The sequence below is a fragment of the Rhodanobacter sp. UC4451_H18 genome, from assembly GCF_052978225.1.
The window spans coordinates 111,800-221,761 of sequence record NZ_CM129663.1 but is presented as its reverse complement, the minus strand read 5'-3'; the positions used below and the strand labels follow the sequence as shown (position 1 = coordinate 221,761).

110 protein-coding genes (1 of these 110 running past the window's edge) are annotated in these 109,962 nt (G+C 68.4%); 44 read left to right on the top strand and 66 right to left on the bottom strand.

Annotation, left to right across the window (positions count from 1 at the left end):
* Positions 1-65, bottom strand: partial view of a 5'/3'-nucleotidase SurE gene (surE, locus tag ACVCMG_RS01125; protein ID WP_395118879.1) — the 5' portion only. 730 nt of this gene lie to the left of the window's left edge; 65 of the gene's 795 nt are visible here — the first part of the coding sequence; it begins with the start codon at positions 63-65; its stop codon lies off the left edge, out of view.
* A 141-nt stretch (positions 66-206) separates the two neighbouring features.
* Between surE and ACVCMG_RS01120 the strand changes: the two genes are divergently transcribed.
* Positions 207-758, top strand: a complete 552-nt coding sequence (locus ACVCMG_RS01120) for a Smr/MutS family protein (RefSeq protein WP_447106211.1) — start codon at positions 207-209, stop codon at positions 756-758.
* 78 nt (positions 759-836) lie between these two features.
* Here ACVCMG_RS01120 and truD read toward each other — a convergent pair whose 3' ends face one another.
* The 8 genes from truD to ACVCMG_RS01080 form a co-directional block, all read right to left on the bottom strand.
* A complete protein-coding gene (gene truD / locus ACVCMG_RS01115; protein WP_447114696.1) occupies positions 837-1,847 on the bottom strand; it encodes a tRNA pseudouridine(13) synthase TruD in 1,011 nt (336 codons plus the stop codon).
* 180 nt (positions 1,848-2,027) lie between these two features.
* Positions 2,028-3,422 (bottom strand): magnesium transporter, encoded by a 1,395-nt coding sequence (gene mgtE, locus ACVCMG_RS01110; protein ID WP_395118885.1) that lies wholly within the window; start codon positions 3,420-3,422, stop codon positions 2,028-2,030.
* Positions 3,419-3,892: a 2-C-methyl-D-erythritol 2,4-cyclodiphosphate synthase gene (gene ispF / locus ACVCMG_RS01105; RefSeq protein ID WP_395118886.1), complete on the bottom strand. Its 474-nt coding sequence runs from the start codon at positions 3,890-3,892 to the stop codon at positions 3,419-3,421. The genes mgtE and ispF overlap by 4 nt, the downstream gene beginning before the upstream one ends.
* Positions 3,889-4,587: a 2-C-methyl-D-erythritol 4-phosphate cytidylyltransferase gene (gene ispD, locus ACVCMG_RS01100; RefSeq protein WP_447106212.1), complete on the bottom strand. Its 699-nt coding sequence runs from the start codon at positions 4,585-4,587 to the stop codon at positions 3,889-3,891. The genes ispF and ispD overlap by 4 nt, the downstream gene beginning before the upstream one ends.
* On the bottom strand, positions 4,584-4,913 hold the full coding sequence (gene ftsB / locus ACVCMG_RS01095) for a cell division protein FtsB (protein ID WP_395118890.1): 330 nt from the start codon (positions 4,911-4,913) through the stop codon (positions 4,584-4,586). The genes ispD and ftsB overlap by 4 nt, the downstream gene beginning before the upstream one ends.
* 15 nt (positions 4,914-4,928) lie before the next feature.
* Positions 4,929-6,227 carry a phosphopyruvate hydratase gene (gene eno / locus ACVCMG_RS01090; RefSeq protein WP_447114695.1) on the bottom strand — a complete coding sequence of 433 codons (1,299 nt, stop codon included), beginning with the start codon at positions 6,225-6,227 and terminating at the stop codon, positions 4,929-4,931.
* Positions 6,228-6,370: 143 nt separating this feature from the next.
* Positions 6,371-7,204: a 3-deoxy-8-phosphooctulonate synthase gene (gene kdsA, locus ACVCMG_RS01085; RefSeq protein ID WP_395118894.1), complete on the bottom strand. Its 834-nt coding sequence runs from the start codon at positions 7,202-7,204 to the stop codon at positions 6,371-6,373.
* A gap of 84 nt (positions 7,205-7,288) precedes the next feature.
* Positions 7,289-8,962, bottom strand: a complete 1,674-nt coding sequence (locus ACVCMG_RS01080; RefSeq protein WP_395118896.1) for a CTP synthase — start codon at positions 8,960-8,962, stop codon at positions 7,289-7,291.
* 143 nt (positions 8,963-9,105) lie between these two features.
* Here ACVCMG_RS01080 and ACVCMG_RS01075 point away from each other — a divergent pair, with 143 nt between their 5' ends.
* Positions 9,106-10,905: a M24 family metallopeptidase gene (locus tag ACVCMG_RS01075; RefSeq protein ID WP_447114694.1), complete on the top strand. Its 1,800-nt coding sequence runs from the start codon at positions 9,106-9,108 to the stop codon at positions 10,903-10,905.
* 46 nt (positions 10,906-10,951) lie between these two features.
* Here the strand turns inward: ACVCMG_RS01075 and lipA are convergent, their stop codons facing one another.
* The 4 genes from lipA to ACVCMG_RS01055 all read right to left on the bottom strand — a co-directional run bounded on the left by lipA (position 10,952) and on the right by ACVCMG_RS01055 (position 18,643).
* Positions 10,952-11,929, bottom strand: coding sequence for a lipoyl synthase (gene lipA, locus ACVCMG_RS01070; RefSeq protein WP_447114693.1), 978 nt, complete (start codon positions 11,927-11,929; stop codon positions 10,952-10,954).
* A 104-nt stretch (positions 11,930-12,033) separates the two neighbouring features.
* A complete protein-coding gene (locus ACVCMG_RS01065; RefSeq protein ID WP_447114692.1) occupies positions 12,034-14,790 on the bottom strand; it encodes a putative bifunctional diguanylate cyclase/phosphodiesterase in 2,757 nt (918 codons plus the stop codon).
* Between the two features lie 70 nt (positions 14,791-14,860).
* A complete protein-coding gene (locus tag ACVCMG_RS01060; protein WP_395118904.1) occupies positions 14,861-15,637 on the bottom strand; it encodes a TenA family transcriptional regulator in 777 nt (258 codons plus the stop codon).
* 267 nt (positions 15,638-15,904) lie between these two features.
* Complete coding sequence (locus tag ACVCMG_RS01055) at positions 15,905-18,643, bottom strand: protein kinase domain-containing protein (protein WP_395118906.1); 2,739 nt, start codon at positions 18,641-18,643, stop codon at positions 15,905-15,907.
* Positions 18,644-18,804: 161 nt separating this feature from the next.
* On the opposite strand from ACVCMG_RS01055, the gene ACVCMG_RS01050 reads away from it, so the two are divergent.
* The 5 genes from ACVCMG_RS01050 to ACVCMG_RS01030 are packed head-to-tail and all read left to right on the top strand — an operon-like array spanning position 18,805 to position 22,654.
* Positions 18,805-19,056, top strand: a complete 252-nt coding sequence (locus tag ACVCMG_RS01050; protein ID WP_395118908.1) for a hypothetical protein — start codon at positions 18,805-18,807, stop codon at positions 19,054-19,056.
* Between the two features lie 46 nt (positions 19,057-19,102).
* Positions 19,103-20,155 (top strand): hypothetical protein, encoded by a 1,053-nt coding sequence (locus ACVCMG_RS01045; RefSeq protein WP_447106216.1) that lies wholly within the window; start codon positions 19,103-19,105, stop codon positions 20,153-20,155.
* Positions 20,156-20,212: 57 nt separating this feature from the next.
* Positions 20,213-21,190 (top strand): hypothetical protein, encoded by a 978-nt coding sequence (locus ACVCMG_RS01040; RefSeq protein WP_447106217.1) that lies wholly within the window; start codon positions 20,213-20,215, stop codon positions 21,188-21,190.
* Positions 21,191-21,207: 17 nt separating this feature from the next.
* Positions 21,208-21,951 (top strand): hypothetical protein, encoded by a 744-nt coding sequence (locus ACVCMG_RS01035; protein WP_447106218.1) that lies wholly within the window; start codon positions 21,208-21,210, stop codon positions 21,949-21,951.
* A 40-nt stretch (positions 21,952-21,991) separates the two neighbouring features.
* Positions 21,992-22,654 (top strand): hypothetical protein, encoded by a 663-nt coding sequence (locus ACVCMG_RS01030; RefSeq protein WP_447114691.1) that lies wholly within the window; start codon positions 21,992-21,994, stop codon positions 22,652-22,654.
* A gap of 87 nt (positions 22,655-22,741) precedes the next feature.
* On the opposite strand, the gene ACVCMG_RS01025 is transcribed toward ACVCMG_RS01030, so the two are convergent.
* The 4 genes from ACVCMG_RS01025 to pdxR form a co-directional block, all read right to left on the bottom strand.
* Positions 22,742-23,497 carry a hypothetical protein gene (locus ACVCMG_RS01025; protein WP_447106220.1) on the bottom strand — a complete coding sequence of 252 codons (756 nt, stop codon included), beginning with the start codon at positions 23,495-23,497 and terminating at the stop codon, positions 22,742-22,744.
* 76 nt (positions 23,498-23,573) lie between these two features.
* Positions 23,574-24,026: a hypothetical protein gene (locus ACVCMG_RS01020; protein ID WP_447114690.1), complete on the bottom strand. Its 453-nt coding sequence runs from the start codon at positions 24,024-24,026 to the stop codon at positions 23,574-23,576.
* The gene (locus ACVCMG_RS01015; RefSeq protein WP_447114689.1) at positions 24,023-24,436 is read right to left on the bottom strand and encodes a CC0125/CC1285 family lipoprotein; all 414 of its coding nucleotides are present in this window, start codon (positions 24,434-24,436) and stop codon (positions 24,023-24,025) included. The genes ACVCMG_RS01020 and ACVCMG_RS01015 overlap by 4 nt, the downstream gene beginning before the upstream one ends.
* A gap of 132 nt (positions 24,437-24,568) precedes the next feature.
* Positions 24,569-26,002, bottom strand: coding sequence for a MocR-like pyridoxine biosynthesis transcription factor PdxR (pdxR, locus tag ACVCMG_RS01010; RefSeq protein WP_447114688.1), 1,434 nt, complete (start codon positions 26,000-26,002; stop codon positions 24,569-24,571).
* Between the two features lie 129 nt (positions 26,003-26,131).
* On the opposite strand from pdxR, the gene ACVCMG_RS01005 reads away from it, so the two are divergent.
* From ACVCMG_RS01005 to ACVCMG_RS00995, 3 genes are all read left to right on the top strand, one after another.
* Positions 26,132-26,929 (top strand): MBL fold metallo-hydrolase, encoded by a 798-nt coding sequence (locus tag ACVCMG_RS01005; protein ID WP_447114687.1) that lies wholly within the window; start codon positions 26,132-26,134, stop codon positions 26,927-26,929.
* Positions 26,930-26,938: 9 nt separating this feature from the next.
* Positions 26,939-27,409 (top strand): cupin domain-containing protein, encoded by a 471-nt coding sequence (locus tag ACVCMG_RS01000; protein ID WP_395118927.1) that lies wholly within the window; start codon positions 26,939-26,941, stop codon positions 27,407-27,409.
* A 136-nt stretch (positions 27,410-27,545) separates the two neighbouring features.
* Entirely contained in the window at positions 27,546-27,953 is a 408-nt protein-coding gene (locus ACVCMG_RS00995; RefSeq protein WP_395118929.1) for a VOC family protein, read from the top strand.
* 45 nt (positions 27,954-27,998) lie between these two features.
* Here ACVCMG_RS00995 and ACVCMG_RS00990 read toward each other — a convergent pair whose 3' ends face one another.
* The 4 genes from ACVCMG_RS00990 to ACVCMG_RS00975 form a co-directional block, all read right to left on the bottom strand.
* A complete protein-coding gene (locus ACVCMG_RS00990) occupies positions 27,999-31,487 on the bottom strand; it encodes a class I SAM-dependent DNA methyltransferase (RefSeq protein WP_447114686.1) in 3,489 nt (1,162 codons plus the stop codon).
* A gap of 124 nt (positions 31,488-31,611) precedes the next feature.
* Positions 31,612-31,983 (bottom strand): ArsR/SmtB family transcription factor, encoded by a 372-nt coding sequence (locus tag ACVCMG_RS00985; protein ID WP_447114685.1) that lies wholly within the window; start codon positions 31,981-31,983, stop codon positions 31,612-31,614.
* A 4-nt stretch (positions 31,984-31,987) separates the two neighbouring features.
* Positions 31,988-33,073 carry an ACR3 family arsenite efflux transporter gene (arsB, locus tag ACVCMG_RS00980; RefSeq protein ID WP_447114684.1) on the bottom strand — a complete coding sequence of 362 codons (1,086 nt, stop codon included), beginning with the start codon at positions 33,071-33,073 and terminating at the stop codon, positions 31,988-31,990.
* Positions 33,070-33,573: an arsenate reductase ArsC gene (locus ACVCMG_RS00975; protein ID WP_447106229.1), complete on the bottom strand. Its 504-nt coding sequence runs from the start codon at positions 33,571-33,573 to the stop codon at positions 33,070-33,072. Before ACVCMG_RS00975 ends, arsB begins: the two co-directional genes overlap by 4 nt.
* Before the next feature lie 73 nt (positions 33,574-33,646).
* Here ACVCMG_RS00975 and arsH point away from each other — a divergent pair, with 73 nt between their 5' ends.
* Positions 33,647-34,411: an arsenical resistance protein ArsH gene (gene arsH, locus ACVCMG_RS00970; RefSeq protein ID WP_447106230.1), complete on the top strand. Its 765-nt coding sequence runs from the start codon at positions 33,647-33,649 to the stop codon at positions 34,409-34,411.
* Between the two features lie 35 nt (positions 34,412-34,446).
* On the opposite strand, the gene ACVCMG_RS00965 is transcribed toward arsH, so the two are convergent.
* Positions 34,447-36,285, bottom strand: a complete 1,839-nt coding sequence (locus tag ACVCMG_RS00965) for an ABC transporter ATP-binding protein (RefSeq protein ID WP_447115427.1) — start codon at positions 36,283-36,285, stop codon at positions 34,447-34,449.
* A 212-nt stretch (positions 36,286-36,497) separates the two neighbouring features.
* On the opposite strand from ACVCMG_RS00965, the gene ACVCMG_RS00960 reads away from it, so the two are divergent.
* From ACVCMG_RS00960 to ACVCMG_RS00950, 3 genes are all read left to right on the top strand, one after another.
* Positions 36,498-38,897, top strand: a complete 2,400-nt coding sequence (locus tag ACVCMG_RS00960) for a DUF3772 domain-containing protein (protein ID WP_447114683.1) — start codon at positions 36,498-36,500, stop codon at positions 38,895-38,897.
* Positions 38,898-38,938: 41 nt separating this feature from the next.
* Positions 38,939-39,754 carry a DUF6597 domain-containing transcriptional factor gene (locus tag ACVCMG_RS00955; protein WP_447114682.1) on the top strand — a complete coding sequence of 272 codons (816 nt, stop codon included), beginning with the start codon at positions 38,939-38,941 and terminating at the stop codon, positions 39,752-39,754.
* A gap of 134 nt (positions 39,755-39,888) precedes the next feature.
* Positions 39,889-40,311 carry a VOC family protein gene (locus ACVCMG_RS00950; protein ID WP_447114681.1) on the top strand — a complete coding sequence of 141 codons (423 nt, stop codon included), beginning with the start codon at positions 39,889-39,891 and terminating at the stop codon, positions 40,309-40,311.
* Positions 40,312-40,362: 51 nt separating this feature from the next.
* Here the strand turns inward: ACVCMG_RS00950 and ACVCMG_RS00945 are convergent, their stop codons facing one another.
* Both ACVCMG_RS00945 and ACVCMG_RS00940 read right to left on the bottom strand, forming a co-directional pair.
* Positions 40,363-42,009: an alpha/beta hydrolase gene (locus tag ACVCMG_RS00945; RefSeq protein ID WP_447100197.1), complete on the bottom strand. Its 1,647-nt coding sequence runs from the start codon at positions 42,007-42,009 to the stop codon at positions 40,363-40,365.
* A gap of 46 nt (positions 42,010-42,055) precedes the next feature.
* A complete protein-coding gene (locus tag ACVCMG_RS00940) occupies positions 42,056-43,756 on the bottom strand; it encodes a serine hydrolase (RefSeq protein WP_447106235.1) in 1,701 nt (566 codons plus the stop codon).
* A gap of 134 nt (positions 43,757-43,890) precedes the next feature.
* On the opposite strand from ACVCMG_RS00940, the gene ACVCMG_RS00935 reads away from it, so the two are divergent.
* Both ACVCMG_RS00935 and ACVCMG_RS00930 read left to right on the top strand, forming a co-directional pair.
* Positions 43,891-44,682, top strand: a complete 792-nt coding sequence (locus ACVCMG_RS00935) for a phosphatase PAP2 family protein (RefSeq protein ID WP_395118953.1) — start codon at positions 43,891-43,893, stop codon at positions 44,680-44,682.
* Positions 44,679-45,521, top strand: coding sequence for a DUF72 domain-containing protein (locus ACVCMG_RS00930; protein ID WP_447114680.1), 843 nt, complete (start codon positions 44,679-44,681; stop codon positions 45,519-45,521). Before ACVCMG_RS00935 ends, ACVCMG_RS00930 begins: the two co-directional genes overlap by 4 nt.
* Positions 45,522-45,542: 21 nt before the next feature.
* On the opposite strand, the gene ACVCMG_RS00925 is transcribed toward ACVCMG_RS00930, so the two are convergent.
* Positions 45,543-47,096, bottom strand: coding sequence for a POT-type proton-dependent oligopeptide transporter (locus tag ACVCMG_RS00925; protein ID WP_447114679.1), 1,554 nt, complete (start codon positions 47,094-47,096; stop codon positions 45,543-45,545).
* 141 nt (positions 47,097-47,237) lie between these two features.
* Here ACVCMG_RS00925 and ACVCMG_RS00920 point away from each other — a divergent pair, with 141 nt between their 5' ends.
* Genes ACVCMG_RS00920 through ACVCMG_RS00910 form a run of 3 tightly spaced genes read left to right on the top strand, consistent with a single transcriptional unit; the run spans position 47,238 to position 48,388 of the window.
* Positions 47,238-47,654 carry a ribonuclease domain-containing protein gene (locus tag ACVCMG_RS00920; RefSeq protein WP_447106237.1) on the top strand — a complete coding sequence of 139 codons (417 nt, stop codon included), beginning with the start codon at positions 47,238-47,240 and terminating at the stop codon, positions 47,652-47,654.
* Positions 47,651-48,094: a barstar family protein gene (locus ACVCMG_RS00915; protein ID WP_447114678.1), complete on the top strand. Its 444-nt coding sequence runs from the start codon at positions 47,651-47,653 to the stop codon at positions 48,092-48,094. Before ACVCMG_RS00920 ends, ACVCMG_RS00915 begins: the two co-directional genes overlap by 4 nt.
* A gap of 30 nt (positions 48,095-48,124) precedes the next feature.
* Positions 48,125-48,388 (top strand): RNA-binding S4 domain-containing protein, encoded by a 264-nt coding sequence (locus ACVCMG_RS00910; RefSeq protein WP_395118963.1) that lies wholly within the window; start codon positions 48,125-48,127, stop codon positions 48,386-48,388.
* Between the two features lies 1 nt (position 48,389).
* On the opposite strand, the gene ACVCMG_RS00905 is transcribed toward ACVCMG_RS00910, so the two are convergent.
* Positions 48,390-49,208, bottom strand: coding sequence for an arylamine N-acetyltransferase family protein (locus ACVCMG_RS00905; RefSeq protein WP_447114677.1), 819 nt, complete (start codon positions 49,206-49,208; stop codon positions 48,390-48,392).
* 121 nt (positions 49,209-49,329) lie between these two features.
* Here ACVCMG_RS00905 and msrA point away from each other — a divergent pair, with 121 nt between their 5' ends.
* Entirely contained in the window at positions 49,330-50,010 is a 681-nt protein-coding gene (gene msrA / locus ACVCMG_RS00900; RefSeq protein ID WP_447098718.1) for a peptide-methionine (S)-S-oxide reductase MsrA, read from the top strand.
* A gap of 150 nt (positions 50,011-50,160) precedes the next feature.
* A complete protein-coding gene (locus ACVCMG_RS00895; RefSeq protein ID WP_447114676.1) occupies positions 50,161-52,005 on the top strand; it encodes an ABC transporter ATP-binding protein in 1,845 nt (614 codons plus the stop codon).
* A gap of 24 nt (positions 52,006-52,029) precedes the next feature.
* Here the strand turns inward: ACVCMG_RS00895 and ACVCMG_RS00890 are convergent, their stop codons facing one another.
* Both ACVCMG_RS00890 and ACVCMG_RS00885 read right to left on the bottom strand, forming a co-directional pair.
* On the bottom strand, positions 52,030-52,452 hold the full coding sequence (locus ACVCMG_RS00890) for a hypothetical protein (protein WP_447106241.1): 423 nt from the start codon (positions 52,450-52,452) through the stop codon (positions 52,030-52,032).
* A 150-nt stretch (positions 52,453-52,602) separates the two neighbouring features.
* Positions 52,603-53,703, bottom strand: coding sequence for a hypothetical protein (locus ACVCMG_RS00885; RefSeq protein WP_447106242.1), 1,101 nt, complete (start codon positions 53,701-53,703; stop codon positions 52,603-52,605).
* 350 nt (positions 53,704-54,053) lie between these two features.
* On the opposite strand from ACVCMG_RS00885, the gene parE reads away from it, so the two are divergent.
* Together parE and ACVCMG_RS00875 are read left to right on the top strand one after the other, a co-directional pair.
* Positions 54,054-55,943, top strand: a complete 1,890-nt coding sequence (parE, locus tag ACVCMG_RS00880; protein WP_447114675.1) for a DNA topoisomerase IV subunit B — start codon at positions 54,054-54,056, stop codon at positions 55,941-55,943.
* A 46-nt stretch (positions 55,944-55,989) separates the two neighbouring features.
* A complete protein-coding gene (locus ACVCMG_RS00875) occupies positions 55,990-56,511 on the top strand; it encodes a 3-hydroxyanthranilate 3,4-dioxygenase (protein WP_447106244.1) in 522 nt (173 codons plus the stop codon).
* Between the two features lie 141 nt (positions 56,512-56,652).
* On the opposite strand, the gene ACVCMG_RS00870 is transcribed toward ACVCMG_RS00875, so the two are convergent.
* Positions 56,653-57,201, bottom strand: coding sequence for an NUDIX hydrolase (locus ACVCMG_RS00870; RefSeq protein ID WP_447115426.1), 549 nt, complete (start codon positions 57,199-57,201; stop codon positions 56,653-56,655).
* A 168-nt stretch (positions 57,202-57,369) separates the two neighbouring features.
* Between ACVCMG_RS00870 and ACVCMG_RS00865 the strand changes: the two genes are divergently transcribed.
* The gene (locus ACVCMG_RS00865) at positions 57,370-58,899 is read left to right on the top strand and encodes an amino acid permease (RefSeq protein ID WP_395118979.1); all 1,530 of its coding nucleotides are present in this window, start codon (positions 57,370-57,372) and stop codon (positions 58,897-58,899) included.
* Between the two features lie 76 nt (positions 58,900-58,975).
* Positions 58,976-60,442 carry an amino acid permease gene (locus ACVCMG_RS00860; protein ID WP_395118981.1) on the top strand — a complete coding sequence of 489 codons (1,467 nt, stop codon included), beginning with the start codon at positions 58,976-58,978 and terminating at the stop codon, positions 60,440-60,442.
* A gap of 398 nt (positions 60,443-60,840) precedes the next feature.
* Here ACVCMG_RS00860 and ACVCMG_RS00855 read toward each other — a convergent pair whose 3' ends face one another.
* The gene (locus ACVCMG_RS00855; RefSeq protein ID WP_395118983.1) at positions 60,841-61,173 is read right to left on the bottom strand and encodes a high-potential iron-sulfur protein; all 333 of its coding nucleotides are present in this window, start codon (positions 61,171-61,173) and stop codon (positions 60,841-60,843) included.
* Positions 61,174-61,340: 167 nt separating this feature from the next.
* Between ACVCMG_RS00855 and ACVCMG_RS00850 the strand changes: the two genes are divergently transcribed.
* The 5 genes from ACVCMG_RS00850 (at position 61,341) to ACVCMG_RS00830 (ending at position 65,318) form a co-directional block, all read left to right on the top strand.
* Entirely contained in the window at positions 61,341-61,991 is a 651-nt protein-coding gene (locus tag ACVCMG_RS00850; RefSeq protein WP_395118985.1) for a methylthioribulose 1-phosphate dehydratase, read from the top strand.
* Positions 61,988-62,539, top strand: a complete 552-nt coding sequence (locus tag ACVCMG_RS00845; protein WP_395118987.1) for a 1,2-dihydroxy-3-keto-5-methylthiopentene dioxygenase — start codon at positions 61,988-61,990, stop codon at positions 62,537-62,539. Before ACVCMG_RS00850 ends, ACVCMG_RS00845 begins: the two co-directional genes overlap by 4 nt.
* Positions 62,540-62,618: 79 nt before the next feature.
* A complete protein-coding gene (gene mtnC, locus ACVCMG_RS00840; RefSeq protein ID WP_395118989.1) occupies positions 62,619-63,311 on the top strand; it encodes an acireductone synthase in 693 nt (230 codons plus the stop codon).
* A 13-nt stretch (positions 63,312-63,324) separates the two neighbouring features.
* On the top strand, positions 63,325-64,320 hold the full coding sequence (locus tag ACVCMG_RS00835; RefSeq protein WP_395118991.1) for a C13 family peptidase: 996 nt from the start codon (positions 63,325-63,327) through the stop codon (positions 64,318-64,320).
* Positions 64,321-64,469: 149 nt separating this feature from the next.
* On the top strand, positions 64,470-65,318 hold the full coding sequence (locus tag ACVCMG_RS00830) for an MliC family protein (protein ID WP_395118993.1): 849 nt from the start codon (positions 64,470-64,472) through the stop codon (positions 65,316-65,318).
* Positions 65,319-65,340: 22 nt separating this feature from the next.
* Here the strand turns inward: ACVCMG_RS00830 and hisIE are convergent, their stop codons facing one another.
* The 14 genes from hisIE to gltX all read right to left on the bottom strand — a co-directional run bounded on the left by hisIE (position 65,341) and on the right by gltX (position 76,077).
* Entirely contained in the window at positions 65,341-65,973 is a 633-nt protein-coding gene (gene hisIE / locus ACVCMG_RS00825; RefSeq protein WP_395118995.1) for a bifunctional phosphoribosyl-AMP cyclohydrolase/phosphoribosyl-ATP diphosphatase HisIE, read from the bottom strand.
* A gap of 111 nt (positions 65,974-66,084) precedes the next feature.
* The gene (hisF, locus tag ACVCMG_RS00820; protein ID WP_395118997.1) at positions 66,085-66,858 is read right to left on the bottom strand and encodes an imidazole glycerol phosphate synthase subunit HisF; all 774 of its coding nucleotides are present in this window, start codon (positions 66,856-66,858) and stop codon (positions 66,085-66,087) included.
* Positions 66,852-67,580, bottom strand: coding sequence for a 1-(5-phosphoribosyl)-5-[(5-phosphoribosylamino)methylideneamino]imidazole-4-carboxamide isomerase (hisA, locus tag ACVCMG_RS00815; protein WP_395118999.1), 729 nt, complete (start codon positions 67,578-67,580; stop codon positions 66,852-66,854). Before hisA ends, hisF begins: the two co-directional genes overlap by 7 nt.
* Positions 67,577-68,167 (bottom strand): imidazole glycerol phosphate synthase subunit HisH, encoded by a 591-nt coding sequence (gene hisH / locus ACVCMG_RS00810; protein ID WP_395119001.1) that lies wholly within the window; start codon positions 68,165-68,167, stop codon positions 67,577-67,579. Before hisH ends, hisA begins: the two co-directional genes overlap by 4 nt.
* Complete coding sequence (gene hisB / locus ACVCMG_RS00805; RefSeq protein WP_447114674.1) at positions 68,167-69,234, bottom strand: bifunctional histidinol-phosphatase/imidazoleglycerol-phosphate dehydratase HisB; 1,068 nt, start codon at positions 69,232-69,234, stop codon at positions 68,167-68,169. Before hisB ends, hisH begins: the two co-directional genes overlap by 1 nt.
* Positions 69,231-70,298: a histidinol-phosphate transaminase gene (gene hisC, locus ACVCMG_RS00800; protein ID WP_447114673.1), complete on the bottom strand. Its 1,068-nt coding sequence runs from the start codon at positions 70,296-70,298 to the stop codon at positions 69,231-69,233. Before hisC ends, hisB begins: the two co-directional genes overlap by 4 nt.
* Entirely contained in the window at positions 70,295-71,593 is a 1,299-nt protein-coding gene (gene hisD, locus ACVCMG_RS00795) for a histidinol dehydrogenase (RefSeq protein WP_447114672.1), read from the bottom strand. The genes hisC and hisD overlap by 4 nt, the downstream gene beginning before the upstream one ends.
* A gap of 28 nt (positions 71,594-71,621) precedes the next feature.
* Positions 71,622-72,515 (bottom strand): ATP phosphoribosyltransferase, encoded by an 894-nt coding sequence (hisG, locus tag ACVCMG_RS00790; RefSeq protein ID WP_447114671.1) that lies wholly within the window; start codon positions 72,513-72,515, stop codon positions 71,622-71,624.
* A complete protein-coding gene (locus ACVCMG_RS00785) occupies positions 72,512-72,847 on the bottom strand; it encodes a YerC/YecD family TrpR-related protein (protein ID WP_395119011.1) in 336 nt (111 codons plus the stop codon). Before ACVCMG_RS00785 ends, hisG begins: the two co-directional genes overlap by 4 nt.
* A gap of 202 nt (positions 72,848-73,049) precedes the next feature.
* Positions 73,050-73,211 carry a 30S ribosomal protein THX gene (locus ACVCMG_RS00780; RefSeq protein WP_395119013.1) on the bottom strand — a complete coding sequence of 54 codons (162 nt, stop codon included), beginning with the start codon at positions 73,209-73,211 and terminating at the stop codon, positions 73,050-73,052.
* A 93-nt stretch (positions 73,212-73,304) separates the two neighbouring features.
* Positions 73,305-73,736 carry a MerC domain-containing protein gene (locus tag ACVCMG_RS00775; protein ID WP_447114670.1) on the bottom strand — a complete coding sequence of 144 codons (432 nt, stop codon included), beginning with the start codon at positions 73,734-73,736 and terminating at the stop codon, positions 73,305-73,307.
* 95 nt (positions 73,737-73,831) lie between these two features.
* Entirely contained in the window at positions 73,832-74,347 is a 516-nt protein-coding gene (locus ACVCMG_RS00770; protein WP_395119017.1) for a transcriptional repressor, read from the bottom strand.
* 15 nt (positions 74,348-74,362) lie between these two features.
* A complete protein-coding gene (locus tag ACVCMG_RS00765) occupies positions 74,363-74,641 on the bottom strand; it encodes a hypothetical protein (RefSeq protein WP_395119019.1) in 279 nt (92 codons plus the stop codon).
* 35 nt (positions 74,642-74,676) lie between these two features.
* Complete coding sequence (gltX, locus tag ACVCMG_RS00760; RefSeq protein ID WP_447114669.1) at positions 74,677-76,077, bottom strand: glutamate--tRNA ligase; 1,401 nt, start codon at positions 76,075-76,077, stop codon at positions 74,677-74,679.
* 26 nt (positions 76,078-76,103) lie between these two features.
* Between gltX and ACVCMG_RS00755 the strand changes: the two genes are divergently transcribed.
* Complete coding sequence (locus tag ACVCMG_RS00755) at positions 76,104-76,907, top strand: transporter (protein WP_447106260.1); 804 nt, start codon at positions 76,104-76,106, stop codon at positions 76,905-76,907.
* Positions 76,908-76,928: 21 nt separating this feature from the next.
* On the opposite strand, the gene ACVCMG_RS00750 is transcribed toward ACVCMG_RS00755, so the two are convergent.
* From ACVCMG_RS00750 to prmB, 14 genes are all read right to left on the bottom strand, one after another.
* On the bottom strand, positions 76,929-77,363 hold the full coding sequence (locus ACVCMG_RS00750; protein ID WP_447106261.1) for a DUF4399 domain-containing protein: 435 nt from the start codon (positions 77,361-77,363) through the stop codon (positions 76,929-76,931).
* A 341-nt stretch (positions 77,364-77,704) separates the two neighbouring features.
* Positions 77,705-78,574, bottom strand: a complete 870-nt coding sequence (accD, locus tag ACVCMG_RS00745) for an acetyl-CoA carboxylase, carboxyltransferase subunit beta (protein ID WP_395119027.1) — start codon at positions 78,572-78,574, stop codon at positions 77,705-77,707.
* A 146-nt stretch (positions 78,575-78,720) separates the two neighbouring features.
* Positions 78,721-79,521, bottom strand: a complete 801-nt coding sequence (trpA, locus tag ACVCMG_RS00740; RefSeq protein WP_447114668.1) for a tryptophan synthase subunit alpha — start codon at positions 79,519-79,521, stop codon at positions 78,721-78,723.
* Between the two features lie 113 nt (positions 79,522-79,634).
* Positions 79,635-80,846, bottom strand: coding sequence for a tryptophan synthase subunit beta (trpB, locus tag ACVCMG_RS00735; protein ID WP_395119031.1), 1,212 nt, complete (start codon positions 80,844-80,846; stop codon positions 79,635-79,637).
* A gap of 58 nt (positions 80,847-80,904) precedes the next feature.
* Positions 80,905-81,909 carry a cupin-like domain-containing protein gene (locus ACVCMG_RS00730; RefSeq protein ID WP_395119033.1) on the bottom strand — a complete coding sequence of 335 codons (1,005 nt, stop codon included), beginning with the start codon at positions 81,907-81,909 and terminating at the stop codon, positions 80,905-80,907.
* Complete coding sequence (locus tag ACVCMG_RS00725) at positions 81,897-82,538, bottom strand: phosphoribosylanthranilate isomerase (RefSeq protein WP_447098693.1); 642 nt, start codon at positions 82,536-82,538, stop codon at positions 81,897-81,899. Before ACVCMG_RS00725 ends, ACVCMG_RS00730 begins: the two co-directional genes overlap by 13 nt.
* On the bottom strand, positions 82,535-83,317 hold the full coding sequence (truA, locus tag ACVCMG_RS00720; RefSeq protein WP_447114667.1) for a tRNA pseudouridine(38-40) synthase TruA: 783 nt from the start codon (positions 83,315-83,317) through the stop codon (positions 82,535-82,537). Before truA ends, ACVCMG_RS00725 begins: the two co-directional genes overlap by 4 nt.
* A 120-nt stretch (positions 83,318-83,437) precedes the next feature.
* Positions 83,438-85,747 carry a FimV/HubP family polar landmark protein gene (locus ACVCMG_RS00715; RefSeq protein WP_447114666.1) on the bottom strand — a complete coding sequence of 770 codons (2,310 nt, stop codon included), beginning with the start codon at positions 85,745-85,747 and terminating at the stop codon, positions 83,438-83,440.
* 170 nt (positions 85,748-85,917) lie between these two features.
* Positions 85,918-86,214: a hypothetical protein gene (locus ACVCMG_RS00710; protein ID WP_447114665.1), complete on the bottom strand. Its 297-nt coding sequence runs from the start codon at positions 86,212-86,214 to the stop codon at positions 85,918-85,920.
* 2 nt (positions 86,215-86,216) lie between these two features.
* Positions 86,217-87,248 carry an aspartate-semialdehyde dehydrogenase gene (locus ACVCMG_RS00705; RefSeq protein WP_395119043.1) on the bottom strand — a complete coding sequence of 344 codons (1,032 nt, stop codon included), beginning with the start codon at positions 87,246-87,248 and terminating at the stop codon, positions 86,217-86,219.
* A 34-nt stretch (positions 87,249-87,282) separates the two neighbouring features.
* Positions 87,283-88,272 carry a 2-hydroxyacid dehydrogenase gene (locus tag ACVCMG_RS00700; protein ID WP_447114664.1) on the bottom strand — a complete coding sequence of 330 codons (990 nt, stop codon included), beginning with the start codon at positions 88,270-88,272 and terminating at the stop codon, positions 87,283-87,285.
* Positions 88,273-88,302: 30 nt separating this feature from the next.
* On the bottom strand, positions 88,303-89,391 hold the full coding sequence (gene aroC / locus ACVCMG_RS00695; protein ID WP_395119047.1) for a chorismate synthase: 1,089 nt from the start codon (positions 89,389-89,391) through the stop codon (positions 88,303-88,305).
* A 141-nt stretch (positions 89,392-89,532) separates the two neighbouring features.
* Positions 89,533-90,099 (bottom strand): GNAT family N-acetyltransferase, encoded by a 567-nt coding sequence (locus tag ACVCMG_RS00690; protein WP_395119049.1) that lies wholly within the window; start codon positions 90,097-90,099, stop codon positions 89,533-89,535.
* A 1-nt stretch (position 90,100) separates the two neighbouring features.
* On the bottom strand, positions 90,101-91,027 hold the full coding sequence (prmB, locus tag ACVCMG_RS00685) for a 50S ribosomal protein L3 N(5)-glutamine methyltransferase (protein WP_395119051.1): 927 nt from the start codon (positions 91,025-91,027) through the stop codon (positions 90,101-90,103).
* A 171-nt stretch (positions 91,028-91,198) separates the two neighbouring features.
* On the opposite strand from prmB, the gene asd reads away from it, so the two are divergent.
* Positions 91,199-92,068, top strand: coding sequence for an archaetidylserine decarboxylase (gene asd, locus ACVCMG_RS00680; RefSeq protein ID WP_395119053.1), 870 nt, complete (start codon positions 91,199-91,201; stop codon positions 92,066-92,068).
* Positions 92,069-92,178: 110 nt separating this feature from the next.
* On the top strand, positions 92,179-92,625 hold the full coding sequence (locus ACVCMG_RS00675; protein ID WP_395119055.1) for a hypothetical protein: 447 nt from the start codon (positions 92,179-92,181) through the stop codon (positions 92,623-92,625).
* 27 nt (positions 92,626-92,652) lie between these two features.
* Here the strand turns inward: ACVCMG_RS00675 and ACVCMG_RS00670 are convergent, their stop codons facing one another.
* On the bottom strand, positions 92,653-94,137 hold the full coding sequence (locus ACVCMG_RS00670; RefSeq protein ID WP_395119057.1) for a lytic transglycosylase domain-containing protein: 1,485 nt from the start codon (positions 94,135-94,137) through the stop codon (positions 92,653-92,655).
* A gap of 128 nt (positions 94,138-94,265) precedes the next feature.
* On the opposite strand from ACVCMG_RS00670, the gene ACVCMG_RS00665 reads away from it, so the two are divergent.
* Genes ACVCMG_RS00665 through greB form a run of 3 tightly spaced genes read left to right on the top strand, consistent with a single transcriptional unit; the run spans position 94,266 to position 97,541 of the window.
* Positions 94,266-95,774 (top strand): helicase HerA-like domain-containing protein, encoded by a 1,509-nt coding sequence (locus ACVCMG_RS00665; RefSeq protein WP_447114663.1) that lies wholly within the window; start codon positions 94,266-94,268, stop codon positions 95,772-95,774.
* A gap of 10 nt (positions 95,775-95,784) precedes the next feature.
* Positions 95,785-97,035 carry a hypothetical protein gene (locus tag ACVCMG_RS00660; protein WP_447114662.1) on the top strand — a complete coding sequence of 417 codons (1,251 nt, stop codon included), beginning with the start codon at positions 95,785-95,787 and terminating at the stop codon, positions 97,033-97,035.
* Positions 97,032-97,541: a transcription elongation factor GreB gene (gene greB / locus ACVCMG_RS00655; RefSeq protein ID WP_447098683.1), complete on the top strand. Its 510-nt coding sequence runs from the start codon at positions 97,032-97,034 to the stop codon at positions 97,539-97,541. Before ACVCMG_RS00660 ends, greB begins: the two co-directional genes overlap by 4 nt.
* Before the next feature lie 18 nt (positions 97,542-97,559).
* On the opposite strand, the gene phnD is transcribed toward greB, so the two are convergent.
* The 3 genes from phnD to rimO form a co-directional block, all read right to left on the bottom strand.
* Positions 97,560-98,555 carry a phosphate/phosphite/phosphonate ABC transporter substrate-binding protein gene (gene phnD / locus ACVCMG_RS00650; protein ID WP_447106268.1) on the bottom strand — a complete coding sequence of 332 codons (996 nt, stop codon included), beginning with the start codon at positions 98,553-98,555 and terminating at the stop codon, positions 97,560-97,562.
* A 195-nt stretch (positions 98,556-98,750) separates the two neighbouring features.
* Positions 98,751-99,560, bottom strand: coding sequence for a DUF3025 domain-containing protein (locus ACVCMG_RS00645; RefSeq protein ID WP_395119067.1), 810 nt, complete (start codon positions 99,558-99,560; stop codon positions 98,751-98,753).
* Positions 99,561-99,566: 6 nt separating this feature from the next.
* Entirely contained in the window at positions 99,567-100,904 is a 1,338-nt protein-coding gene (gene rimO, locus ACVCMG_RS00640; protein ID WP_395119069.1) for a 30S ribosomal protein S12 methylthiotransferase RimO, read from the bottom strand.
* A 109-nt stretch (positions 100,905-101,013) separates the two neighbouring features.
* On the opposite strand from rimO, the gene ACVCMG_RS00635 reads away from it, so the two are divergent.
* From ACVCMG_RS00635 to pcp, 8 genes are read left to right on the top strand one after another with little or no spacing between them, the layout of a single operon-like run.
* Positions 101,014-101,682 carry a dienelactone hydrolase family protein gene (locus ACVCMG_RS00635; RefSeq protein WP_395119071.1) on the top strand — a complete coding sequence of 223 codons (669 nt, stop codon included), beginning with the start codon at positions 101,014-101,016 and terminating at the stop codon, positions 101,680-101,682.
* Positions 101,679-102,098: an HIT domain-containing protein gene (locus ACVCMG_RS00630; protein WP_447114661.1), complete on the top strand. Its 420-nt coding sequence runs from the start codon at positions 101,679-101,681 to the stop codon at positions 102,096-102,098. Before ACVCMG_RS00635 ends, ACVCMG_RS00630 begins: the two co-directional genes overlap by 4 nt.
* A gap of 1 nt (position 102,099) precedes the next feature.
* The gene (pxpB, locus tag ACVCMG_RS00625) at positions 102,100-102,807 is read left to right on the top strand and encodes a 5-oxoprolinase subunit PxpB (protein WP_447114660.1); all 708 of its coding nucleotides are present in this window, start codon (positions 102,100-102,102) and stop codon (positions 102,805-102,807) included.
* Positions 102,804-103,784, top strand: a complete 981-nt coding sequence (locus tag ACVCMG_RS00620; RefSeq protein ID WP_447106273.1) for a 5-oxoprolinase subunit C family protein — start codon at positions 102,804-102,806, stop codon at positions 103,782-103,784. The genes pxpB and ACVCMG_RS00620 overlap by 4 nt, the downstream gene beginning before the upstream one ends.
* Positions 103,785-103,794: 10 nt before the next feature.
* Positions 103,795-104,559, top strand: a complete 765-nt coding sequence (locus tag ACVCMG_RS00615) for a LamB/YcsF family protein (RefSeq protein WP_447114659.1) — start codon at positions 103,795-103,797, stop codon at positions 104,557-104,559.
* A complete protein-coding gene (locus ACVCMG_RS00610; protein WP_447114658.1) occupies positions 104,556-105,245 on the top strand; it encodes a DUF969 domain-containing protein in 690 nt (229 codons plus the stop codon). Before ACVCMG_RS00615 ends, ACVCMG_RS00610 begins: the two co-directional genes overlap by 4 nt.
* 2 nt (positions 105,246-105,247) lie before the next feature.
* Positions 105,248-106,216, top strand: a complete 969-nt coding sequence (locus tag ACVCMG_RS00605) for a 5-oxoproline transporter, DUF979 family subunit (RefSeq protein ID WP_395119083.1) — start codon at positions 105,248-105,250, stop codon at positions 106,214-106,216.
* Positions 106,217-106,230: 14 nt separating this feature from the next.
* Positions 106,231-106,887, top strand: coding sequence for a pyroglutamyl-peptidase I (pcp, locus tag ACVCMG_RS00600; protein ID WP_395119085.1), 657 nt, complete (start codon positions 106,231-106,233; stop codon positions 106,885-106,887).
* Between the two features lie 66 nt (positions 106,888-106,953).
* Here the strand turns inward: pcp and ACVCMG_RS00595 are convergent, their stop codons facing one another.
* From ACVCMG_RS00595 to apbC, 4 genes are all read right to left on the bottom strand, one after another.
* Positions 106,954-107,433 (bottom strand): hypothetical protein, encoded by a 480-nt coding sequence (locus tag ACVCMG_RS00595; protein WP_395119087.1) that lies wholly within the window; start codon positions 107,431-107,433, stop codon positions 106,954-106,956.
* Between the two features lie 94 nt (positions 107,434-107,527).
* Positions 107,528-108,094, bottom strand: a complete 567-nt coding sequence (gene dcd, locus ACVCMG_RS00590) for a dCTP deaminase (RefSeq protein ID WP_395119089.1) — start codon at positions 108,092-108,094, stop codon at positions 107,528-107,530.
* A 177-nt stretch (positions 108,095-108,271) separates the two neighbouring features.
* Entirely contained in the window at positions 108,272-108,814 is a 543-nt protein-coding gene (locus ACVCMG_RS00585; protein ID WP_447114657.1) for an NADPH-dependent FMN reductase, read from the bottom strand.
* The gene (apbC, locus tag ACVCMG_RS00580) at positions 108,811-109,905 is read right to left on the bottom strand and encodes an iron-sulfur cluster carrier protein ApbC (protein ID WP_447098671.1); all 1,095 of its coding nucleotides are present in this window, start codon (positions 109,903-109,905) and stop codon (positions 108,811-108,813) included. Before apbC ends, ACVCMG_RS00585 begins: the two co-directional genes overlap by 4 nt.
* Positions 109,906-109,962: the final 57 nt, after the last annotated feature.

The following is a 109,962-nucleotide window of genomic DNA, read 5'->3' as shown; positions in this document are numbered from 1 at the left end:
CGCTCGGCCAACACGCGGATGCCCGGCGCATCCACGCCATCGTCGTTGCTGACCAGAACTCGCATGATGCTCCGTCGAAAACTGCCTGCCGGCGCAGGAAGATCAAGCGCGGCGGTTTCGTGATGGTTGCAAGTCTACCGTAGCGCGCCCCCAAGTTTCACCGGGATTCAACGCATCGTGCCACCGCTTCTGGCTAGGATGCGCAGATGAAGCGACCCAACCCGCCCCGGATCACCGACGACGATCGCCGCCTGTTCCGCGAGGCGATCGGCGAGGTGCAGCGACTCGCGCCGGTTTCCCCGCCGCCGGCGACGGCGAAACCCGCGCCACACCCGCGCATGTTCGAGGCCGACGAAGCTGCCGTGGCCAGCGAGTTGCTGGACATGGATTTCGACCCGGCCGCGCTCGAAGTCGGCGAGGAACTCGGCTACCTGCGCGACGGTTATCCGCCCAGGTTGCTGCGGCAACTCAAGCGCGGCCAGTTCAGCGTGGGCGACGACCTGGACCTGCATCAGATGAACGCCGCCGCGGCCCAGGCCAGCATCGTCGCGTTCCTGGCCGAAGCGCGGCAAGCCGGCGTGCGTTGCGTGCGCATCATCCACGGCAAGGGGCTGCGTTCGAAGGCTGCCGGTCCGGTGCTGAAGGCGCTCACCGATCGCATGCTGCGCCGGCGCGACGACGTGATCGCGTTTGCCTCGGCGCGCCCGGCGCAGGGTGGCACCGGGGCGGTGATCGTCTTGCTGAAAGAGCAGAAGTGAGTGGAGAGGAGTGAGAACTGAGAGAGGGAACGGGTGCGCTCGTGCTTTCTCTTTCTCTCACTCTTCACTCATCTCCACTCACTCCTCGCCTTTAAGCTCGCGCACCACCACCGTGGCGTACGCGCCAGCGGGCAGCTCGAACGACAGTTCCAGCGCGTCCTCGCCGAGCCAGCGCCAGTGGAGATTGTGCGGAATCAGCCGCAGCGGGCGGCGCTCCTGATCCATGCGCGCGGCGGCCAGGCCGCTGGCCAGGTCGTCATTCGCCGCAGCGACTTCGCGCTCCAGCGCGCCTGCTTCGCCCTGGCTCGGCGGCTCGCCCTGCCCCCACAGCGGGCCTGACGGATGGATGTCGGCGCGCGCCAATCGCGCGGCCAATTCGTCGTTGAACGGTTCCGGCCCGAACCACGAGCGCGAACCGGCCAACGACCAGATTTCCCCTTCCAGCGGCCGGTCCCACGCATCGTGCTCGACCCGCGCCGCCAGTACGGCATTGAAGATGTGCGAACGCGCCGCGGACAGCAAAATCGAACGCTTGTCGCGATCCACCCGGCGCCCACCGAACATCGCGCGCGCCTGTGCCACGTTGCCGCCTTCGCGGCCGAAGCGCTGCTCGCCGTAATAGTTCGGCACGCCGCGCGCAGCGATCTGCCGCAGCACCGACTCCGCCCGCGCGCGATCGCCGCTCACCTCGCGCAACACCAGCACGAAGCGGTTGCCGCGCAGGGCGCCACGCTTGAGCTTGCGCGAATGCCGCGTCGCCGCCAGCACTTTCACCTCCGGGTGCGGGAACGTGGACCAGTCCGGATCGGGCCGGCCGGCCAGTTGCACCGAGAAGGTCTGCCGGGTCACGGCATGGCGATCCTTGAGGCCCGCATAACCGACCGCGACCTGCGGCACGCCGGCGAACTTCGCCAGCTCGCGCGCGACCCAGTCGGTGTTGGCGCCGCGCTTCTCCACCCACAGCAGCAGGTGCTCGCCGGCACCCTCGGCGTCGTAGCCGAGGATCTCCTCGACCAGGAAATCCTCGGGACTGGCGCGCAGCCGGGCAGTCAGTGGCGGTTCGCCGAAAGCATGGGGCAGTACTTGCATGGAGAAACGGCTTCTTTGGGCGTCATTCCCGCGAAGGAGGGAATTCGATCTGACGGGTGACTGAAGAGCAGGCTGGATTCCCGCTTGACCGGCCCTTCGGCCGTTGCATGGCGCCTCGCGGGAATGACGTCCTGCCACGCTCGGGTTCGACAACCTGAAACCGGGCCGGAAGGGTGACGATTACATCAGGAACACCGTCGCCAGCCCGAGAAAAATGAAAAAGCCGCCGCTGTCGGTCATGGCGGTGATCAGCACGCTGGAGCCCAGCGCCGGGTCGCGGCCGAAGCGGGTCATGCAGATCGGGATGCCGACGCCGGCGAAGGCCGCCAGCAACAGGTTCAGCGTCATCGCCGCGGTCATCACCAGGCCCAGCGAGGCACTGTCGTAAAGCAGCCACGCCACGATGCCGATGACGCCACCCCACACCAGCCCGTTCAGCAGCGCCACGGCCATCTCCTTGCGCCACAGGCGCCGCGCGCTGTCGGCGCTGATCTGGTTCAGCGCCAGCGCGCGCACGATCATGGTGATGGTCTGGTTGCCGGAGTTGCCGCCGATGCCGGCCACGATCGGCATCAATGCGGCCAGCGCCACCAGGCGCTCGATCGAACCCTCGAACAAGCTGATCACGCGCGAGGCGATGAAGGCCGTCATCAGGTTGATCGCCAGCCACAGCCAGCGGTTGCGCAGGCTGGCCCAGACCGAGGCGAAGATGTCCTCCTCCTCACGCAGGCCGACCCGGCCCAGCGCCTCGCTTTCGCTCTCCTCCCGGATCACGTCCACCATGGCGTCGATGGTGATGCGGCCGATCAGGTGGCCGCGCTCGTCCACTACCGGCGCGGTCACCAGGTCGTAGCGCTCGAACGCTTGCGCCACGTCGTAGGCGTCGTCGGTGGGGTGGAAGGTGTTGACGTCCGGCGCCATCACCTCGCTGACCATGCGCTCGGGGGAATTGACCAGCAGCCAGTGCAGCGGCAGGACGCCAGTCAGCAGGTTGTCCTGGTTGATGACGAACAGCTTGTCGGTCTGTGGCGGCAGCTCTTCCCAGCGGCGCAGGTAACGCAGCACCACTTCGAGGCTCACGTCCTCGCGGATCGTGACCATCTCGAAGTCCATCAGCGCGCCGAGCTGGTCCTCCTCGTAGGACAGCGCCGACTGCACCTGCTCGCGTTGCTGCGAGTCGAGGCTGGCCATCAGCTCCGGCAGCACCGCCGTGGGCAGGTCTTCGACCAGGTCGGCCAGTTCGTCGGCGTCCAGCGTTTCGGCGGCGGCGAGGATCTCGTGGCGATCCATGTCCGCGATCAGCGATTCGCGCACCGCGTCGGACACTTCCAGCAGGATCTCGCCGTCGCGGTCGGCCTTGACCAGTTGCCAGACCGCAAGGCGCTCGTCCAGCGGCAGCGATTCGAGGACGAAGGCGATGTCGGCCGGGTGCAGCTCGTCCAGTTGCTGGCGCAGGTCCGCCAGCACGTCCGCGGGCAGGCGGCCGTCGCCTTCGTGACGATGCAGCAGCTCGACGATGGTGTCGAGCCGATCGTGCAGCCGGTTGGCGACGCTGCGGGCCTCGATCTCGGTCATGCGCGCTCCAGCAGCACGCACGCCTGCGCGGCGATGCCCTCGCCGCGGCCGCAGAAACCGAGCCTTTCGGTGGTGGTGGCCTTGATGCTGACGCAACCGATGTCGCAGGCCAGGTCGGCAGCGAGAATTTCGCGCATCGCCTGCGCATGCGGACCGACCTTCGGTGCCTCCCCGATCACGGTGACATCGGCGTTGCCCAAGGCGTAGCCGTGCTGCACCATCAGCATTGCCGCATGGCGCAGGAACTGGCGGCTGTCGGCGCCGCGCCAGCGTGCGTCGGTGGGCGGGAAATGACGGCCGATATCGCCCAGTGCCAGCGCGCCGAAGATGGCGTCGCACAGCGCGTGGATCACCACGTCGCCATCGGAGTGCGCCACCACGCCGCGATCGTGCGGCACGCGCACGCCACCGAGCACGAGGTGGTCACCCTCGCCGAACGCGTGCACGTCGAAACCGCTGCCTATCCTCATGAACTTGTCCTTGCGAGCAGGAACTGCGCCAGCGCGAAATCCGCTGCCGTGGTCACCTTGATGTTGTCCTCGGCGCCTTCGACCAGCAACGGCGAGAACCCGGCCAGCTCCATCGCCATCGCCTCGTCGCTGACGTCCACGCCACGCTGATGCGCATCGCGCAGCGCCGCCGTCAACGGGCCACGCCGGAACATCTGCGGCGTGAACGCGCGCCAGCGCGACTCGCGCGGTTCGGTGCGCGCGACGCATCCGTTCACGTCGGCGTGCTTGAGCGTATCGCGCAGCGGCGCGCCGAGCAGGCCGCCGTCGCCTCGCCCGCCCCGCTCGATCAGGTGGCCGATGTCATCCAGCCGCACGCAGGGACGCGCCGCGTCGTGTACCAGCACGAACTCCTCATCGCCGACACCCGCAGGCAGCGCGTCGAGCCCGGCCAGCACCGATTCACTGCGCTGCGCGCCGCCGACAGCGGTCAGCACCGGCTTGCCGCACACGTCGCGCAGGCCCGGCCAGTGCCGGTCATCGGCCGCGAGCGTCACCAGCAGGCCGCCGATCCGCGGATGCGCGGCGAGGCGCGCCAGCGTGTGTTCGATCAGTGTCCGGCCAGCCAGCAACTGGTATTGCTTGGGCAAGTCGCCGCCGGCCCGCACGCCCCGCCCGGCCGCCGGCACCACGCACCACAACGTGGTGCCGGTCATGGCGAGCCGCGCGCAGCGGATGCGGCCGTGGCCGGCGAGCTGCCCGCGCGCGCGGGCTCGACCACCTGGTAGAACACCTCGCCGGGCTTGATCAGCCCCAACTCGGTACGCGCGCGCGCCTCGACCGCCTGGTCGCCATGCTTGAGGTCGTGCACGTCGGCGGCCAGCGCCTGGTTGCGCTTCTGCAGGCGCGCGTTGTCGCCGGTCTGCTTGTTCACCGCGATGCGCAAACTGTCCACCTCCTGCATGCTGCCGCTGCCGAACCACAGCTTCAGCTGCAAGCCGACCAACAGCAGCAACAACAGCAGGGCGATCCAACGCAGCATGGCGGCGTGTCCCGCTCAGCCCGGCAAACGGCCGAGGTTGGGGAACGCCTCGCGACCGGCGTAGCGCGCAGCCGAGCCCAGCGCCTCCTCGATGCGCAGCAACTGGTTGTACTTCGCCACGCGATCGCTGCGGCACAGCGAGCCGGTCTTGATCTGGGTCGCCGTGGTGGCCACCGCGATGTCGGCGATGGTGGTGTCCTCGGTCTCGCCGGAGCGGTGCGAGATCACCGCCGCGTACTTCGCCGCGTCGGCCATGGCAATCGCCTCCAGCGTCTCGGACAGCGTGCCGATCTGGTTCACCTTGATGAGGATCGCGTTGGCGATGTTCTTCTCGATGCCCTCGCGGAAGATCGCCGGGTTGGTCACGAACAGGTCGTCGCCGACCACCTGCACGCGCTCGCCGATCGCGTCGGTGAGCAGCTTCCAGCCGTCCCAGTCGCCTTCGGCCATGCCGTCCTCGATGGTGACGATCGGATACTGCTTCGCCCAGCCGGCGAGCAGGTCGACGAACTCGGCCGAGCTGTACTGCTTGCCTTCGCCGGCGAGGTTGTACTTGCCGTTCTTGTAGAACTCCGAGCTGGCCGCGTCGAGGCCGAGCAGGATCTCGCTGCCGACCTTGTAGCCGGTCTTGTTGATCGCTTCGAGGATGGTGTCGATCGCCTCGACGTTGGAGCGCAGGTTCGGCGCAAAGCCGCCCTCGTCGCCCACCGCGGTGGCGAGGCCACGGCCGTGCAGCACGCTCTTCAACGCATGGAAGATCTCCGCGCCGGCGCGCAGCGCCTCGGCGAAGCTCGGCATGCCGACCGGCAGGATCATGAACTCCTGCACGTCGACGTTGTTGTCGGCGTGCGCGCCGCCGTTGATGATGTTCATCATCGGCACCGGCAGCGCGCCGGGCTTGCCGTGCGACAGGTACTGCCACAGCGGCTCGCCGCGCGAAGCTGCCACCGCGTGCGCGGCCGCCATCGACACGCCGAGCAGCGCATTCGCACCCAGCCGGCCCTTGTTCGGCGTGCCGTCCAGCGCAATGAGCTTGGCATCGAGGCCCTTCTGATCGGCCGCATCGAAACCCTTCAGCGCATCGGCGATGGTGCCATTGACGTTGGCTACCGCGTTCTTCACGCCCTTGCCGCCGTAGCGCGACTTGTCGCCGTCGCGCAGCTCGACCGCCTCGCGCGAACCGGTGGAGGCGCCGCTCGGCACCGCGGCGCGGCCGAAGCCGCCGCCGGCCAGGGTGACTTCGGCTTCCAGCGTGGGGTTGCCGCGCGAGTCGAGGATTTCACGGGCGTGGATGCGGGTGATCAGAGTGGTCATGGTTATCCGTCAGTGAAGTGTTGTCGTAGGGGCCCGCTCGCGGGCGATGCTTTTACAGATCCCGAATCCCCGCTCTCAGCAGACGAACGTCCGGTCATCCCGACCCAACAGCATCGCCCGCGAGCGGGCTCCTGCAGGCGTGGTCACACGTCCTGTTCGAGGAAGCGGTGGCGCTTGGTCACGGCGTCCAGTTCCAGCAGGGTTTCCAGCAGCGCCTCCATCTTGCCCAGCGGCCACGCATTCGGGCCGTCGGACAGCGCCTTGCTCGGATCGGGATGGGTCTCGGCGAACAGGCCGGCCACGCCGACCGCCACCGCCGCGCGCGCCAGCACCGGCACGAATTCGCGCTGGCCGCCGGAGCTGGCACCCTGCCCGCCCGGCAACTGCACCGAATGCGTCGCGTCGAACACCACCGGGCAACCGGTCTCGCGCATCACGCTGAGCGAGCGCATGTCCGAGACGAGGTTGTTGTAGCCGAAGCTGGCACCGCGTTCGCAGACCATGATGTGGTCGTTGCCGACGGCCCTGGCCTTGGCCACCACGTGCTTCATGTCCCACGGCGCCAGGAACTGGCCCTTCTTGATGTTTACCGGCTTGCCGGCACGCGCCACTTTCTGGATGAAGTCGGTCTGCCGGCACAGGAAGGCCGGCGTCTGCAGCACGTCGACCACCGATGCCACCTCGTCCATCGGCGTGTACTCGTGCACGTCGGTGAGCACCGGCACGCCGATCTGGCGCTTCACTTCGCCCAGGATGCGCAGGCCCTCTTCCAGGCCGGGCCCACGGAAGCTCTCGCCGGAGGAGCGGTTGGCCTTGTCGAAGCTGGATTTGAAGATGAAGGGGATGCTCAGCCGCGCGGTGATTTCCTTCAGCATGCCGGCGGTGTCCAGCTGCAGCTGCTCGGATTCCACCACGCAGGGGCCGGCGATCATGAACAGGGGTTGGTCGAGGCCGACCTCGAATCCGCAAAGCTTCATGACTCTTTCCCGTTCAAAGCGTTCTTGATTCCATCATGCCCGCATTCGCGGGAATGACAGCCACGAGGGTGTCGCGTTGCCGCGTCATGCCGTCGCCTGCACCGGCGCCAGCTTCTCGCCGGCGCGCACGGCCTTGTACTCGCGTGCCGCGCGCACGAAGCCGCTGAACAACGGGTGGCCGTCGCGCGGGGTCGAGGTGAACTCCGGGTGCGCCTGGCAGCCGAGGAACCACGGATGCTGCTGTTGCGGGAGTTCGACGATCTCCACCAGCAGGTCGTCCATCGACTTGCCGGAGATCACCAGGCCCAGGTCCTCGAACGTCTGCCGATAGCGGTTGTTGAACTCGTAGCGATGGCGATGGCGCTCGCGCATGACGTCCTGCCCGTACATCGCGCGCGCCAGCGTGCCGGCCTTGAGCCGGCATTCCTGCGAACCCAGGCGCATGGTGCCGCCCAGGTCGGAGCGGTCGTTGCGCTGCTCGACTTCACCGGTCGCGGTGGTCCACTCGGTGATCAACGCGATCACCGGGTTCGGCGTGTTGCGGTCGTTCTCGCTGGAATCGGCGTCGGTCAGGCCAGCCACGTGGCGGGCGAAATCCACCACCGCCGCATGCATGCCGTAGCAGATGCCGAAATAGGGCACGCCGTGCTCTCGGGCGTACTTCGCCGCCAGCACCTTGCCCTCGAAGCCGCGCTTGCCGAAGCCGCCGGGCACCAGGATGGCGTCGGCCTTGCCCAGCACTTTGGCGGCGCCTTCGGCCTCGACCTGCTCGGAGTCGATCCAGTCCAGGTTGACCCGTGTCTGCTGCTTGATCCCGCCGTGGCGCAGCGCCTCGCCGAGCGACTTGTAGGCGTCCTTGTGCTCGACGTACTTGCCCACGATGGCGACGGTGACCTCGTCCTTCGGGTGCTCCACCGCATCCACCGTGCGCTGCCACTCGGACAGGTCGGCCGGCTTGGCGGCCAGGCCGAGTTTCTTCACCACGATGTCGTCCAGGCCCTGCTGGTGCAGCCACAGCGGCTGCTTGTAGATCACGTCGACGTCGGCCGCGCTGATCACGGCGGATTCGGGCACGTTGGTGAACAGCGCGATCTTGCGCCGTTCGGCCTCGGGCAACGGCTCCTCGCAGCGGCACAGCAGGATGTCCGGCTGGATGCCGATCGAGCGCAGCTCCTTCACCGAGTGCTGGGTCGGCTTGGTCTTGATCTCGCCGGCGGCCTTGATGTACGGCACCAGGGTCAGGTGCATGAACACCACCTTCTCCGGACCGTGCTCGATGCGCAACTGCCGGATCGCCTCCAGGAACGGCAGCGACTCGATGTCGCCCACGGTACCGCCGATCTCCACCAGCGCCACGTCGAAGCCGCGGGTGGCCTCGTGGATGCAGTGCTTGATCTCGTCGGTGATGTGCGGGATCACCTGCACGGTGGCGCCGAGGTAATCGCCGCGACGCTCCTTGCGGATCACCGCCTCGTAGATCTTGCCGGTGGTGATCGAGTTCTTGCCGGACAGGCGGGTGCGCACGAAGCGCTCGTAGTGGCCAAGATCGAGGTCGGTCTCGGCGCCGTCGTCGGTCACGTAGACCTCGCCGTGCTGGAACGGACTCATCGTGCCCGGGTCCACATTGATGTAGGGATCGAGCTTCATCATGGTGACCGAGAGGCCGCGCGCTTCGAGGATGGAGGCGAGCGACGCCGCCGCGATGCCCTTGCCAAGCGAGGACACCACACCGCCGGTGACGAAAATCAGGGGGGTCATGGAAAGCAGCCGTGCGGGAAATTGGCATTTTAGCTGCAGAACCGTCCGACGGCGAGATGGCGTGCGAAAAATCGACCCCATCGGTTCATTTCCGGGGCAGCGCGTGCATGAAAACGGCAGATGGCGCCTGCTAGCATGACAGGATGAACAATCCCGTCCCCGCCCGTCTCGCCGCCTTGCGCGCGGCCATGAAGCAGCACGGCGTCGCTGCCGTGCTCGTTCCCAGTGCCGATCCGCATCTGTCCGAGTACCTGCCGGCGCACTGGTCGGCGCGGACATGGCTGTCCGGGTTCGACGGATCGGCCGGCACGCTCATTGTCGGTCGCGAGCAGGCCGGGCTGTGGACCGACTCGCGCTATTTCGCGCAGGCCGAGCAGCAGCTGGCCGGCAGCGGCGTCGCGCTGATGAAGCTGCGCGTGCCGCACACGCCCGAGCATCTGGAATGGCTGCAGCAGCAACTGCACGACGGCGACGTGCTGGCAGTGGCCGGGGACAGCGTGGCTGTCGCCACCCGGCACCAGATCGAACACCGGCTGGCGGAGACCGGCGCCACCGTGCGCACCGACCTGGACCTGCCGGGCGAGATCTGGACGGATCGCCCCGCCCTGCCGGCGTCGCCGGTGGTCGAGCACGCGCTGGCCTGGGCCTGCATCCCCCGCGCGGAAAAGTTCGCGCGCCTGCGCAAGGCGATGCGCAAGCTCGGCGCCAGCCATCACCTGGTGTCAAGCCTCGACGACATCGCCTGGCTGACCAACCTGCGCGGCAGCGATGTCGAGTGCAACCCGGTGTTCCTCGCCCACCTGCTGGTACAGGCCAACGCCGGCGCCACCTTGTTCGTCGGCCGCGCCAAACTCGATGATGCGCTGGTCGCGGCACTGGCCGCCGACGGCATCGGCATCGCCGATTACGCTTCGATCACCTCGGCGTTGCCGGAGCTGGGCGCGGACGACCGCCTGCTGCTGGACAGCGGCCGCGTGGTCAGCTCGATCGCCGCGGCAATCGCGCCGGAGGTCACACGCATCGAGGCGCCCAACCCCAGCACGGCGTTCAAGGCGATCAAGAGCGCCGCCGAACTCGACCATGTCCGCGACGTGATGCGCCGCGACGGCGCGGCGCTGGTGCGCGGTTTCCGCCGGCTGGAACAGCGGCTCGCCGCCGGCATGACGCTGACCGAGCTGGACGTGGACACGCTGCTGCACGAGGAACGCTCGGCCCAACCCGGCTGGGTCGGCGAGAGCTTCGCCACCATCGCCGGCTACCAGGCCAACGGCGCATTGCCGCACTACCGCGCCACGCCGCAGTCGCACAGCACGCTGCAGGCAAAGGGCCTGCTGCTGATCGACTCGGGCGGACAGTACCTCGGCGGCACCACCGACATCACCCGCGTGCTCGCCCTGGGCGAGACCACCGCCGAGCAACGCCGCGATGCCACGCTGGTGCTGAAGGGCATGATCGGGCTGTCGCGCGCGCGTTTTCCCAAGGGCGCCAGCGGCCCGCAACTGGATGCGCTGGCGCGTGCGCCGCTGTGGGCGGCGGGCATGGATTACGGCCACGGCACCGGCCATGGCGTGGGTTATTTCCTCAACGTGCACGAAGGCCCGCACGGCATCCGTGCACCGGTGCCCGGCGGCGCGCTGGTGCCGCTGGAGCCGGGCATGATCAGCTCGATCGAGCCGGGCCTGTACAAGCCCGGCCGGCACGGCATCCGCCACGAAAACCTGGCCGTGGTGGTCGAGGCCGACCGCACCGAGTTCGGCGAATTCCTAGCCTTCGAGACACTCACGATGTGCCCGTTCGATCGCCGCGCGCTCGAACCGAACCTGCTCAACCCGGAAGAGCGCGCGTGGCTGGACGACTACCACGCCAACGTGCGCGCCGCGCTCAGCCCGCTGCTGGCCGACGCCGATCTGGAGTGGCTGAACCGCCACTGCGCGCCCCTGTAGGCCGCGCCCTGCGGCAGGCTCCATGGGCCTGCCGTCGCGCCGCGGGTCACAGCCCCAGGTTGTTGTGCTCCAGCACGCGTTCGGCGCGATAACTCGAACGCACCAACGGCCCGGCGACCGCTTCCACGAAACCCTTGCCCAGCGCCAGTTCGCGATAGGCACGGAATTCGTCCGGGGTGACGAAACGCTCCACCGGCAGGTGGTGCGGGCTGGGGCGCATGTACTGGCCCAGCGTGACCACGTCGACGGCGGCGGCGCGCATGTCGTCCAGCGCCTGCTCGATCTCGGCGTCGGTTTCGCCCAGGCCCAGCATCAGGCTGGTCTTGGTGAGCGTCCTGGGCGCGTGGCGCTTGGCGAACGCCAGCACGTCCAGGGTCTGCTCGTAGCCGGCGCGCGGGTCGCGCACCGGATGGGTGAGGCGACGCACGGTTTCCAGGTTCTGCGCGTAGGTGGCCAGGCCGGCGTCGAGCACGGTGGCGACGCTGGCATGGTTGCCGGCGAAATCGGGCGTGAGCGCCTCCACCGCGGTGTCGGGCGAGCGCAGGTGGATGGCCTTCACGCAGGCGGCGTAGTGGGCGGCCCCGCCGTCCGCCAGGTCGTCGCGATCCACCGAGGTGAGCACCACGTACTTCAGCCCCATCAGCGCCACCGCGTCGGCCACCTTGGCCGGCTCCAGCGGGTCGAGCCAGCCGTTCGGGTTGCCGGTGGACACCGAGCAGAACTTGCACGCGCGCGTGCACACCGAGCCCATCAGCATCAGCGTGGCGGTGCCGCGGCCCCAACACTCGGCGATGTTGGGGCACTTGGATTCGGCGCACACGGTGTTGAGCTGGTGCGTGCGCACGATATCGGCCACTTCCTCGTAATGCGCGCCGCTGGGCAGCTTCACGCGCAGCCATGGCGGCTTGCGGCTGACGTCGGGCTCATGGCTGTGCGCGTTGGGCTTCTGGCCGCCCTTTACCGCACGCGTGCCCTGCGGACTGGTGAACTTGCTGCCGTCCGGGATGGAAGGGTTGCTGGACATGGGGATGCGGGCTGGCTGGACTGCCGCCAGTGTCGCGCGCCACGCCTGCGCCTGCCCTGATGCACGTCAAAGCAGCCGGGTCGATGCCACGCGCCGCATGCCGATCAACCGCGCCGTGGCGGCACCAATCGCAGACGGGGGGAGCCGCTCTGCTGGTTGGGGCTGAGCAACGCCTGGATTTCCTCGGCCTGCAACGGATACGAGTAGAGGTAGCCCTGCCCCTCGACGCAACCGGCGCGCAGCAGGAACTCGTGCTGCGCCTCGGTCTCGATGCCTTCGGCGATGGTGACCAGGCCCAGGCTGCGCGACATCGCCAGCATCGCCTCGGTAATCGCCGCGTCGTTGGCGTCGCCGGGCAGGCCGGTGACGAAAGAGCGGTCGATCTTCAGGTAAGTGACGGCCGGCAGCTTGAGGTACGCCATCGAGGAGTAGCCGGTGCCGAAATCGTCGATGGCCACGTCGATGTTCAGCATGTCCAGCGTCTGCATGGTGCGCTGGGTGTCGTCGCCCAGCCGCAGCATCGCGCTCTCGGTGATTTCCAGCAGCAGGCGGTGCGGCGAAACGCGACGCGACTGCAAGGTACGGCTGACCCCGTCGACGAAGGATGGATGGCCGAACCAGCGCGCGGAGATGTTCACCGCCACGCGGATCGGCGGCACGCCGGCCAGGTCCCAGGCCTGGATCTGGGCGCAGGTGGCCTGCAGCACCCATTCGTCGATGCGCCGGATCAGGCCCAGACTCTCCGCCACCGGGATGAACTCGCCGGGCAGTACCTCGCCGCGCTCCGGATGCTGCCAGCGCAGCAGCGCCTCCACCGCAACGATGCGCCCGCTGCCCAGCTCGATGCTGGGCTGGAACACCAGGCGGAACTCGCCCCGGCTCAGTGCCTGGCGCAGTTCGGTCGCCAGCTGCAGGCGGCGCCGGTTGTCGGCATGCATCATCGGCGTGTAGAAGCGGAACGCGTTGCGCTCCTCGGTCTTGGCCGCATACATCGCCGCGTCGGCGTTGGCGATGAGGGTGGCCGCGTCGTTGCCGTCCAGCGGGTAGCCGGCCACGCCGATGCTGGCGGTGAGCACGACCTCGTAATCGTCCAGCACCAGCGGCTCGGACAGCGTCGCCAGCAACCGGTTGACGATCGCCCGCGCATCCTCGCGCAGGCTCAGTCGCGGCAGCAGCACGGTGAACTCGTCGCCGCCGATGCGCCCGGCCACGTCGCCGTTGGAGAGCTGCCGGCTGATGCGCTCGCCCACTTTCACCAGCAAGCGGTCGCCGATCGCGTGACTGTAACTGTCATTGACGATCTTGAATGCATCCAGGTCGATGAACAGCACCACCGCCGCCAGCCGCTCGCGCTCGGCCTGGGCGATCGCCTCGCTGCAGTAGCGTTCGAACTCGGCGCGATTGACCAGGCCGGTGAGCGGATCATGCCGGGCCAGGTGTTCCAGCCGGCGCTGGTTGGCCTTGGCCTCGTGGATGTCGGTGCACACCGCCACGTAATACGTCACGTGGCCGTCGCCATTGCGGATCGCGCTGAGGCTCAAGTGTTCCGGATAGGTCGTGCCGTCGGCGCGGGTGCTCAGCACCTCACCGATCCAGTTGCCGCCGGCGGCCACGTCGTCCCAGATGGCTTTCGGCAGCGCACGCCCGTCCGGCAGGCGGCGCGTGTCGCCCAGCCGCCGGCCCTGCAGCGCCAGGCTGCTGAAGCCGGTCAGCTCGGTGTGCGCCGCGTTGGTGGAGGTGATCCGCTGCTGCGCGTCGGCGATGACCACGCCCTCGGCGATGCTGGCCAGCGCCTCGGCCGCCACCCGGCGCTCCTGTTCCATCGCCACCCGCTCGGAGATGTCGCGGATGATCGCCTGGCACACCGGCAACTCGCCCCAGCGGGCAACGCTGGTCTGGGTCTCCACCGGGCGGGAGCTGCCGTCGGCGGCCAGCAGCGCGTTGGTGGCGGCGCGCCCCGCCTGCTGGCCGGCCAGCGGCTGCAGGAACAGGTGCACGTAGCGGTCGCCGATCAGCTCCTTCGCGCTGCGCCCGGTCCAGGCCGCCGCCGTGCGGTTCACGTCGAGAATGCGTCCGCTGCCTTCGTCGATCATCACGATCGCGTCGGCGGCGCTGTCGAACAGCAGCCGGTAGCGCTCTTCGCTGCCGCGGATGCTCTCCAGGATGCGCCGGGCCATGCCCAGCCACAGCAGCACGGCGACCAGGGTGACCGCGACCACGCCACCGAAGAGCAGCTTGCCGACCCACGAGGCGCCGCGCGCCACCTCGACCGAGAAGACGTTGGTGCGCGGCTCGATGAATCGGTTCAATTCGTGGATGCGACTGCGTTGGCGAAGCTGCTCGGCCGGCGGCAGGCCACCGGCCGCGTAGGCGCGTTGCAACTCGCCGGCAATCTCGTCCAGCTCGGTAATGGCGTCGTCGACCGAGTACCAGGCGCGCAGCGCCTCGCTGATGTGCGGCGCCGACGAAAAATGCTGGAGGATGAAGATCATCCCGGGGATGGCATCGGGGATCACGCTGCCCCGGGCGAACGCCTGGGCGACCTTGTCGTGGTCGAACTGGCCCGAGGCGATCGCGTCGCGGGCCCAGCGATCGGAGAGCACTACCGCGTAGTGGCGCCTGAAGCCGGCCAGGTCCGCGGCGTCGCCGCTGATCGCATAGGCTTCCAGGTCGATCACCGACTGCTTCTGCGCCTTGGACCACAGACTCTCGCCGTTGAGGAAACCGGCGAGAGTGATCTGGATCTGCAACGCGCCCCAGGTCAAGGCCAGCATCAGCCCCACCATCGCGATCAGCGCATACGCCAGCGGCATCAGTCGCCGCGACAATGGCTTTTGCAAGGTGGCTCGGGAAGTGCGCATCATGCCCCTTCTACCATGACTGGTGCCTTGTGACCCACTGCGTGCTCCTTGGTTGCTGCAGTTCGGTACGTCAGGCGGCGGCTTCCCTCAGGGCCTCCAACTCGTAACGCGTGCCGATGCAATGATCCATGCTGATGCGCATGCTTACATAGCTGCGCTTGATGCAACTGGCAATATGTTCCACGTCGTGCGCGGCCGGGGTCGTCCCCATCAACGTGCAGACGATCTCCAGCGCCTCCCACGGATGGGTATCGTCATAAGCGGCATGAAGTTGAAGCCAGCGCAAACTGCCGGCACGTTCCTTCGGCGCGAAGCTCTCGGCATAGGCCTTGCTTTCGTATACGCGCTGCGACCACTCGCCAGTGGCCCCCTCGACGGCGTAGTTGGTGGCTGCGATGCTCGCCGCCAGCGAACCGCTGGCGCAAATCTCCTCGCACCAGTCCGCCAGGGTACCGGTGCCGTGCGGCGCCCGGCCGTTCAGCACGTCCTCGCGCTCAACGCCCGCGCCTTCGGCCCAGTTGAGCCAGTATTCGGCATGGTTCTGCTCCACGCGGATGTTGCGCACCAGCCAGCGCCGGGCCAGGTTGTCGCCGGGGCTGCGGCCGAAGCGGGTCTTGAGCAGGCTCAGCGCCATGTACGCCGGGAAACGCTCGATCACCGGCCAGATCCCGACCATGAAGTGACGCGTCGCCGTGTGGCTGAGCGAAGCCTCCCTCATCAGGTCCCACATCTCGTGCCGCACGACGCCTTGCTTGGCGGCTTCGCAATCGGCCACCATGTCCTGCGCCCATTGGGGGTAGCTGGTCAGTTCGGTGAGCGGGCCGGTACGTTCAAAACGGGTGTTCATCTTCCATCTCCTTACAGGTGGATGTTGCGGTGGTTCGCCTTGCCTGACCGCGCGCTGGACTGCTGCCGGTCCTGATCGGACGCCGCCGGAGGCGGCGCCACGGAAAAATGCCGCATCGGCTGCAATGGCGACGCACGAGCAGCGTGCCGCAGTGCAGGGGTTGCTGTCTGGATACCATGTCGCACTCCGCCCATTCACGCCAGCCGGCGGTCCGGACATCCGGATGCCTGGTTGGTTTTCGCGGGTTCGCGAGGGGGCGCTCGGCAATCACTGCGCGGCCACCGCGCTCTCGGGCAGGTCCTTGCGATAGCGGGCGATTTCATCCTCCGGTACGCCAGCGGCGCTCATGTTGCGCAATGCCTGCTGCATCCGTGCTGTCCCTTCGGCGCGCCTTCCCATGCGCAGCAGGATCTGCGCGTGCAGCGCGCCAAGCACGGAGGCGCGGCCCGGATCGGCAGTGCTGGCCTGGTAGGCCGCCGGATCGACATGCTCGATCAGGGCCAGCGCTTCGGCCTGGCGACCCAACTGGCTGAGCACGTCGGCGCGCGCGACGCGCGCCGCCTGCACCGCGGGACTACGTTCGCCGGACACCGCCACCAGGCCATCCTCGGCCGCGCGCAGATCGGCCAGCGCGGCGGGCAGGTCACCGGCCTCCTGCTCCTGCGAGCCAAGGTTGAGCTGCTCGACCAGGGTGTACTGGTGGCGAGGACCCCAGCGTGCCAGCGCGCGCCGGTAGACGTCGCGCTGCACCACCAGCGCCCTGGCCTCGTCGCCGCTCAGCGAATACAGGTAGCCCAGCGAACTCAGCGCCGTGATCGTGCCCTGCCCGCTGGGCCCTTGCGTCGCCTCGTAGTCCGCCAGCGCCTGCTGCGTGGCCACGATGGCCGCGGCATGGTGACCCTGCGCGCGCAGCGCGTCGCCCAGCCGCGAGTGCGCCAGCGCCAGCACCGCCCGGCCCACGCGCTGCTCGGTGTAGGCCGGCCCGCCCAGCACTTCGCGGGCGATCCGTTCGGCCTCGCCGGCCCGGTCCAGGCGCAGCTGGCAGCCGGCGATGCCCAGCAGCAGGTGGGCGGACATCAGCGCATCATCCGGATGCAGGATCTTCTGCGTGGTCAGCGCGGCACGGTAGTTGTCCAGCGCCACCTGCACTTGCAACTGCTGGTAGGCCAGGTCGCCGCGCGCCATGTGCGAGCGCAGGCTCACCTCTGACACTGCCTGGCGGGTCACGCCGGCGGCCGCATCGGCCTCGTCAAGGCGCGCCGTGGCCTGCTTGAACTGCGACATGTGCGCCTGCATCACCACCAGTTCGTACTCGGCCAGCAGGCTGCGTTCGTCCGCGCGGCCGAGCTTCTGGCGCAGCAAACCGGCTGCGGCCAGCAGGTGGGCCAGCGCCTTGCGGTAATCACCGGTGCTGCGATACGCGCGGCCCAGGGTCTGGTGCAGGCCGGCCGCCAACAGCGGTGCCTTGCCGAAGCGCTGGTCCACGCGCGTGGCCGCGGCATCGAGGATGTCGCCGAGGCGGGGGTTCTTCTCGTACCACGCCGGCGAGTCACCGCCGATGCCTGCACCCAGCAGGTCCTGGTTGAGGAATTGATTGGTCGCGGTAGCCAATGCGGCCTGCCGCTGCGCTTCGTCGCGGGCCACGCGGGCACGCTGGAACTGCCACAAGCTGGTAGCCAGGCCGACCAGCAGCAGCAGCACGGCGGCGACGATCCACGGCCGTCGTGCACGGCTGCGCTGCAGGCGCTGCTCGGCGCGATGCGCACGCGCCTCGGCCTCGCGCAGCCGGCTGCGTTCGACCTGGCGCGCCTCGCGCCGGCGCAATCGCGCGCACAGCTCGGCCACGCTGCGCAGCCGGCGCGCGGGCGCGCCGGCGGTCGCCGCGGCGATGTCCTCGCACAGCAACTCGTCGTCGACGTCGGCCTCCCATCCGGGTGCCAGCGGCCGGCGCAGGTCGCCCACTACCAGTTGGTACAGCATCAGGCCAAGCGCATAGACGTCGCTCTGCACCGTCGGCGGCTGGCCCGCCAGCAGCTCCGGCGCCAGGTACAGCGGGGTGGCGCTCGAGTCGCCGGCCGCCTGAGTCAGGGTCAGGCCCAGCGCGGTGATGCCCAGTTCCTGCAGGCGTTCGGGCTCGAGCAGCCGACTGGCGCCGAAATCCGCCAACCGCGGCTGCCAGCCGTCGCCGGCCGGCCGCATCAGCACGTTGGCCGGCTTGATGTCCTTGTGCAGCACGCCGACTTCGTGAGCGGCGACGATGGCATCGGCGATCTGCAGGAACAGCTGCAACCGCTGCGGCAAGTCCAGCGCGGCCAGGCCGGGCGAGCCGGCGGCCCATTGCGCCAGGTCCTCGCCGCCGTACTCGCATTCCAGATAGAACGGCGCGGTGGCGAAGTTCCAGTCGATCACGCGCACGAAGTCGACGCGCTCGCCCAGGCTCTCGCGCAACAGCCGGTGGATCGTGGCCTCGCGCTTGAGCGCCGCCAGGCGCTCACCGTCGGCACTGAACTTGTACACGCGCAATTCGCCGGTCTTGTCGTGGCGGGCCAGCCAGACCTCGTTGCCGTGCGCCGGCCCGAGCTGCTTGCGCAGGCGGAAGTGTTCGCGCCCGGGCACGCTCTGCCCTGCAGCCAACGACAGCAGACTGTGCAGACGCCGGCCGGAAACGGTCCGCTCCACCGGCCCGTGCAGGCGATAACCGACCCGCGGCAGGTTGACGATGCGCCCATGCCCACCGGCGCCGAACGCCTTGCGCAGCTTGGCGACCGCGTTGGCCAGCACGTTGTCCACGGTAGGCCGCGCGCCCCATACCGTCGCGAACAACTCCTCGCGCGGCACCACCTCGTCGGCGCGACGCAGCAGGCAAGCGAGCACCTGCTGCGGGCGTTGCTCCAGTTCCACCGGCTGGCCGTCGACGCGCAACTCGCCGCGCGCCTCGTCGAATTCGACGTTGCCGAAGGTGTACCGATAAAGCGGTTGTTCGTCGCCCTGTTCGACCGGCTGCATAGGCCCCCCACGGGAACTATGCCGCAGATGGCAGTGCGGCGCGAGCCGCGCCCCGCAACGATCGCCACCGCCGTTAGTGATCGGTTAGGCCGCCGTGACGACTTGGCGGCCGCCGGCGTGCGCCAATCGCTCCGTCCACTGCCACTGCCGCGAAGCCCGCCATGCGATCCCTGCCGCATCCGTCCGCCGCGTCGCTGTTGCTGATCCTGGCCTGCGCCGCGGGATGCGACCACCGGACCAGTTGGGTCGATGTCGACGCCAGCGGCTGCAACGACGCGCGGATCAGCGCGATGAACCGCGACCGCGAGCTGGTGCACCAGATGGGTGCCGTGTGCGCGGTCAACGGCAAGGCGGCCACCGCCGACCGGCTGCGTTGCCACGGCAACACCCTGCAGGTGGCCTGCCGCGAATGACCGCTGTCGTACCCGTTGAACGTCCATCCGCCACGAGGTGATCCCGATGTCCACGCCAACCACTGCAAGCGCTGCCGGACCCGGCAGTTTCCTGTCCGCACTGGAAGCCTTGCGCAGCCCGGCCAACCTCGCCCTGGTCGCGCTGGCGGCGATCCTGGCGCTGGCGCTCACGGCGCTGGCCACGGCCGGCTTCGCCGCCGGCAGCATTGGCTCGACCTTCGGCCTGCTGCTGATGGTGCTCGCCTGGCTGGTGGGCGAAGCCGGCTACTGCGCCGTGACGCTGCGGCAGTTGCAGACGGGTCGTGGGCAGCGGCCGGCCGGCATCGCTGTCGCGGCGATCAGCGGCTTCTTCGCCGCGATCAAGGTGCTGCTGGCGATGCTGCTGCTGTGCATCGCGATGCTGTTGCTGCTGCTGGCAGCCGGCGCGCTGTTCCTGGTCACCCAGATCCCCGGCATCGGGCCGCCGCTCAACTACGTGGTGTTTCCGGTCGTGGCCCTGGTGGTGGGCGTGACGCTGTACGCACTGCTGTTCATCGCCGTGCCGCTGGCGGCGGTGGCTGCCTGCAACGGGCGCTCGGTGTTCGGCATCGTCGCCACCACGGTGCTGGTGATCCGCTCGCGGTTGTTCGACACCGCGCTGCGCGGCGTGTTGCTCAACCTGATGGCGGCGTTCGTGATCGTGCTTGGCGTGCTGATCGTCTCGCTCGGCGTGGCCACCTCCGGCGCGCTGCAGCAGATGGTCCACATCGGCCACGCCGGCTACGGCCAGCCGGGCGGCTACGGCAACGCCATGCTCGCCTTGGGCGGGATGGGCGGCGGCCTGCTCGGCGCACTGCCCGGCTTGCGGGCAGCGGGCGCCTCCTCGCTGGTGCTGTATTTCCTCGCCTTCAGCCTGGGCCTGGTGGTCTACGCCAGCGGCTGGGTGGTGATCTTCAACGACACCGCGCGCGACCTCGATCCGGCGGCCCTCGAAGCGCAGATGCGCACCCAGGCGGAGCGCGTGCAGCAGAAAGCGCGCGCGGCACAGGCCCGCGCCGCCCAGATGGCCCGCGAGCACGGCAGCAGCGCGGGCAACGACACGCCACCGCCGGATGCGTGAACGCGCCGGCCCGCACGACCCGGGCACTTCCCTATCCCTTCGATGAGGACCAGCACCATGCACACCACACAGCTTGCAGGTCTCCTGCTGATCGCCGGCCTGCTCTGCGCCTGCGGCGCGGACAAGCCCGGCGCGGCCACCGCCGGAAGCGATGGCCGAGCCGCGGCACCGGCGGCGGCGCCGTCCGGCGACGCGTCGGCCGAGGACGTCGCCGCCGCCGCGCGAGGCGATGTCGACTGCCCGGTCGATGCCGCGCCGAACGCTCCGGGCACGCCGGTGGACGACATCGTCGGCGTGCGTCCCGGCATGAGCTACGAGCAGGCCGCCAACGCGGTGATGTGCAGCGGCCCCTTGCTGGTGATCAAGCCCGAGAACAGTCGCGGCTTCGAGATCAACACCTTCGGGCAGACCGTCCGCCAGGGCTTCAGTGCGCGCTTCGCCGAGCCGCGGGTGAACAAGAGCGGCCGCCAGATCATGCAGGAGATGGAGCGCGATGCGATGGCGCGGGGCATGAACGCGGTCCGCCAGGACATGCAGCCGGGCCAGTCGAAGTGGTTCGTCGCCACGATGGGCATGCCGGGCCAGGAGAAAGCCATCAGCGTGGCCCGCGAGCAGTGGTTCGAGCAGGATCGCAACCCGACCGTGGACAGCGTCGAGCAGGCCCTGCTGGAGAAATACGGCGCCTCCACCGAGCGCAACGACCAAGGCGACACCCACCAGCTGCGCTGGGCCTACGACCCGCGCGGACGCCTGATCACCGAGACCTCGCCGCTGTTCAACCGGTGTCGCGGCGCCGCCGACCCGGACAGCGGCGTGAGCCTGTCGGCGGATTGCGGCCTGGTGGTGGCTGCCAACGTGGTTCCGCTGCGCGGCAATCCGGCGCTGGCGCAGTACCTGCAGGTCGGCGTGGTCGACCAGGCCGGCGGCTACCAGGCATTGACCGACACCCAGCAGGGGCTGCAGGCGATGGATGCCGAACGCCGCGCGCAACAGGTGCGCGACGCGGGCAAGAACGCCCAGGCGCCCCAACTGTGAGGTACGCAGGCATGCGCATGAATCCGATCCCCCGCACCGGCACGGTTCCGCTCTGCCTTGTGCTGGCAGCGCTGTTGCTGGCCGGCTGCGGCAAATCGCCAGCCGCACCGACCGCCGCCACGGCAGTGGGCGAGCCGGCCGCGGCAACGCCGACGCGACCGGCCGGAGCCGCGGCGCCCGGCGCCGATGCCGGCAGCCTGGCCGGCCGCAGCGGCACGCTGAACAACCCGGACAACGCCACCATGGTGTTCCTCTATTACGACCTGGCCGGCATCGCGCCGCCGGTCGACCAGTGGGTGGAGGCCGATCAACGCGTGCGCTACGCACCCGGTGCCGACAAGGCGGCACGCCGCGCTGCCGTGCGCGCCGAGTTCGAGGCCGGCCTGGCCGCAGTGCGCGGCGTGGGCATGCTGCAACTCACCCTCCAGGCGAACCTGAGCAGCTACGACCCCACCTACGGCGAGTTCACCGTGGGCGCGCTGTCGCCCGGCGCGGTCTACACCTTCAAGGCGCAGGAGCAGACCGTGAATCTCAAGTTCGACAACGCGCTGGCCGCACAGAGCTGGAGCGTGCCGAAAGACCAGGCGCAGGCGATCGTCGACAGGATCGGCAACGACTCGCTGCTGCTCGATGCCACCGTGCACATCCGCAAGGTGTTGCCGGGCCCCGGCGGCGGAACCGTGGTGGCGCACGTCGACTCGTGGAGCCTTCGCGACAGCCGCAGCGGCAGCACCGTGGCGCGTGTCACGACCAGGGACTGACCGTCCGCCCCAACCCTCCACCAGCCCAGGAGCCACCATCATGATCCGAGTCCGTGCCTTCGCCACCCGCCTGCCCGCACTCGCGCTGGCCACGCTGTTTGCCGTGGCCATGCCAGGCGTTCCCGCCCACGCGGCCGACTGTGCCGGCGTGTCCTGCTTCGATGCCGGTCCGTTCGTGGCCGAGGTGACCTCGGTCAGCCCGTCGTGGGACCGTACGCATCGCACCCACTTCCTGCGCCTCAACGTGCGCTTCCGCAACACCGGCAGCGAGCCCGTCTCGCTGGCCTTTCCGTGGCGCGGGGCGGCGACCATGACCGACAACTACGGCAACACCTATTCCATCGACTGGCGTTATCCCGAGCGCATCGTCGGCATCGCCGTGATCAGCCGCAGCGGGGTCAAGGGCAACTTCACCATCGCGCCGGGATCAAGCCGCACGGCCAGCTGGATCTTCAGCCGCAGCGTCGCGTCGACGCCGGTCAGCAACGTGTTCGCCGCCGACCTGCCGGTGGAGGATCTGCAGCCCATCCCCGGCCAGCAGAAGGTGCGCGTGGGCAACCAGTATTCGCTGGACTTCCAGCAACTGCGTGGCGGTTCGCTGGGCCTGCTCGGCGATGGCAACGGCAACGGCAACCGCGGCGAGCAGGCCGCCGCGGGCATGGGGCTGCTGCTCGACGCACTGTCGAAAAAGAAGCACCACTAGGGTCGCGGTGAGCGCAACGCCGCCGTCGGAGCCCGCGGACGGGCCCCGACGGACTTGGCGCGGCTGCCGGGATGCGGCCGGCTCCGCTCAGTGGCTCGGCGCCATCGGCGCCAGCACCGCCTCGGTCACGCTGCTGCCGTCGTGGCCGAACACGGAGTGGTTTTCCTCGGTGCGCCGCGACACCGCCAGCAGGCGCGTGCCGACCTGCTGCAACGCGTAGTCGGTGGTGGTGCCGAACTCGATGCTGATGAGCAGCTTGCGCCCCTTGATCGCCAGCATGTTGCGCACCGCCACCGGCACGCCATCGGCGCCCAGCCACACGCTGAGCTGGCCGGCGTACTTCTTGACCGACATCTCCTTGTTCGCTGACGGCGGCATCGGCACGTCGAACACCAGCAGGCGCGCCGGCTTGCCGTTGCGGGTGTCGTCGCGCTGGCTGGCCAGGGTCGCGCCGTCGAGCTGGCGCAGCAGCACCGGCGCGTAATTCACCATCGGCTGCACGTTGACCGGGCTCAATTGGCCGAGCAGGTCCTGCACCGGCGTCGGCGCATCCTTGTTCTTCGCGTTCACCGCCGCCTCGGCCGCGGCACGCTGCAGCAGCTCCGGCGAAAAATGCAGCTCCAGGCCATCGGTGCCGCTGCGCACGCCCAACTGCAGCTGCGCGCGCTCGATCTTGCCGTCTTCCTTCTTCACCGTGCTGCTGACGCGCGCCGTGGCCAGCAGCGGCTGCGCCGGCTGCAGCTTGCCCAAGGTGGCACGCAGGTCGGACACGGCATCGGCCCGGGCCAGTGCCGGCAAGGCCAACGCGGCGAGCAGCGCGGCAAGGATCACGCGTGAGGTCATGGTACGGTTCCGGTCGCCAGGGGCGGCCAGTATCGCCTGCCCGGGCGGCGCGCACACGGTCGGCGCCGCCGGCAGTTCAACCGGCGTGCTTGTGCGGCACCGCGCGCACGGTCGGCTCGAACAGGATGCCCACGCGGCTGGCCGGCGCATCGCGATACAGGCCCAGCACGCAGTGCTCCGCGCGCAACGCAAAGTCCGCGTAATAGACCACGCCCGGATAGGGCACGAAGGTCAGGTCGGGCGAACACGAATACATCCGCTGGTAGCCGCTTGCCACCAGCACCTTGAACAGCATCAGGCGCTCGCCCGTCGGCACCTGCAGCTCGCCGTGGCTGCTCTTGAGGTTGTAGCACCGGCGACCATCGCAGAAACTCAGCGGCATCGCCTGGCTGGCCAGGTTCGGCGACAGCTTGATCGTGGCCAGCGGCTGGCCGGCTGCCGGCTGGTACATCGGCAGCCCCGCGCAGCCGCCAAGAACGGCAGCGGCCACGGCGGTCAGCAGCCGGCGGGTGACGCGATCGGCGCTCATCGGTGGCCTGCCTGTGCATGGACATAAGAGACGTAGCGCTTCTCGATCTCGCCCGCCTCGAGGTCGCCGGCGGAGTAGTCCTGGTCGAACAGCACGAACACCCAGTCGCCCATGTCGCCCGCCACCCGGCCAACGGTGAGGTCCATGGTGGGGCGGTCGCGGATGGCATCCGGCAGCGATTCGTACAGGCGGAAATACCGTTTGTGCCGCTGCAGCGCCAGCTCGGCGCAGCGGTACATCAGATAGGCGTGGGTGGTGTCGCGGTCGATGTAGCCGTTGCCGGAGAAACCCACCTTGAGCAGTTCACCCGGGCCGGGCTGCTCCCAGTAACCGCCGGTGTAACCGCGGATCACCCCCTTGTCGGAGTGATAGCCCGTGGCGCAGCCGCCAAGCAGCACGGCGGCCACCATCGCCCACATCCTTCTTCCCATCCCCTTCCCCCGTTCCCTCGCCAGCCTGTCGCGGCGAAAAGCCGCCTCGATGCGTATCCGCCGACGCGTGCCGCGCGATGATGCACGGCCACCCCGGTGGCCGCAAGCGCTTCAGGCCAGGACGCGGCGCAACTGGGCGAACGCCCTGGTGATGGCGTGCGGATCGATCACGCCGTAGCCGAACGTCACCGCCGGCTCGATCGTGCGCGTCATCGCGTAGCTGGCGGTGGATTCGGCGCCGACGGCGTGGCGCAGGATGATCGGCATGAGCCGGGCCGCCCGCGCGGGGTCGCGGAATCGCGCGGCCAGGTGCAGGCCGGCTTCGGAGGGAATCGGTTGCAACCAGCGGCCGAGCTCACCCTGCAGCGCGTCGAGCAGGGCCGCGCGGCGCCCGGCGTAGATCGGCCGCATGTGGCGCACGTGCCGCGCGAGGTGGCCGTCGCGGATGAAGGCGGCAAGCGCGGCCTGGGTTATGCCGTCGCAATGCGAGTCGACGCAGTGCTTGACGGTGACCAGCCCGCTGCGCGCCCACGCCGGCGCCACCACGAAGCCCTTGCGCAGCGAGGGAAACATGCTCTTGGAGAAAGTGCCGACGTAGAACACCAGGGCGTCGCGGTCCAGCGTCTGCAGCGCATCGAGCGGACGGTCGCCGAAGCGGAACTCGCCGTCGTAGTCGTCCTCCACGATCACCGCATGGCGACGACGCGCGAAGTCGAGCAAGTCGGCACGCCGACGCAGCGACATCGCCACGCCGGTGGGCGACTGGTGCGACGGGGTGACGCTGATGATGCGCACGTCGTCGGGCAGACGCTCGACGCACAGGCCCTCGTCGTCCACCGGCAGCGGCACCAGTTGCGCGCCGGCGGCGGCGAACGCGGCGCGCACCGGCGGGTAGCCCGGTTCCTCCACCGCCACCTTCGTCTGCCCCGGCGTGACCAGCAGGCGGGCGATCAGGTCGAACGCCTGCTGCGCGCCGGAGGTGACGATCACATCGTCGGCGCCGCAGGCCACCGCGCGGGTGAACGCGACGTGCTGCGCGATCGCCTCGCGCAAGGCAGGGATGCCTTGCGACGGCGCATAGGCGAACGGTTCGCGGGCGCTCTGGCGCAGCGTCTGCGCCATCAGCCGGCGCCAGACCTCGTGCGGAAAATGGCGGTGGTCGGGAATGCCCAGACGGAAATTTCGCTCGGGCAGGCTGCGCGCCGGCGACGGCTGCAGGAACGGCGTGCGCCATGCCGGCGCGAAACGCGATTCGTCCGCGCCCGTGTGCACCGGCCTGGATCGCCGCCGAACGAACTCGGCGACCCGCGGCCGGGCGCCCTGACGTGGGGCCAGGTAGCCCTCCGCGATCAGCAGGTCGTAGGCGGCGACCACGGTATTTCGCGCCACGCCCAGGGCCTCGGCCACTTTCCGCGTGGCGGGCAACGCGGCGTGTGGTGGCAGGCGGCCGTCCAGGATCGCCGCGCGCAATTGCTGGTGCAGCGCCTGCGTGAGCGTGCCTGAGCCACGCGGCAGCAGCACCGGGAACGGAAAAACTGGTTCCATGGAATCTCTCGGGAATGGATCAATCACAGGTCCAGATTATGCCTAGAGTCGGCACCGTACGGCGGGCGCCGCCCGCCGTTCCCGAGTCGAAAAGCCGGCGGGCACCCCCGCCCCAAGCGAGGCCAGACCATGACAAACGCCATCTGCGAAACCTGCGGCACGCAATACCCGAACGTCCCCACGCACTGCGCCGTCTGCGAGGATGAGCGCCAATACGTCGGCGCGCACGGCCAGACCTGGACGACGCACGACGCCCTGAAGGCCACCCACACGCTGCGCCTGCAGGACGAAGCCGGCGTGCTCGGCATCGGCCTGGCGCCGGATTTCGCCATCAACCAGCGCGCGCTGTACCTGCCCACCGACGCGGGCAACATCCTGTGGGAAGCCTTGAGCCTGGTCACCGACGAGGCGGTCGCCGCCCTGAAGGCACGCGGCGGCGTGGACCTGATCGCGATCTCGCATCCGCATTTCTACGCTTCGATGCTGGAGTGGAGCGAGGCGTTCGGCAACGTGCCGATCCTGCTGCACGAGGCGGACCGCGACTGGGTGCGCCGGCCGTCGCCGAACGTGCAGTTCTGGCGCGGCGAGGTCTACCGCCTGTCCGACGCGGTGACCCTGATCAACAGCGGCGGCCACTTCCCCGGCAGCACCTTGCTGCACTGGAAGAACGGGCCGCGACCCGGCGGCGCGCTGTTCTCCGGCGACGCGCCGCACGTCGCCAGCGACCGCCGCCACGTCTCGTTCATGCACAGCTACCCCAACTTCATGCCGATGCCGGCGGCCGACGTGCACCGCATGCGCTCGCGCCTGGCCGGCTGCGACTTCGAGGACGTCTACGGCTTCACCTGGGGCCGCAACATCATCGGCGGCGGCCGCGCGGCGGTCGATGCCTCGTTCGCACGCTATCTCGCCGCCATCGCCGCCTGAGGACACGCCATGAATCGTTCCGCCCGCCTGCACGACTATTTGCCCGCCCGCTTCAGCACCGCCGCCGCGCGGCACTGGGTGCCCTCCTCCACGCCCGGCAAGTCGTCCAGCCCGTTGCGCTTCTTCGCCGACGACCGCGGTTTCGTCGAGCTGCTGCGCATGGAACCGGGCACGGTGATGCCGCTGCATCGGCACACCGGCGAGATCCACGCGTACAACCTCAGCGGCACGCGCAAGCTGTGCACCGGCGAGCTGATCGGCCCGGGCGACTACGTCTACGAGCCGCCGGGCAACACCGACTGGTGGAAGATCGTCGGCGACGAGCCGATGCTGGCGCTGGTGATCGTGATGGGCACGGTCGAGTTTCTCGGCCCGGGCGGTGCGGTGACCGCCCGCGCCTCGGCCAGCACGCAACTGGCGGAGTACGAACGCCATTGCCGCGAGCTGGGCGTGGCGATGCCGGATGTGCGGGACCGCTGAACGTGGCTCGGGGGCGACGCAGCCCGGGCGGCGGCGGCAACCTTCGCCGGCCGTGTCGAAATCGCTGCCCGCCAATCGTCTTACGGGAGACGAGCAGCGCCGCTCTCCGTATCCACCACCACCGGAAGACCCCGCCATGCCCAAGATGATCTTCGTGAACCTGCCGGTCGCCGACCTCAAGAAGTCGATGGCCTTCTACGCATCCCTCGGCTTTGCGAACAACCCCCACTTCAGCGACGACACCGCCGCGTGCATGGTGTGGAGCGAGGCCGTCCACGTCATGCTGCTCACCCACGCCAAATGGCGCGGCTTCACCGAGCGGCCGCTGCCGAGCGCAGGCGCCAGCGAAGTGATGCTGGCGATCTCACTCGACGACCGCGCCGCGGTCGATGCCATGAACGGCACGGCCGCGGCGAACGGCGGCACGGCCGACATCAACCCCGCGCAGGATCACGGCTTCATGTACAGCCGCAGCCTGGCCGATCCCGATGGCCACGTGTGGGAAGCGTTCTGGATGGACCCGGCGGCCATCCCGCCGGGTTGATGATGTCCGCTGCCGTGGTGGCCGCTGACGCAGCGCCCGGTACCGTCATCGGCTGCTGTAGCGGCCGTCCTGTTCGCGGGCGCGGCCCAGCGCCACCAGCATGTCGAGCAGTTGCGGCAGGCGTTTCTTCCACGGGCCGCGGGCGGTGAAGCGGGTCGCCAGCGCGTCCACGTCGAGCGCGACCGGACTGGCGGCGAGCGCGTCGGCTACGGCACGCACCTGGGCCACCGCGTCCTTCGGCCACGGCAGCGGCTTGGCCGCGGCGGCCGGTGCAGCGGCTTCGTCCCCGCCCTGCCCGGCGGCAAGCTCGGCCTGCTCCGGTGCCGCCTGCGCGGTCGGGTGCTGGAATGCGGGGCGCAGCCAGCGGACCAGGCCGCGCGCTTCCTCCGCCGCGCGTTCCGCATTGAGCGCCACCAGCCGTTCGAGGATCGCCTCGTCGAAGGCGCGCTTCGCCTCATCGCGGCTGGCGCCATCGGCGGGCGCGTCATTACCGTGCGCCACGCGCAGCGGCGGCAACAGGTCGCCCCAGCCGTAGGCATCGAGCACCGCCGCGTCGATTTCGTCGTGCAGCTGGCGCAGGACCGAGACCAGGCCGTGCTCGTGGATCACCCGCTCCTTCGCGGTCAGCGGCTCGCCGCTGCGCAGCTTGTCCAGCACGTTGTACATGCCGGTGAGGGTGAGCTCGGGGTGCGCGGCTTGCTGGCGTTTGCGGTGGGCGTCGAGTTGCTCGGCGAGGGTGCGGAGGTGGGCTTGTTGGTCGTCGGTGGCGATGGGAAATGGGAAAGGTTCGAAGCACGTGGTTTTGTTGTATCTAGGCCGATCCTCCAACAAACCGCCCGCAGCAAGGAACCACGTCTTGTGAATGCTTGAGGACAACGTCCCAAGTACCGCAGAGTTTTCCACGGCAATCGTAACCAACGTGCTATCCGGTGTTATTTGGATGGGAACGAAAGCAAAAAATCCATGCTTTGATGTTTCGATCGTAGCGATGTATCTGCTTAAACCCGCGGTGGCCTTGCGGAATTGTTGGCGCGGATGACCGATGACCCACCAGCGTTCACGAAAAATCGAGTTGCGGTTCTGGTTGCGCTCTGGCTTCGCGTACTCAAGCAAATACTGATACGCCGCAGGGAATTTTTCTCGAAGGGTCTCCACGTCTTGCCCAAAAAAATCCAAGACAAAAATGCCACGAGCGGTGCCCGTGAAATCACGACCATTGAGGTACGGGCGAATGTGTACTTCGAGTCCAGGTGTCGAACCAAGTCCAAGTTTGGCGGCCCTATCCGCATCGACCTGAAAGGCCGAGCCAATAGTTTTCATCCCGACCGAGCACAGGTCCTGATTGGCACGCAGCGCAACAGCGCCAGTTACGTCAATTCCAATCGATAGGTCGGCATTGATACACCCAACTCTGCTGGTCATGCGGACAACAAGATCATCGTTGTTGCTGTCAGCTTCCCCACGTTCTTCCACCACGTCCAGACGAGTGCCGAGAAGACGTCCACGTTTCCCCGCAGTCATCGCGATGCGTACGGCTGCACCATCGGCGCTGTCGACCCAAGGATGGTCGGGGATAGCGAAGGTGATGGAAAGCGGGGGCTCTCCGGTCAGGTGCGGCTCGACTGCTCGTCGCACATATGTCTGGCGAAGGCTGTTGGTGGTGATAAGTCCGAATCGCTCAAGTGCGCCTTGGCGGGTGAGCGCGGCGGCGTGGTGCCACCAACGCATGACGAAGTCGGTCGCTTGCGGCACCTCGGGCCATGACTCTTGAAGAGCGTCAACGTAACCGTCACCAAGCGCTTCGCGCATCCGCTTCGATCCAATAAACGGCGGATTCCCCACCACGAAATCCGCCTCCGGCCACGCCGCCTTGCGCGGGTTCACGTAGCACTCCAGCGGCACGCGCTTGCTGTCGTCCGGCACGTCCTCGCCGGTGACGGGCGAGGGCTTCATGCTCACGCCGTCCCAGCGACTGACCGGCACCCCGCGCTCATCGAGCACGTATTCCATGCGGTCGTACGCCAGCACCGCATCGCGGTTCTCGATGTTGCGGAAGTCGCGGATCACCGGCTGCGGCGGGTTGATGTCGCCGCGGGTGCGGTAGTGCCATTGCAGGTAGCCGATCCACAGCACCACTTCGGCGATGGCGGCGGCGCGCGGGTTCAGCTCGATGCCGAGCAGCTGGTGCGGGTCGACGGTTTCGCCGCCGAGCGCGTCGGCGCGCTCACCATCCAGCGCCAGGCCGGTCTGGCGGTAGCCGAGTTCGTCCAGCGCGTTGAACACTTCGCCTTCGAGGCGCTTCAGGTGTTCCAGCGTGACGTAGAGGAAGTTGCCGCTGCCGCAGGCAGGGTCGAGCACCTTGACCGTGCACAGGCGGTGGTGGAATGCGCGCAGGGTCTTCACCGCCTCGTCGGCCTTGCCTTCGGCGGCGAGGGTGAGCGCGGCGGCATGGGCGTCGCTCCATTCGCCGCGCAGCGGCTCGATCACGGTGGGCAGCACCAGCCGCTCGACGTAGGCGCGCGGGGTGTAGTGCGCGCCGAGCTTGTGCCGCTCGCCGGGGTCGAGCGCGCGTTCGAGCAGGGTGCCGAAGATGGCCGGCTCGACGTGTTCCCACTTGGCCTTGGCCGCCTCGATCAGCAGCGCGACCTGCTCGCGGGTGAGCGGCAGCGTGTCGGGCTGCTTGAACAGCTTGCCGTTGAAGTGCAGCACCTCGCTGGCGATGGCGCCGCTGAAGCCGCCCTTGTCCATGTCGTGCCAGAGCAGGCCGAGCATGCGCATGGCGGTGTCGGGCTGGTCGGCGTATTTCAGCAGCAGGTCGCGGAAGCTGTCGCTCGGCAGCAGCTTCACGTCTTCGGCGAACATGGTGAACAGGCAGCGCATCAGGAACTGCGCGACCGCCTCGGCGCGGTGGCCGGCCGCTTCCAGGCTACGCGCCAGGGTGGCGAGCCGCGCGGCAATCTCGCGGGTGACGCGGGCGGATTCGCGACTGGGGTCGAGCGCGAGCGGGTCGGTCCAGATCGTGCGCAGGCGCGCGCGGATCTTTTCCTCGCGCAGCTCGTCGAGCGCGATGCGGTGGCTGCGCGGGTCGGGGAACGGCGTGTAGGTGGCGCCGGAGCGGCTGAACTCCGCATACAGCTCGATGCGGTTGCCCACATCCACCACCAGCAGGAACGGCGGGCGGCCCTCGCTGGCCGGCAGCGCGCGGGCGTACTGCTCGGCCTGGCTGCGTGCGCGCAGCATCGCGTCGTCGAAGCCCTTGGTATGGGTGGGCGCCTTGAGCTTCTTCGCTTCGAGCACGAAGCAGCCGCGCTTGTACAAGTCGATGCGTCCGGCCGAGCTGCTGCCGTCGCCGTGACTGAAGGTGACCGGCCGCTCGAACATGTATTGCTGCTCGGCATCCGGGTGCGGCGCTTCCACGTCGAGCAGCCTGCACAGGTCCAGCGCGAAGCTCTGCGCGGTGGACAGCTCCGAGGCGGTGACGCCGCGCCATTTGGCGATGAAGGCGTCGGCGGCTTCCATGCGGGTGGTCGTCATGAGTGTTTCAATGCAACGGCAAGGAGATGTTCCACGATCATTCCTTTCGATAGCCCCGCCGCCGAGGATATCCGGTTCCACGCCCTGCCCTCACTTCGCCGTCTGCGCCGCCGCGTGCAAAAGCTCAGGCCGAACCCGACCGCCGCCTGCCGGCCGCGGCCACGCGCTTGGCCGGCGCGCTCTTGCGCGTAGCCGGTGCGCAGGTGCCACCGGACTGGCTGCAGCAGTGATCGGTGAGGTAGCCGACCAGCTCGTCCATCACCTCGATCACCGGCGCGTAGTAGATGAAGCGCCCGCTCTGCCGGCTGCTCACCAGGCCCGCGTGCGACAGCTCCTTCAGGTGGAAGGACAGCGTGGCGTTGGGCAGGCCGAGCTTCTCCGCGATCGCGCTGGCCGCCAGTCCTTCCGGCGCATGCTCGACCAGCAGCCGGTAGACCGCCAGGCGCGACTCCTGGGCGAGCGCGGCGAGGATGGTGATGGCTTGCCTGTTCTGCATGGCGCTACTCCCGGGCCGATTCATACCAGCGCTTGCTGCGGTTGACGATGCGCACCACCGACAGCATCACCGGCACCTCGATCAGTACGCCCACCACGGTCGCCAGCGCCGCGCCGGAATGCACGCCGAACAGGCCCACCGCGGTGGCCACCGCCAGCTCGAAGAAGTTGCTGGCGCCGATCAGCGCCGACGGGCCGGCCACGCAGTGCGGCACGCCGAAGCGACGATTGAGCCAGTAGGCCAGGCCGGCGTTGAAATACACCTGGATCAGGATCGGCACCGCCAGCAGCGCGATGATCGCCGGCTGCGCGAGGATCTGCCGGCCCTGGAAACCGAACAGCAGCACCAGGGTGGCCAGCAGTGCGCCCAGCGACACCGGCCCCAGCCGCTGCAGCAGTTTCTGCAAGCGCGCCTCGCCGCCGTGCGCCAGCAGCTGGCGCCGCAGCAGCATGCTGAGCGCCACCGGTACCACGATGTACAGCAGCACCGACAGCAACAGCGTGTTCCACGGCACCGTGATCGAGGAGATGCCCAGCAGCAGCGCCACGATCGGCGCGAACGCCACCACCATGATGGCGTCGTTCAGCGCGACCTGGCTCAGCGTGAACGCCGGCTCGCCGTTGCACAGGTTGCTCCACACGAACACCATCGCCGTGCACGGCGCGGCGGCCAGCAGGATCAGGCCGGCGATGTAGGAGTCGAGCTGTGCGGCCGGCAGCTGGCCGGCGAACAGGTGACGGATGAAGATCCAGCCCAGCAACGCCATCGAGAACGGCTTCACCGCCCAGTTGACGAACAGCGTGACGCCGATGCCCTTCCACTGGCGGCGCACGCCGCCCAGCGCACCGAAGTCGATCTTCAGCAGCATCGGGATGATCATCAACCAGATCAGCACGGCGACCGGCAGGTTCACCTGGGCTACCTGCATGCCGCCCAGCGATGCGAAGCTGCCGGGCAGCAGGTGGCCCAGCAGCGTGCCGGCGACGATGCACAGCAGCACCCAGAGCGTGAGCCAGCGCTCGAAGAAACCGATGCTGGCGCCGTCCGGAGCAACCCCGTCGGCGGCGAGTGCGGCGGATGGCTGGTTCATGCGTCGGCTTCCTCGCCGGTGAGGCTGCCGATGCGGTCGAGCGCCTGTTTCAGTTCGTCGCGGCCCATCGTTTCCACCGGCAGCTGCAGCAGTGCGGTGATCCGCCGCACGATCAGCGCGTGCGCACGCCGGAACGCCGCGGCGGCGTCCGCGTCCCGGGCGGCAGCCGGATCAGGCAGGCCCCAGTGACTCTTCACGAAATCGCCGAACAGCACCGGGCAGGTCTCGCTGGCGGCGTTGTCGCAAACCGTGATCACGATGTCCAGCGGCGGCGCGCCCGCTTCGGTGAAGCGGTCCCACGACTTGCTGGCGAGTCCCTCGGTGGCGATGCCGTGGGCCTGGAGTTCCTCGATCGCGTAGGAATTGACGCGCCCGGTGGGCTGGCTGCCGGCGCTGAACGCCGCGAAGCGTCCCGCGCCTAAATGATTGAGGGTGGCCTCGGACAGGATGCTGCGGGCCGAATTGCCGGTACAGATGAACAGGACGCGACACGGGTGCATGGGCGGCGGTTCCGGGTTGGTTTCCATATTTCCATAGTTATAGAATTGACAAACCAATGCAACAGGAACTGCCGTGATCCCGGACCTGCCCCATGTCGCCGCCGACGTGCTGGATACCCCCAGCCTGGCCAAGCTGGCCTTGCCGGCCGACGCCGGCCACCCGCCGCGCATCCTGATCCTGTACGGCTCGCTGCGCCCGCAGTCGTTCAGCCGCAAGCTGGCGCTGGAAGCCGAGCGCATCCTGCGCCACTTCGGCGCCGAGACGCGGGTGTTCGACCCGCACGAACTGCCCCTCCTGGACAGCGTGCCGGCCAGCCACCCCAAGGTGCAGGAACTGCGCGCGCTGTCGCTGTGGTCCGAGGGCCAGGTGTGGGTCAGCCCCGAGCGGCACGGCACGATCACCGGCGTGTTCAAGAACCAGATCGACTGGTTGCCGCTGGAAGACGGCAGCGTGCGGCCCACGCAGGGGCGCACGCTCGCGGTGATGCAGGTCTGCGGCGGCTCGCAGTCGTTCAACGTGGTCAACACCCTGCGCGTGCTGGGCCGCTGGATGCGCATGCTGACCATCCCGAACCAGTCCTCGGTGGCCAAGGCCTGGCAGGAGTTCGACGACGACGGCCGGATGAAGCCCTCGTCGTTCTATGACCGCGTGGTGGACGTGATGGAGGAGCTGTTCAAGTTCACCCTGCTGGTGCGCGGGCGCAGCGACTACCTGGTCAGCCGCTACAGCGAGCGCAAGGGCGCCGCCGCGGCGAAGGCGCTGACGGCGGCGGCCGAGGTGCTGGAAAGCGCGGCGACGGCGGGCAAACCCGCCTGCTGCAGCGGCGCGGCATGTTGAGCCCGCAGCTCTCGTAGGAACCCGCCAGCGGGCTCCTACGGGAGTGCATCCTCCGCCGCCACGAAGCCACCGGTTTGCCGCTTCCACAGTCGCGCGTACAAGCCCTCGTGCGCGATCAGCTCGGCGTGCGTGCCGGTCTCGACGATCTGTCCCTTGTCCAGCACCACCAGCCGGTCCATCCGCGCGATGGTGGAGAGGCGGTGCGCGATCGCGATCACCGTCTTGCCCTGCATCAGGATGTCCAGGCTGTCCTGGATCGCCGCTTCCGCTTCGGAGTCGAGCGCCGAGGTTGCTTCGTCCAGCACCAGGATCGGCGCGTCCTTCAGCAGCACGCGGGCGATCGCGATGCGCTGGCGCTGGCCGCCGCTGAGTTTCACGCCGCGCTCGCCGACCAGCGCGTCGTAGCCGCGACGGCCCTCGCCATCGCTGAGCTGCAGGATGAATTCGTCGGCGCGCGCCTTGCGCACGGCCTCGGCCACCTGCGCCTCGCTGGCGTCGGGGCGGCCATAGAGCAGGTTGTCGCGGATCGAGCGGTGCAGCAGCGAAGTGTCCTGGGTGACCACGCCAATCTGCGAGCGCAGGCTTTCCTGGGTGACGTGTGCGATGTCCTGGCCGTCGATCAGGATGCGCCCGGCCTCGAGGTCGTACAGCCGCAGCAGCACGTTGACCAGGGTGGACTTGCCGGCGCCGGACGGGCCGACCAGGCCGATCTTCTCGCCCGCGCGCACGTCCAGATCCAGCCCGGCGATGACGCCGCCACGCTTGCCGTAGTGGAAGTGGATGTGCTCGAAGCGCACCGCGCCGTTGGTCACCTCCAGCGGCATCGCGCCTTCGCGGTCCTGCACCGCGCGCGGCTGCGAGATGGTGGTGATGCCGTCCTGCACGGTGCCGACGTTCTCGAAGATGCCGTTGACCACCCACATGATCCAGCCGGACATGTTGTTGATGCGGATCACCAGCCCGATCGACAACGCAATCGCCCCGGTGGTCACCCGCCCCTCGCTCCATAACCAGATCGCCAGCGCCGAGGTGCCGGTGATGAGGAAGCCGTTGAGCGCGGTGATGCTGACGTCCATGGCCGTCGTCAGGCGGGTCGTCAGGCGATGCTTGTCGATCAACTCGCCCATCGCCTCGGCCACGTACGCCTCCTCGCGGCGCGTGTGGGCGAACAGCTTCAGCGTCATCACGTTGCTGTAGCCGTCGACGACGCGGCCCATCAGCTTCGATTTCGCCTCCGAGGATTTCCACGAGCGCTGTTTCACCCGCGGAATGAAGAAGGCCAGCAAGCCGATGTAGCAGAAGATCCACGCCGTCAGCGGTACCGCCAACCAGCCGTCGGCCTGCGCGAACAGCGCGATGGCGCTGCCGGTGTAGATCACGATGTACCAGATCGCGTCCACGATCTGCACGGCCGAATCGCGCAGCGAGGCGCCGGTCTGGATGATGCGGTTGGCGATGCGCCCGGCGAAATCGTTCTGGAAGAAGCCCAGGCTCTGGCGGATCACGTAGCGATGGTGCTGCCAGCGGATGCGGTTGGTGAGGCTGGGCAGGATCGCCTGGTTCACCAGCAAGTCGTGCAGGCCGCCGAGCAGCGGCCGCGCCACCAGTGCGACCAGCGCCATCCAGATCAGCGCCTGGCCGTGCAGGCGGAACAGGTCCGCCGGCGTGCCGCTGGCCATGTCCACGATGCGCCCGATGAAGCCGAACAGCGACACCTCCACCACCGCCACGCCAAAGCCGACCACCAGCGTGGCGGCGAACACCGGCCACACCTGGCGCAGATAGAACACGTAGAAACGCCACACCGGCCGCGGCGGCATGCCGTCGGCCGGCTCCTTGAACGCGTCGATGAGGGATTCGAACCAGCGAAAGATCATGGGCGGCACGCAACAGGCAGGTTCTCTAGCGTGGGTGCGCGGCTGGCTGCATGCAAGGACCCAAGCGTGACCAGCGGCGGCGACTGCGGGGCCAGGCGCGCTTGCCCGCGCGAGCCACCGCGCAACCAAGCTGAACCGTCGCCGTGCCTTCCGCCGCGCAGGACGCCAACACGATTGACCGCCTGTCGCACCGCTCCGATCATGCGCGGATGCCCACACCATGCCGCCTCCTCCTGCTTGCCCTGCTCGCCTGCGGCAGCCTCGCCGTGCACGCCCAGCAAGGCGACGCCGCGCCGGCATCGGCGGCGAGCGCCGCCACGCCGGCGCAGTCGCTGGAGCAGTTGGACGATCGCCTCGATGCACTCAAGGCAGCACTGAAGGACAAGCAAGCCGCCAGCTCGCTCGGCGACCTGCGCAACGACGCGCTGGCGGTGCAGGACCAGGCGCGGCAACTGGCCAGCGACCTGGCGCCCCAGCTGGCCGCGCTGCAGGCGCAGCTCGACGTGCTGGGCCCGCCGCCGGCCAAGGGCGCGGCGCCGGAAGCGCCGCAGGTCGCGGCCCAGCGGCGGCAACTGGACAAGGCCGGCGCCGCGCTGGATGCACGGATCAAGCAGGCGCAGCTGCTGGGCCAGAACGCGCTGCAACTGGCCGCGCAGATCACCGGCATGCGCAACGACGCGTTCCAGGCGCGGCTGGCCTCGCGCACGGCATCGCCGTTCGGCCGCGCATTCTGGAGCGAGCCGGCGCGCAGTTTTCCCGATGACCTGGCACGGCTGGATCGCCTCGGCGGTCGCGTGGCCGATGCCTGGAGCGAGGCGTGGGAAGCGCCGAACCGCACGCCACTGCTGCTGTGCCTGATTGGCGCGTTGCTGTGGCTTGGCGTGGGCCGCTGGCTGCTCGACCGGCTGCTGTTGCGCCTGGCCACGCGCCACGTGCCGGACGGCCATCTGCGCCGCAGCGCGATGGCGGTGGCGGTCGCGCTCACCGCGCTGCTCACCACCGGCATCGCCGCCCAGCTGGCGTACTTGGGCCTGAACCGGAACGACATCCTCGCACCGGACCTCGACGCGCTGGCGCGCTCGGCGGTACGGCTGGTGCTGTTTGCGGCGTTTGTCACCGGGCTGGGCCGCGCGCTGCTCTCCGTGCGCCGGCCGAGCTGGCGCCTGCCGCCGCTGTCCGACCTGGCTGCGCAGCGCCTGCGCATGCTTCCCTGGCTGCTCGGCGCCGCCGCGTTGCTGTTCGGCCTGGTCGAGCGCATCAGCCGCACGATCGGCTCCAGCTTGCCGACCACGGTGGCCACGCGCGGCGCGGTGGCGCTGGTGGTCAGCGGTCTCATCGCGGCGGGCTGGTGGCGTTTGCGTGGGGCGCGGCGGCAGGCGGCGGCCGAGGGCGTGGTCGAACATCAGCCGTTGTGGGTCGGCGCGCTCGGTGCCGGCGCAGTGCTGGGCGTGCTGGTGAGCTGGCTCGGCGTGGCCACCGGTTACATCGCGCTGGCGTTCTTCGCCGCGGTGCAGATGCTGTGGGTCGGCGTGGTGGTGGCCAGCGCGTGGCTGCTCGGCCACCTGTTGAACGACCTGATCCACGTGGCGCTGTCGCCGCACGAACGCGGCGGCCAGCGGCTGCAGGCATCCTTCCAGCTGGCGCCGCATGCGCTGGACCAGGCCGCCACCCTGCTCGCCGGCATCGCCAAGGTGCTGCTGACCCTGCTGGCCATCGCCATCGTGCTGACCCCGTTCGGCGCCGGCCCGGGCGACCTGCTGGCCAGCGCCCTACGCACCTTCGGCAACCTGAAACTGGGCGATCTGCCGATCAATCCCGGCAACATTTTCCGGGCGGTGCTGGTGCTGGTGGGCGGCGGCGTGCTGCTGCACATGCTCAAGCGCTGGCTGCGCGAGCAGTTGCTGCCCAAGTCGACGATGGAACCGGGCATGCAGGATTCCATCGTCACCCTGCTCGGCTACCTCGGCGGCCTGCTGGTGCTGGTGCTGACCCTGGCCGCGCTGCACGTCAACCTGACCAGCATCACCTGGATCGTCAGCGCGCTGTCGGTGGGCATCGGCTTCGGCCTGCAGGCGATCGTGCAGAACTTCATCTCCGGCCTGATTCTGCTGGTGGAACGGCCGGTGAAGGTGGGCGACTGGGTCAGCCTCAACGAGGTCGAGGGCGACATCCGCCGGATCAACGTGCGCGCCACGGAGATCCAGTTGTGGGACCGATCCACCGTGATCGTGCCGAACTCGCAGCTGATCACCGAGAACGTGCGCAACGTGACCCAGGCAAACGCGCTGGGCCGCGTGCAGATCAAGCTGCCGATGCCGCTGGACACCGACGCCGACAAGGTACGGGCACTGGCGCTGGAGGTGCTCGGCGCACACCCGGGCACACTGGCCGCGCCGGCGCCCTACGTGCAACTGGAGGGCCTCGATGCCGGCTCGATGACCTTCAACTGCGTGGCCTACGTCGGCAGCCCGCGTGACACCGGCGGCGTCAAGAGCGACCTGCTGTTCGAACTGCTGCAGCGCCTGCGCCGCGCGCGACTGCCGCTGGTGCGCGCGCAACTGGTGCGCACCCTGCCACCGCTGGCCGAGGAAGACGAACAGACGGGCTGAGCCGGCACGCCAGACTGCCGCGTATCCACGGAGACGAGCCGATGGGATTCCAGTACTACCTGCCCGGGCCACCGCTGGACAAGCTGATCGCGAAAGTGTGGGACTGGGACATGCCGCCCGCGGCGCATCGCCACGAGCGCGTGCTGCCGCAACCCGGGGCGCAGCTCATCATCAACCTGCACGAGGACGAAACCCGTGTCTACACCGATGACGCGGCGCGGCGGTGTATCCGCTCGTCCGCCTGCGTGCTTGGCGGCCCCACCCTGCGCAGCGAGATCATCGACACCGCCGAACAGATCCGCGTGATGGGCGTGGTGTTCCGCCCGGGAGGCGCCCACGCGCTGACCGGCGAGGACGCCACCACGCTGATCGGACGGGACGTCGACCTGGGTGACTTGTTCGGGCCGGCCGCCGCGCTGCTGCGCGAGCAACTGCTGGAAACCCCCGCACCACGGGGCCGCCTGCGCCTGCTGACCCGGTGGCTGGTGCGACGCCTGCACAGCACCGCCTTGCATCCCGCCATCGCCTACGCGCTGGATCGGTTGGCCGACCCGCCGCAGGTGCAACGCATCGCGCCGCTGGTGCGCGAGGCAGGCTTGTCCGAGCGCTGCTTCGGCATGCTGTTCCAGCACCAGGTGGGCATGCGTCCCAAGCACTACACGCGGCTGCTGCGCTTTCGCGCGGTGGTGGATCATGCGGCAGCGCAGTCGGCGGTGAACTGGAGCCAGGTGGCGGCCGATGGCGGCTATTTCGACCAGGCCCATTTGACCCACGAGTTCCGCCAGTTCGCCGGCGTCACGCCGACCGCATTCATGGCTGCGCGCGGTCCCTACTCGAACCACCTGCCGCTCGATTGAGCGACGGAAATCTACAAGACCGCCACGCCTAGCGGGGCTAGTCTGGTCGCGTCCCTGCTGGGCCGTGACGTCGTTTCGTGCAAGCGGAATGACCGCCTCACCGGCTCTGCGAAATTCCACCACGGAGGTACCCCATGGAACAGTCCGGCGGCAGCACCATCATCCCTTGCCTGCGCTATCGCGACCCCCACGCGGCCATCGCCTGGCTCTGCCAGGCATTCGGTTTCGAACGGCACGCGGTCTACGAAAACGACGCCGGCCAGGTCGAGCACGCACAACTGGCCTACGGCCGCGGCATGATCATGCTCGGCGGCGTGCGTCATGACGATTTCGGCCGGCACATTGCCCAACCCGACGAGATCGGCGGTCGCGAGACGCAGTGCGCCTGCGTGACCGTGACCGACTGCAAGGCCCACTACGAGCGGGCAAAGGCAGCCGGCGCGGTGATCGCCGACGACTACGCCGAAAAGGACTACGGCGGCGCCGGCTACAGCTGCCACGACCCGGAAGGCCACCTCTGGTACATCGGCAGCTACAACCCGTGGCAGCCGGAATGAACCGGAAACGCGCGGGCGGCGGGCGGTGCCCGCCCCACGGCGCGATGAGGATCAGGGCGTGACGACGGGCTTCAGCCTGGAATCCGGCCGCGCGATCGCATACATCGCCCAGCTGATCTGCTTGAGCAGGCCGTGGTGGTCCTCGCCGATCCAGTACAGGTTGCCGTGGGTGCGATCAGGCAGGAAGCGGAACTCCGTCTTCGCTCCCAGGCCATCGAGCACGGCCTTCAGCTTGTGCGCGGAACCGTCGAGATAGAACGTGTCGGCCGTGCCCACGTAGAGATGGATCTTGCCGTCCAGGTCGGGCTTCAGCTGCGGCCATTGCTGCTGCAGGCGGTGCGCGATGTCGTAGTGATCACGCCAGTACGCCACCACCGCCGGGTCGACGGCGCCGGTGTCGCGATCGAACATCGGCACGGGCCGGCCATCCTCACCGCGCGGCGAGAATACCCACTCGAACGACGCCAGCTGGCCGCCGTAGCTGCCCAGCACGCGTTCGAGTTTCGCGAACTGCTCGAAGGTGCCCAGCACCTTGTCGTGGTTGCGCACCAGCGGGTAGGCCGAGCCGTCGGGCCGGCGGTAGACGTTGGCGTGCGGCGCGTAAAGATCCACGCCGGTGAAATCGTGAAAGTCACTCGGGTCGGGCGAGGTCGACCAGGTGCCTCCGAACAGCTTCGGGTAGCGCGTCTGCAGCCACAGCGTGGCCCAGCCGCCGGAGGAGTGGCCGTTGAGGAAGCGGCCGTTGGCATCGCCATCCATGCGGTAGTGCGCTTCGAGATGCGGGATCAGCTCGGTGGTCAGCGCCAGTCCCCACGGGCCGTTGTTGACCGAGTCGGCAAACTCGTGGGTGCCGGTGGGGCTGGACTCGTCGAGGAACACCCAGATCATCGGCGGCATCTGCTGCTTCGCCATCGCGGTGTAGACGGTGACGACCGGGCCGATCACGCGCTCGTTGTTGCCGCCGAAACCCTGCGTGTAATAGACGGTCGGGTAACGCGCGGCAGCCGCGGCGTCGTAGCCGGGCGGGGTCAGCACCCAACCGCGCATGTGGATCGGCCGGCCCCAGAACGCACTCAGCGACGGGCTGGTGAAATCGACCAGGTGCGCGTGCGGGCGTACCGCCGCCACACGTTCGCGCAGGTCCGGCGGGGCCGAATCCGGCACGGCCCAGGGATCGCCGTCCGTCGGCAACGCTTTCGCCAGGACCAGTTCCGGCACGCCGGTCGCCGGCAGATGCAGCCTGACCACGTCGCTGACCAGATCGCCGGCACCACGCCCGGTGTAGTTGTAGTCATGGTTCACGTCGAGCACGGCCTGCACCAGGTAATCGCCCGGCGGCAGCTGCGACCACTCCGCGGGATACGCCATGCGGTTGGTGTCGATGTCGATGGCCTGCCCCGGCGCCCAGTGGTCCACCTCGCGCGCGGCCACGCTGGTCACCGTGCCGCTGAACGGATCGGCGTCGACCGACTCGACCACGCTGCTCTTGCCCTTGGACTCCGCTTCGGCCGCCGCCTGCGCCGCCTTGGCATCGACCGCGAACAGCAGCAGCCGGCCCGAAGTCGCTTGCGTGCTGGCCGCGCCCAGTTCGACGCGGATGTAGCGATGTTCCAGCGCCTTGTCGCTGCGTGCCTGGGCAACGCCGACGAGCAAGCCGAAAGCCAGCAGGATCGCCCCGGCGTGACGACGATGATTCATGTCCCTTCCCCTTCGGCGTGGACGCCGCGAACGGCGCCGTGATGGATCACTTGCCTGCTGACGCCCCGGTGGCGGCCTCCACCGGCACCAGTCGCAGGTCCTGGAAATCGAAACTGAAATCGGTCAGCGGCGAGATCGGCTGCATGCGCACTTCACGGATCTTGCCGTCCATGTCCAGCGCGAAATCGACGAAGGCATCGGCGTCCAGCGAGCGGTCATCCCAGCGCACGGTGAAGCTGTCGTGTTGCCACGGCGTCAGCGTGCCGACCAGCTGTTCGGTCTTGCCGAAGCGCATGCGCAGCTTGCCGCGCTCCTGGCTGATGATGACGTCGCCGTACCACGGGTCGCGATAGGTGCCGGCGTAATCGGCCAGCGGCAACGAAGGTTTGCTGCGCTTGTCGCGCGCCTGCTCGTGCTTCGCCACGCTGTCGTCGGCCTTGGCCTGGGCGTGCTGCACGGCCTTCTCGTACACCGCCACCCAGTCGGTCTTGTGCGACGGGTTGAGGTACGCATCCAGCACTCGGTACGTCACCGCGTTGAACGCGGCGCCGGACTGCTGGTTGGTCAGCACCACCACGCCGAGCTTCAACGAGGGCACCATCGTCACGCGCGAGACGAAACCGGGCCAGCCGCCGGTATGCCAGACCAGCTTGCGGCCCTGGTATTGGCCGAGGAACCAGCCTTCGCCATAGCCGTAATAGTCCGGTGTCAGCGGCTCCAGCTCGGGGATCGACGCCTTCCTGATCGGTATCGGCGTCAGCATCGACCACATCTCGTGGTGGCTCTTCTCGGAGAACACGCGCCGCGGCTTGCCGTCGGCGCCCACGGTCGGCAAGGCGCCGCCGGCCAGTTGCACGTTCATCCACTTGGCCAGGTCATGCACGCTGGAGTAGATGCCGCCAGCGCCCGGATCATTGAGCCAGGCCATCGGCGGCACCGGCTTGATGTCCTTGAACTCGTAAGGGGCATGACCGGCAGCCACGTCCATGCCGGGCTTCAGGTAAGTCATGTCGATCAGCGACTCCTCCATGCCCACCGGCTTGAACAGGTGCTCGCGCACGTAATCGGCATAGCTCTGGCCGGAAGCCTGTTCGATCACCAGGGTGGCCACCGCGAACAGGATGTTGTCGTAGGCGTAGTGGCTGCGGAAACCGTTCTTCAGCGGCACCTTGGCCAACCGCTCGACCACTTCCCTGGTGGTGTACGAGGACGGCGGCCAGTACAGCAGATCACCCGCGCCCAGACTCAGGCCACTGCGGTGCGCCAGCAGGTCGCGAATGCGCATCTCGTGCGTCACGTACGGATCGGACATGCGGAACCAGGGCAGGTGGTCGATCACGCGGTCGTCCATGTCCAGCTTGCCCGCGTCGGCCAGCTGCTGCAGCGCCGCGGCAGTGAAGGCCTTGGTGTTGGAGGCGATCGCGAACAGCGTGTGCGCGTCGACCGGGTCCGGCTTGCCCAGCTCCTTCACGCCGAAGCCGCGCTCCATCACCACCTTGCCGTTCTTGACGATGGCCACCGCGATGCCGGGCACCTCGAAGGTCTTCAGCGTATCCGCCATGTAGGCGTCGAAATCCTGCAGCTGCGCCGGCAGCAGCGGCTGCACGATGTCGCCGGTCGATACCGGCGGCGGCAGCTGCTGCGTGGCCGGGGCCTGCGCCAGCGCCGACGCGCCGAGTACCAGCAAGGCATGGCCGGCCAACAGCCGGAACGACAGCGCACGCACGGACCCGAATCGCTGGACCATCGAAGTTCTCCCCCAGGGCGACGACCCGCGCACTATCGCGAGAAATCGCCCGCAAGGCCAGCCCGGCATCCAACTCGACGCCGGCCGCGCAAGCCGCGATCATGCGCGGATCGGCAAGCGAAACAAGGATCGCAATGAACACGCTGGCGGAATGGATTGCGCTGCACTCCCTGCTGCTGTGGGCGCTGCTGTTGTTGCTGGCCTTGCTGGCCGGCGACCTGGCCTGGCGGCGCAACGCGCGCTGGCAGCGGCGCGCTGCGCTGCTGGGCCAGGCGCCGACGATGCTGCGCTGGCGCACGGGCCTGCTGCTGTGCATGGTGCTGGGGTTGTTCTTCGGCGGCCTCGCGCTGGCGATTTCCGGCCAGCCGACGACCGGCCTGGACGGCTTCGACGCCAGCCTCGCCGCCAGCCTCCGTGCCCATCTGCCGGTGCCGGCGCTGCGCGTGATCGCCGCCATCACGCATCTGGGCGACACCTTGTGGGTCGCCAGCGCGGCGGCCGTGGTGCTGCTCATCCTGCTGCTGCGACGCCAGTGGACGCTGGCGGCGAGCTGGAGCGTGGCCCTGCTCGGCATCCTGCCGATCAACGGCGGGCTGAAGGCGCTGTTCCGCCGTGCCCGCCCGATGCACGACCACGGTTTCATCGTCGAGCCGGGCTGGAGTTTCCCCAGCGGGCACGCGTTCGGCGCGATGGTGTTCTACGGCATGCTGGCCTACGTGCTGCTGCGGTTGACGCCGCGCTTCCATCGCGCGGTCATCGCCGGCGCCGTGCTGATGGTCGGGGTGATCGGCGTCAGCCGGATCCTGCTGCAGGTGCATTACCTCAGTGACGTGATGGCCGGTTATGCCATCGGCGCGGCGTGGCTGGTGCTGTGCATGGGCACCTCCGAATGGCTGCGCCACCAGCCCGGCGGGGCCACGCCATGAACAAGCACGGCACGATCCGCGTCGGCATCGGCGGCTGGACCTACGCACCGTGGCGCAACAACTTCTACCCGACGAAACTCGTGCAACGGCGCGAGCTGGAATACGCCAGCCGCCAGCTGCGCGCGATCGAGATCAACGGCACCTTCTACGGCGCGCAGAAACCGGCCACGTACGCGAAGTGGGCGGCGGAAACGCCGGACGGTTTCGTCTTCTCGCTGAAGGCGCCGTGCTACATCACCGAAGGCAAGCGGCTGGCCGACACCGGCAAGGGCATCGGCGGATTCATCCACGGCGGCCTCGTCGAGATGGGCGACCGGCTGGGGCCGATCCTGTGGCAGCTGCCGCCGTCGCGACGGTTCGATGCCGACGACGTGGCGGCCTTCCTGGACGCCCTGCCGCGCGAGTTGAACGGGCACCCTCTGCGCCACGTGCTGGAAGTGCGCCACCCCAGCTTCGCCTGCGCACCGTACGTGGAACTGGCCCGCGCACGAGGCGTACCCACCGTGTTCACCGACTCGACCGAGTACCCGTCGCTGGCCGATCTCACCGGCGACTTCGCTTATGCGCGCTTGATGCGCAGCGTCGACGGCATCCCGACCGGCTACGCCCCCGACGCGCTCGACCTCTGGGCCACGCGTGCACAAGCCTGGGCTGCCGGCGAGGACATCGCCGACCTTCCGCACGCGGCCGCCGTGCAGCCACGAGGCAAGCCGCGCGACGTGTTCGTGTTCTTCATCAGCGCCGCCAAGCACCGCAACCCGGCCGCCGCGATGGCGCTGCAATCACGCGTGGATTCGGCGCCGCAGGGCGGGCGCGATCGCTCGGGCGCCGCCACGTGATCTGCAGGAGTGCCCCCTGCATCAGGCAGGGCGGTAGTGGTCGACTTCGCGATAACGCTTGGCGTACAGGCCGAACGCCAGCGCAGCGAGCAAGGCGAAAGCGGCGAAGAAGAACATCTGGAACGCGGTGACGCTGAGCCCGCTGTGGGCGATCGAACCGATCACGCTTTCGTTGCGCACCGCCGCGTTGGCCAGCAGCACCCACAGGTTGCCGACCGTGGTGGTGAGGTTCCAGAAACTCATCACCACGCCCTTCATCGAGGCCGGCGCCTGGCTGTAGGCGAACTCCAGACCAGTCGCGGAGACCAGCACCTCGCCGAAGGTGAGCAGCGCGTACGGCAATACCTGCCACACGATGGACAGCGGATCGCCGCCGTCGATCACCACCTGCAGGCCGCCCACCACGATCCAGGCCAGGCCGCTGAACGCGATGCCGGCGGTCATCCGGCGCAGCGCGGTGGGCTCGTAGCCGAGCCGGCGCAACAGCGGGTACAGCACCAGGTTGTTGAACGGGATCAGCAGCATCACCAGCAACGGATTCAGCGCCTGCATCTGCGCCGGCCGGAACCAGGACGGCATCGTCATCTCGCCACCCTGGATCACCCAGGTCGAGGCCTTCTGGTCGAACAGCGAGAAGAACGGCGTGGTCAGCGCGAAGATCACCAGCACGCGCAGCACGTTGCGTGCGCCATCGACCGCAGCGTCCGGATGCGCGCCGCGTGCGCGATCCATCTGCAGCCAGGCGCCGCCGCCCACGCCGCCGATCAGCACCACCAGCGCGATGCATGCGGCGATCACGAAGCCGAGCGACGGCACCAGCGCGAACGACGCCAGCGCCACCACCACCGCGACCACCGCCAGCCACAAGCCCGGCCGCGTCTGACCCGGCCGCTGCGTCAGCAGCGCGGTACGGACCACCCGCGAAAACGCGTGCTGGTCCGGCGGCCCCGGCGGCACCATCACGTACTGCTTGCGGCCCAGCCAGAACACCACGGTGGCGACGAACATCAGGCCCCCGGGAATGCCGAACACCACCGCCGCGCCGAAGTGGTGCAGGAACAGCGGCATCAGCAGCGAGGCGAAGAACGAGCCGAAGTTGATGATCCAGTAGAACGCGTCGAACACCATCTTCGCCAGGTGCTTGTTCGACTGGTCGAACTGGTCGCCCACGAACGACGCCACCAGCGGCTTGATGCCGCCCGCGCCCAGCGCGATCAGGCCCAGTCCCGCGAAAAAGCCCAGCCGGTTGTCCTCGAAGATCGCCAGGCAGGCGTGACCGGCGCAATAGACGAGGCTCATCCACAACACGGTGTTGTACTTGCCGAAGAAACGGTCGCTGATCCAGCCGCCCAACAGCGGGAAGAAATACACGCCGATCACGAAGGTGTGGAACACGTCCTTCGCCGCCAGCATGCGCTGGCCCTCGGGCAGGTACAGCAGCAAGCTCGTGATCAGGAACGGAGTGAGGATGTTGCGCATCCCGTAGAACGAGAAACGCTCGCAACCCTCGTTGCCGATGATGTAGGCGATCTGGCGCGGCAAGCGGCCGCGATCATGGTCGGAGGTGGTGCTCATCCGGGCTCCGGAAGTCGGGTGGGCAGCGCACGCGCTGTATCGAGGCGAAGGCGGAGTGTGCGTAATTTCCTTCGATGAAGGAAGCCTGCAGCCCCGTTCGGCCCTGCTAAGCTCGCCTCGCCACCGCCTGCCGCGAGAACCATGCGCCGTATTCGACCGCTGCTGTTGCTGCTGATCGCCATCGTCGCCGTGCTGCTGTGGCAGCGCCACGGCGAAGCGCCGGGCGCGCCTGCCGGCTCCCCCGGCAACCCTGTCGCCACGCGCGTGGCACCGGCGGACGACGCGATGGCATCGCTGCCGCCGCAGGCGCGCGCGATGGTGCAGCGGATCGCCGCCGGCGGTCCGTTCGAGCACCGCCAGGACGGCGCCGTGTTCGGCAACTACGAAGGCTCGCTGCCCAAGGAGCCACGCGGCTACTACCACGAGTACACGGTCGAGACTCCGGGCGCGCGCAACCGCGGCGCGCGGCGCATCGTCACCGGCGGCACGCCGCCGGAAGTCTGGTACTACACCGACGATCACTACCGCAGCTTCCGTCGCTTCGAGGTGGCGCGATGAGCGCGGACCGTTTCGACCTGGACCTGACCCGGCCCGCGCTGAGCGGCGTGTATTTCGTCGGCGTCGACGATCTCGATCGGCTGGCCCGCATCGCGGCGCGTGACGATTTGCACGTGTGTCGCACCGACCTTGCCGGCTGCCACGACAAGGATGAACTGCTGCACCGCCTGGCGGTGTCGTTGCAGCTGCCGGCCAGCTTCGGTCACAACTGGGACGCGCTGGCCGACTGCTTGCGCGATCTCGGCTGGCTGCCGGCGTGGGGCCACGTGCTGTTGTTCGAGCACGTCGACGACTTGCGCGCGACGGCCAGCCGCGACTACGAGATCCTGCTCGGCGTGCTGGACGACGCCGCCACCTTCGGCGCAGAGCACGACCATCCCTGGTTCGCCTTCCTGGCGCTGCCCGACAGCGCGTTCGAGCACGCCTATCCTTCCGCCTGAGCGCGGACCATCCCTCCCCACGGCAAGACCATGCAGACCATCGAATTTGAACTGGAAGGCGGCTACGTCGAACTCAACATGCTGCTGAAGCTGGTCGGACTGTGCGACAGCGGCGGCGCCGGCAAGGCGATCGTGGCGAGCGGCGCGGTGAAGGTCGACGGCACCGTGGAACTGCGCAAGACCTGCAAGATCCGCGCAGGCCAGTTCGTCACCCTCGACGACGTGGAAATCCACGTGCTGGCCGACCCGCTGGGCGACGAAGACGGCCGCCCGTCGGCCGGCGGGCACCGCTGAATCAGGCGCGCGGCAAGCCTTGCGGGCGATCGCCGAGCGCCTCGACCGCGGAAGCTGGCAGCAGGAATTCACCTTCCATCACCTCGCGCAGCTCGGCCACGTCGCGCAGTTGCCGGCGCTCCGGCTCCTGGCCATCGCGACGGATGGTGAACTCGTAATCGAGCAGGCCCAACCGTCGATCCGCGGTGGTGCGGCCGAGCAAGAGATGGCTGACGAAGCGCGAGGCCGGGTGGCTCGACACGTAATGATTGGCCACCACGTAATCGACCATCGGCACCGCGCGCAGATCAAACCGGTACAGCGTGCGCCACTGGCCATGCGCCAGCGACTGCATGCGCCACTCGCCATCGCGTTCCAGCAACCGGAAGGGTTCGTGCGCGGTGGCCTGCCGGATATCCGGCAGCAGCCGCAGCGCACCGGTGAGCACGTGGCCGCCGAAGCCGACATCCGCCAGCCAGCTCTCGCCCTCCAGCTCGACGCGCAACAGCATGTGGCTCTGCGGGGTTTGCGTATCCTCCGGATGACCCCACAGCACGCGGGCGATCAGGCCGCTCACCTCGAAGCCGATCTCGCGCAGCATCGCTTCGAACAGCAAGTTCTGCTCGAAGCAGTAGCCGCCACGGCCCTCGTCGACCAGCTTGCGCTGCAACGCCGCCAGACCGAGATCAACCGGCCGGCCCATCAGCGGATCGAGGTTGGCGAACGGGATCGTGGCCACGTGCGCGATGGCCAGCCCGCGCAGGGTCGGCAGATCCACCCCGACCGGGCCGGACCAGCCCACGCGGCGCAGGTAGGCGTCCAGATTGACGGCGTCAGGCATGCAACCCTCCAGCGAATTCGCCGCCCATGGTAGCGCCGCACCGTCGCGAGGTAACCGCCGCCCTCCCGTCGACGAATGATGGGTTGAGTGCGTCCGCACGCCATCGTCAGCGAGGTTGCCCATGATCCGTCCACGCCGCCTGTTTCCGTTTGCCGCCGCGCTCCTGCTCGCCGGCCTCGCGGCCTGCCAGCCCGCCGCGGCTGCTCATGAAGGCGTGCGCCTGCCCTCGCCCGTCGTCGATGCGGCGCCTTCCACCGCGCACGACGAGGTGGCCGTGCTCGCCGGCGGCTGCTTCTGGGGCATCGAGGCGGTATTCGAGCACGTGAAGGGCGTGCGCAAGGTCACCGCCGGCTATTCCGGCGGGACCGCCAGCACCGCCCACTACGATGAGGTCAGCGGCGGCGACACCGGCCACGCCGAGTCGGTGCAGGTCGAGTTCGACCCGTCCCGGGTCAGCTACGGCACGCTGCTGCAGGTGTTCTTCTCGGTCGCGCTGAACCCCACCGAGCTCAACCGGCAAGGACCGGATCGCGGCACCCAGTACCGCTCGGTAATTTTCTACGGCAACGACGAGCAGAAGAAGATCGCCACCGACTACATCGCCCAGCTGACGGCGGCCCATGCGTTCGCCGCGCCGATCGTCACCCAGGTGGTTCCGCTCACGGCGTTCTACCCGGCCGAGGCCTATCACCAGCACTATTACGACCTGCACCCGCGCAACCCGTACATCGTGATCAACGATGCGCCCAAGGTGGCCCACCTGCAGCGGCTGTTCCCCGAGCTCTACCAGGCCGCTTTGTAGGGGCGCGCTCGTGCGCGATGCTCTTCGTGACGCAACGAAAAGGCATCGCGCCCAAGGGCGCTCCTGCGACAGGGGTCGCCTTGCGTGTGACGGCACGACCCCCATGTCGGAAGCTTCGCGCACCGTCCGCGCCTTCCGGCGACCTCCCACGTGCCACCCCACGCCACTCCTCCCGAGCCACCGAAGGAACTCGCCCGCAGCTTCCTGGGTGTGTTCCGCTACAGCGGTCGTGCGCTGGAACTGGTCTGGAGCACCAGCCACGCGCTGACCGTCGCGCTGGCCGCGCTCACCCTGGTCGCCGGCCTGCTGCCGGCCGGCATCGCCTGGGTCGGTGCGCACATCGTGGACGCGGTGGTGGCCGCCAGCCGCCTCTGGGCCACAGACGGCCACGCGCCGCTGCGATCGGTCTTCGAATGGGTGGCGCTGGAAGGCGTGCTGGTGGCGGCGCTGGCCGGCGCGCAACGCGGCCTGTCGCTGTGCCAGTCGCTGCTGCGCGCGCAGCTCGGCCAGCGCGTCAACGTGATGATCCTGGAAAAGGCGCTGAGCCTGGAGCTGGCGCACTTCGAGGATTCGGAGTTCTACGACAAGCTCACCCGCGCCCGGCGCGAGGCATCGAGCCGGCCGTTGTCGCTGGTCACGCGCACGTTCGGGCTGGGCCAGAACGCGATCTCGCTGCTCAGCTACGGCAGCCTGCTGTTCCAGTTCTCGCCGTGGGCGGTGGCGGTGCTGCTGCTGGCCGGCCTGCCCTCATTCTTCGCCGAGACCAAGTTCTCCGGCGACGCGTTCCGCCTGTTCCGCTGGCGTTCGCCGGAAACGCGCATGCAGCTGTATCTGGAAACCGTGCTGGCGCGCGAGGACCACGCCAAGGAAGTGAAGCTGTTCGGCTTGGGCCCGCTGCTGCTGCAACGCTACCGCGACATCTTCCACACCCTGTACCGCGCCGACCGCGACCTTGCCGTGCGTCGCGACAGCTGGGGTTTCGTGCTGGGTTTGCTGGGCACGCTGGCGCTGTACGGCGCCTATGCGTGGATTGCCGCCAGCACCGTGATGGCACGCATCACCCTGGGCCAGATGACGATGTATCTGGCGCTGTTCCGCCAGGGCCAGTCGGCGGTGTCGGCGATGCTGTCGGCGATCGGCGGCATGTACGAGGACAACCTCTACCTCTCCACCCTGTACGAATACTTGGAAACCCCGGTGCCGCCGGCCACCGGCATGGCACAGCGCGGCGCGCGGCCCGAGGACGGCATCCGCTTCGAGCAGGTCAGCTTCACCTACCCCGGCGCCGGCGAGCCGGCGCTGCGCGACATCGACCTGCACATCCGCCCAGGCGAATCGCTGGCCCTGGTCGGCCAGAACGGCTCGGGCAAGACCACCCTGATCAAGCTGCTCACGCGCCTGTACACGCCCGACAGCGGCCGCATCCTGCTCGACGGCACCGACCTGCGCGAGTGGGACGAGAGCGTGCTGCTGCAGCGCATCGGCGTGATCTTCCAGGATTTCGCGCGCTACCAGATGCGCGTGGGCGAGAACGTCGGCGCCGGCGACGTCACCCACTTCGACGACGAGGCGCGCTGGCGCGAGGCCAGCGACAAGGGCATGGCCAGCGACTTCATCGACAGCCTGCCGGCCGGCTTCGATACGCAGCTGGGCAAGTGGTTCAACGACGGCCGCGAACTCTCCGGTGGCCAGTGGCAGAAGATCGCCCTGGCCCGCGCCTTCATGCGCTCACGCGCCGACATCCTGGTGCTGGACGAACCCACCGCCGCGATGGATGCGCAAGCCGAAGCCACCATCTTCGAACACTTCCGCGAACTTTCCGGCGGCCGCATCGCGATCCTGATCTCGCACCGCTTCTCCACCGTGCGCATGGCCGACCAGATCATCGTGATCCAGGACGGCCGCATCATCGAACGCGGCAACCACGAGCAGCTGATGGCCAAGAACGGGCACTACGCGCATCTGTTCTCGTTGCAGGCGCAGGGGTATCGGTGAGCCCCTGACGACCGCGACACCAACTCAGTCGTAGTAGCCGGGTGCGAACACGAGCACGCTTTCCGACGGCAGTTTCGGATCCTTCGCCGCATGCGGGGCGTAAAGGCTTATCCCCAGCGCCAGGGAAATCGCCCCGTCGACCTCGCGCTCCAGCTGTGGGTCCTTGGATTTCAGGTACTTCACGGCCTCGTCGAAACCCATGCCCAACAAGTTCATGCCGTAGAGTTCCGGCGCTGCAGGCGGGGCGAGTTCGATCGCCTCAAGGTGTCCAGCCTTGTCGTAAATCGCGAACAGCCCCAGGTCGGCGAAGTGGTCACTCGGACAGGCGGCGTCCGGGGTTCGCTTGAACGAGTTGAACCTCGCATGCAGCAGCGCCCTGACTTGCGCCGCGGACATCCCGAAGACAAGACGACCCACACCCTTCTGCGAAGTGATCACGCGCTCCATCGGCCCCTTGCCTCCTGCAACGCCTGATCACTTGAACAGCAGTTTGCGCAAGCGAGTCCGCACGCGTACTGAACTCCCGCCCAAAAAGTCACCGAAGATGTTCGTCAGCCGCGTCGAGTGCGCCGCGACAGGAAACCCGCATCGCCGTGTTCAACGCAGGCCTGCAGCGCTGATCGGCACGGTCACCGTCGGCGAAGGCTTTTTCAACGAAGCATCACCGTCGCCCATTGCCACCGATACCATGCGGCCACCGTCGACATACTCGATCTCCCGCGTGTCGCTGGTGAACACCGTACGCGGCTTTCCGACCTGGCCGATGGTGGCCTGTGCAGCCAGGTCCAGCTGCAACATATGTGCAATTTCGGCGCCGCTGGCCTGCATCGCGGCCTTCAGCGCCTCTCCATGATCGGCTGCCCAGGCACCGGCCAGATACTGGGCGCGGGTATCGGCATCCCATATGGGCGAAGCCGCCTGCGCCAGCCGCCTGCGGTGCTCGACCTGCTCCTGGTTGATCTTCGTGCGCAAGCGCGCCGCCTCCGGGTCGCGCCGATTCAGGTCGGCATTGGCTTTTGCGATGTCGTCATCCACATGCAATGCGAAATAACGCTGATTTTCCTGCGCTGTCATGCGTTTGCTGTCTTCGGCGGTTTTCCGCGGCGCTACCTGCCGCTTCGACTGATAGACGAGCATGTTCCGGTAGATCGGTTTGCCGGAGTCTGCGCCAGTGCCTTCGATCGACACGAGCGAGATCACCTGCAAGGCGGAGAAATCCGGCGTCATCGAGTACGTGGTTTTCACCAGCAGGCGACGGGGAACGGAGGCCGGCGCGGTTGCCACCATCTTGAAATCACCGAAGCGCGCCGGTTGCAGGATCAACGCCTGCCGCAACGAGTCGCTCAATGCCGATCTTGCGTCAAACCCCTGCAAGGCTGCGCGCAGCGGCTGCACGTGCTCCTCGGCAAATCGCTTCGCCTCCGCCTTGATCTCCGCATTGACTATCGCCATGCCAAGCGCGCCACCGGCCGCGGCGGCCATGATCGGCACGCCTGGCCCCGCGATCACGTTGGCACTGGCGGCAGTAAACGTGTCTTGCGCAGCCAGACTGTCCTGATCGATCACCTCGACCACGGACACTGGTTCGAGCTCGTGCAGTTGCGCCGCGCTCGGCCGTATCACCTGTGCTTGCTGTGCGCAGCCGGCCAGCCCCATCACCGCTGCCATGGCAACGGCCCAATTGACCCCTCGGTTCATGCTGTTCCCCTGATGATTTGACGGTCGGGCTGCGCCGTGTCCGCAACGACATGGCGAGTCGACGCGCAACTCTAGTCCCGCGTTGCGCGTGACGACAAGCGATGCCTGGTCGCAATAAATTGCGCCTCGGCGTCACCGAGCCACGCGGGCGTCAGCGGGGTCAGCTCGACCCCGAGGCCATCCAGCGCGAAGCCAATTGCCGCTTTCCCCAAGCGCCCTTTTTTGGTCATGACGTCGGGGACGTGACCAGCAGGCGCCAAGCGCCAGGCGGCGTGCCTGTTGTGCGTCGGCTTGACCCTGCCCGCCCGAGCCCCGCATGCTTTGTGTCTTGTCTCGCAGAAAACACCCGCATGAGCAGTCGCTACAACGCCGTCGACATCGAAGTCCTCTCCGGCCTGGACCCGGTCAAGCGCCGGCCGGGCATGTACACCGACACCACCCGCCCGAACCACCTGGTGCAGGAGGTGGTGGACAACTCGGTGGACGAGGCGCTGGCCGGGTACGCCAATGCGATCGAGGTGGTGCTGCATGCCGACGGTTCGGTTTCGGTCAGCGACAACGGCCGCGGCATGCCGGTGGACATCCATCCCGAGGAAGGCGTGTCGGGCGTCGAGCTGATCATGACCCGGCTGCATGCCGGCGGCAAGTTCAGCGGCAAGAACTACAGCTTCTCTGGCGGCCTGCACGGCGTTGGCGTGTCGGTGGTCAACGCGCTGTCCGATCGGGTCGAGGTGACCATCCGTCGCGACGGTTCGGAATACGCGATGGCGTTCGAGCATGGCGACAAGGTCAGCCCGCTGGAAGTGGTCGGCAGCGTGGCGAAGAAGCGCAGCGGCACCACGCTGCGTTTCTGGCCCGAGGCGAAATACTTCGACTCGCCGAAGATCTCGCTGGGCAAGCTCAAGCATCTGCTGCGCGCCAAGGCCGTGTTGTGCGCGGGGCTCGACGTGAAACTCACCGACGAGGCCAACGGCGAAGTCGTCGAATGGCGTTACGAGGACGGCCTGCGCGACTACCTGCGCGGAGAACTGAACGGCAACGAGCTGCTGCCGACCGAGCTGTTCGTGCACCAGATGGCGCGCGACGCCGAAGGCATGGAGGTCGCGCTGGCCTGGCTGCCCGAGGGCGAACTGGTCCAGGAAAGCTACGTCAACCTGATCCCCACGATGCAGGGTGGCACCCACGTCAACGGCCTGCGCTCAGGCCTGACCACCGCGATCCGCGAGTTCTGCGACATCCGCAACCTGCTGCCGCGCGGCGTGAAGCTGGCACCAGAGGATGTGTGGGAGCGCATCGCCTTCGTGCTGTCCGCGCGCCTGCAGGACCCGCAGTTTGCCGGCCAGACCAAGGAGCGTCTTTCGTCGCGCCACGCCGCCGGGTTGATCGAGAACGTCATCCACGATGCCTTCAGCCTGTGGCTGAACCAAAACATAAACATAGGCGAGCGCATCGCGCAGCTGGCGATCGAGCGTGCCAGCGCGCGCTTGAAAGCCGCCAAGCAGATCGTGCGCAAGAAGATCACCCAGGGCCCGCAACTGCCCGGCAAGCTCGCCGACTGCACCGCCACCGACCTCACCCGCACGGAACTGTTCCTGGTCGAGGGCGATTCGGCCGGCGGCAGCGCCAAGCAGGCGCGCGACAAGGAGTTCCAGGCGATCCTGCCGCTGCGCGGCAAGATCCTCAACACCTGGGAAGTCGAGTCGACGTCGGTGCTGGCCTCGGAGGAAGTGCACAACCTCGCCGTGGCGATCGGTTGCGATCCGGGCAAGGACGATCTGTCCGGACTGCGCTACGGCAAGGTGATCATCCTGGCCGACGCCGACTCCGACGGCCTGCACATCGCCACCCTGCTTTCGGCATTGTTCCTGCGGCATTTCCCGCGGCTGGTCAGCGAGGGCCACGTGTTCGTGGCGATGCCGCCGCTGTTCCGCGTGGATGTGGGCAAGCAGGTGTTCTATTGCCTCGACGAGGGCGAGAAGGAAGCGATGCTGCAGCGGATCGAGCGCGAGAAGATCAAGGGCGCAGTCAGCACCACCCGCTTCAAGGGCCTGGGCGAGATGAATCCGCCGCAGTTGCGCGAATCCACCATCCACCCGGACACCCGCCGCCTGGTGCAGCTGACCGTCGACGACGATGCCGGCACGGCGAAGCTGATGGACATGCTGCTGGCCAAGAAGCGCGCCGGCGACCGCAAGGCGTGGCTGGAGGAAAAGGGCGACCTGGCCACGCTGGAAGTTTGAGCGCGGCGACAGCGCTAAGATGCGGCCATCGAACGCGAGCGACGCCATGTCCCTGACCCCGCCCCTCAACTTGCAGCGCTGGATCGACGAGCACCGCCACCTGCTGAAGCCACCGGTGGGCAACAAGTGCATCGTCGACGGCGACTTCATCATCATGATCGTCGGCGGCCCGAACGCGCGCACCGATTATCACTACGACGAAGGCCCCGAGTTCTTCTACCAGCTCGAGGGCGAGATCACGCTGAAGGTGCAGGACGACGGCGTGGCCCGCGACATCCCGCTGCGCGCCGGCGAGATCTTCTACCTGCCCGCACGCGTGCCGCATTCGCCCAACCGCGCCGCCGGCTCGATCGGACTGGTGATCGAGCGCCGCCGCCTGCCCGGCGAAAAAGACGGCCTGATGTGGTTCTGCGAGCAATGCAACCACAAGCTCTACGAGGAGTATTTCTCCCTCGCCAGCATCGAGCAGGACTTCCCGCCGGTATTCGAGCGCTTCTACCGCTCGACCGACGCACGCACCTGCAGCGAATGCGGCCACGTCCATCCCGCACCGGAGAAATACACGTAGGGCGAGCACGGCCCGCCGTTGCCACGCACGAATCGGTCCGGCGTTCGGTATCGCGTAGTTCCCCAGCGATGGCTGTGGGAGCGCACCTTGTGCGCGATGCTCTTGGGCCTTGGCCGAAAGGCATCCGCACAAGTTGCGCTCCTACATTTTCATCAGCCACTTGCGCGCCATCCGCCGCAACGACGCGTCGAGCGTCTCGTCGGCGGCAACTTCGTTCACCGGTCGCCATGCCAACGCGTGCGATTCGGCATTCACCACGAACGATTCGTCGGCGCCGGCATGCACCACGTAACGCACGTCGTAATGCCAATGCTCCGGTTCGTTCCCGCGCGCCGCGATGCGATGCCGGTCGATGTCGAAAATGTCGCCATCGATACGAAGGCCGGTCAGGCCGGTTTCCTCTTCCGCTTCGCGCAGGGCCACACGCCCGAGGTCCGTGTCGCCATCGGCATGGCCGCCCGGCTGCAGCCAGCGATCCAGCTTGCGGTGATGCATCAGCAAGACACGGCCGCCATCGGCGCTGACCAGCCAGGCCGAGCCGGTGAAATGGGCCACCGGGTTGCTGCGCTCGAAAGCATCCGCGTGTGTCTGCGCGAAATCCTCGAACTGCGCGACGACGTCGGCGTCACCCTGCCATTGGTCACGGTAGCGACGAAGGGCCTGGATGAGACTGCTTGCGGACTCGCCCATGGGCACCTGCACGCGTGAAAGAAAGTGGGCGCGGCATGTTTCGCCGCAACATGGACGAAGCTTGTACAACCTTCGTCGCATGGGATATGTTGGCCCGCCATTGTCCAGCCTGTCCACGCACGCCGCCATCGCGCGGAAAGGACAGGAAATCCATCCGAGGGGAACCCGATGACAAAAGGTCTTTTTGCCACCCACGGCATCGAGGCGATGCCTCATGTCGACGCCGGCGAGCCTGTCGAGGGCAGCGGTACCGGCGAGGTGACACTGAAACGCGCACTGACCGCGCGTCACCTGGTGATGCTCGGTATCGGCGCGGTCATCGGCGCCGGCATCTTCGTGCTCACCGGCACGGCGGCGGCGCAGTTCGCCGGTCCGGCGCTGGTGATCAGCTTCCTGATGGCCGGTTTCGCCTGCGCACTGGCCGGTCTCTGCTACGCGGAGTTCGCCGCGATGCTGCCGGTATCGGGCAGCGCCTACTCCTATTCCTACGCCACGCTGGGCGAGGTGGTCGCCTGGTTCGTCGGCTGGAACCTGGTGCTGGAATACCTGTTCGCCGCCTCGACCGTGGCGGTGGGCTGGTCGGGCTACTTCAATGAAATGCTGCGCATGATCAGCGCCTGGATCGGCGTGGATGTCTCGCTGCCCGCCGCACTGGCCTCGGCACCACTGACCTTCGACGCCAGCGGCCACCACATCATCGCCACCGGCACCCTGATCAACCTGCCGGCGGTGGCCATCGTGGCGGCGATCAGCTGGCTCTGCTACCGCGGCATCACCCAATCGGCCACGGTCAACGCGATCATCGTGGCGATCAAGGTCATCGTGATCCTGCTGTTCCTGGCCGTGACGTTCCATTACCTCAACCCGGATCTCTGGCACCCGTTCATCCCGGAGAACGAGGGCGGCGCCAAGTACGGCTGGAGCGGCGTGATCCGCGCGGCGACGCTGGTGTTCTTCGCCTATATCGGCTTCGACGCCGTATCGACTGCCGCGGGCGAGGCGAAGAATCCGCAGCGCGACATGCCGATCGGCATCCTCGGCTCGCTGGCGATCTGCACCCTGCTCTACATCGCGATGTCCGCGGCGCTGACCGGCCTGGCCCCCTACACCGAACTCAACACGCCCGAGCCGGTGGCCACCGCGCTCAACTACGTGCTGGGCAACGTGCCGGCCGGCAGCAGCGCCAGCCATATCCTCGGCACGCTGAAGATCCTGGTGGTGTTTGCCGCGCTGGCGGGTCTCAGCTCGGTGGTGCTGGTGATGCTGATGGGCCAGCCGCGCATCTTCTATTCGATGTCGCGCGACGGCCTGCTGCCGCCGCTGCTGGGCAAGGTGCACAAGAAGCACCGCACCCCGTACGTGGGCACGGTCATCGTGGGCGTGATCGCCTCGGTGCTGGCCGGCCTGTTCCCGGTCGACGTGCTCGGCGACCTGGTTTCGATGGGCACGCTGCTGGCGTTCACCACCGTATGCATCGGCGTGCTGGTGCTTCGCCACACGCGCCCGGATCTGCCGCGCGCATTCCGCGTGCCATTCGTGTGGGTCGTCTGCCCGCTCGGCGCGGCGGCCTGCCTGTTCCTGTTCTGGCAGGCGTTCGTGGTGCGCTGGTGGCTGATCCTCGGCTGGACCGCGATCGGCTTCCTGATCTACGGCTTCTACGGTTACCGCAACAGCAAGTTGCGCCAGAACGCCCACTGACCAACCCGCGGCCGGCGCCTCCAACGCCGGCCGCGACGCTTTTGCTGCTCTCCGCCCCGGCCACGAAGACTTTCCCATGCTCAGCCAGTTGCTCGCCCGCAAGACCGATTTCAGCAACGACGACCACGCCCACGGTCCGGGCCTGCGCCGCACGCTGGGGCCGTGGGGCATCACGGCGCTGGGCATCGGCGCGGTGATCGGCACCGGCATCTTCGTGGTCACCGGCACGGCCGCGGCCGAACATGCCGGCCCGGCGGTGCTGATCTCCTTCATCATCGCGGCGATCTGCAGCGGCTTTGCGGCCTTGTGCTACGCCGAGTTCGCCACCTTGATCCCGATCTCCGGCAGCTCCTATTCGTACGCCTATGCGTCGCTGGGCGAACTGGCGGCCTGGTTCATCGGCTGGAACATGGTGGCGGAATACGGCATCTCCGCCTCCGCCGTGGCGGCGAGCTGGACCGGCTACTTCACCAGCCTGCTCGATCATATGGGACTGCACCTGCCGGTGGCGCTGACCGAAGCACCGCTGGCCTTCACCAAGGGCGAACTCGTGGTCACGGGCCACCTGTTCAACCTGCCCGCGGTGGCAATCGTGATGGCGCTGACCTGGCTGTGCTACATCGGCATCCGCGAATCGTCCAGCCTCAACGCGCTGATGGTGCTGGTCAAGGTCGGTCTGATCATCATCGTGGTGGTGGCCGGCTACCGCTACGTGAACCCCGAGAACTGGCACCCGTTCATCCCCGAGCCGCAGGGCGACGGCAAGTACGGCTGGTCCGGCATCATGCGCGGCGCGGCCATGGTGTTCTTCGCCTACATCGGCTTCGAGGCCACCTCCACGGCGGCGCAGGAATGCAAGACACCGCAACGCGACCTGCCCTTCGGCATCCTGGTGTCGCTGGTGATCTGCACCGTGCTCTATCTGGCGATGGCCGCGGTGCTCACCGGGCTGGTGCCGTACACCCTGCTGGACACCGCCGAGCCGGTGGTCACCGCGGTGGCCGCGCATCCGGAGCTGGACTGGCTGCGCCTGATCGTCGAGATCGGCGCCATGATCGGCCTGTCGTCGGTGATCCTGGTAATGATCATCGCGCAGCCGCGCATCTTCATGATCATGGCGCGTGACGGCATGCTGCCGAAAGTGTTCGCCAAGGTGCATCCGCGTCACCGCACGCCGCACATCAACACGTTGATCACCGGCAGCATGATCGCCTTGCTGGCGGCCGTGTTCCCGCTCGACCTGCTGGCCAACCTCACCTCGATGGGCACGCTGATCGCGTTCTCGGCGGTGTGCGCCGGCGTACTTATCCTGCGCTACACCCTGCCCGACCTGCCGCGCACCTTCCGCGTGCCGTGGGTCTGGTTTACCTGCCTTGCCGGCGTGGCGTGCTGCTTCGCCCTGCTGTTCAGTCTCGACTGGTTCAACTGGGCGATCCTGGGCGGCTGGACCCTGCTGGGTTTCGCCATCTACTTCCTCTACAGCCGCAAGCACAGCGTGCTGCATCAGGCGGCCAATCAACCGTCCGTGACGAAATTTCAGTGATATTCGCTTAAGATCGCTGAAAATACTTCATAAGCACACAAGTCACGCAAACGTCGCGATTCCACCATTCTCGTCAGAACATGCGAACTTGAATGTAAAATGCGTGTTATATGATTGATTTTAAATAGCTTGTCGGTGCGCCATCGCGGCGAGTTGCATCCGGGGTCGCCCATTCGCCGAACGCGGGAGTATGATCCCCAGTCCGAGGGTAAATCACTTGGCAGTGGGCCCCGGATCGCGGCCCGGCCCGTCAGGCAAAGCAGCTCCTCAGCCTGACGTCGCCGGGCCGCACTTTGTCCAGCATCCGCGCATCCATCACCGGCTCGTCCGCGGAATCCGCCCCATGAAATGAAAAGGCCGGCGAGATCGCCGGCCTTGCAGAGCTTGCCGCGTGGCGGTCAGGCTTTCTTGGGGGTGTGCGACACGCACCAACCTTTCGCGTTCACCGACTTGCCCGGGAACAGCTGGCACGGGCCGCGGCCAGTGGGGCCACCGGAGTAGAACTGACAGTTGGCGCAATCGTCGCCGGCCTTGTGCTTGGGGTTGGTGGACTTGGTGGTGTCCTCCACGTAGTCCAGGGCCTTGGCGGTCGGATCGTCAGGGCCCAACGCCGGCAGGTCGGCGGCACGCGCGAACCGCGGCAGGCCCCCCATCACCACGGCTGCCGCCGTGGTCCCTGCGGCCACCTTGAGGAACCGGCGACGCGATTCGATATCTTTGTCGTTCGACATGGCACATGTCTCCATTGGGTTGCAGCCGACGCACCCTGCCCCGGCCCCTCGGCGATGGTACGCCCGGTCACGCAATCTTTCCTGACTCGCGAGAATGGCTCTCATTCCGGCAAGAGCCGCTGGCGCGGCGTGTTATCATCGATCACTCATTTGGACGTCCAAATCACATGAGCCAGCCCCTGCCCGACGCAATCGCAGCCAGCCACTTCGACGCCTGCGCCGACCGCGTGGCCGAGACCGCGCGCGCGCTCGCAGGCAAGGGCTGGACTCCTGCGACCAGCAGCAATTTCTCGATGCGCGTCGATGCGGGCCACGCCGCCATCACGATCTCCGGGCGCGACAAGGGCAAGCTGGGCCGCGACGACATCATGCTGATCGACCTCGAGGGTCGACCGGTGGGCACCGGGGCGCGCCCCAGCGCCGAGACTGCGCTGCACACCCAGGTCTACCGGCGCTGGCCCGACATGAATGCGGTGTTGCACACCCACTCGCGCACGCAAAGCGTGGCGTCGCGACTGTTTGCCCGCGAGGGCGTGGTCCGGCTGCAGGGCTGGGAGTTGCAGAAGGCGATCAGCGGCTACCACAGCCATGACAGCGTGCTGGAGATCCCGGTGTTTCCCAACACCCAGCACATGCCCGAACTGGTCGCCCATGTGGATGCCTGGCTCGACGCCGGCAAACCGCTGCACGCCTACCTGATCGACGGCCACGGCATCTATACCTGGGGCCGCGACATGGCCGAGAGCGAGCGCCACCTGGAAGCGCTGGAGTTCCTGCTCGGCTGCGAACTGGATCTGCGAACACTGAGGTCATCATGAGCCGCCTGCGCATTTTCGACGAGAACGAACCGCACACCGCCCGCGCCACGCTCGACCGCCACGAAGCCATCGCGGAAGAACTGGCCAAGGTCGGCGTGCGCTTCGAACGATGGGAAGCGAACCAGCCGATCGCCCCGGGCGCCAGCCAGGAGGAAGTGATCGCGGCCTACCGCAGCGACATCGACCGCCTGATGGACGAAGCCGGCTACCAGGCCGTCGACGTGATCAGCCTCGCTCCCGACCATCCCGACCGCGCCGCCCTGCGCCAGAAGTTCCTCAGCGAACACACCCACAGCGAGGACGAGGTGCGATTCTTCGTCGCCGGCTCCGGCCAGTTCACCCTGCACCTGGATGGCAAGGTCTACGACGTGCTGTGCGAGCAAGGCGACCTGATCGGCGTGCCCGACGGCACGCGGCACTGGTTCGACATGAGCGAGGCGCCGTACTTCGTGGCCATCCGCCTGTTCACCAACAAGGAAGGCTGGGTGGCCAACTTCACGGGCGACGACATCGCCACCCGCTTCCCCCGCATGCAGCCGAACCCGTAGGAGCCCGCTCGCGGGCGATGCCTTTTCCAACCCCCGCATCCATCGTGCTGAATCTGTCGAAGGCCCGAGTCCCGTCCCCATGACCGAAATCCGCGCCATCGTCACCGACATCGAGGGCACCACCAGCTCGATCGACTTCGTCCGCGACGTCCTGTTTCCGTTCGCCCGCAAGCGCCTGCCCGCGTTCGTGGAAACCCATGGCGATCGTCCCGACGTGCAGCACTGGCTGCACGAGGCCGCGCGCGAAGCCGGCATGATCGAGGCCGAACGACAGGAGGTGGTGGAATTGCTGCTGCAATGGATCGCGCAGGATCGCAAGTCCACCGCGCTCAAGGCGCTGCAGGGCATGATCTGGAAGGAAGGCTACGAAAGCGGAGCCTACCGCGCCCACGTCTACCCCGAAGTGGCTGCCCGCCTGCGCGCCTGGCGCGCCGACGGGCTTCGCCTGTATGTGTACTCCTCCGGTTCGGTACCGGCGCAGCAGCTGTTCTTCCACTACTCGGAAGCCGGCGACCTGACGCCCTTGTTCGCCGGCTATTTCGATACGGAAACCGGCCCCAAGCGCGAGGCGCAGTCCTATCGCCGCATCGCCGAAGCCGTGGGCGAGGAGCCCCGCCACCTGCTGTTCCTGTCCGATATCGTCGAGGAGCTGGACGCCGCGCGCGCCGCCGGTTTCCAAACCGCCTGGCTGGTGCGTGAGCCGCAACCGCGGCCGGAGGCGGCAAGCCATCGGGTCTATCGCGACTTCGACGCGATCGACCCGGCCAGCTGAGATGCGTCGGGGCGTGCGTACTCTGCTGACCATCGCGGCGGCATTCAGCGCCGGCGTGGCGCTGGCCGCGTGGTTGCCGGTCAGCGCTCTCCCCGACTCGGCCAACACGCCGCCCGCGATGCCGCTTCAAGCCGAAACACCGGCCGAATCGACAGCGGCGCCCGATGCCTGGCCGGCATCCGCGCCCAGCCCCGAGCAGGTGCTCTACGCCCAGCCGCAGATGGTACGCGACGCCCTCGCCCGACTGACGCCGCGGGTGGCGGGCAAGCCCAATCTCTACCTGCTCGCTTTCGCCGGCGACGGCAGCGAGGACGTGTTCCGCAATGAGGCCGAATACGCCGCGCAACTGTTCGGTTCGCGCTTCGGCCCCACCGTCCACAGCCTGGTGCTGGAGAACAACCCGGCCTCGCTGACCACCCACCCGCTGGCCAGCTGGAGCAATCTCGAAGCGGCGCTCGACGGCTTGCAGCAGGTGATGCGAACGGACGAGGACATCCTGCTGCTCTACGTCACCAGCCACGGCGACGAGGACCATACCCTGCTGGTCGACATGGACCCGTTGCCGCTGGATCAGATCGGCGCGCAGGATCTCGCCGACATTTTGGCGGCGCGCCACTTCCGGTGGAAAGTGGTGGTGGTCAACGCCTGCTACTCCGGCGGCTTCGTGCCGCCGCTGCGCGGTTCCGGCACCCTGGTGCTCACCGCTGCACGCAGCGACCGCAGCTCGTTCGGCTGCGGCAGCGATTCGGACATCACCTACTTCGGCAAGGCCTGGCTGGTCGATGCGCTGAACCACACCGACAACTTCGTCGACGCGTTCAAGCGGGCACGCGGCGATATCGCCCACTGGGAAAGGCAGGACGAGCTCACCCCCTCCGAACCGCAGATCGACGTCGGCAGCGGCATCGCGGCACAGCTGGCAGCGTGGCGCAAGCACGTCGTGCCCGGCCCGGCGGTGTCGTTCAAGCCAGCAGCGCCCGGCGCAGCCGACACGACGCCGACGCCCTGACCGCAGCTCAAACCCCTGGCCAGGTCCGCGCCGGGCGTCGCTGCCATGAATCCCGGATATAACGCGCCACGCATGTCGCCGCGAGGCTTCACGAATTTCACCTGCAGCGGCTGCTAGCGTGGCGCTCCCTTCCTGAGCGGGAGACCCGCATGAGCGCACGCAGCCACCTGACCAGGCCCGCCATGTCGAGCCACCTGCGCCGGCCGTTCTCGTCGCCATGGCGGCCAGCCATGATTCCCCTGCTGGTGCTGTCGGCCTGTTCGTCAGCGCCGCCCGCGACACGCCAGACGCAAGCCGCCGCCCCCGCCGCATGCGTGCCCGCGCAGCTCAAGCTGTCGCTGGACGACGGCAACGGCCGCTTCAACGGAATGTCGCATGCCGGCACCATGCTGGTCGTGCACAACGCAAGCGAAGTCGCCTGTTCGATCGCCGCCATGCCCGCGCCGGGCTTGCGGGGCGCACAACGGCAAACACTGGCCATCGCCGCGCAGGTCCCGCCAATACCCGCCGCCCAACCACCACGGCTCACGCTGGCTCCCGGCGCCAGTGTGGAGAGCGACATGCGCTGGGTTTCAGGCAACGTCTACGACGACGGCCATTGCGAGTCGCCGGCCGTCATCACGCTGGCCATCGGCGCGGGAACCGTGAGCGCACCCTTCCACGGCCAACTCTGCGGCGCCGGCGGCAAGCCATCCACGTACTCGATCGGCCCGTTCCGCGTGGCCGGCGCAACCGGGACCATCGGCGCGGCCAGCATTCGCTACCGCTGCGACGATGGCCGCACCGTGCTGGCCGCCTATCCCGACACGCAGACCGCCATGCTGGACTTCGACTCGCAGACGCATCGGCTGCACGCGGCGGTTTCGGCCGATGGCGCGCGCTACGTGGACGAGCATTGGCAATGGTGGAGCAAGGGCATGCATGACGCCTGGCTCGCCGAGCTCAAACCCGGCGAACAGATCGCGTCGGCAGCCGGCGTGGCTTGCCGCACCCCCTGATCTGCACCGACCGGTCTCCTCGCTAGCGCACCCGGTGCCGGTCGGCCAGCACCGCAATCGCGTCCGCCAACGACAATCCGCGCGCCCGCAACACGACCACGAGATGGAACAGCAGATCCGCTGCTTCACCCAGCAGCGCCTCGTCGTCCTGCACTACCGCGGCCAGCGCCGTTTCCACGCCCTCCTCGCCCACCTTCTGGGCGATGCGGCGGATGCCGTCGTCAAACAGCTTCGTCGTGTAGCTGCCGGTCGGCCGCTCGACGTGGCGTTGCGCGACCAGCGCGTCGAGTTCGGCGAGGAAACCCAGCGGCGGGCGCACGTCGGCGCTGTCGCCAAAGCAGCTGGAGGTGCCGGTGTGGCAGGTGGGGCCGTGCGGTTCGGCCTGGATCAGCAAGGTGTCGGCGTCACAGTCGAGGCGGATCGACTTCAGCGCGAGCACGTTGCCGGAGCTCTCGCCCTTCATCCACAAGCGCTGCTTGCTGCGGCTGTAGAAGGTGACGCGGCCATCGGCCTGCGTCTGCACCAGCGCATCGGCATTCATGTAGCCGAGCATCAGCACCTCGCCGCTCAGCCAGTGCTGCACGATCGCCGGCAGCAGGCCATTGCCCTTGGCCCAGTCGGGAACATCGGGATTGATTGCAGGGGTGGTGGTCATGGGTTGATCTCCTTGGAGCGAGAAGTGAGTGGAGAGAAGTGAGAAGTGACAGAAAGCATCCGATCCACCATTGCGGTGAGGTTTCTGCTGTCTCTCACTTCTCACTCCTGCTCACTCACTCCTCACCCGTACGCCTTCAGCTTGCAGGTAGCGCTTCAACGCGGGAATCGAAATGGCGCCCGAATGGAACACGCTGGCCGCCAGCGCGCCATCCACGTCGGCCTCGACGAAGGCATCGCGGAAATGTTCGGGAGCGCCGGCACCGCCGGAGGCCACCAACGGCACCTGGCAGATCGCGCGGGCGGCCCGCAATTGGTCCAGGTCGTAGCCGCGGCGTACCCCGTCGCTGTCCATGCAATTGAGCACGATCTCGCCGGCACCCCGCCGCTGTGCCTCGACTATCCAGTCCAGCGTGCGGCGCGGCAGCGCCTGCATTTTCGCGGGATCGCCGGTGTACTGGCGCACGCGCCATTCGCCGTCGCCGTCGCGCAACGAGTCGATGCCGACCACCACGCACTGCACGCCGAACGCGGCGGCCAGTTCGTCGATCAGCGCGGGCCGCGCCAAGGCGGGCGAGTTCACCGAAATCTTGTCGGCACCCGCATGCAGCACCGCGCGTGCCTCGTCGACCGAGCGGATGCCGCCGGCGACGCAGAACGGAATATCGATCACGCGGGCGACTTTCTCCACCCAGCTGCGATCCACGCTGCGTCCCTCGGGGCTGGCGGTGATGTCGTAGAACACCAGCTCGTCGGCGCCTTCGTCGCGGTAGCGCAGCGCGAGGTCGACGATTTCGCCCATGACCACGTGGTCGCGGAAGCGCACGCCCTTGACCACCTGGCCGTTGCGCACGTCGAGACAGGGAATGATGCGGCGGCTCAACACGCCAGCGCCTCCGCCACGGTGAAACTCCCTTCCAGCAGGGCGCGACCGAGGATCACCGCATTCGCGCCGGCATCGCGCGCGGCACGGATATCGTCCAGCGAACGCACCCCGCCGGACGCCTGCAGCGCCAGTTGCGGCATGCTGGTCACGAGGTGGCGATACAGGTCGAGATTGAAGCCGGCGAGCATGCCGTCGCGATCGATGTCGGTGCACAACAGGTGACGGGCGCCGCGTGCTGCGTACCACGGTGCCAGCTCGTCCAGCGTGCGCGCCTCCACTTCGGTCCAGCCGGCGCTGGGCAGGACCCAGCGTCCCTCCGCGTGGCGGGTGTCCAGCGCGAGGGTCAGCCGCTCTGCGCCGTACTTCGCCAGCCAGGCGGCGACACGCGCCGGATCGCGCACCGCCACGCTGCCAACCACCACGCGCTGCACGCCGGCATCGAACAACCGCTGCAGATCTGCCTCTTCGCGCACGCCGCCACCGGCCTGGATCGCCATGCCATCGGTGGCGATCGCGGCGATCACCGCGAGATTGTCCAGCCGGCCCGAACGTGCGCCATCCAGGTCGACCAGGTGCAGCCAGCGCGCACCGGCGTCGGCGTAGCGCCCGGCCAGCTCGCGCGGGTCCGCCGCGTAGGTCGTCTGCTGCGCGTAGTCGCCCTGCTTCAGGCGCACCACCTGGCCGCCGCGCAAGTCGATCGCGGGAATCACGTCGAAGTTCATAGTTCGAGAAAGTTCTTCAGCAGTCGGGCGCCCACACCCGCGGAGCGTTCGGGATGGAACTGCATGCCGTGGAAGTTGCGGTGCGCGATCACCGCCGAGAACGCGCCGCCGTAGTCGGCGGTGGCCAGAGTCCAGTCGCCGACCGGCACCGCGTAGCTGTGCACGAAATAGGCCTGCTCGCCCTCGCCCAGCCCGGCCAGCAGCGGATGTTCCCGCCGGATCGACACCTCATTCCAGCCCATGTGCGGCACACGCAGACCGGGAGCCTCGGCGAAGCGTCGCACCGACGCGGGAATCAGGCCGAGGCATGCGGTGTCGCCCTCTTCCGAATGCGTGCACAGCAGCTGCATGCCCAGGCATACGCCGAGCACGGGCTGGCGCAGCGAACGCAAGACCTCGACCAGACCCAGCTCGCGCAGCCGCGTCATGCCCGGTCCGGCCGCACCCACGCCGGGCAGGATCACCTTGTCGGCGGCGCGGATCGCGGCAGCCTCCGAGGTCAATTCGGCGTCCGCGCCAAGACGCTGCAAGGCGTAGCGCACCGAGCCGATATTGGTGCCGCCTGCATCGACCAGTACCACGCTCATCACAGCGCGCCCTTGGTACTCGGCAATTCGCTGCCGGAACGCGCGATCGCCTGGCGAAGGGTGCGCGCCACGACCTTGAAGCAGGCTTCAACCATGTGGTGCGCGTTGTCGCCGCGCACGGCGAGGTGCAGGTTCGCACCCAGCGTCTCGCACAGCGAGCGGAAGAAATGCGGCACCAGTTCGGTCGGCACCTCGCCCACGCGCTCGCGCGGGAAGCTGCCCTCGAACACGAAGTACGGTCGGCCGGACAGGTCCAGCGCGGCGCTGGCCTGCGCCTCGTCCATCGGCAGGGTGAAGCCGTAGCGACCGATGCCGCGCTTGTCGCCGAGCGCCTGCTTCAGGGCCTGGCCGAGTGCCAGCGCGCAATCCTCGATGGTGTGGTGCTCGTCGATGTGGGTGTCGCCGTCGCAATCGAGTTCCAGCGCAAGGCCGCCGTGCTTGCCGATCTGTTCCAGCATGTGGTCGAAGAAGCCCAGCCCGGTGCGCACCTGAGGATCGGTCGCGCGATCCAGGTCGACCTTGACGGTGATGCGGGTCTCTTTCGTGTGGCGCACCACGGTGGCGGTACGCGGCGCATCCAGCAGCCGGTGCGCCACCTCCTCCCAGCCGATGCCTTGCGGGCCTACGCGAAAACCGCGCACGCCGAGGTTCGCGGCAAGCTGCAGGTCGGTTTCACGATCACCGACCATCGCTGAGGCGGCGCGGCTCCAGCCGTCGTCGGCCAGGTAGTGGCGCAGCATGCCGACGCCGGGCTTGCGCGTGTCGAGGCCTTCGTGCGGAAGGCTGCGGTCGATCAACACCTCGCGGAAGCGAATGCCCTGCGAGGCGAGGATGCGCAGCAGAAGTTCGTGGGGGCCACGGAAATCGGATTCGGGAAAACTGTCGGTGCCCAGCCCATCCTGGTTGCTCACCATCACCAGCGCGTAGCCGGCGGCGACGAAGCGCTGCAACGCGGCGATCACTCCGGGCAGCAGGGCCAGCTTCTCCCAGCTGTCGACCTGCTCGTCGGCCGGCTCCTCGATCAGGCAGCCGTCCCGATCGACGAAAAGAATCTTGCGGACGGTCATGCGATGCCTCGATCCGAAGCCAGCACGGCCAGTACCCGCTCGTTCTCCGCCGGCGTGCCGATAGTGATGCGCAGCGCGTCGGCGAGGTTCGGGTAGCGGCGCACGTCGCGCACCACGATGCCGGCGGCGAGCAGGCGCCGGTAGACGTCGGCGGCATCGTCGAAGCGGACGGCAAGGAAGTTCGCCTGCGAAGGCAACACCTCGCGCACGCCGGGCAACCGGCGCAACGCCTCGCACATGCGCGTGCGCTCCGCACGCACGACGGCGAGGTGTTCGCGCGCATTCGCCTGGCCCCAGCCGGACAGCGCCAGCAGCGCCGCGTCCACGCACGGCAACGGCAACGGGTACGGCGCCATGATCTTCCGCAGCAAGGCGACCACGCCGGCGTTCGCCAGCAGGCTGCCGATGCGTGCGCCGGCCAGCGCCCAGGCCTTGGACAGAGTGCGCAGCACGGCGAGGTTGTCGTAGCGGTCGATCAAGTCGGCGATGCTGCCGTCGTCGGCAAACTCCACGTACGCCTCGTCCACTACCAGCAAGGCGCGGTCAGACAGCGCCCGCGCCAGCCGTTCGAGTGCCGCACGCGGCACCGCCTGACCGGCGGGATTGTTCGGAGTGCACACGAAGACGAGCGTCACCGCCGGGGTCAGTGCCGCGAGCACCGCGTCCACGTCCAAGGTGAAATCCGCCGCCAGTGGCACCTCGACGATGCCGGCGCCCTGCACCCGCGCGCACACCGCGTACATGCCGAACGTCGGCGGCTGGATCAGGATCGCGTCGCGGCCGGCGCGACAGAACGCGCGCAGCAGCAGGTCGATCGCCTCGTCGCTGCCGCGGCCGACCAGCAACTGTTCGGGCCGCACGCCATACAGTGCTGCCAGCGCAGCGACCAATGCGACGGGCTGCGGTTCGGGATAGCGGTTGCAGCCCAGTCCGTCGTCACCCACCGGTGCCCACGCCGACTCGTTCGCGTTGAGGAAAACCTCGCCGCCGCTGGCCTCCATCCGCGCCGAGGAATACGGCTGCATCGCCCGAAGTTCCGGCCGCGCCAGGTCGAGCACGCTCATGCCAGCGCCTCCAGCCGCAGGGTCACTGCGCGGCGGTGCGCTTCCAGCTGCTCGGCCGCCGCCAGCGTCGCGGTGCACGGGCCGATGCGGCGCAGGCCGTCGGCGCTGACTTCCTGCACGCTGATCTGCTTCTGGTAGCTGGCCACCGACACGCCGCTGTAGCTGCGCGCGTAGCCGTAGGTCGGCAGCACGTGATTGCTGCCGCTGCAGTAATCGCCCACCGATTCGGGCGTCCACGGACCGAGGAAGATCGAGCCGGCACTGTCGACGCCGTCGAGCAACGCGCGCGGCTCAGCCACCTGCAGGATCAGGTGCTCGGGCGCGTAGCGGTTGCTCACCTCGACCGCCTGCGCCAGCGAGTCGACTGCGATCAACCGGCTCTGCGCGAGCGCCTGGCGCGCGATGTCAGCGCGCGGCAGGCCGTCACACTGACGTTCGACCTCACGCTCCGCGCGCTCGATCAGCTCCACCGAATCGCTGAGCAGGATCACCTGCGAATCCGGTCCGTGCTCGGCCTGCGACAGCAGGTCGGCGGCGACGAACACCGGATTCGCGGCGGCATCGGCGATCACCAGTACTTCCGACGGCCCGGCCGGCATGTCGATCGCCGCACCATCCGGATCGGACGACACCTGCAGCTTCGCCTCGGTCACCCAGGCATTGCCGGGGCCGAACAGCTTGTCGCACTTCGGCACCGACTCCGTACCGTAGGCCATCGCGGCGATCGCCTGAGCGCCACCGAGCTTGAACACCTTGTGCACGCCGGTGAGGCGCGCGGCGTACAGCACCGCCTCGTCGCAGCACCCGTCAGCGCGCGCGGGCGAGCACAGCACCACCTCGCGACAGCCGGCGATGTGCGCCGGGACGCCCAGCATCAGCGCGGTGGAAGGCAGCGGCGCACTGCCAGCCGGCACATACAGGCCCACCCGGCTGACCGGCCGCAGCATGCGCTCGACCCGCACGCCGGGCGCGGTGTCGACCGCCACCGGCCGCAGCGCCGCGGCACGATGGAACAACTCGATGCGTGCGGCGGCTTCGCGGATCGCCGCTTTCAATTCGGGATCGAGCGCCGCCTCGGCCGCGACGAACTCGGCCTCGTCGACCTCGAGTGCATCCAGTGTGCAGCGATCGTACCGGGCACTGAGCGCGCGCAACGCCGTGTCGCCGTCCTTGCGCACGGCCGCGACGATCCGTTCGACACCATGACGCACGTCGTCTGCGCGCGACTGCGCCGGTCGCGCCAGCGCCTCGCGCCGGGCCGTTTCGTCCAGGGCGTTCCAGTCCAGACGTTTCATGCAAGCGAACTCCTCGTGCTGCCCTGCTTCATGCCAGCATCTTCTCCACCGGCAGCACGAACATCTCGCGTGCACCGGCCTTCTTGATTTCCTCCAGTTGCCGCCAGCTCACCTCACCGGCGCACAACGCCTGCAGCATCAACTGGTCGGCCTGGCCAGCCACCGCCAGCAGCGTCGGCTGCGGACCGCCGGGGAGCAACCGGGTGACCGCCTCCAGCGAGTGACGCGAGGTCTGCAACAGCAGCAGCCGCGATTCGCGCACCTGGATCACGCCATCGAGCCGCTTCAGCAACAACTGCAGCATGTCGCCGCGCTCGTCCGCCGGCAGGGTCACCGGCCCGGCCAGCACCGCCTCGCTCTCCAGCAGCACCTCGGTCTCGCGCAACTGGTTGGCCACCAGGGTGCCGCCGCTCTGCACCAGGTCGCAGATCGCGTCGGCCGTGCCCAGCTTCGGCGCAATCTCGACCGAGCCGGCCAGGGTCACCACGCCGGCGTCGATGTGTTGCGCGCGCAGCCATTCACCAAGCAGGCCGGGGTATGACGTGGCGATGCGCCGTCCCGCGAGATCGCCGGGCGCGGAATAGTCGAGCTCTTGCGGCACGGCGATCGACAACCGGCACCGTCCGAAGCCGAGTGGCCGCAGTTCGGCCAGCGGCTCGCCATCGCGCCCGGCAGTGAGCTGGAACTCGCCCAGCACGTTGCGGCCGACGATGCCGACGTCGCATACGCCTTGCGCGATCAGGCCGGGGATGTCGTCGTCGCGCACCAGCAGCAGGTCGACCGGCTCGCCTTCGCCGAAGCAGAACAGCTTGTCGCGGCTTTGCCGGAAGGTCAGGCCGCATCGCTTGAGCAGGTCCAGCGCCGGCTCGGTCAGCCGTCCGGATTTCTGCATCGCGATGCGCAGGCGGTCGCGCGGCTTCATGCCCTCTTCCTTGCCGCCTGCGCCTGCCGCCGCGCCGCGCGGGCCGCGGCCGCGAGATAGCCGCCGCTGCCCTGGTTGAGATAGCGCGCGACCCGCCCGATCGTGGTGATGCTGACCGCAGTGCGCTCGTGGATCTCCCGGTACGACACGCCTTCGAGCAGGAACGGCACCACCCGCCAGCGGTCCACCAGCACTTCGAGTTCCGCCGGCGTGCACAGGTCGCTGAGGAACGCGCCGACTTCCTCGACGTTCTTCAGCGACAGCAACGCCTCGTACAGGCTCAGCTCGGCGGACTCGACGGGTGTTTCGGGATCAAGCGATCGACGCTTCATAATGTACTAATGCATTAACACAGTGGTGCGCATCATACACCCATGCGGCGCTGCCGCAACCCCCTCGTTCCTCGCCGCTCGCCTCGCATCCCGGAACCCGCATCCCGGCTCTCGACAGACGAATGCCCGGTCATCCCGGCCCCAAAAACATGAACCCCCGCCGAGGCGGGGGTTCATGGCAACACGGGAAAGCCGTGTCGACTCAGGCGGACTTCTTGCGCGGGGCCGCCTTGCGGGTCGCCGGCGCCTTGGTCACCGTCGGCTTGGTGCCGGCCACGGCCGGGGCCAGCGCGTGCGCGCGCGTATTGCCGTAGCTGCTGCGGTAGATCTTGCCGCGGCGGGTCTTGCGATCGCCCTTGCCCATGGGGAACTCCTTGATTCGATGGATGTACGGCCGTCCATCATAGCAGTGCGGCGGGCAACGCCATAGGCCACTCGCGTCCAGCCCCAACCAGCCTCAATGCGCGCATTGCGGGCCGTGCACGTGGACCTGGACACCGCGGTCGCGACGCAGGTTGACGAAGTGCGCGGCGGCCAACAGCAGGCCGCCCGACGTGACCAGTGCGCTATGCACCAAGGTCAGTCCACCCTCGGCCCAGGTGACGCCGGAAACCAGCAGGAGCAACCCCGGGATGGCCAGCAGCAACGGCAGGGGTTGCTGGTGGCGCCGAAAGCCCCGCACCAGGGCGATCACCGCCAGCACGCAGGCAAACGCCACGAAACCCCGCTCGAAGCGATGGTCGGCCAGGAACTCCAGCCCGACCAGTGGCAGCGCGGCCAGGACGAAGGGCAGCAAGGCACAGTGGATCGCGCACAGGAACGAGGCGATCGCGCCGATGCGATCGGCGCTCTGCCATCCACGCGATGTGCCTGCCTGCCCGGAATGCATCTGCCTGCCTGCCGTCGCCGCGCGAGGCGGCCGGGGAATCTGGCTGGCATGTTACATTATAACAATAGGCCGCGCTACCGGGCGATGGTCGCCGTTCAGGCTTTGCGGCAGGCCCGGCACAGACCGTGGACTTCCAGCGTCTGCGCCTGCGGCCGGAAACCCAGCGCGCGGGCCTGCGCCTCGATCAATTCGGCGACCCGTTCGTCGCAGACCTCCTGCGCGCTGGAACAGTTGTCGCAGATCAGAAATGGGACCTGATGCGCCTCGGTCGGATGGTGGCAGGAGACGAAGGCGTTGATCGACTCCAGCTTGTGAATGAAGCCGTTCTCGAGCAGGAAATCCAGCGCGCGATAAACCGTGGGCGGAGCGGCATTGCCGTGCTGTTCGCGCAGCTGGTCGAGCAGTTCGTACGCCTTGACCGGTATGCGAGATGCCGCGATCAGTTCCAGCACCTCCTTGCGCAGGGGGGTCAGACGCAGGCCCCGCTCCTCGCTGGCGTGTTCCACCGCACGCACGAAACCCTTCGCGTCATGATGGTGGTGCGGGTGGTGCGCGTGCGCGTTGTCGGCAACATCGTGGTTCAAAGCATTCACCTCGCCTCGATCATACATCCGCCACCGCCCGCCTCAGCGCGGCCCCGGCGGCGGTTTCACGGCCGGCTGGCCGCGCGGCCTGCACAGGATCACGATCCAGCCGATCGGGCCGAGCACCCAGGACCACAAGACCGCTTCCAGCACCCGGCCGCGCCACCAGCCGAGCAGCAGGCCCACGGCGACGAACAGCAGATTCCACCAGAACATGGCTGCCCAGGGCACCATATTCAACAGATTGAAGAAGACGTGCCGGAACGCGCCGGGGGCGTCGAGATCGACGCCCTGGGTGGCGCGGGCCAGCAGCTCATCCACGGGGAGACTGGCGCCAGCTGCGCCGCGCCGCCAACTCAGGCATGGGTCATGGCCATCGCGGCGTCGATGCGGCGGAGCGCCTCCTCGCGCCCGGTGAGATAGATCGTGTCCTCGATCGAGGGCGAGACCTGGGTACCGGTCATCGCGACCCGCAGCGGCTGCGCCACCTTGCCCATGCCCAACTCCAGCTGCGCCGCCACCTGCTCGATGACCAGGTGGATCGCCGCCGGCTTCCACTCGCACGCGCTCAGCAGCGTCTTCGCCGCCGCCAGCACGCCCGGGGCACCGGCATTGCCGAGATGCTTCGCCACCGCCTTGTCGTCCCAGGCAGTGATCGGGCCGTACCAGATCTTCGCCCGCTCGGCCATTTCCTTCAGCGTGTGCACGCGCTCGCGCAGCGCCACGATGACCTCGATCGGCGCGGGGCCTTGCGCGACGTCCACGCCGGCGCGCTGCAGGTGCCATTCGAACTCGGCCAGGAACGACTGCGGCTCGTCGGTCTTCAGGTAATGCTGGTTCAGCCACGCCAGCTTCTCGGTGTCGAAGCGCGAGGCCGCCTTGTTGACGTCGGCGATGTCGAACAGCGCGATCATCTCCTCGCGCGAGAAGATCTCCTGATCGCCATGCGACCAGCCCAGCCGCACCAGGTAGTTGAGGATCGCGTGGGGCAGGAAACCCTGCTCGCGATAATCCATCACGCTGACCGCGTTGGTGCGCTTGGACAGCTTCTTGCCTTCCTTGTCCAGGATCATCGGCAGGTGCGCGAACTCCGGCACCGGCGCGCCGAGCGCGTGATAGATGTTGATCTGCCGCGGCGTGTTGTTGACGTGATCGTCGCCGCGGATCACCTCGGTGACGCCCATGTCGATGTCGTCGACCACCACGGCGAAGTTGTAGGTCGGCCAGCCATCGGAGCGAAAGATCACCAGGTCGTCCAGCTCGCTGTTGGCGATCTCGATGCGGCCCTTGACCTTGTCCTCGAATACCACCGAGCCTTCGATCGGGTTGCGGAAGCGGATCACCCGGTTGGGGTCGTCGCGGCACGCCTCGTTGCGATCGCGGTAGTAACCGTTGTAGCGCGGTTTCTCGCCGGCCTTCATGGCCGCCTCGCGCATCGTCTCGATCTCGTCCTTGCTCTCGTAGGCGTAGTAGGCCTTGCCGGCGGCGACCAGCTCGTCGGCAACCTGCCTGTATCGATCGAGTCGCCGGGTCTGGTAGAACGGGCCCTCATCGGCATCGAGGCCGAGCCAGTGCATGGCGTCGAGGATCGCCTGCACCGCCGCGTCTGTGGAACGTTCGCGATCGGTATCCTCGATGCGCAGAATGAACTGTCCGCCGCGACGACGCGCCTCCAGCCAGCAATACAGCGCGGTGCGCGCGCCGCCGATGTGCAGGAAGCCGGTGGGGCTGGGAGCGAAACGGGTACGGACGGCCATGATGTTCCGGACAACAAGGAGAAACGATGGATTTTAACCGATACCGCGGGCAGCGCCGGCCTCGCATGCGCGCCCTGCCCACCTCCATGCTCGCGCTGGCGCTGCTTGTCGCCGCCGCACCCGCAAGGGCGGAGAACCCCGGTTTCGACCGCCCCGGCTACGGCTTCACGCCGGGCGTGCTGGCCGCTGGCGAGGCAATCCTCGAACAAGGCCTGCCGGACTGGAGCCGCGACCGGCAGGATGGCGTCACCGTGTCGCAGTACACCGCCGACAGCTTGCTGCGCATCGGGCTCGGCGGGCCGTTGGAAATGCAATTGGGCAGCGACTCCTGGAACGTGCTGCGGCAAGCCAGCCCGGGCGGCAGCGTGCACAGGGAAGGCCGCGGCGACAGCCAGCTGGGGCTGAAGCTGGCGCTGCCGTCGAGCCATGCGGGCTTCAGCTGGGGCCTGCTGGGCAGCGTCACCTTCACCGACGGCGAGCGGGAGTTCCGCGGAGACCATCGCCAGTACCTGCTCGGCGCGCAGTTCAACCTGGATGTCAGCGAGCGCCACTCGCTGGGCCTTTACCTGGAGAACGTGCGCCGCGGCGGCGCCGACAGCCCCACCGTGGCGCTGGACGACAGCCATGCGCTGTCGTCGGCGCTGACCCTGTACACCGAACTCGCCTGGCAGCACCTGCCCGGCGAGGGCAACGGCAGCCTCGCCGGTGCCGGCGTGCAGTGGATGGTCACGCCCCGCGTGCAACTGGACGCGGGCTTCGACCATCGCCTGCACGGCTCGGCAAACCAGTGGCAGGGCAATCTGGGCGTGTCGATCTACTTCGGCGGCTGATTGGGTCGCACGCCCCGGCGATTACTTGACGTGGACGGTGATCTTCTTCGACACCACCGCCGGCACGAACGGCACATGATTCGCGTCGCCCAGCTCCAGTTGCAGAGTATGCGTACCCGGGGCCAGCTTCAGCGTGGTCTGGGTCTGTCCGCCGCCGAAATGGATGTGGTTGGTGTCGGCCGGAATCGGCTGGCCGGCGGCGGGCAAGGTCTTCACGTCGACCAGCAGGTGATGATGGCCGGTGTGCTCCCTGGTCACGCCCGCTGGCGCCACGCCCATGCCCTCGAGGCCGAAGCGCACGGTGAATTCCTGGCCGACGGTGGCGCCGTCCGCGGGCGAGATGATGTAGACCCTGGCGGCGGCCGGCGCCGACGTGCCCGGCAGCGCAGGTGCTTCGGCTGCCATCGCGACAGTGGCCAGACCGGTGAGGGCGAGAATGAGCAGGATGCGATTCATCGAGGGAACCTCCAGCAAAGGGGAACTCCCAGTGTAAGCGCTGCACCGCGCCGCCGCCCACTGTGCGCAATATGCTCACGCCGTCGTGGCTGCCTTTGCGCTCAAGCAGATAGCGAATTTGTCCACAGGCTTTGCCGAACGTGCTCCACAGTCGCTGTGGAAAACTCTCGCGCCGTTGCTCAGAAAATCATCAAGGCGTGGCAAGTCATTGCCGGCAAAGGACGAAGCGCGGTTGTCCACAGGCTTGTACAGCGACGGCGCACAGAAGCTGTGGAAAACCCGGCCCGCGATACGACGATGCCGCCCGTGGGCGGCATCGCTCCGCGACACGCGACGCGCGCTCAGGCCGCGCGATCGGCCCGGGTCAGGATGCCGAACAGGTCGGCAAGCTTGTCGCGCATCTCGCGGCGGTCGACGATCAGGTCGATCGCGCCGTGGTCAAGCAGGAACTCCGAACGCTGGAAGCCTTCCGGCAGCGTCTCGCGCACGGTCTGCTCGATCACGCGCGGACCGGCAAAGCCGATCAGCGCCTTGGGCTCGCCGATGTTGATGTCACCCAGCATCGCCAGGCTGGCCGAGACACCACCGGTGGTCGGGTTGGTCAGCACGCTGATGTACGGCACGCCGGCATCGCGCAGACGCGCCAGCGCGGCCGAGGTCTTGGCCATCTGCATCAGCGAGAACAGCGCCTCCTGCATGCGCGCACCGCCAGTGGCGGAGAAACACACCAGCGCGCTCTTGTCGGCCAGCGCACGTTCGGCGGCGCGGGCGAACTTCTCGCCCACCACCGATCCCATCGAACCGCCCATGTAGGCAAACTCGAACGCCACCGCCATCAACGGACGTCCCTTCAAGCGGCCGCTCATCGCGACCATGGCGTCCTTCTCGCCCAGTTTCTTCTGGGTGGCGATGATGCGGTCGCGATACTTTTTCGAATCGCGGAACTTCAGCGGATCGGCCGGTTCCATGCTGGCCCACAGTTCCTGGCCGGAACCTTCGTCCAGCAGCGCGCCCAGGCGCGCCCGTGCGCTGATGTAGTGATGGTGGCCGCACTTGGGACACACCATCAGGTTGCGTTCCAGTTCAGGCCGGTACAGCACGGTGCCGCAGCCCGCGCATTTCTCCCACACGCCCTCGGGCACCGAGCCCTTGCCGCCACCCGAAGGGAGCGTGCGGGTACGCGGGTTCATGATCTTCTGCAGCCAATTCATGTCAATCGAATTCCATCCGGGCACAAGAGCGTTCGTATGCGGCAACCTCTCACGAGGCCAATCCCGCACGGCACCCCTTTGAGAGAGGGCAAAGGGTGAGGGTCCACGCTACCTCGAACCAACAGCAATAACCGCAATCATTTCCCTCAGCGTGCATCCAGCGCCGCGCGGATCGGCTGCAGGAAACTGCGCGCACGATCCGGGATATCCGCCGCGTCCGTGGCCGCCGCCAGGCTTTCGACCAGCGCGCTGCCGATGACGACCGCGTCAGCGAAGCCGCCGATCGCTGCGGCGCTGGCCGCATCGCGAATGCCGAACCCCACCGCCACCGGCGTACCGGCGAGGCTCCTGACTTCGGCAACGCGCTCGGCAATCTCGCTGACGCTCAACTGCGCCGCTCCGGTGACGCCAGCGAACGATACATAATACAGGAAGCCTTCCGCCGAGCTGCACAACTGCGCCATACGCGCAGGTGCGGTGGTGGGCGCGGCGAGCAGGATCTGCTGCAACCCCGCCTCGCGCAGCGACTGCAGCACGGTCGACTCCTCCAGCGGACAATCGACCAGCAGCACGCCATCGACGCCGGCCGCCACGGCCTCCTGTGCGAAGCGCGCGTAGCCGTGGATCTCCAGCGGGTTCAGATAGCCCATCAGCACGATCGGGGTTTCCGCATCGCGTTGGCGAAATGCATGCACCCAGCCCAGCACCTGCGCGAGACCGACGCCCTTGGCGATCGCCCGCTCACTGGCGTGCTGGATCACCGGGCCGTCTGCCATCGGATCGGAAAACGGCACGCCCAGCTCGATCAGGTCCGCCCCCGATTCCACCAGCGCATGCATCATCGCCACCACGTGCTGCGGCGAGGGATCGCCCGCGGTGACGAACGGGATCAGGCCGGTGCGGCCGGTGGCCTTGAGTTGGGCGAAGCGGGTGTCGATGCGGCTCATAAGACAGGAGTGAGTAATGAGAAGTGAGAAGTGAAAGAGAGCTCGGGCGGGTCTGAGCGGTTCTGGAGTGCGAGACTTCCTCTCACTTCTCACTCCTCTCCACTCACTCCTCGCTACACGCTCACTCCCTCGCGCGCCGCGATCGTGTGCACGTCCTTGTCGCCGCGGCCGGACAGGTTGCACAGCACGATGCCGTCTTTGGGCAACTCGCGCGCCAGCTTGATCGCCTGCGCCACCGCGTGGCTGGATTCCAGGGCGGCCAGGATGCCTTCGGTGCGCGCCAGCAGGTGGAACGCCTCCAGCGCCTCGTCGTCGGTGATGCCGACGTACTCGGCGCGACCGGCATCCTTCAGGAAGGCATGCTCCGGCCCCACACCGGGATAGTCGAGGCCGGCGGAGACCGAATGCGTCTCGGTGATCTGGCCGTTGTCGTCGCACAGCACGTAGGTGCGGTTGCCGTGCAGCACGCCGGGACGGCCGGCCGCCAGCGAGGCGGCATGATGGCCGGTGGCGATCCCCTCGCCTGCCGCCTCGGCGCCGACGATGCGCACGTCGGCGTCGTTGAGGAAGGCATGGAACAGGCCGATGGCATTGGAGCCGCCGCCGACGCAGGCGGTCAGCACGTCGGGCAGGCGGCCGTATTGCGCCAGCATCTGCGCGCGTGCCTCGCGCCCCACGACGGCATTGAAGTCGCGCACCATCTTCGGATACGGATGCGGACCGGCCACGGTGCCGATGATGTAGAAGGTGTCGGCCACGTTGGTGACCCAGTCGCGCATCGCCTCGTTCAACGCATCCTTCAACGTCTTCGAACCGGAAGTCACCGGCACCACCTCGGCGCCGAGCAGCTTCATGCGGTAGACGTTGATCTTCTGCCGCTCGATGTCGACCGCACCCATGTACACCACGCAGCGCATGCCGAAGCGCGCCGCCACCGTGGCCGTGGCCACGCCATGCTGGCCGGCGCCGGTTTCCGCGATGACGCGCTGCTTGCCCATGTGCCGCGCCACCAGCGCCTGGCCGATGGTGTTGTTGATCTTGTGCGCGCCGGTGTGGTTGAGGTCCTCGCGCTTGAACAGAATGCGCGCGCCGCCAACCTGCCGCGACAGCCGTTCGGCGTGGTAGATCGGGCTGGGCCGGCCGACGTAGTGCTGCAGGTCGCGATCCAGTTCCGCGAGGAAAGCCGGATCGGTGCTCAGCCGTTCGTAAGCCTCGCTCAACTCGGCCAACGGCGCCATCAGCGTCTCGGCGACATAGCTGCCGCCATACTCGCCGAAGCGGCCATGGGCGTCGGGGTAGAGGTTGAAGTCCGCAATCTTGCTCATGGGGTCACTCGGGGATGGGCATGCCGCACTGCGGCAAGCGACCATCTTAGCGGATAGTTCACAGATAACGCCGGATGGTTTCCCGGAACTCGGCCAGTTGCCCCGGCGTGAGCGCGCCGAGTATCCCGCGCCGCTCGGCGGGGATGTGCGCGGCGGGGTCGTCGTCGCCGAAGACGTAGTGATCCAGCAGGCCTTTCCACGCCGCCCGCTCTGCCGGCGGCAACGCGCGGAACACGAGGATGCAGTGCATCAGGCAGCCCAGCGCCGTGGCCGGTGCGTCGCCCCCGGCCGGCACCGGTTTCCACCAGTAGTTCACCAGCGCATTGATCTGCTCCAGCGACTCGACGTGGTGCCACCACATCGGCGGGATGTAGATCGCGTCGCCGGGATGCAGTTCGGCCACCTGCGCCGCGGCCAGCGCATCTTTCAAGCGCGGATAACGCGGATCGTCGGGACGATCCAGCCGCGCCATGCCGATCGCCGCGCCGGTCGGCGCGAAATCCAGCGGGCCGACATAGAGATTGCGCACCTGCTCCGGGGCGAACAGGGTGAAGCGCCGCACCCCGCACGCCACACAGGCGACGTTGTGGTACTCGTCGAAATGCGCCGGCGTGGTGACCTTGTTGCCGATCCAGATGCGCGGCTGGATCGCCTTGTCGATGAAGGGAACCGCATGATCCTCCAGCAGTCCGGGCAGGCAGTCGGCGATCAGCGCGCTCTGCATCGCCAGCCCCGGCGGATTGTCCTGGCGACTGTAGGCCGCCAGCCGCTGCAGGCCCCGGGTGATCGAGACGCGGTGATGCGCGTAGTTGAAACCGTCGACATTCGCGTTGTAGCCGATCACGCCGCCCTCGCCTGCCGGCATCAGCAGCGCGTCGACCTCGCGGCCGTTGTCCAGCTTCGCCAGGCCTTGAGCAAAGGCGGTGTCCGACTGCCGCGACCACGCCACCATCGGCCAGTCGCGGCAGAGGCCGCGGATCACCAGCGGGCGGGCACGATCCACCAGGCCCGCGAGTTCGAGTGCTTGCCCGGCGCCGCGATATTCCTCGATCACTCCCGGCATGCCGCCTGCTCCGCGTCGGCCGCGCGCACCGCGCGGATGAAGGCTTCGAGCCGCGCCGCGTCCTTGATCCCCGGTGCCGATTCCACTCCGCTGGCCACATCCACCGCCCACGGACGTGCCGCGCGCACCGCATCGCCCACGTTGCCGGCGTGCAGGCCACCGGCCAGGATCAGCGGCTGCGCCAGATTGCCGGGCAGCAACGACCAGTCGAACGCCTTGCCGCTGCCGCCCGCCTCGCCGGGTGCATGGCCGTCCAGCAACAGGCCGGCGGCGCGCGGGTAATCGCGCAGGCGCGGCAGCGCGGCAGCGCCATCGCCCATCGCGATCGCCTTGACGAAGGGGCGGTCGAACCGTGCGCACCAGTCGTCGCCCTCATCGCCATGGAACTGCAGCAGCGCGGGATCGACTTCATCGACCACCTGCCGCACCAGCGCCGCCGCGTCGTCCATGAACAGGGCCACCGTGGCGATGAACGGCGGCAGCGCCGCGACGATCTCGCGCGCACGCGCCAGCGTCACCTGCCGCTTGCTGCGCGCGGTGAACACCAGGCCGATCGCATCGGCGCCGAGCCGCGCGGCGAGCAGCGCATCCTCGACGCGGGTCATGCCACAGCATTTGATGCGGGTCACGGGCCGGCTCCCGTCAGGCAGACTTCGGTGGGCAGGCCCCAGTGAGCCTCGTAGCGCGGGCCGATGAAGGTCAGTCCCGAGGCCGGCGCAGTCGGTCCGGCCACCTGGCGGTCGCGGGCGGCGAGCAGTTCGGCCATCCATTCCACCGGCTGCTCGCCGCGACCGACCAGCAGCAGCGAACCCGCGATGTTGCGCACCATGTGGTGCAGGAAGGCATTGGCCTCGATCTCCAGCATGACGTGCTCGCCCTCGCGGCGAACGCTGATCTCGAGCACCGAGCGCCGCGGGTGCGGCGCCTGGCACGACAGCGCCCGGAATGCGCTGAAGTCGTGCTCGCCCAGCAAGGATTGCGCGGCTTCGTGCATGCGCTGCGCGTCCAGCGGGAGGCGCTCCCAGGTGACGTAGCGCGCGTCCAGTGCGGCGCGCACCGGCCGGTTGAGGATGTGGTAGCGATAACGGCGGCTGCGCGCGGAGAAGCGCGCGTGGAAGCTGTCCGGCACCGGTTGCGCCCACAACACGGCCACGCTGGCCGGCAGGTTCGAGCACGCGCCCAGCACCCAGCCGCGCAATTCGCGGCGTGCATCGGTATCGAAATGCACCACCTGGCAGCGGCCGTGGACGCCGGCGTCGGTGCGTCCTGCGCAACTGACCAGCACCGGATGGGCCGCCACTTTCGACAAGGCCTCCTCCACTGCGCCCTGCACGCTCGGCCCTTCGGTCAGGCGTTGCCAGCCGAAGAAATCGGTGCCGTCATACTCGATGCCGAGGGCGATGCGCATGGATGCCGCAGATCCGGAAGGAAGCGTCGAAGATTAGCAGGCAGGCACCGACGTCATGCCCGCCGAAAAGAAATCGGGCCGGCAAGGCCGGCCCGGTTCCGTCCCGTTCGCGATGCGATCTCAGCCCAGACCGTCGAGCAGCTTGCGCGCCACGTCGCGCTGCATCTGGCTGCCTTCCTTGAGCACTTCGCCCAGCATCGCGCGGGCGCCATCGGCATCGCCCATGTCGAGATAGGCGCGCGCCAGGTCGAGTTTGGTATCGACCGGATCGTCGCTGAACTCAGCCGACTCCGCGGCGGACGCGCCGGTTTCCGGCGCATCCCAGGAAGCCTTCGGCTCGGCGTGCGGCTTGACCACGGTAATGTCGTCCCCGGCCGCCGGCGGCGCCGTGCGCGAACCACCGGCTGCGGGCTGGGTCAGGTCGAAATCGAAGCTGTACTCGGTGACTTTCTTCGTGCCGGTCGGCAGCGCCGGCGGCAGCGGGGAAACCACGGTGGGTGCGTCGCTGTCGTCGGCGTAGTCGTCGATGTCGAACGCCTGCGTCGCCTCGGACTCGACGTCGGCAGGCTCCGCATGATGGTCGAACAACGGATGCCCCGGCGCGAGATCCTCGCCCATGTGCACCACGTCCTGCCACTCGTCCTGTTCCGGGTCGGTGATGTGGGCGTGCATTGCTTCGGCCGCGGCCTCGAAACGCTCCACGTCGCGGCGCGAGTAGTACAGCGTGACCAGTTCCAGATGCAGGTAGATGTCGTCCGGATGCTCGGCCAGCTGGTCGAGCAGTTGCTCCTGGTCGGTATCGCCATCGACCAGCAGATCGTCGTCGCCCTCGCCTGCCGGCGGCGTGGCGCCGAAACGATCGGCCAGCGAGGCTCCCCCCGTCTTGGCGGCGGACGCAGGCTTGCGGCGGCGACCGAGAACGGCAAGCAGAATCAACACGATGACCGCGCCGGCCGCTGCGGCCCAGGCCCAGGTCTGCATGTACCAGGGTTGCTCGACCACGCGTGCCGGGGCGGGCGCGGGCGCGGGTGCGGACGCAGGTTCGGCCGCAACCGTGGCCGCAGCAGCCGGTGTCGCACTGGCAGTAGCCAGCGAGGCCGAACCGGCCGGCGCGAACGCGGTGCCTGCCGCTGCCACCGATGCCGAGGTCGCCGCGCCGGAGGAGGCCGAGGCCACCGGGCTCTCGCTGGCCTCGGCGCTGCTGCCGGCGCTGGCCACCGCCGGCGCGAGCGCTGCGGGTTCCGCTACCGTGCTCGCAGCCACGGGAGCGGTTGCCGGCGCGCCGGTGCCCTTGCGTGCAGCGGCCAGCTTGGCCTGCAACTCGGCGATCTCGCTGTCCTTCAGCGACAGCAGGTGTTCGTTCTTGGCGTTGATGTCGGTGAGGTCTTTCAGCCTCGCCTTCAGGTCGCCGCTCTGCTGCTTCAGGCTGGCCACGCTTTCGCGGGAGCGCAGCAATTCCTCGCGCAGGCTGGCAGCCGACTGGTCGGTCTTGCCGGATGACTGCCCGCCGCCGGCGGTGCCGGCCTGCGGAGGCACCAGTGCCAGCCGGTCCTCGTTGTCGGCCGCGCCGGTGGTGGGCGAGCCGGAGGAGGAAGCGCGCGTTGCCGCATCGGCCACCACCGCGGGCTTGCCCGGCGTGCCGGCGCGCCAGTCGCTGTTCTGCCGGCTCACCTCGGCGGCCGCCGCGGCCAGGCTCATGGCCTGCGCCTCGGAGGCGCTGGGCACGCGCAACACCGCGCCGCTCTTGAGCGCGTTGATGTTGTCGCGATAGAAGGCGTCCGGATTGGCCTGCTGCAGGGCCAGCATCATCTGGCGCACGTCGACGCCGGTCGGCGTCACGCTGCGGGCGATGCCCGACAGCGTCTGGCCGCTCTGCACCGGACCGAGACGGCCGTTCTCGACGGCAGCGGGAGCCGGAGTGCGGGTAGCCGCCGCCGCTTGCGGCGCCGGGGCGGGAGCGCGCTGCGCAGGGCGCGGCGCCGGGCTGGCCGGGCGCGGCGCCGCCACTGGCGCCGGCGCGGGGGTTGCCGCGACCGGGTGCGAGCCGGGTGGATCGAGCAGGATCGCGTACTCGCGCACGCTGGGGCCGTCCTTGCCGTCCACTTCAATGAGGAGGTCGAGATAGGGATCGTTCACCGGTTCGCTGCTGGTGATGCGGATCACCGGGTGCGCGCCGGTGGCAACGCTGAAGTGCAGCGGAATGTCGGTGCGCCCGCCGACGATGCCGGCGCGGGCAAACTGCTCGCTGGAGGCCAGTTTCACCTTGAGACCCTGCAACTCGGCCGGACTGGCCGGGTGCAGCGGAATCTCGGCCAGCAGCGGCTGTCCCAATGCCGATTTGACCTGGACCTGGCCCATGTCCACGGCCAGGAGCTGGCTGCTCCCCAGCGCCAGCGCCACCAGCATCGACAATTTCAACGAACGATTCATGCATGTTCCCCCGAGCGATCCCTGACGCTTTCTTGTTGAAAAGATGCCGCCACCAGGGCGGCGGCCGCGTCACCGTGCCGCCACTTTAGTTACAAGAAGCGCAATCAACAATAGCCGCGGCGAATACTTGCGACACATTGCTGCTGCCGGTTCTTGCCCCGGACACCCCGTCATGGGTGGTCATCAGGCACCGCGGCCCGCACCTGCAACAACTGGCGGCGCAACTCGGCGATCTGCGCGTCCTGCTGCTCCAGGCGCCGGCTGGCGCGCTGGCTGGCCGATTCCTGACGCGCCACCTCCTGCTGCAGGCGCTTCACCTCGACCTGATTGCGTTGCATCCGCTGCCGTACGGCCGGCAGTGCCGGGACGGCCGTCGAGCCGGCGCGGGCCGGTCCGGCCGGCGGCGCGGCCCAGGCCGACGCGGTGAGCAGGATGCCGATGGCGGCAAGAGACGGCAGGACGCACATGGTCAGAGATAATCCTCGATCAGCAACTCGGCAATCTGCACCGCATTCAAGGCCGCACCCTTGCGGATGTTGTCCGAGACGACCCACAGGTCCAGCCCGCGCTCATGCGAGATGTCCTCGCGGATGCGCCCGACGAACACGCCATCGGTCCCGGCCGCCTGCGCCACCGGGGTCGGGTAGCCGGCCGGCTTGCGCTCGTCCATCAGCACCACGCCCGGCGCCTGGCGCAGCAGTTCGCGCGCCTCCTCGGCGGTGATCTTGTCGCTGGTCTCGATGTGCACCGCCTCGGAATGGCCATAGAACACCGGTACGCGCACCGCGGTCGGGTTCACCTGGATCGACTCGTCCTCCAGGATCTTGCGGGTCTCCCACACCAGCTTCATCTCCTCCTTGGTGTAGCCGTTGGGCTGGAAGTCGTCGATCTGCGGGATCACATTGAACGCGATCTGGACCGGGAATTTCTTGCCCGGTTCCACGCTTTGGAAATTCAGCAGGGCCGCGGTCTGTCGGCCCAGCTCCTCCATGCCGCTGCGGCCGGCACCGGAGACGGACTGGTAGGTGGCCACGTTGATCCGCTCGATCTGCGCCGCGCGGTGGATCGGCGCCAGCGCGACCAGCATCTGCATGGTCGAGCAATTCGGGTTGGCGATGATGCCGCGGTTGGTGTACTGGGCGATCGCGTGCGGGTTGACCTCGCTGATCACCAGCGGGATGTCGTCCTGATAGCGGAACTCGGAAGTGTTGTCGATCACCACCGCGCCGGCCGCTGCCGCGCGCGGCGCGTGTTCGCGGCTGACCGAGCCGCCGGCGGAGAAGAACGCGATGTCGACGCCGGCGAAGTCGTAGGTATCCAGCAACTGCACGGTGACCTGCTTGCCGCCGAAGCTGACCTTGCCACCGGCTGATCGCTCGCTGGCCAGCGGCACCAGCTCGCTGACCGGAAACTCGCGCTCGGCGAGGATGGCCAGCAGGGCTTCGCCGACGGCACCGGTGGCGCCGACCATGGCGACCTTGTAACTGCTCTTGTGACTCATGGAATGGGTTGCTCTGGAAGTGGAGGCGTGCCGGTCACAGCACGTTCGGGTTGAGGAGGTTGGGTGGTCGTCCTGCGTGCGGACCATGGCCGAACAACGCGAGCACATTGTCCACCGCCACCGATGTCATCGCGCGGCGGGTATCGGTCGTGGCGCTGGCGATATGGGGGCTGAGCACCACGTTGTCGAGCGTGAGCAGCGCCGGATGCAGCTTCGGTTCGCCCTCGAACACGTCCAGCGCCGCGCCGGCCAGGCGCCGGTCGCGCAACGCCGCGGCCAGCGCGGCGTCGTCGACAATGCCGCCGCGGGCGATGTTGACCAGCATCGCGGTCGGCTTCATCAGGGCCAGCTCGGCCGAGCCGATGGCGTGTCGGGTGCGCGGCGTCAGCGGCAAGGCCAGCACCAGGAAATCGGACTCGCCCAGCAACTGCGCCTTGTCCACGTGGCGTGCGTTGCAGGCGCGCTCGACCGCCTCGGGCAGCGGCGAGCGGTTGTGGTAGATCACCGGCATGCCGAAGCCGACCGCGCGATGGGCGATGGCCTGGCCGATGCGGCCCATGCCGAGGATGCCCAGGGTGCGACCGCGCACGTCGCTGCCCAGCCACGCCTTGAACTCGGTGGCATGCCAGTGGCCGGCACGCAGCCAGCGCTCGGCCGCAGTCATGCGCCGGGCCGCGCCCAGCAGCAGCGCCCAGGCGAAGTCGGCCACGCTCTCGTTGAGCACGTCGGCGGTGTTGGACACCGCGATGCCGGCAGCGCTCATCGCGTCGACGTCGATGTTGTCGTAGCCCACTGCAAGGTTGGCCACGATACGCAGGCGCTCGGCCGCACCGATTTCGGCCGCGCCGATGCGGTCCTTGAGGCCGACGATCACCGCATCCTGCCCTGCCAGCCGGGCGGCCAGTTCGGCAGGACTGAACTTGCGTTCGGTCTCCTCCACGGTCACCTGGAAATGCGGCTCCAGCCGGGCGATGACACCGGGGAAAGTGGGGCGGGACACCCAGACGCGCGGCTTGTCGGTCATCGAACGGGTTCCGGTGGCGGTGGCTCGGCCTCAGGCGATGCGTGGCGCGACCGGCCCCACGTCGCCGCATTGCGCCCGATGGCGCAAGGCGTGATCCATCAGCACCAGCGCCATCATCGCCTCGGCGATGGGCGTGGCACGGATGCCGACGCAGGGGTCGTGACGCCCCTTGGTGACCACGTCCACCGGCTCGCCGGCCAGGTTCACGCTGCGGCCGGGGATCAGGATGCTGGAGGTGGGCTTCAACGCGATCGAGGCGGTCACCGCCTGTCCCGTGCTGATGCCACCGAGAATGCCACCGGCGTGATTGGACGTAAAGCCGTCCAAACGCATTTCATCGCGATGTACGCTCCCGCGTTGGGCGACGGCGGCGAAACCATCGCCGACCTCCACGCCCTTGACTGCGTTGATCGACATCAGCGCACTGGCCAGGTCGCCGTCCAGCTTGCCGTAGACCGGCTCGCCCCAGCCAGGAGGCACGCCCTCGGCGACCACGTTGACGCGCGCGCCGACCGAATCGCCGGACTTGCGCAGCTTGTTGATGTAGTCCTCCAGCGCCGGCACCTGCGATGCATCGGGCCAGAAGAACGGGTTCTGCTCCACCGCGCTCCAGTCGAACGCACCGGGCACGACCTCGCCGATCTGCGCCAGGTAGCCGCGCACGTGCACGCCATGGCGTTCGGCCAGCCATTTCTTAGCCACGACGGCAGCGGCCACGCGCATGGTGGTCTCGCGCGCCGAGGAGCGCCCGCCGCCGCGCGGGTCGCGGATGCCGTACTTCTGCCAGTAGGTGTAGTCGGCGTGGCCGGGGCGGAAGGTCTGCTCGATCTCGCCGTAGTCTTTGCTGCGCTGGTCGGTGTTGCGGATCAGCAGCGCGACCGGCGTGCCGGTGGTCTTGCCCTGGTACACGCCGGAAAGAATCTCCACCTCGTCCGCCTCGTGCCGCTGCGAGGTGTAGCGGCTGCGGCCGGTGGCGCGGCGCTCGAGGTCGGTGCGGAACTCTTCCGAGGCGATGGCCAGCCCCGGAGGGCAGCCGTCGATCACGCAGCCGATCGCCGGCCCGTGGCTTTCGCCGAAGGTGGTGACGGTGAACAGCTTGCCGAAGGAATTGCTTGACATCGCGCGTCCGGGATCAAAGCCCAGAGCATACCGGCACCACCCCTCTTGTAGGAGCCCGCTCGTGGGCGATGCCTTTTTAATCTTGCGAATCCCGAATCCCCAATCCCGGCTCTCGACAGACGAATGTCTGGTCATCCCGGTTCAAGAACATCGTCCGCGAGCGGGCTCCTGCCGTGGCGCCGCTGGCCACTCGCGGGAGAGCATGGCGAAGATCATGTCGTCCACCCATTCGCTGTGCAGCCACAGGCTTTCGCAGTGATGGGCTTCCTGGCGCATGCCCAGCGAACGCAGCAGGGCGAGGCAGGCCTGGTTGCGCGGGTCGACCGAGGCGTGGATGCGGTGCCGACGCCACGGGCCGAATACCTGCCCGAACAGGGCGCGCACGGCCTCGCCGGCGTAGCCACGGCCCTGCCCGGCCGGCGCGAGGCTGATGCCGAACTCGACCGATTCCATCGCATCCTCGGGCAGGTTCACGCCAAGATCGCCGATCAGCCGGCCGTCCTCGCGCAGGCGGATCGCGCGCTGGAACCAGCCGGCGGGAGTGGCTGCGGGCGATTGTCGCTCGATGAAGGCACGCGCGGCGGCGAGATCGGCTGGCCGCCAACCCTGGTAGCGCGCCACCACGGGGTCGCTGCGCAGGGCGAACAGCGCCGCGGCGTCTTCAGCGCGCAACGGGTCGATCCGCAGTCGCGCCGTGACCAGTTCCATGTCAGCCCGGGCGGCGTGCGACAGCCGCGGCGTGAATCGCCGCCGCGTGCTCGACCAGGTCGCGCCGCTCCAGCGCGAACACGCCCATCGGGCCAACCTTGAACTCGATCCACACGAACGGGACCTCGGGCAGCAGCGCGGACAGCGCGTGCTCGCTCTCGCCCACCTCGACGATCAGCAGGCCGTCCTCGGTCAAATGACCAGCCGCCTCGTCCAGCATGCGCAGGCACAGGTCCAGGCCGTCTGCGCCGGAGGTCAGGCCCAGCTTGGGCTCGTGCGCGTATTCGCCCGGCAGCGCCGCGTACTCGTCCTCGGTGACGTAGGGCGGGTTGGAGACGATCAGGTCGTACTTGCGCCCGGCCACGCCGGCGAACAGATCCGACTGGATCGCCTCGACGCGGCCCTCGACGTGCTGGAACGCGATGTTCTCGCGCGCCAGCGACAGCGCCTCGTCGCTGATGTCGACGATGTCGACCTGCCATTCGGGGTTGTACTCGGCCATCGCGATGCCGATGCAACCCGAGCCGGTGCACAGGTCCAGCGCGCGCTCGACGTGGCGCTCGTCCAGCCACGGCGTGAAGCCCGTCTCGATCAGCTCGGCGATCGGCGAGCGCGGCACCAGCGCGCGGCGGTCGCTCTTGAACTTCAGCCCGGCGAACCAGGTCTCGCCGACCAGGTAGGCCACCGGCAGGCGCTCGTTGACGCGGCGCTCGATCAGCGCCAGCACGTTCGCGCGCTCTTCCGCGGTGAGCCGGCCGGCGCCGTAGGCCGGCGGAATGTCCGGCGGCAGATGCAGGCTGGCCAGCACGAGATGCGTGGCCTCGTCGATCGGGTTGTCGTGGCTGTGCCCGAAAGTCAGCCCGGCGGCCGAGAAGCGGCTGGCGCCGTAACGGATGAAGTCGATGATGGTGGCGAGATCGGCAGTCACGGTGGCGCCCGGAGCGGAATGGCCCGCAAGTATAGGGGCGAGGAGTGAGTGGCGAGGAGTGAGTGGAGAGGAGTGAGAAAAGAGAGGAACGCATGGGATCGCCGGCAGCTGCCTTGGCTTTCTCTCACTTCTCACTCCTCTCCACTCACTCCTCGCCCCTATACTGCCCGGATGACTTTCAAGGTATTCCTCCAATACGTCCTTCCGCACCGCTTCCTGTCCCGCCTGGTCTACTGGGCCACGCGCTGGACGTTTGCGCCGTGGAAGAACTGGCTGATCGCCACCATCGTGCGCAACTACGACGTGGACATGACCGAGGCCGCGCAGTCCGACCCGCTGGCCTACCAGCATTTCAATGCGTTCTTCACGCGCAAGCTGAAACCCGGCGCGCGCCAGGCGGATGCCGATCCGGCCACCCTGCTCTCGCCCGCCGACGGGCGCATCAGCCAGGCCGGGCACATCGTCGACGGGCGGATTTTCCAGGCGAAGGGGCAGGATTACACCGCCGCCGAACTGCTCGGCGGCGACCAGGCCGCCGCCGCGCCGTACCGCAACGGCAGCTTCGTGACGGTCTATCTGTCGCCGCGCGACTACCATCGGGTGCACATGCCGATGAAGGGAACGCTGCGCGAAACCGTGCATGTGCCGGGGCGCATCTTCAGCGTGGCGCCATTCGCGGTGGAGGCGATCCCGCGGCTGTTCGCGCGCAACGAGCGGCTGGTCTGCCATTTCGACGGCGAACGCGGCCCCTTCGTGGTGGTGATGGTCGGCGCGATCCTGGTCTCGTCGGTGGCCACGGTCTGGGACGGCCTGGTGATCCCGCCGTACGCCTCGTCGATCCGCCGCAAATCGTTTGCCGGGCAGGACATCACGCTGGAACGCTTCGCCGAGATGGCGCGCTTCAACATGGGTTCGACCGTGATCGTGTTGTTGCCGCCGGGCAGCGCGACGGTCGATCCGCTGCCGCCGCAACAGCACGTTCGCGTGGGCCAGCGGATCGGCCAGATCAGGGTGGCAGGCGGCCACTTTCCCGAAAACTGACGTTGCGCGTCATTTTGTGACGCTATGCGCGCAAATTCCGGGGGTGGCCGGTTAACCTCCTCGCGACGGACCGGCCAACATGCCGTGCCGAACCTGTGCCGAGGGGAACCATGCAGATACTCACTCCATTCTTTGCGGTGGTGCGTTCGCGCCAGCTTGGCCGCCAGTTCCGCGATGTCGAACGCAGCATCCGGACCCTGCCCAAGCGCAGCCGCGATCGGCTGAGCATGCTCACCCTGCGCGAGATCGGTCAGGCCTCGCGCTGTGATTTCCCGCACCTGTACGGCACCACGCCGGAATCGCGCTACCTGCCGTGGGGACAAGGCACCGACCTGGGCTACGAACGTGCACGTTCGAACAACGCCGAGGTCGCGCTGCGCGGCATCGCGCTGTGGCTGGCGGTCGCCTATCACGAGACCAAGACCGCCACCCAGCCCAACCTGCAGGCCCAGCACCGGCAGTTGCTGCAGTTGCTGCGCGAGCTCAAGGAGCTCCACGGCGGCGGCAGCCGCAGCGATACCTCGGACAGCTGGATGCAGGAGAGCGCCGTCGCCTGACCGCGCGGCGGCGCCCCACCCCGCGCCTCAACGGCAGACCGGCACCTTCAGATGCTGGCCCACCCGGATGCGGTGGTGCTGGAGATCGTTGATCTCGGAAATCTCCTGCACACTGGAACAATGCAGTTTGCGCACGATGCTGATCAAGGTGTCGCCGCGGCGCACGCGATACGTGGTCGTTCTCTGCGCACCCGCCTTCGCCGGCGCCTGCGCCGGATCGGGTACCACCGGCACCGTCGCACGGTGCAGGTCCGCCGCGAGGATCGGCCACGGACCATCGACGCAACGGGCGGCATAGGCACGCTCCAGTCGTTTGGGCACCCGCAGCGTGGCGCCGACCGGCTGGCTGGTATCGGGGTCGAGCCGCGGATTGAGGTTGCGCAGGGTGCGGAACCAGCCCTCCTCCATGCCATCGGCCGAACCCAGGCAGACGGTGAGCTCATCAAGCGACGCGGCGCGCTTGAGCGTGATGCTGCCGGGGTCGCCGTCGATCTTCGGGAAGCGCAGGTTGTAGCTGTCCGGATGCAGGAACAGCCACGCCGCCGCCAGCACCGCCGGCACGTAGTCGCGCGTCTCGGGCGACATCTGGTCGTAGATGCGCGGGTCGTAGAAACTCACCGACGGGTCGTCGCCCACCGCGCGGCGCATGCGGCCTTCGCCGCCGTTGTAGGCGCCGATGACGAGCTCCAGGTTGTTGTTGAAGATGCGCAACTGCTCGTTGAGGTATTCGGCATTGGCCCGCGCCGAGGCGGCCGGGTCGAAGCGCATGTCGAAGCCGTTGTCCACGCCCAGCCCGAAACGCATGCCGGTGGAATACATGAACTGCAGCGGGCCGGAGGCGCCGGAGCGCGACACCGCGTGCACCTTGCCGCCGGATTCCTGGGCCACCATGCCGAACAGCAGCGCCTCGGGCAGGTCGGCCTTCTGGTAGGCCGGCCACATATCGTGGCGCAGGTACTGGTAATTGACCCAGGCGTCCATCAGGTAAGGCCGGCGCTGGGTCAGCCACATCTCCAGCGCTGCCTTCACCGGCCCGTTCATCGCGATCAGCTGCGACAGCTTCTGTCCGTGCAGCAGCGTCACGCTGCGCTGCGCCTGCGGCAGGCTGGCCGCACCGGCATGGCCGGTGGCCAGCGCCGCCTGCGACGACTCGACATCCCCGGACAGATCCGGGAGGTCGTCGAAATCGCCATCTTTCAGGCGCAGCAGGCGGTCGAATACGGAAAAGAAGCGCTGCGGATCGCAGCCGGCGGTCACCGCACATTTCGCTGACGACTGCTTCAGCAAGTCGAGCGACTGGCGCAGGCTCAGTGCCGACGCATCGCTGTCGCCTTCGCGCGCCTGCTGCAAGGCGGTCTCGTAGCCCTTGCTGGCCTGGTTCAACTGGCCGTACAGCGCATCGGCCGGCGTCGGGGTCCTCTCGCCGCCGCTGCTGGCGCAGCCGCCCAGCAAGGTGCAGGCCAGCACAAGCGACGCGAGGTGCCGCGGGCGAAAGACGTGGGGCAACGACATGAAGAACTTCACCTGCAAAAAGCATTCACCATAGCCGGCCGCGAAGCCGGACTCAACGCACGGCGTCACAACCGCGAGCCACGCGTCGGGTTGGCTACAATCGCGTCACCACCAATGGAAGGACCGCCATGACTGACATCCTGATCGGCCGCAACGACAGCACCAGCGTCAGCCTGGACCCGCACTACGGCAATCGCCACGGCATGATCGCCGGCGCCACCGGCACCGGCAAATCCGTGTCGCTGATGGTGCTGGCCGAAGGCTTCTCGCGGCTGGGCGTGCCGTGCTTCCTGGCCGATGCCAAGGGCGACCTGGCCGGCCTGGCGATGGCCGCGGGCGAGCCGGGCGACAAGCTCAAGGCGCGCCTGGAAAAGCTAAAGCTCGCGGACTGGAAGGCGCAGGCGAACCCGGTAGTGTTCTGGGACATCTACGGCAAGCTCGGCCACCCGGTGCGCGCCACCGTCAGCGAGATGGGTCCGACCCTGCTCGGCCGCGTGCTGGAATTGAACGACACCCAGGAAGGCGTGCTCGAAGTGGTGTTCAAGGCCGCCGACGACCAGGGCTGGCTGCTGCTGGACCTGGCCGACCTGCGCGCCCTGCTTACCTACGCCGCCGAGAACGCCAAGGCGCTGTCCACCCAGTACGGGCTGATCAGCACGACCAGCATCGCGGCGATCCAGCGCGCCCTGCTGAAACTCGAGGGCGACGGCGCCGACCAGTTCTTCGGCGAGCCGGCACTGGAACTGGCCGACCTGATGCGCCAGGACATGAGCGGTCGCGGCATCATCAACGTGCTGGCCGCCGACCAGCTGATCATGAAGCCGCGGCTGTACTCCACCTTCCTGCTGTGGCTGCTGTCCGAACTGTTCGAGCAATTGCCCGAAGTGGGCGATCTCGACCAGCCGAAGATGGTGTTCTTCTTCGACGAGGCGCACCTGCTGTTCGACGACGCCTCGCCGGCGTTGCTGCAGCGGGTGGAACAGGTGGTGCGGCTGATCCGCTCCAAGGGCGTCGGCGTGTACTTCTGCTCGCAGAACCCCGACGACGTGCCCGGCGTGATCCTCGGCCAGCTCGGCAACCGCATCCAGCATGCGCTGCGCGCGTTCACCCCGCGCGACCAGAAGGCGGTCAAGGCGGCGGCGGAAACTTTCGTCGCCAACCCGAAACTCGACGTCACCGAGGCGATCACCAAGCTGGCCGTGGGCGAGGCGCTGGCCTCGACGCTGGCCCACGGCGGCGTGCCCACGCCGGTGGAACAGGTGCTGGTGACCACGCCGTGCTGCCGCATCGGCGCGATCACCGAGGCCGAGCGCGGCACCATCCGCCAGCGCTCGCCGGTGGGCGCGAAATACGACACCACGGTCAATCGCGAATCGGCCGCCGAGATGCTGGCCAAGCGCGCCGAGGACAAGGCCGCCAATGCCGCCACCGTGGCGGCCGACGCGCCGACCAATGGCTCGGCGAAGGAAGCGGACGGCGGCTGGGGCGGCGCCGTGCATGACGCCCTGTTCGGCACCAAGCGCCGCCAGGGCATGATCGAGACGATGGGCAAGCAGATGGTGCGCACCGCGGGCAGCCAGCTCGGCCGACAGATCCTGCGCGGCGTGCTGGGCGGCATCTTCGGCGGCAAGCGCTGAGGCGCCGCCGATGCCGCGCGTCGAAATCGTCGCCGCCGATACGCCGTTCTCGCAGCGCCTGCGGGACGGTTTCGGCTATCCGCTGCGCGGCGCCGCACTGGCCACCTGCGTGGCGCTGGCGCTGGCCCACTACGTCGGCCTGCTGCCGGGCTATGTCGGTGCGCTGGCCAGCGCGCTGGTCTGGGCCGCTACCTGGCGTTATGCCGCGGACTGCATGCAGCACACCGCCAACGGCTACGCCGACCCGCCGGACGTGGGCAGTGACGGCAACAGCGCCAGCGGCTGGGGACTGACCGCGATTCACCTGCTGGTGGTCGCCTTGTGCGTGGTCTCCATCGTGTTCTTCCCGCGCCTGCTGTGGCCGGTGCTGCTCCTGGCGGCGCTGGTGCTGCCGGCGATCGACATGTCGCTGGCGTTCGACGGCAACCTCGCGCTGGCCATCAATCCGCTCAACTGGTTGCGCATCATCGGCGGTTTCGGCGGCGCGTATCTGGTCCCCGTGGCGATCAACCTGCTGCTCGGCGTGCTGATCGTGGTCGCCTCGGTCACCACTGCGCGGCTGCCGCGACTGCTCGCCTTGCCGCTGTTCGCGTTCGCCTACACCTACCTGATCGTGCTCGCCTTTCATCTCATGGGCGCGATGATCCACCAGCGCCACGAGCGTTTCGGCATGGTTCCGGAAGCGCCGGAGCTGGCCAAGGCTTCCGGGCAGGACGCCGACGACCGACTGGTGGATGCCGCGCGCCAGCAGGCAACCGACGATCCGCAGGCCGCGTTGCGCCAACTTGCCGCGCGACTGCGCGAGCGCGCGGCGCCACCCGCCGTGCACCAGTTCTACCGCGAGCTGCTGCACCGGCAGGGCCTGCGCGACGACCTGCTGGTGCACGGCCAGATCTGGATTGCCGCGCTGATCGCCCAGGGCGAATCGCGGCGCGCCCTCGGCGTGCTGCAGGAATGCTGCGGCATCGACGCCAGCTTCATCCCGGACGACCCGCAGACCTGCGGCGCCCTGGCCGACCTGGCCGTGCGGATGGGCATGAGCCGCCTCGCGATCCATCTCGGCCAAGGTTATGTCGCGCACTGGCCACGCGACCCGCAGGCGCCACACTACGGCCTGCTGGCCGCACGCGCACTGGCCGCCCATGCCGACCAGCACGCCGACGCGGCAGCGCTGCTCGACCGGCTCGTCGCGGCCTGGCCCGAGCACCCGCTGCGCGGCGAGATCGACGCCCAGCGACGACAACTGGCCAGCCCGGCATGAGCCGCTGGCGCCCGCCCTCGCCCGGCTCCACCGCGATCATCACCCGCGACGGCTTCGAACGGCTCAAGGCCGAACTCGACCACCTCTGGCACGTGTTGCGCCCGGAAGTGGTGAAGGCCCTCGCCGCGGCAGCCGCCGAAGGCGATCGCTCGGAGAACGCCGAATACACCTATCGCAAGAAACAGCTCGGCGAAATCGACCGCCGCGCGCGTTACCTCAGCAAACGCATTCCCGCACTGAAAGTTGCCGAGGGCGTGCCGGGCGATCGCCGCGCCGTGTTTTTCGGCGCCTGCATCGGGCTGGAGAACGTGGACAGCGGCGAAGTCCACCGCTACCGCATCGTGGGCCCGGACGAGACTGACGCCAGGCGCGGCTGGATCAGCATCGACTCGCCGCTGGCGCGGGCCGTGCTGAAGAAGCGCGTCGACGACGAATTCTCCGCCGAGCTGCCGGGCGGGCGGGCGGAGTTCGTGGTGCTTTCGGTGGATTACGAGCAGGAAGCCTGACGCGGGCCAGTCGACCGCTCAATGCGGCCGGAGCAGTTTCAATGCATGCTGGTGGTCGCGTTCGATCTGCGCCAGCCGCGCCTGCCGTGCCTGCGGGCTGATCCACCGGCCCTGCTCGGCCTGCTGCCGCAGCAAGGTGTATTGCATGTCGACGAAGGGCTGCAGCACGTGGTTGGTCTCCGCCGCGAAACCGCCCAGGTCCGGAATCCGCGCCAGCCGCTCGCGCTGGCGCTCGCCGACCTCGCCGGGCGCCTTGCCGTAGGCCAGCAGGAATGCCGTGAGCTTCTGGCGCAGCGATTCGGGCATGCCGTCGCGGATCACCAGCACGCCGGAGGGAATCAGCCGCGAGCGCCAGATCACCCGCAGTTGCGCTGCCTCGCGCGGAAAGTTGCGCCGGAACAGGTCCATGTCCGGGTTGTTGCTGCTGGCCACGTCCACTTCGCGGTTGACCACGGCGAGCAGGTTGCTCTGATGATCGCCCACCCGCACGTTGGCGAAGAAAGTGTCCGAATTGAGCCCGCGCGGCGCGAACACGTAGGCTTCCGGCGCGGTATAGCCGGTGACCGAAAGCTGTTCGCTGCGCGCATAACGCCAGCCGTGGCTGGTCGTGGCGAGCAGGTCGTTCAGATCGCGGATCGGGCTGTCGCTGCGCACCACCAGCATGGCGACGTTGCCGTTGACGCCATCGTTGCGCACGAACTGGGCGAACACCTGCATGTGCTGCTGCGTCACCGCCTCCACCGCGAGCTTGCCGGAGAGAAAGGCCACGTCCACCCGCTGCGCGCCGATGGCGTCGGACAGGCCGGCGTAGCTGCTCACCGACACGGTGGTCACGGGGTGGTCCAACTGCTTGTGCAAGTCGTCCAGCAGCGGCCGCCATTGCTCCAGCGACTCGGCCGCGCTGCCGATCGGCAGGATGCCGAAGCGGATCGGCTCCATCGGTGTCGCTGCCTGCGCCGTCCCCGCTCCGGCGCACGCGAGCAGCACACCCTGGGTGAGCAGGGCTGCAAGCATCCACGTCACGCCACGCCCGAGACGCCCCTGGCGTCGTCGCAAACCCGCGATATTCAATGCCCTGCTCCCTCGAACCCCGTGCTCCCCGATTGCTCGTATATAGTCGCGATCGGTCGATCCGGCAAGCACGGGGAGGGCTTCGGCGTCGCGGAAGATGCCGGCCCGGATGCGGATGCAGGGTTTCCGGGCGATCGGTCAACCTCTGGCCAGCGGCGGCGGGTAACTCCGCCCGGCCCGCACCGGCCGAAAGCACGCCGCCTCGCGCACGAAAGCCTCCTGCTCGTTGTCCGGATGCCAGCCGGGCACGCCGGCCAGCGGCAAGGGGCGCAGTTCCAGCGGATCGCCGAGCACATCGCCGTTGCCGATGGCCTGCGCGCAGGCTTCGAGGACCTCGCCCGGTGACAACCGCGGCCCGGCGACCACCAGCGCCTTGCCCACCAGCAGTTGCGCCGGTGTTAGCGCGTGTTCGAGCAAGGCGTGGCCGAACACCTCGACATGGATGCGCCCGTCGAACCACGCCTCCCGCTCGCGCCAGAACAGGCCATGCCAGTCATGCGCATTCCACAGCGCCAGCAGCGCCGGATCGCGCAGCGCGACCACGACGCCGGCCTCGTCGAAATGGGTCAGTGCGCATTGCGCACGCGAGCGCTGCCTGGTGCCCATGCGGGCGATTTCGGCCACCTGCCGCGCGTTGAGCGCGCGCTTGAGCGCACAGTGGCGCAGCCAGGCGAGTGCGTTGAACAGGTCGTGCCAGTTGCGTTCGCGGGTAGCGATCGCGCCGTGTTCGGCAATGCGCTGTTCGTAGTGCAGGCCGTCGGCCAGCAGTTCACGGGTCTGCGCCACGAAGCGTTCGTGCATGCCGGCGGGGCGGGCGGCATTGAGCGCATCGATGGATGGCCAGTCGCGGCCCTCGACCAACCGGGCGTGCTCGCGCCACGCGGCCAGCGGCATCCGACCGAACACTTGCGGATCGACCGCACCGCGCGCCGGCGCCACATAGCGCATGGCGCGTCACACGATCTTGAGCGCGGGATGCGCCAGGCGCGCGTGCAGGTCGTGTTCGCTGGCCGCCTCGACCACCACGTCCACGAACTGGCCCGGCTTCAGCTGCTGGCCGTCGGCGATCAGCACGCAGCCGTCGATCTCCGGCGCATCGGCGGCCGAGCGAGCCACCGCGCCGTCGACGCCGGCCTCGTCCACCAGCACCTTGAGCGTGCGGCCGATCTTGCGCTGCAGTTTGGCGGCGGAGATTTCCGCCTGCACCGCCATGAACTGTTCGAGGCGATCCTCCTTCAGCTCCTCGGACACCGCGCCGGGCAGCTCGTTGGCCTTGGCGCCGTCCACCGGCGAATAGGCGAACGCGCCCACGCGGTCCAGTTCGGCCTCGCGCAGGAAGTCCAGCAGCTCCTCGAACTCGGCATCGGTCTCGCCGGGGAAACCGACGATGAAGGTGCTGCGGATGGTCAGCTCCGGCACCAGCTCGCGCCAGTTCCGGATGCGCTCCAGCGTCTTGTCGATGTTGCCGGGGCGCTTCATCAATTTCAGGATGCGCGGGCTGGCGTGCTGGAACGGGATGTCGAGGTAGGGCAGGATTTTTCCCCCCGCCATCAGCGGCATCAGCTCGTCCACGTGCGGGTACGGGTAGACGTAGTGCAGGCGCGTCCACGCGCCGAGTTCGGACAGGCCTTCGCACAGCTCGGTCATGCGGGTGCGGTAGTTCTTCCCGCGCCACGGGCGCTCGGCGTACTTCACGTCGACGCCATAGGCGCTGGTGTCCTGCGAGATCACCAGCAGTTCCTTCACGCCGCCCCTGACCAGTTTCTCGGCCTCCACCAGCACCTCGTCGACCGGCCGCGAGACCAGGTTGCCGCGCATCGAGGGGATGATGCAGAAGCTGCAGCGGTGGTTGCAGCCCTCGGAAATCTTGAGGTACGCGTAGTGCTTCGGCGTCAGCTTCACGCCGGTGTCCGGCACGATGTCGAGGAACTTGTTGCGCGTGGGCGGCAACACCTCGTGCACCGCGCTCATCACGCTGGCGTAATCCTGCGGGCCGCTGATCGAGAGCACGTCCGGATATGCCTCGCGGATCAGCTCGGCGCGCTTGCCCAGGCAGCCGGTGACGATCACCTTGCCGTTCTCGTTGAGCGCGGTGCCGATCGAGTCCAGCGACTCCTGCACCGCCGCGTCGATGAAGCCGCAGGTGTTCACCACCACCGCGTCGGCCTCGCCGTAGCTGGGCACGATCTGGTAGCCCTCCACCTTGAGCTGGGTGAGGATGCGCTCGGAATCCACCAGCGCCTTGGGGCAACCGAGACTGACGAAGCCGATCTTCTGGGTGGGCTGGGGCATGGCGGACGGCTACCGTGGCAGGGCGCGAAAACGGTTGATTATACGTGACGGCCACGCCCTCGCCGCTGCGGTTACCATCGCCGCATCGGCAACTGATCGAGGCAGAGCCATGGGCCAGGACATCACCATCCCCACCGGCGGCACCCATTGCATCGGCGCCTACATGGCCACCGCCGAGGGCAAGCCCAAGGGCGGCCTGGTGGTGATCCAGGAAATCTACGGCGTCACCGCGCACATCCGCCGGGTGGTCGACCACTTCGCCGCGCTCGGCTATACCGCGATCGCGCCGGCGTTCTTCGACCACCTGGAAAGCGGCGTGGAACTGGCCTATGACCAGGTGGGCACCAACAAGGGCCGCAACCTGGTCAACGAGCTGGGGCTGGAGCGTGCCGTCGAGGACGTCGCCAGCGCCGCCGAGGCCATTTCCTCGGCGGGGAAAATCGGCACGGTCGGCTACTGCTGGGGCGGCACCGTCGCCCTGCTCGCCGCGCTGCGCCTGGGGCTGCCGTCGGTGAGCTACTACGGCGCGCGCAACCTGCCGTTCCTGCACGAGGTGCCCAGGGCGCCGGTGATGTTCCATTTCGGCGAGAAGGATCAGAACATCACGCCGGAGATGGTGGAGAAACATCGCGTGGCGCTGCCGCAGATGGAACTGTTCACCTACCCGGCGGACCACGCGTTCAACCGCGATGGCAGCAAGGCGTATCACGAAGCCAGCGCCAAACTGGCGCTGCAGCGCACGCTGGCCTTCTTCGACAAGCACTTGGCCAACGCATGAGCGAGGCGTTCACCCTCGACCCGCGGCTGGCCGCCGACACCCGCCTGCTCGCCTCGCTGCCGCTGTGCGACGTGCGCCTGATGGATGACGCGCGCTACGGCTGGCTGGTGCTGGTGCCGCGCCGCGACGGCCTGGTCGAGATCGCCGACCTGGACGAGGACGAACAGGCCACGCTGTGGCACGAAGTCAACCGCGCCGCCGCCGCCCTGCGCGCGGCGATGCCGTGCGACAAGCTCAACCTGGGCGCGCTGGGCAACATCGTGCGGCAGTTGCACGTGCACGTGGTGGCGCGTCGCGAGGGCGATGCCGGCTGGCCCGGCCCGGTGTGGGGCCACGGCCAGCGCGAGCCCTGCGCCGAAGCCGTGCTGCACGAGCGGATGACCGCGCTGCGGCAAGCACTCGCGGCGCGCGGCTAGCGTGCCGGCCGACGCGATCCAGTTCGAGCCGCTGGCCGAGGATGCGCTGCTGCTGCGCTTCGGCGACCGCATCGAGCCGGTGCTCAACGACCGCGTGCACGCCGCCGTGGCCGCGCTGCGGGATCTGCCTTCGCTGGAATGCGTGCCAGCCTATGCCAGCGTGCTGTTGCGATTCGCGCCGGCGGCGTGGCAAGGCGACGAGGCGGCGAGTGCGCACCAGCGCGTGGAACGGGCCGCGCGCATCGCGCTGGAAACCCGCCACGCGCCGGCCGGCGCTGGCCGCATCCACGAAATCCCCGTGTGCTACGGCGGCCCGCACGGCCCGGATCTGGATGAACTGGCGCAGCACCTGGGCCTGTCCGGGACGGTGGTGGTGGCTCGCCACGTCGGCGTCGACTACCGCGTGGCGATGCTCGGCTTCGCGCCCGGCTTCCCCTACCTGCTGGGGCTCGATCCCACGCTGGCGATGCCGCGCCGACGCGACCCGCGCACCCGCGTGCCTGCCGGCAGCGTGGCGATCGGCGGCGCGCAGACCGGCATCTATCCGGCCGAACTGCCCGGCGGCTGGCATCTGATCGGGCGCACGCCGCTGCGCCTGTTCGACGCCGACGCAAGCGAACCTTCGCTGCTGGCCGCCGGCGACCGCGTGCGCTTCCGCGCGATCGACGCGGAGGAATTCGCCGACCTCGATGCGGTGCGGCGCCGATGAGCGTGCGCGTGCTCAAGCCCGGCCTGCTCGGCACGCTGCAGGATCGCGGCCGCCCCGGTCATGCAGCGATCGGCGTGGGCCGCGCCGGCGCGATGGACCTGCCGGCCTGGCGCCTGGCCAACGCGCTGGTCGGCAACCCCGGCGACGAGGCGGCGCTCGAATGCACCCTGCTCGGCCCGACCCTGCGCTTCGAACACGCGGCGTGGATCGCGATCACCGGTGCGCCGATCGCCGCCCGGGCCGGCGACACCGACTTGCCGACCTGGACAGCCTGCTGGCTGCCCGCCGGCAGCGTGCTGCAACTGGGCCGCATGGCCGCCGGCTGCCGCAGCTACCTGGCCGTGCGCGGGGGTTTCGACGTGGCCGCCGTGCTGGGCAGCCGCAGCAGCGACCTGCACGCCGGGCTCGGCCGCGCGCTGCAAACCGGCGACACGCTGCCGGTCGGCGCCACCGCCAGCAGCGCGGCGCCGGCGAACCATCCCCACGCCCTGCCATGGCGACTCGACCCGCGGCCATGGTTCGACTTCGCGCAAACGCCGCTCATGCTGCTGCCCGGCAGCCACCACGCGCAACTCGACGAGGTGTCGCGGCAAGCACTGCACATCGGCACTTTCCGCGTCGCCAGCGACAGCAACCGCACCGCCAGCCGTCTGGACGGCGCACGCCTGCAGTTGCGCGCACCGCTGGAACTGATCTCCGAGGCAACCCTGCCCGGCACGATGCAACTGCCGCCGTCCGGCCAGCCGATCGTGCTGATGGCCGAGGCGCCGGTGACCGGCGGCTATCCGCGCATCGGCCAGCTTGCCGCGGCGGATCTTCCGCGCCTGGCGCAACGCCGGCCGGGCGATCCCGTATGCTTTCGCCGTGGCACACTGGAACAGGCTGCCGATCGCCTGCGGCGCCGCGAGCAGGCGCTCGACGCCCTGTGCCGGCAGATCGCGCGACGACTGCAACACGACGGACTCCTCCCCGCATGACTGGCCTTGCATGACGCGCATCGACCTCAATGGCGACCTCGGCGAATCGTTCGGCGCCTGGCGAATGGGCGAGGACGCTGCGCTGCTCGATGTGGTCAGCTCGGCCAACCTCGCCTGCGGCTTCCACGCCGGCGACTTCATGACCATGCAGCAGACCGTGGCCGCCGCGATGGAGCGCGGCGTGGCGATCGGCGCCCACGTCTCGCTGCCCGACCTGCAGGGCTTCGGCCGCCGCGAGATGCGCGTGACACCCGCCGAGGTGCACGCGATGACGCTGTACCAGCTCGGCGCGCTGCACGGCTTCGCTCACGCCGCCGGCACCCGGCTGAGCCACGTCAAGCCGCATGGCGCGCTGTACAACATGGCGGCACGCGATCGCGCGCTGGCCGATGCGATCGCCGCGGCGGTGTGCCAGTTCGACCCGCGCCTGCGGCTGTTCGGCCTGAGCGGATCGGCACTGGTCGACGCCGGCGCGGCGCAGGGCCTGTCGGTGGCCGCCGAGGCATTCGCCGACCGTCGCTACCGGCCGGATGGCACGCTGCAGCCGCGCAGCGAAGCCGGTGCGGTGATCGACGATGCCGGACTGGCCACTGCGCAGGCCTTGCAGATCGCGCTCGACGGCACCGTCACCGCCATCGACGGCAGCACCATCGCCATGCGCGCCGACACGCTGTGCCTGCACGGCGACGGCGTACATGCCGCACGCCTGGCGCGCAGCCTGCGCGCCGGGCTGGAAGCGGCCGGGGTGACCATCACGGCAACGGGTGAGGCATGAACTACTGGCCCCTGCTCGGCGTGGCGGTGATCGTGATCGGCTTCGCGCTGCGCTTCAACGCGGTGCCGGTGGTGGTGGTGGCGGCCCTGGTCAGCGGGCTGCTGGCGGGCCTGTCGGTGGCCGACCTGCTCGCCCTGCTGGGCAACAGTTTCGTGTCGCAGCGCATGCTGCTGCTGTTCGTGCTGACCTTGCCGGCGATCGGCCTGCTCGAGCGCGCCGGCCTGCGCGAACACGCCCAGCGCTGGATGGCGCGATTGCAGAACCTGACCCTGGCGCGGCTGCTGATCGGCTACCTGCTGCTGCGCCAGTTGCTGGCCACGATGGGCCTGACCGGCGTGGCCGGCGCGGCGCAGACCGTGCGTCCGCTGCTGGCGCCGATGGGCGAGGCCGCGGCGCAGAAGATCCTGCCCGAGCTGGACCAGGACGATCGCGAGGAGCTGCGCGCGGTCGCCGCGGCCACCGACAACATCGGCCGCTTCTTCGGCGAGGACGTGTTCATCGCGCTGGGCGCGGTGCTGCTGATCCAGGCCTTCTACACCCAGCATGGCATCGAGCTGAGTCCGCTGGCGATCGCCTTGTGGGCCCTGCCCACGGCAGTGGCCGCGTTCGTCATCCAGTCGGTACGCATCTGGCTGTATCAGCGCCGGCTGCAACGACGCGCCGGCCGCCGCGAGCGGAGCGCCTGAGCATGCTGCGGATCGAACACGCGTACTGGCTGATCGCCGCCTTCCTGCTCTACAGCGGCTGGCGCAATTTGCGCGACGGCCACCGCTGGCACGCCGCCTTCTGGATCGTGCTGGGCCTGCTGTTCGGCGCCGGGGATTTCATCCTGGCGCAGTCGGCGGCCGGCAACGCCCTGCCCGCGCAGATCGCCGGCATCGGCGTGATCGCACTGGCCTGCCTGGCGCCGCGGCTGCGCCGCCAGGCGCATCCGGAAAACCGCAGCGCCGAACAACGCCTGCAGTCGGCGATCGAACTCGGCCACCGGCTGTTCGGGCCAGCCCTGCTGATTCCGCTGGTGACCCTGCTGGTGGCGTTGTTCGGCGGCTACCTGGTGATCGGGCAGTTCGCACTGTTCGCCCAGTCGCAGATGACGCTGACCGGGCTGGCGCTGGCCTGCGTGATCGCCCTGCTGGCCGCCGCAAGGGTGGCGCGCACGCCGGTGCACGAAGGTGTGGCCGAGGGCCGGCGACTGCTCGATGCGATCGGCTGGGCCGCCTTGCTGCCGCTGCTGCTCGCGGCGCTTGGCCAGGTGTTCACGCGGAGCGGCGTGGGCGCGGCGATCGCCGAGATCGCCACCGATTTCCTGCCCACCGGCAACGCCACCGCGGCACTGGCGGTGTTCGCGCTGGGCATGGTGCTGTTCACCGTCATCATGGGCAACGCGTTTGCCGCCTTTCCGGTGATGATGGCCGGCATCGGCCTGCCGCTGCTGATCCAGCAGCACGGCGCGCACCCGGCGATCCTCGGCGCGATGGGCATGCTGTGCGGCTACTGCGGCACCCTGCTGACGCCAATGGCGGCCGACTTCAACCTGGTGCCGGCGGCGCTGCTGGAATTGCGCAACCCCTACGGCGTGATCAAGGCGCAGGCCTGGAGCGCGCTGTGGATCTTCGCCAGCACGTTCACCATGATGTGGCTGCTGGTGTTTCGATGAACGCGCGAGGCCCGATGAGCAAAACCCTGCCACGTATCCTGTTGACCGGCTTCGACCCGTTCGGCGGCGAGACGGTCAACCCCTCGTGGGAAGCCGCGCGCGCCCTGCACGGGCGGCGCATCGGCGGGCACCGGGTGGTGGCGCGGCAAATCCCGACCGAGTTCGCCGCCTCGCTGCGCCTGCTCAAGGCCGCCCTGCGGGAAACGACGCCGGCGATCGTGCTGGGCGTGGGCCAGGCTGGCGGGCGCGCGCAGTTGTCGCTGGAACGCGTGGCGATCAACCTGCAGGATGCGCGGATTCCCGACAACGCCGGCGCCCAACCGATCGACGAGCCGGTGATCCCCGGCGCGCCCGCGGCCTACTTCAGCACCCTGCCGCTGAAGGCGATGCTGGCGGCCCTGCACGAGGCCGGACTGCCCGCCGCGATCTCGCACACGGCCGGCACCTACGTGTGCAACCACCTCGCCTACGCGGCGCTGCACTGGAGCGCGCCCAAGCGCCGCGTGCGCGCCGGCTTCATCCACATCCCGTGGCTGCCGCTGCAGGCCGCATCGCGGCCCGGCGCGCCCAGCATGGCACTGGACGACATGGTGCGCGGCCTGGAGATCGCGCTGCGGGTGGCGGCCGTCACGCACGCCGACCTGCGCCTCGGCGGCGGCACGATCGCCTGATCGCCGTTCGACAAAAAGCCCGCGGCTCGCGCCACGGGCTTTTCGCGGTGCCGCGGTCGCGGCGGTTCAGTGCTGCTGCGAGGGCTCGTAGCCGCCGCCGTCGCTGGACGGCTGCGCGCGCTGCTGGTGGTCCTCCAGCTTGCGCGCCTTGACGTCGACCGGGCTGATCTGGGTGAGGCGGCCCTTGTGGTCGAAGAAATACGCGGCAAAGCCGTAGTCGATCGACATGCGGGCCAGATACTGCAGGTGCTTCTTGCCGACCTTGGCCTCGTCACTGTCGATCAACAGCACTTTCGCGGGCAGCTTGCCCTGGTCGCGCAGGTAGGCGAAGTGACTGCCGGCATCGAGCGCCGAGAGCACCGCGCCATCGATCAGGAATTGCCCGTCCTTGTACGCCTGCATGGTCAGGCTGAATTCGCCCTTCATCGACGCCGCCAGGTGCTGCTCGTTCTTGACCTGGTTGCGGTGGCAACCGGCCAGCAGCAACACGCTGCCCAGCACGATCGCGGCGGACATGCGGACAAGCAGGGTGGACATTCGGCTCATGCAGCTCTCCCGGAAGGCGTCGTGGCAACGGTGAAGTCTAGCAGTCCGTGGCGCCGAAGGCGGTTGCCGCGCGCCGCCGTTCAGGCAGGCGGGGTCAGGTACGCGGCAGGGTCACGCCCTGCTGGCCCTGGTACTTGCCGCCACGGTCCTTGTAGCTGGTCTCGCACTCCTCGTCGGACTCGAAGAACAGCATCTGCGCCACGCCCTCGTTGGCGTAGATCTTCGCCGGCAGCGGCGTGGTGTTGGAGAACTCGAGCGTCACGTGCCCCTCCCACTCCGGTTCCAGCGGCGTCACGTTGACGATGATGCCGCAGCGCGCGTAGGTGCTCTTGCCCAGGCACACCACCAGCACGTTGCGCGGGATGCGGAAGTACTCCACCGTGCGCGCCAGCGCGAACGAGTTGGGCGGGATGATGCACACGTCCGAGGCCACGTCGACAAAACTGTTCGGGTCGAATGCCTTGGGATCGACGATGGTCGAGTTGATGTTGGTGAAGATCTTGAACTCGCGCGCACAACGCACGTCGTAGCCGTAGCTGGAGGTGCCGTAGGAAACGATGCGCCCGCTGTCGTTCTGCTTGACCTGGCCCGGCTCGAACGGCTCGATCATGCCCTGGCCCTGGGCCATGCGGCGGATCCACTTGTCGGATTTGATGCTCACGCGCTCTCCGGTCGATTGCGGGCAGCCCGAACCAACCGGGCGCAAAGCGGCAAAAATACATGGTCGGGGTACCGCCACGCCAGCCGGCTGGCCTTCGTCACCCGTAGGAGCCCGCTCGCGGGCGATACTCTTGCGAACCCCGAATCCCGGCCAGGAGCATCGCCCGCCAGCGGGCTCCTACGGGCGGGGTGGAAGCGCGGCCAGGAGGTCCAGCGCTGCGTGCAATTCCGCGCAGCGTTCCGCGCTGGCCAGCACCTGCGCCGCGGTGCAGCCGGCGCCCGGCAATGCCACCGGCACGGGCCGTGCCGTCAGCAACCGGGCCGACATGGTGAACAGGATCTCGGCCAGTGCCTCCTGCGCATGGTGCGAACCGCGCGCGGCCGTGTTCAACAGCAACACCGGCTTGCCGGGAAACTCCAGGCTGCCGACCAGCCAGTCGAGCAGGTTCTTGAACGCGCCGGGCACGCCGTGGGCGTATTCGGGACAGGCGATCAGCAACGCATCCGCGGCGCCGACTGCTTCGCGCAACGCCAGCACCGATGGCGGCAACGGATCGACCTCGTCATCCGGATTGAACAGCGGCAGCGCGCCTGGCGTGTCGTGCAACACCAGTTCGAGCGGTGCCGCGGCCAATTGGCACGCGGCTTCCAGCGCGGCGCGATTCGACGATACCCGGCGCAAGCTGCCGCACAGGCACAGCACGCGCCGCGGCGCCGTCATGCAGAGGGCACGCCCTGCACCACGATCTTGCCCAGGCCCAGCGACTTGTTGCGCGGCTGGCGCGACAGCCGGCCGGCGGTGTTGCGGGCGATCTCGCGGTAGCGGGCAGCAAGGTCGGAATCGGGGATCGCCGCCACCGTGGGGTTGCCGCCATCGGTCTGCTCGCGGATGCGGATGTCCAGCGGCAGCGAGCCGAGGTAGGCCGCGCCGTACTGCGTGGCCATGCGCTCGCCGCCGCCTTCACCGAAGATGTTCTCCTCGTGGCCGCAGTTGGAGCAGACGTGGGTGGCCATGTTCTCCACCACGCCAAGCACCGGCACCTCGACCTTCTCGAACATCTTGAGCGCCTTGCGCGCGTCCAGCAGGGCGATGTCCTGCGGCGTGGTGACGATCACCGCGCCGGCCACCGGCACTTTCTGCGACAGCGTGAGCTGGATGTCGCCGGTGCCCGGAGGCAGGTCGATGACCAGGTAGTCGAGCTGTTCCCAGCGGGTGTCGGTGATCAGCTGCATCATCGCCTGGGTCACCATCGGGCCGCGCCAGATCATCGGCGTGTCCTCTTCGACGAGGAAGCCGATCGACATCACCGGCATGCCGTGCGCCTGCATCGGCAGGATGCTCTTGCCATCGGGCGAGGCGGGCTTGCCGTGCACGCCGAGCATGGTGGGCTGGCTGGGGCCGTAGATGTCCGCGTCCATCACGCCCACCTTCGCGCCCTCGGCCTGCAGCGCCAGCGCCAGGTTGGCCGACACGGTGGACTTGCCCACGCCGCCCTTGCCCGAGGCGACCACGATGATGTTCTTCACGTTCGGCAGCGGCCCCAGCGTGCCCTGCACCTTGTGCACGTGGATGCGGCTGGTGATCGACACCGTCGCCGACTCGATGCCCGGATCGGCCTGCAACGCCTCGCGCACCCGCGCGGTGATCGCTCCGATCGCGCTGGCGGCGGGATAACCAAGCTGCAGGTCCACCGAAACCCGGCCGCCGTCGACGCCCACGGCGCGCACGGCCTCGCCCAGCGGGGCACCGGTGTGGGTGTCGATCAGCCCGCCCAGGATCTGGCGGACCAGGGCTTCATTCACCTGCGTCATGTCGGTTCGGTCGTCGAGAGAGACGCCCATTATGCCAGCGCGCCGCAGACGGCCGGC

Bases quoted from the DNA above. Each gene is read 5' to 3' on its own strand.
- ACVCMG_RS01120 (WP_447106211.1), top strand. From the start codon at position 207: ATGAAGCGACCCAACCCGCCCCGGATCACCGACGACGATCGCCGCCTG.
- truD (WP_447114696.1), bottom strand. From the start codon at position 1,847: ATGCAAGTACTGCCCCATGCTTTCGGCGAACCGCCACTGACTGCCCGG.
- mgtE (WP_395118885.1), bottom strand. From the start codon at position 3,422: ATGACCGAGATCGAGGCCCGCAGCGTCGCCAACCGGCTGCACGATCGG.
- ispF (WP_395118886.1), bottom strand. From the start codon at position 3,892: ATGAGGATAGGCAGCGGTTTCGACGTGCACGCGTTCGGCGAGGGTGAC.
- ispD (WP_447106212.1), bottom strand. From the start codon at position 4,587: ATGACCGGCACCACGTTGTGGTGCGTGGTGCCGGCGGCCGGGCGGGGC.
- ftsB (WP_395118890.1), bottom strand. From the start codon at position 4,913: ATGCTGCGTTGGATCGCCCTGCTGTTGTTGCTGCTGTTGGTCGGCTTG.
- eno (WP_447114695.1), bottom strand. From the start codon at position 6,227: ATGACCACTCTGATCACCCGCATCCACGCCCGTGAAATCCTCGACTCG.
- kdsA (WP_395118894.1), bottom strand. From the start codon at position 7,204: ATGAAGCTTTGCGGATTCGAGGTCGGCCTCGACCAACCCCTGTTCATG.
- ACVCMG_RS01080 (WP_395118896.1), bottom strand. From the start codon at position 8,962: ATGACCCCCCTGATTTTCGTCACCGGCGGTGTGGTGTCCTCGCTTGGC.
- ACVCMG_RS01075 (WP_447114694.1), top strand. From the start codon at position 9,106: ATGAACAATCCCGTCCCCGCCCGTCTCGCCGCCTTGCGCGCGGCCATG.
- lipA (WP_447114693.1), bottom strand. From the start codon at position 11,929: ATGTCCAGCAACCCTTCCATCCCGGACGGCAGCAAGTTCACCAGTCCG.
- ACVCMG_RS01065 (WP_447114692.1), bottom strand. From the start codon at position 14,790: ATGCGCACTTCCCGAGCCACCTTGCAAAAGCCATTGTCGCGGCGACTG.
- ACVCMG_RS01060 (WP_395118904.1), bottom strand. From the start codon at position 15,637: ATGAACACCCGTTTTGAACGTACCGGCCCGCTCACCGAACTGACCAGC.
- ACVCMG_RS01055 (WP_395118906.1), bottom strand. From the start codon at position 18,643: ATGCAGCCGGTCGAACAGGGCGACGAACAACCGCTTTATCGGTACACC.
- ACVCMG_RS01050 (WP_395118908.1), top strand. From the start codon at position 18,805: ATGCGATCCCTGCCGCATCCGTCCGCCGCGTCGCTGTTGCTGATCCTG.
- ACVCMG_RS01045 (WP_447106216.1), top strand. From the start codon at position 19,103: ATGTCCACGCCAACCACTGCAAGCGCTGCCGGACCCGGCAGTTTCCTG.
- ACVCMG_RS01040 (WP_447106217.1), top strand. From the start codon at position 20,213: ATGCACACCACACAGCTTGCAGGTCTCCTGCTGATCGCCGGCCTGCTC.
- ACVCMG_RS01035 (WP_447106218.1), top strand. From the start codon at position 21,208: ATGAATCCGATCCCCCGCACCGGCACGGTTCCGCTCTGCCTTGTGCTG.
- ACVCMG_RS01030 (WP_447114691.1), top strand. From the start codon at position 21,992: ATGATCCGAGTCCGTGCCTTCGCCACCCGCCTGCCCGCACTCGCGCTG.
- ACVCMG_RS01025 (WP_447106220.1), bottom strand. From the start codon at position 23,497: ATGACCTCACGCGTGATCCTTGCCGCGCTGCTCGCCGCGTTGGCCTTG.
- ACVCMG_RS01020 (WP_447114690.1), bottom strand. From the start codon at position 24,026: ATGAGCGCCGATCGCGTCACCCGCCGGCTGCTGACCGCCGTGGCCGCT.
- ACVCMG_RS01015 (WP_447114689.1), bottom strand. From the start codon at position 24,436: ATGGTGGCCGCCGTGCTGCTTGGCGGCTGCGCCACGGGCTATCACTCC.
- pdxR (WP_447114688.1), bottom strand. From the start codon at position 26,002: ATGGAACCAGTTTTTCCGTTCCCGGTGCTGCTGCCGCGTGGCTCAGGC.
- ACVCMG_RS01005 (WP_447114687.1), top strand. From the start codon at position 26,132: ATGACAAACGCCATCTGCGAAACCTGCGGCACGCAATACCCGAACGTC.
- ACVCMG_RS01000 (WP_395118927.1), top strand. From the start codon at position 26,939: ATGAATCGTTCCGCCCGCCTGCACGACTATTTGCCCGCCCGCTTCAGC.
- ACVCMG_RS00995 (WP_395118929.1), top strand. From the start codon at position 27,546: ATGCCCAAGATGATCTTCGTGAACCTGCCGGTCGCCGACCTCAAGAAG.
- ACVCMG_RS00990 (WP_447114686.1), bottom strand. From the start codon at position 31,487: ATGACGACCACCCGCATGGAAGCCGCCGACGCCTTCATCGCCAAATGG.
- ACVCMG_RS00985 (WP_447114685.1), bottom strand. From the start codon at position 31,983: ATGCAGAACAGGCAAGCCATCACCATCCTCGCCGCGCTCGCCCAGGAG.
- arsB (WP_447114684.1), bottom strand. From the start codon at position 33,073: ATGAACCAGCCATCCGCCGCACTCGCCGCCGACGGGGTTGCTCCGGAC.
- ACVCMG_RS00975 (WP_447106229.1), bottom strand. From the start codon at position 33,573: ATGCACCCGTGTCGCGTCCTGTTCATCTGTACCGGCAATTCGGCCCGC.
- ACVCMG_RS00960 (WP_447114683.1), top strand. From the start codon at position 36,498: ATGCCCACACCATGCCGCCTCCTCCTGCTTGCCCTGCTCGCCTGCGGC.
- ACVCMG_RS00955 (WP_447114682.1), top strand. From the start codon at position 38,939: ATGGGATTCCAGTACTACCTGCCCGGGCCACCGCTGGACAAGCTGATC.
- ACVCMG_RS00950 (WP_447114681.1), top strand. From the start codon at position 39,889: ATGGAACAGTCCGGCGGCAGCACCATCATCCCTTGCCTGCGCTATCGC.
- ACVCMG_RS00945 (WP_447100197.1), bottom strand. From the start codon at position 42,009: ATGAATCATCGTCGTCACGCCGGGGCGATCCTGCTGGCTTTCGGCTTG.
- ACVCMG_RS00940 (WP_447106235.1), bottom strand. From the start codon at position 43,756: ATGGTCCAGCGATTCGGGTCCGTGCGTGCGCTGTCGTTCCGGCTGTTG.
- ACVCMG_RS00935 (WP_395118953.1), top strand. From the start codon at position 43,891: ATGAACACGCTGGCGGAATGGATTGCGCTGCACTCCCTGCTGCTGTGG.
- ACVCMG_RS00930 (WP_447114680.1), top strand. From the start codon at position 44,679: ATGAACAAGCACGGCACGATCCGCGTCGGCATCGGCGGCTGGACCTAC.
- ACVCMG_RS00925 (WP_447114679.1), bottom strand. From the start codon at position 47,096: ATGAGCACCACCTCCGACCATGATCGCGGCCGCTTGCCGCGCCAGATC.
- ACVCMG_RS00920 (WP_447106237.1), top strand. From the start codon at position 47,238: ATGCGCCGTATTCGACCGCTGCTGTTGCTGCTGATCGCCATCGTCGCC.
- ACVCMG_RS00915 (WP_447114678.1), top strand. From the start codon at position 47,651: ATGAGCGCGGACCGTTTCGACCTGGACCTGACCCGGCCCGCGCTGAGC.
- ACVCMG_RS00910 (WP_395118963.1), top strand. From the start codon at position 48,125: ATGCAGACCATCGAATTTGAACTGGAAGGCGGCTACGTCGAACTCAAC.
- ACVCMG_RS00905 (WP_447114677.1), bottom strand. From the start codon at position 49,208: ATGCCTGACGCCGTCAATCTGGACGCCTACCTGCGCCGCGTGGGCTGG.
- msrA (WP_447098718.1), top strand. From the start codon at position 49,330: ATGATCCGTCCACGCCGCCTGTTTCCGTTTGCCGCCGCGCTCCTGCTC.
- ACVCMG_RS00890 (WP_447106241.1), bottom strand. From the start codon at position 52,452: ATGGAGCGCGTGATCACTTCGCAGAAGGGTGTGGGTCGTCTTGTCTTC.
- ACVCMG_RS00885 (WP_447106242.1), bottom strand. From the start codon at position 53,703: ATGAACCGAGGGGTCAATTGGGCCGTTGCCATGGCAGCGGTGATGGGG.
- parE (WP_447114675.1), top strand. From the start codon at position 54,054: ATGAGCAGTCGCTACAACGCCGTCGACATCGAAGTCCTCTCCGGCCTG.
- ACVCMG_RS00875 (WP_447106244.1), top strand. From the start codon at position 55,990: ATGTCCCTGACCCCGCCCCTCAACTTGCAGCGCTGGATCGACGAGCAC.
- ACVCMG_RS00870 (WP_447115426.1), bottom strand. From the start codon at position 57,201: ATGGGCGAGTCCGCAAGCAGTCTCATCCAGGCCCTTCGTCGCTACCGT.
- ACVCMG_RS00865 (WP_395118979.1), top strand. From the start codon at position 57,370: ATGACAAAAGGTCTTTTTGCCACCCACGGCATCGAGGCGATGCCTCAT.
- ACVCMG_RS00860 (WP_395118981.1), top strand. From the start codon at position 58,976: ATGCTCAGCCAGTTGCTCGCCCGCAAGACCGATTTCAGCAACGACGAC.
- ACVCMG_RS00855 (WP_395118983.1), bottom strand. From the start codon at position 61,173: ATGTCGAACGACAAAGATATCGAATCGCGTCGCCGGTTCCTCAAGGTG.
- ACVCMG_RS00850 (WP_395118985.1), top strand. From the start codon at position 61,341: ATGAGCCAGCCCCTGCCCGACGCAATCGCAGCCAGCCACTTCGACGCC.
- ACVCMG_RS00845 (WP_395118987.1), top strand. From the start codon at position 61,988: ATGAGCCGCCTGCGCATTTTCGACGAGAACGAACCGCACACCGCCCGC.
- mtnC (WP_395118989.1), top strand. From the start codon at position 62,619: ATGACCGAAATCCGCGCCATCGTCACCGACATCGAGGGCACCACCAGC.
- ACVCMG_RS00830 (WP_395118993.1), top strand. From the start codon at position 64,470: ATGAGCGCACGCAGCCACCTGACCAGGCCCGCCATGTCGAGCCACCTG.
- hisIE (WP_395118995.1), bottom strand. From the start codon at position 65,973: ATGACCACCACCCCTGCAATCAATCCCGATGTTCCCGACTGGGCCAAG.
- hisA (WP_395118999.1), bottom strand. From the start codon at position 67,580: ATGAACTTCGACGTGATTCCCGCGATCGACTTGCGCGGCGGCCAGGTG.
- hisH (WP_395119001.1), bottom strand. From the start codon at position 68,167: ATGAGCGTGGTACTGGTCGATGCAGGCGGCACCAATATCGGCTCGGTG.
- hisB (WP_447114674.1), bottom strand. From the start codon at position 69,234: ATGACCGTCCGCAAGATTCTTTTCGTCGATCGGGACGGCTGCCTGATC.
- hisC (WP_447114673.1), bottom strand. From the start codon at position 70,298: ATGAGCGTGCTCGACCTGGCGCGGCCGGAACTTCGGGCGATGCAGCCG.
- hisD (WP_447114672.1), bottom strand. From the start codon at position 71,593: ATGAAACGTCTGGACTGGAACGCCCTGGACGAAACGGCCCGGCGCGAG.
- hisG (WP_447114671.1), bottom strand. From the start codon at position 72,515: ATGAAGCCGCGCGACCGCCTGCGCATCGCGATGCAGAAATCCGGACGG.
- ACVCMG_RS00785 (WP_395119011.1), bottom strand. From the start codon at position 72,847: ATGAAGCGTCGATCGCTTGATCCCGAAACACCCGTCGAGTCCGCCGAG.
- ACVCMG_RS00780 (WP_395119013.1), bottom strand. From the start codon at position 73,211: ATGGGCAAGGGCGATCGCAAGACCCGCCGCGGCAAGATCTACCGCAGC.
- ACVCMG_RS00775 (WP_447114670.1), bottom strand. From the start codon at position 73,736: ATGCATTCCGGGCAGGCAGGCACATCGCGTGGATGGCAGAGCGCCGAT.
- ACVCMG_RS00770 (WP_395119017.1), bottom strand. From the start codon at position 74,347: ATGTATGATCGAGGCGAGGTGAATGCTTTGAACCACGATGTTGCCGAC.
- gltX (WP_447114669.1), bottom strand. From the start codon at position 76,077: ATGGCCGTCCGTACCCGTTTCGCTCCCAGCCCCACCGGCTTCCTGCAC.
- ACVCMG_RS00755 (WP_447106260.1), top strand. From the start codon at position 76,104: ATGGATTTTAACCGATACCGCGGGCAGCGCCGGCCTCGCATGCGCGCC.
- ACVCMG_RS00750 (WP_447106261.1), bottom strand. From the start codon at position 77,363: ATGAATCGCATCCTGCTCATTCTCGCCCTCACCGGTCTGGCCACTGTC.
- accD (WP_395119027.1), bottom strand. From the start codon at position 78,574: ATGAATTGGCTGCAGAAGATCATGAACCCGCGTACCCGCACGCTCCCT.
- trpA (WP_447114668.1), bottom strand. From the start codon at position 79,521: ATGAGCCGCATCGACACCCGCTTCGCCCAACTCAAGGCCACCGGCCGC.
- trpB (WP_395119031.1), bottom strand. From the start codon at position 80,846: ATGAGCAAGATTGCGGACTTCAACCTCTACCCCGACGCCCATGGCCGC.
- ACVCMG_RS00730 (WP_395119033.1), bottom strand. From the start codon at position 81,909: ATGCCGGGAGTGATCGAGGAATATCGCGGCGCCGGGCAAGCACTCGAA.
- truA (WP_447114667.1), bottom strand. From the start codon at position 83,317: ATGCGCATCGCCCTCGGCATCGAGTATGACGGCACCGATTTCTTCGGC.
- ACVCMG_RS00715 (WP_447114666.1), bottom strand. From the start codon at position 85,747: ATGAATCGTTCGTTGAAATTGTCGATGCTGGTGGCGCTGGCGCTGGGG.
- ACVCMG_RS00710 (WP_447114665.1), bottom strand. From the start codon at position 86,214: ATGTGCGTCCTGCCGTCTCTTGCCGCCATCGGCATCCTGCTCACCGCG.
- ACVCMG_RS00705 (WP_395119043.1), bottom strand. From the start codon at position 87,248: ATGAGTCACAAGAGCAGTTACAAGGTCGCCATGGTCGGCGCCACCGGT.
- ACVCMG_RS00700 (WP_447114664.1), bottom strand. From the start codon at position 88,272: ATGACCGACAAGCCGCGCGTCTGGGTGTCCCGCCCCACTTTCCCCGGT.
- aroC (WP_395119047.1), bottom strand. From the start codon at position 89,391: ATGTCAAGCAATTCCTTCGGCAAGCTGTTCACCGTCACCACCTTCGGC.
- ACVCMG_RS00690 (WP_395119049.1), bottom strand. From the start codon at position 90,099: ATGGAACTGGTCACGGCGCGACTGCGGATCGACCCGTTGCGCGCTGAA.
- asd (WP_395119053.1), top strand. From the start codon at position 91,199: ATGACTTTCAAGGTATTCCTCCAATACGTCCTTCCGCACCGCTTCCTG.
- ACVCMG_RS00675 (WP_395119055.1), top strand. From the start codon at position 92,179: ATGCAGATACTCACTCCATTCTTTGCGGTGGTGCGTTCGCGCCAGCTT.
- ACVCMG_RS00670 (WP_395119057.1), bottom strand. From the start codon at position 94,137: ATGTCGTTGCCCCACGTCTTTCGCCCGCGGCACCTCGCGTCGCTTGTG.
- ACVCMG_RS00665 (WP_447114663.1), top strand. From the start codon at position 94,266: ATGACTGACATCCTGATCGGCCGCAACGACAGCACCAGCGTCAGCCTG.
- ACVCMG_RS00660 (WP_447114662.1), top strand. From the start codon at position 95,785: ATGCCGCGCGTCGAAATCGTCGCCGCCGATACGCCGTTCTCGCAGCGC.
- greB (WP_447098683.1), top strand. From the start codon at position 97,032: ATGAGCCGCTGGCGCCCGCCCTCGCCCGGCTCCACCGCGATCATCACC.
- phnD (WP_447106268.1), bottom strand. From the start codon at position 98,555: ATGCTTGCAGCCCTGCTCACCCAGGGTGTGCTGCTCGCGTGCGCCGGA.
- ACVCMG_RS00645 (WP_395119067.1), bottom strand. From the start codon at position 99,560: ATGCGCTATGTGGCGCCGGCGCGCGGTGCGGTCGATCCGCAAGTGTTC.
- rimO (WP_395119069.1), bottom strand. From the start codon at position 100,904: ATGCCCCAGCCCACCCAGAAGATCGGCTTCGTCAGTCTCGGTTGCCCC.
- ACVCMG_RS00635 (WP_395119071.1), top strand. From the start codon at position 101,014: ATGGGCCAGGACATCACCATCCCCACCGGCGGCACCCATTGCATCGGC.
- ACVCMG_RS00630 (WP_447114661.1), top strand. From the start codon at position 101,679: ATGAGCGAGGCGTTCACCCTCGACCCGCGGCTGGCCGCCGACACCCGC.
- ACVCMG_RS00620 (WP_447106273.1), top strand. From the start codon at position 102,804: ATGAGCGTGCGCGTGCTCAAGCCCGGCCTGCTCGGCACGCTGCAGGAT.
- ACVCMG_RS00615 (WP_447114659.1), top strand. From the start codon at position 103,795: ATGACGCGCATCGACCTCAATGGCGACCTCGGCGAATCGTTCGGCGCC.
- ACVCMG_RS00610 (WP_447114658.1), top strand. From the start codon at position 104,556: ATGAACTACTGGCCCCTGCTCGGCGTGGCGGTGATCGTGATCGGCTTC.
- ACVCMG_RS00605 (WP_395119083.1), top strand. From the start codon at position 105,248: ATGCTGCGGATCGAACACGCGTACTGGCTGATCGCCGCCTTCCTGCTC.
- pcp (WP_395119085.1), top strand. From the start codon at position 106,231: ATGAGCAAAACCCTGCCACGTATCCTGTTGACCGGCTTCGACCCGTTC.
- ACVCMG_RS00595 (WP_395119087.1), bottom strand. From the start codon at position 107,433: ATGAGCCGAATGTCCACCCTGCTTGTCCGCATGTCCGCCGCGATCGTG.
- ACVCMG_RS00585 (WP_447114657.1), bottom strand. From the start codon at position 108,814: ATGACGGCGCCGCGGCGCGTGCTGTGCCTGTGCGGCAGCTTGCGCCGG.
- apbC (WP_447098671.1), bottom strand. From the start codon at position 109,905: ATGACGCAGGTGAATGAAGCCCTGGTCCGCCAGATCCTGGGCGGGCTG.